This is a genomic window from Streptomyces sp. NPDC059897, from assembly GCF_042730865.1.
Classification (GTDB): domain Bacteria; phylum Actinomycetota; class Actinomycetes; order Streptomycetales; family Streptomycetaceae; genus Streptomyces.
This window is the reverse complement of sequence record NZ_JBHWKQ010000010.1, coordinates 152459-235837: the sequence shown is the minus strand read 5'-3', so window position 1 is coordinate 235837 and position 83379 is coordinate 152459. Positions and strand designations below refer to the sequence as shown.

The 83379-nt window shown below is 71.4% G+C and carries 78 protein-coding genes; 25 read left to right on the top strand and 53 right to left on the bottom strand.

Features of this window, described 5'->3' with window-relative positions:
• Positions 1-61: 61 nt before the first annotated feature.
• The 8 genes from cobT to ACFV9W_RS14585 all read right to left on the bottom strand — a co-directional run bounded on the left by cobT (position 62) and on the right by ACFV9W_RS14585 (position 10838).
• Entirely contained in the window at positions 62-3796 is a 3735-nt protein-coding gene (gene cobT, locus ACFV9W_RS14620) for a nicotinate-nucleotide--dimethylbenzimidazole phosphoribosyltransferase (protein ID WP_385759857.1), read from the bottom strand.
• 375 nt (positions 3797-4171) lie between these two features.
• A complete protein-coding gene (gene cbiE, locus ACFV9W_RS14615) occupies positions 4172-5386 on the bottom strand; it encodes a precorrin-6y C5,15-methyltransferase (decarboxylating) subunit CbiE (protein ID WP_385759854.1) in 1215 nt (404 codons plus the stop codon).
• Between the two features lie 121 nt (positions 5387-5507).
• Positions 5508-6146, bottom strand: a complete 639-nt coding sequence (locus ACFV9W_RS14610; RefSeq protein WP_385759851.1) for a GNAT family N-acetyltransferase — start codon at positions 6144-6146, stop codon at positions 5508-5510.
• A gap of 148 nt (positions 6147-6294) precedes the next feature.
• On the bottom strand, positions 6295-7113 hold the full coding sequence (locus tag ACFV9W_RS14605) for a MetQ/NlpA family ABC transporter substrate-binding protein (RefSeq protein ID WP_385759848.1): 819 nt from the start codon (positions 7111-7113) through the stop codon (positions 6295-6297).
• The gene (locus ACFV9W_RS14600) at positions 7113-7943 is read right to left on the bottom strand and encodes a MetQ/NlpA family ABC transporter substrate-binding protein (RefSeq protein WP_385759845.1); all 831 of its coding nucleotides are present in this window, start codon (positions 7941-7943) and stop codon (positions 7113-7115) included. Before ACFV9W_RS14600 ends, ACFV9W_RS14605 begins: the two co-directional genes overlap by 1 nt.
• Before the next feature lie 56 nt (positions 7944-7999).
• Positions 8000-8731, bottom strand: a complete 732-nt coding sequence (locus ACFV9W_RS14595) for a methionine ABC transporter permease (RefSeq protein ID WP_385759843.1) — start codon at positions 8729-8731, stop codon at positions 8000-8002.
• A complete protein-coding gene (locus ACFV9W_RS14590; RefSeq protein WP_385759841.1) occupies positions 8728-9768 on the bottom strand; it encodes a methionine ABC transporter ATP-binding protein in 1041 nt (346 codons plus the stop codon). Before ACFV9W_RS14590 ends, ACFV9W_RS14595 begins: the two co-directional genes overlap by 4 nt.
• A gap of 419 nt (positions 9769-10187) precedes the next feature.
• Complete coding sequence (locus ACFV9W_RS14585) at positions 10188-10838, bottom strand: HAD-IA family hydrolase (RefSeq protein WP_385759838.1); 651 nt, start codon at positions 10836-10838, stop codon at positions 10188-10190.
• 71 nt (positions 10839-10909) lie between these two features.
• On the opposite strand from ACFV9W_RS14585, the gene ACFV9W_RS14580 reads away from it, so the two are divergent.
• Together ACFV9W_RS14580 and ACFV9W_RS14575 are read left to right on the top strand one after the other, a co-directional pair.
• Entirely contained in the window at positions 10910-11269 is a 360-nt protein-coding gene (locus ACFV9W_RS14580; RefSeq protein ID WP_385759835.1) for a hypothetical protein, read from the top strand.
• Positions 11270-11393: 124 nt separating this feature from the next.
• Complete coding sequence (locus ACFV9W_RS14575; protein ID WP_385759879.1) at positions 11394-11774, top strand: hypothetical protein; 381 nt, start codon at positions 11394-11396, stop codon at positions 11772-11774.
• A gap of 13 nt (positions 11775-11787) precedes the next feature.
• On the opposite strand, the gene ACFV9W_RS14570 is transcribed toward ACFV9W_RS14575, so the two are convergent.
• The 3 genes from ACFV9W_RS14570 to ACFV9W_RS14560 form a co-directional block, all read right to left on the bottom strand.
• The gene (locus tag ACFV9W_RS14570) at positions 11788-12306 is read right to left on the bottom strand and encodes a GNAT family N-acetyltransferase (protein ID WP_385759831.1); all 519 of its coding nucleotides are present in this window, start codon (positions 12304-12306) and stop codon (positions 11788-11790) included.
• A gap of 39 nt (positions 12307-12345) precedes the next feature.
• Complete coding sequence (locus tag ACFV9W_RS14565) at positions 12346-12882, bottom strand: RNA polymerase sigma factor (RefSeq protein WP_385759828.1); 537 nt, start codon at positions 12880-12882, stop codon at positions 12346-12348.
• Between the two features lie 74 nt (positions 12883-12956).
• The gene (locus tag ACFV9W_RS14560; RefSeq protein ID WP_385759825.1) at positions 12957-14168 is read right to left on the bottom strand and encodes a glycerophosphodiester phosphodiesterase; all 1212 of its coding nucleotides are present in this window, start codon (positions 14166-14168) and stop codon (positions 12957-12959) included.
• Positions 14169-14441: 273 nt separating this feature from the next.
• On the opposite strand from ACFV9W_RS14560, the gene ACFV9W_RS14555 reads away from it, so the two are divergent.
• Positions 14442-15131: a lysophospholipid acyltransferase family protein gene (locus ACFV9W_RS14555; protein WP_327664252.1), complete on the top strand. Its 690-nt coding sequence runs from the start codon at positions 14442-14444 to the stop codon at positions 15129-15131.
• Between the two features lie 276 nt (positions 15132-15407).
• Here the strand turns inward: ACFV9W_RS14555 and ACFV9W_RS14550 are convergent, their stop codons facing one another.
• Both ACFV9W_RS14550 and ACFV9W_RS14545 read right to left on the bottom strand, forming a co-directional pair.
• Positions 15408-16940 carry an MFS transporter gene (locus tag ACFV9W_RS14550; RefSeq protein WP_385759821.1) on the bottom strand — a complete coding sequence of 511 codons (1533 nt, stop codon included), beginning with the start codon at positions 16938-16940 and terminating at the stop codon, positions 15408-15410.
• A complete protein-coding gene (locus ACFV9W_RS14545; protein WP_385759819.1) occupies positions 16937-17488 on the bottom strand; it encodes a TetR/AcrR family transcriptional regulator in 552 nt (183 codons plus the stop codon). Before ACFV9W_RS14545 ends, ACFV9W_RS14550 begins: the two co-directional genes overlap by 4 nt.
• A 134-nt stretch (positions 17489-17622) precedes the next feature.
• On the opposite strand from ACFV9W_RS14545, the gene ACFV9W_RS14540 reads away from it, so the two are divergent.
• Positions 17623-17892 (top strand): hypothetical protein, encoded by a 270-nt coding sequence (locus ACFV9W_RS14540; protein WP_385759817.1) that lies wholly within the window; start codon positions 17623-17625, stop codon positions 17890-17892.
• A gap of 159 nt (positions 17893-18051) precedes the next feature.
• On the opposite strand, the gene argH is transcribed toward ACFV9W_RS14540, so the two are convergent.
• Positions 18052-19479, bottom strand: coding sequence for an argininosuccinate lyase (gene argH / locus ACFV9W_RS14535; RefSeq protein WP_385759814.1), 1428 nt, complete (start codon positions 19477-19479; stop codon positions 18052-18054).
• 187 nt (positions 19480-19666) lie between these two features.
• Between argH and ACFV9W_RS14530 the strand changes: the two genes are divergently transcribed.
• The 7 genes from ACFV9W_RS14530 to ACFV9W_RS14500 all read left to right on the top strand — a co-directional run bounded on the left by ACFV9W_RS14530 (position 19667) and on the right by ACFV9W_RS14500 (position 26423).
• Positions 19667-20254 (top strand): pyridoxamine 5'-phosphate oxidase family protein, encoded by a 588-nt coding sequence (locus tag ACFV9W_RS14530; RefSeq protein WP_385759813.1) that lies wholly within the window; start codon positions 19667-19669, stop codon positions 20252-20254.
• Between the two features lie 3 nt (positions 20255-20257).
• The gene (locus tag ACFV9W_RS14525) at positions 20258-20968 is read left to right on the top strand and encodes a L,D-transpeptidase (RefSeq protein ID WP_385759810.1); all 711 of its coding nucleotides are present in this window, start codon (positions 20258-20260) and stop codon (positions 20966-20968) included.
• 120 nt (positions 20969-21088) lie between these two features.
• Positions 21089-22102 carry a bile acid:sodium symporter family protein gene (locus ACFV9W_RS14520; protein ID WP_385759808.1) on the top strand — a complete coding sequence of 338 codons (1014 nt, stop codon included), beginning with the start codon at positions 21089-21091 and terminating at the stop codon, positions 22100-22102.
• 97 nt (positions 22103-22199) lie between these two features.
• Positions 22200-22919 carry a GntR family transcriptional regulator gene (locus ACFV9W_RS14515; protein WP_385759805.1) on the top strand — a complete coding sequence of 240 codons (720 nt, stop codon included), beginning with the start codon at positions 22200-22202 and terminating at the stop codon, positions 22917-22919.
• Complete coding sequence (locus ACFV9W_RS14510; RefSeq protein ID WP_385759802.1) at positions 22916-23926, top strand: ADP-ribosylglycohydrolase family protein; 1011 nt, start codon at positions 22916-22918, stop codon at positions 23924-23926. Before ACFV9W_RS14515 ends, ACFV9W_RS14510 begins: the two co-directional genes overlap by 4 nt.
• A 47-nt stretch (positions 23927-23973) precedes the next feature.
• Positions 23974-25464 (top strand): purine-cytosine permease family protein, encoded by a 1491-nt coding sequence (locus ACFV9W_RS14505; RefSeq protein ID WP_385759799.1) that lies wholly within the window; start codon positions 23974-23976, stop codon positions 25462-25464.
• Entirely contained in the window at positions 25461-26423 is a 963-nt protein-coding gene (locus tag ACFV9W_RS14500; RefSeq protein WP_385759796.1) for a PfkB family carbohydrate kinase, read from the top strand. The genes ACFV9W_RS14505 and ACFV9W_RS14500 overlap by 4 nt, the downstream gene beginning before the upstream one ends.
• Positions 26424-26502: 79 nt before the next feature.
• Here the strand turns inward: ACFV9W_RS14500 and ACFV9W_RS14495 are convergent, their stop codons facing one another.
• The 6 genes from ACFV9W_RS14495 to ACFV9W_RS14470 all read right to left on the bottom strand — a co-directional run bounded on the left by ACFV9W_RS14495 (position 26503) and on the right by ACFV9W_RS14470 (position 32726).
• On the bottom strand, positions 26503-27066 hold the full coding sequence (locus ACFV9W_RS14495) for an arginine repressor (protein ID WP_385759794.1): 564 nt from the start codon (positions 27064-27066) through the stop codon (positions 26503-26505).
• A 17-nt stretch (positions 27067-27083) separates the two neighbouring features.
• Positions 27084-28280, bottom strand: coding sequence for an acetylornithine transaminase (locus ACFV9W_RS14490; RefSeq protein ID WP_385759791.1), 1197 nt, complete (start codon positions 28278-28280; stop codon positions 27084-27086).
• Positions 28277-29221, bottom strand: a complete 945-nt coding sequence (gene argB / locus ACFV9W_RS14485; RefSeq protein WP_385759788.1) for an acetylglutamate kinase — start codon at positions 29219-29221, stop codon at positions 28277-28279. The genes ACFV9W_RS14490 and argB overlap by 4 nt, the downstream gene beginning before the upstream one ends.
• Positions 29218-30369 (bottom strand): bifunctional glutamate N-acetyltransferase/amino-acid acetyltransferase ArgJ, encoded by a 1152-nt coding sequence (gene argJ / locus ACFV9W_RS14480; RefSeq protein WP_385759786.1) that lies wholly within the window; start codon positions 30367-30369, stop codon positions 29218-29220. Before argJ ends, argB begins: the two co-directional genes overlap by 4 nt.
• Positions 30366-31394, bottom strand: a complete 1029-nt coding sequence (argC, locus tag ACFV9W_RS14475; protein ID WP_385759783.1) for an N-acetyl-gamma-glutamyl-phosphate reductase — start codon at positions 31392-31394, stop codon at positions 30366-30368. Before argC ends, argJ begins: the two co-directional genes overlap by 4 nt.
• 102 nt (positions 31395-31496) lie before the next feature.
• Positions 31497-32726 (bottom strand): hypothetical protein, encoded by a 1230-nt coding sequence (locus ACFV9W_RS14470; protein ID WP_385759780.1) that lies wholly within the window; start codon positions 32724-32726, stop codon positions 31497-31499.
• A 178-nt stretch (positions 32727-32904) separates the two neighbouring features.
• On the opposite strand from ACFV9W_RS14470, the gene ACFV9W_RS14465 reads away from it, so the two are divergent.
• Positions 32905-33897 (top strand): aldo/keto reductase, encoded by a 993-nt coding sequence (locus ACFV9W_RS14465; RefSeq protein WP_385759776.1) that lies wholly within the window; start codon positions 32905-32907, stop codon positions 33895-33897.
• A 61-nt stretch (positions 33898-33958) separates the two neighbouring features.
• Here ACFV9W_RS14465 and ACFV9W_RS14460 read toward each other — a convergent pair whose 3' ends face one another.
• Positions 33959-36454, bottom strand: coding sequence for an alpha-L-arabinofuranosidase C-terminal domain-containing protein (locus tag ACFV9W_RS14460; protein ID WP_385759774.1), 2496 nt, complete (start codon positions 36452-36454; stop codon positions 33959-33961).
• A 133-nt stretch (positions 36455-36587) separates the two neighbouring features.
• Here ACFV9W_RS14460 and ACFV9W_RS14455 point away from each other — a divergent pair, with 133 nt between their 5' ends.
• A complete protein-coding gene (locus tag ACFV9W_RS14455) occupies positions 36588-37055 on the top strand; it encodes a DUF6314 family protein (protein WP_385759771.1) in 468 nt (155 codons plus the stop codon).
• On the opposite strand, the gene ACFV9W_RS14450 is transcribed toward ACFV9W_RS14455, so the two are convergent.
• The 3 genes from ACFV9W_RS14450 to ACFV9W_RS14440 all read right to left on the bottom strand — a co-directional run bounded on the left by ACFV9W_RS14450 (position 37003) and on the right by ACFV9W_RS14440 (position 39581).
• Positions 37003-37581: a histidine phosphatase family protein gene (locus ACFV9W_RS14450; protein WP_385759768.1), complete on the bottom strand. Its 579-nt coding sequence runs from the start codon at positions 37579-37581 to the stop codon at positions 37003-37005. The genes ACFV9W_RS14455 and ACFV9W_RS14450 overlap by 53 nt on opposite strands.
• 64 nt (positions 37582-37645) lie before the next feature.
• Positions 37646-38101: a GNAT family N-acetyltransferase gene (locus ACFV9W_RS14445; protein ID WP_385759766.1), complete on the bottom strand. Its 456-nt coding sequence runs from the start codon at positions 38099-38101 to the stop codon at positions 37646-37648.
• 10 nt (positions 38102-38111) lie between these two features.
• Positions 38112-39581 (bottom strand): PLP-dependent aminotransferase family protein, encoded by a 1470-nt coding sequence (locus ACFV9W_RS14440; RefSeq protein WP_385759763.1) that lies wholly within the window; start codon positions 39579-39581, stop codon positions 38112-38114.
• On the opposite strand from ACFV9W_RS14440, the gene ACFV9W_RS14435 reads away from it, so the two are divergent.
• Complete coding sequence (locus ACFV9W_RS14435; protein ID WP_385759760.1) at positions 39580-40557, top strand: DMT family transporter; 978 nt, start codon at positions 39580-39582, stop codon at positions 40555-40557. The genes ACFV9W_RS14440 and ACFV9W_RS14435 overlap by 2 nt on opposite strands.
• Positions 40558-40637: 80 nt before the next feature.
• Positions 40638-40835, top strand: a complete 198-nt coding sequence (locus tag ACFV9W_RS14430; protein ID WP_385759758.1) for a DUF1918 domain-containing protein — start codon at positions 40638-40640, stop codon at positions 40833-40835.
• A 27-nt stretch (positions 40836-40862) separates the two neighbouring features.
• Here the strand turns inward: ACFV9W_RS14430 and ACFV9W_RS14425 are convergent, their stop codons facing one another.
• Positions 40863-42071 carry a glycoside hydrolase family 10 protein gene (locus tag ACFV9W_RS14425; protein ID WP_385759755.1) on the bottom strand — a complete coding sequence of 403 codons (1209 nt, stop codon included), beginning with the start codon at positions 42069-42071 and terminating at the stop codon, positions 40863-40865.
• Between the two features lie 178 nt (positions 42072-42249).
• Here ACFV9W_RS14425 and ACFV9W_RS14420 point away from each other — a divergent pair, with 178 nt between their 5' ends.
• A complete protein-coding gene (locus ACFV9W_RS14420) occupies positions 42250-43110 on the top strand; it encodes a 3-hydroxybutyryl-CoA dehydrogenase (RefSeq protein ID WP_385759752.1) in 861 nt (286 codons plus the stop codon).
• 194 nt (positions 43111-43304) lie between these two features.
• Positions 43305-43562: a hypothetical protein gene (locus ACFV9W_RS14415; RefSeq protein ID WP_385759750.1), complete on the top strand. Its 258-nt coding sequence runs from the start codon at positions 43305-43307 to the stop codon at positions 43560-43562.
• A gap of 12 nt (positions 43563-43574) precedes the next feature.
• On the opposite strand, the gene ACFV9W_RS14410 is transcribed toward ACFV9W_RS14415, so the two are convergent.
• The 10 genes from ACFV9W_RS14410 to infC all read right to left on the bottom strand — a co-directional run bounded on the left by ACFV9W_RS14410 (position 43575) and on the right by infC (position 54785).
• Positions 43575-44105 (bottom strand): NUDIX hydrolase, encoded by a 531-nt coding sequence (locus ACFV9W_RS14410; RefSeq protein ID WP_385759747.1) that lies wholly within the window; start codon positions 44103-44105, stop codon positions 43575-43577.
• Between the two features lie 72 nt (positions 44106-44177).
• A complete protein-coding gene (locus tag ACFV9W_RS14405) occupies positions 44178-45518 on the bottom strand; it encodes a transcriptional regulator (RefSeq protein ID WP_385759744.1) in 1341 nt (446 codons plus the stop codon).
• A gap of 278 nt (positions 45519-45796) precedes the next feature.
• Positions 45797-46882 (bottom strand): PP2C family protein-serine/threonine phosphatase, encoded by a 1086-nt coding sequence (locus ACFV9W_RS14400; protein WP_385759742.1) that lies wholly within the window; start codon positions 46880-46882, stop codon positions 45797-45799.
• A 189-nt stretch (positions 46883-47071) separates the two neighbouring features.
• Positions 47072-49573 (bottom strand): phenylalanine--tRNA ligase subunit beta, encoded by a 2502-nt coding sequence (gene pheT / locus ACFV9W_RS14395; RefSeq protein WP_385759739.1) that lies wholly within the window; start codon positions 49571-49573, stop codon positions 47072-47074.
• On the bottom strand, positions 49573-50703 hold the full coding sequence (pheS, locus tag ACFV9W_RS14390) for a phenylalanine--tRNA ligase subunit alpha (RefSeq protein ID WP_385759737.1): 1131 nt from the start codon (positions 50701-50703) through the stop codon (positions 49573-49575). Before pheS ends, pheT begins: the two co-directional genes overlap by 1 nt.
• A gap of 327 nt (positions 50704-51030) precedes the next feature.
• Positions 51031-52146, bottom strand: a complete 1116-nt coding sequence (locus tag ACFV9W_RS14385; RefSeq protein WP_385759734.1) for an ATP-binding protein — start codon at positions 52144-52146, stop codon at positions 51031-51033.
• A gap of 46 nt (positions 52147-52192) precedes the next feature.
• Entirely contained in the window at positions 52193-53035 is an 843-nt protein-coding gene (locus ACFV9W_RS14380; protein WP_385759732.1) for a TrmH family RNA methyltransferase, read from the bottom strand.
• 265 nt (positions 53036-53300) lie between these two features.
• Positions 53301-53684: a 50S ribosomal protein L20 gene (gene rplT / locus ACFV9W_RS14375; protein ID WP_266721589.1), complete on the bottom strand. Its 384-nt coding sequence runs from the start codon at positions 53682-53684 to the stop codon at positions 53301-53303.
• Positions 53685-53783: 99 nt separating this feature from the next.
• Complete coding sequence (gene rpmI / locus ACFV9W_RS14370; protein ID WP_004933563.1) at positions 53784-53978, bottom strand: 50S ribosomal protein L35; 195 nt, start codon at positions 53976-53978, stop codon at positions 53784-53786.
• Positions 53979-54101: 123 nt separating this feature from the next.
• Positions 54102-54785 carry a translation initiation factor IF-3 gene (gene infC / locus ACFV9W_RS14365; protein ID WP_385759876.1) on the bottom strand — a complete coding sequence of 228 codons (684 nt, stop codon included), beginning with the start codon at positions 54783-54785 and terminating at the stop codon, positions 54102-54104.
• A 347-nt stretch (positions 54786-55132) separates the two neighbouring features.
• Between infC and ACFV9W_RS14360 the strand changes: the two genes are divergently transcribed.
• A complete protein-coding gene (locus ACFV9W_RS14360) occupies positions 55133-55495 on the top strand; it encodes a DUF1844 domain-containing protein (RefSeq protein WP_385759727.1) in 363 nt (120 codons plus the stop codon).
• A 36-nt stretch (positions 55496-55531) separates the two neighbouring features.
• Here ACFV9W_RS14360 and ACFV9W_RS14355 read toward each other — a convergent pair whose 3' ends face one another.
• Entirely contained in the window at positions 55532-56263 is a 732-nt protein-coding gene (locus tag ACFV9W_RS14355; protein WP_385759724.1) for an SseB family protein, read from the bottom strand.
• A gap of 70 nt (positions 56264-56333) precedes the next feature.
• Between ACFV9W_RS14355 and ACFV9W_RS14350 the strand changes: the two genes are divergently transcribed.
• Positions 56334-57068 (top strand): serine hydrolase, encoded by a 735-nt coding sequence (locus tag ACFV9W_RS14350; RefSeq protein ID WP_385759721.1) that lies wholly within the window; start codon positions 56334-56336, stop codon positions 57066-57068.
• On the opposite strand, the gene mycP is transcribed toward ACFV9W_RS14350, so the two are convergent.
• Entirely contained in the window at positions 57052-58212 is a 1161-nt protein-coding gene (mycP, locus tag ACFV9W_RS14345) for a type VII secretion-associated serine protease mycosin (protein ID WP_385759718.1), read from the bottom strand. The two genes, ACFV9W_RS14350 and mycP, sit on opposite strands and share 17 nt — an antisense overlap.
• Before the next feature lie 5 nt (positions 58213-58217).
• Entirely contained in the window at positions 58218-59129 is a 912-nt protein-coding gene (locus ACFV9W_RS14340) for a hypothetical protein (protein WP_385759716.1), read from the bottom strand.
• A gap of 488 nt (positions 59130-59617) precedes the next feature.
• Between ACFV9W_RS14340 and ACFV9W_RS14335 the strand changes: the two genes are divergently transcribed.
• Entirely contained in the window at positions 59618-60820 is a 1203-nt protein-coding gene (locus tag ACFV9W_RS14335) for an amino acid deaminase/aldolase (RefSeq protein WP_385759713.1), read from the top strand.
• 24 nt (positions 60821-60844) lie between these two features.
• Here the strand turns inward: ACFV9W_RS14335 and ACFV9W_RS14330 are convergent, their stop codons facing one another.
• The 4 genes from ACFV9W_RS14330 to ACFV9W_RS14315 are packed head-to-tail and all read right to left on the bottom strand — an operon-like array spanning position 60845 to position 65711.
• A complete protein-coding gene (locus ACFV9W_RS14330) occupies positions 60845-62131 on the bottom strand; it encodes a haloacid dehalogenase-like hydrolase (protein ID WP_385759710.1) in 1287 nt (428 codons plus the stop codon).
• Positions 62132-62174: 43 nt separating this feature from the next.
• Positions 62175-62957 carry a 3-oxoacyl-ACP reductase gene (locus tag ACFV9W_RS14325; protein ID WP_385759707.1) on the bottom strand — a complete coding sequence of 261 codons (783 nt, stop codon included), beginning with the start codon at positions 62955-62957 and terminating at the stop codon, positions 62175-62177.
• 7 nt (positions 62958-62964) lie between these two features.
• Complete coding sequence (locus tag ACFV9W_RS14320) at positions 62965-64320, bottom strand: aldehyde dehydrogenase family protein (RefSeq protein ID WP_385759704.1); 1356 nt, start codon at positions 64318-64320, stop codon at positions 62965-62967.
• Between the two features lie 26 nt (positions 64321-64346).
• Positions 64347-65711: a glutamine synthetase family protein gene (locus tag ACFV9W_RS14315; protein ID WP_385759701.1), complete on the bottom strand. Its 1365-nt coding sequence runs from the start codon at positions 65709-65711 to the stop codon at positions 64347-64349.
• Positions 65712-65915: 204 nt separating this feature from the next.
• Here ACFV9W_RS14315 and ACFV9W_RS14310 point away from each other — a divergent pair, with 204 nt between their 5' ends.
• Entirely contained in the window at positions 65916-66614 is a 699-nt protein-coding gene (locus tag ACFV9W_RS14310) for a gamma-glutamyl-gamma-aminobutyrate hydrolase family protein (protein ID WP_385759698.1), read from the top strand.
• Here the strand turns inward: ACFV9W_RS14310 and ACFV9W_RS14305 are convergent.
• Both ACFV9W_RS14305 and ACFV9W_RS14300 read right to left on the bottom strand, forming a co-directional pair.
• Positions 66568-67554: a phosphotransferase family protein gene (locus ACFV9W_RS14305; protein WP_385759696.1), complete on the bottom strand. Its 987-nt coding sequence runs from the start codon at positions 67552-67554 to the stop codon at positions 66568-66570. The two genes, ACFV9W_RS14310 and ACFV9W_RS14305, sit on opposite strands and share 47 nt — an antisense overlap.
• A 234-nt stretch (positions 67555-67788) precedes the next feature.
• Positions 67789-68724 carry a LysR family transcriptional regulator gene (locus ACFV9W_RS14300; RefSeq protein WP_385759693.1) on the bottom strand — a complete coding sequence of 312 codons (936 nt, stop codon included), beginning with the start codon at positions 68722-68724 and terminating at the stop codon, positions 67789-67791.
• 70 nt (positions 68725-68794) lie between these two features.
• Here ACFV9W_RS14300 and ACFV9W_RS14295 point away from each other — a divergent pair, with 70 nt between their 5' ends.
• A complete protein-coding gene (locus tag ACFV9W_RS14295) occupies positions 68795-69916 on the top strand; it encodes a TDT family transporter (protein WP_385759691.1) in 1122 nt (373 codons plus the stop codon).
• Here ACFV9W_RS14295 and ACFV9W_RS14290 read toward each other — a convergent pair.
• From ACFV9W_RS14290 to ACFV9W_RS14275, 4 genes are all read right to left on the bottom strand, one after another.
• Positions 69885-70601: a helical backbone metal receptor gene (locus ACFV9W_RS14290; RefSeq protein WP_385759689.1), complete on the bottom strand. Its 717-nt coding sequence runs from the start codon at positions 70599-70601 to the stop codon at positions 69885-69887. The genes ACFV9W_RS14295 and ACFV9W_RS14290 overlap by 32 nt on opposite strands.
• An 11-nt stretch (positions 70602-70612) precedes the next feature.
• Positions 70613-71200, bottom strand: coding sequence for a helix-turn-helix domain-containing protein (locus tag ACFV9W_RS14285; RefSeq protein ID WP_385759686.1), 588 nt, complete (start codon positions 71198-71200; stop codon positions 70613-70615).
• 225 nt (positions 71201-71425) lie between these two features.
• On the bottom strand, positions 71426-74035 hold the full coding sequence (locus ACFV9W_RS14280; protein WP_385759683.1) for an ABC transporter permease/substrate binding protein: 2610 nt from the start codon (positions 74033-74035) through the stop codon (positions 71426-71428).
• A complete protein-coding gene (locus tag ACFV9W_RS14275; RefSeq protein ID WP_385759681.1) occupies positions 74028-75170 on the bottom strand; it encodes a glycine betaine/L-proline ABC transporter ATP-binding protein in 1143 nt (380 codons plus the stop codon). Before ACFV9W_RS14275 ends, ACFV9W_RS14280 begins: the two co-directional genes overlap by 8 nt.
• Positions 75171-75464: 294 nt before the next feature.
• Here ACFV9W_RS14275 and ACFV9W_RS14270 point away from each other — a divergent pair, with 294 nt between their 5' ends.
• Genes ACFV9W_RS14270 through ACFV9W_RS14260 form a run of 3 tightly spaced genes read left to right on the top strand, consistent with a single transcriptional unit; the run spans position 75465 to position 78251 of the window.
• Positions 75465-76373 (top strand): 5'-3' exonuclease H3TH domain-containing protein, encoded by a 909-nt coding sequence (locus tag ACFV9W_RS14270; protein ID WP_385759873.1) that lies wholly within the window; start codon positions 75465-75467, stop codon positions 76371-76373.
• A gap of 51 nt (positions 76374-76424) precedes the next feature.
• Positions 76425-77258 carry a siderophore-interacting protein gene (locus ACFV9W_RS14265; protein WP_385759678.1) on the top strand — a complete coding sequence of 278 codons (834 nt, stop codon included), beginning with the start codon at positions 76425-76427 and terminating at the stop codon, positions 77256-77258.
• 33 nt (positions 77259-77291) lie between these two features.
• Positions 77292-78251, top strand: a complete 960-nt coding sequence (locus ACFV9W_RS14260; protein WP_385759676.1) for a pseudouridine synthase — start codon at positions 77292-77294, stop codon at positions 78249-78251.
• A 9-nt stretch (positions 78252-78260) separates the two neighbouring features.
• Here the strand turns inward: ACFV9W_RS14260 and ACFV9W_RS14255 are convergent, their stop codons facing one another.
• The 5 genes from ACFV9W_RS14255 to ACFV9W_RS14235 form a co-directional block, all read right to left on the bottom strand.
• Positions 78261-79796, bottom strand: coding sequence for a cytochrome P450 (locus ACFV9W_RS14255; protein WP_385759673.1), 1536 nt, complete (start codon positions 79794-79796; stop codon positions 78261-78263).
• A gap of 75 nt (positions 79797-79871) precedes the next feature.
• Positions 79872-80519 (bottom strand): ATP/GTP-binding protein, encoded by a 648-nt coding sequence (locus tag ACFV9W_RS14250; RefSeq protein ID WP_385759670.1) that lies wholly within the window; start codon positions 80517-80519, stop codon positions 79872-79874.
• The gene (locus ACFV9W_RS14245; RefSeq protein WP_385759667.1) at positions 80500-80907 is read right to left on the bottom strand and encodes a DUF742 domain-containing protein; all 408 of its coding nucleotides are present in this window, start codon (positions 80905-80907) and stop codon (positions 80500-80502) included. The genes ACFV9W_RS14250 and ACFV9W_RS14245 overlap by 20 nt, the downstream gene beginning before the upstream one ends.
• A complete protein-coding gene (locus ACFV9W_RS14240; protein ID WP_266721521.1) occupies positions 80904-81311 on the bottom strand; it encodes a roadblock/LC7 domain-containing protein in 408 nt (135 codons plus the stop codon). Before ACFV9W_RS14240 ends, ACFV9W_RS14245 begins: the two co-directional genes overlap by 4 nt.
• Positions 81308-83005 (bottom strand): ATP-binding protein, encoded by a 1698-nt coding sequence (locus tag ACFV9W_RS14235; RefSeq protein ID WP_385759664.1) that lies wholly within the window; start codon positions 83003-83005, stop codon positions 81308-81310. Before ACFV9W_RS14235 ends, ACFV9W_RS14240 begins: the two co-directional genes overlap by 4 nt.
• Between the last annotated feature and the right edge of the window lie 374 nt (positions 83006-83379).

Genomic DNA, 83379 nt, shown 5'->3' with positions numbered 1-83379 from the left:
GGGCTTGATTTTCAAGCCCCGCCGGCGATGGTGGCGGCCGGCCCCGGCACAACTTCCGGGGTTACTTCTCTGTCACGCCCGCCGAGTCGAAGGTCGCGACCTCGTGCATCGCCCGCGCCGCGCTCTGGACGATCGGGAGCGCCAGGAGCGCGCCCGTGCCCTCGCCGAGGCGCAGGTCCAGGTCGACGAGCGGGCGCAGGCCCAGCTTGCCCAGCGCGGCGACGTGGCCGGGCTCGGCGCTGCGGTGGCCCGCGATGCAGGCCGCGAGGACCTCGGGGGCGATGGCGCGGGCGACCAGGGCGGCCGCACCGGCGCTGACGCCGTCGAGGATCACCGGCGTACGCAGCGAGGCGCCGCCCAGGAGCAGGCCGACCATGGCCGCGTGCTCCAGGCCGCCGACCGCCGCGAGGACGCCGATCGGGTCGGCGGGGTCGGGCTTGTGCACGTCGAGGGCGCGGCGCACGACCTCGACCTTGCGGGCGTGCGTCTCGTCGTTGATGCCCGTGCCGCGGCCGGTGACCTCGGCGGGGTCGACCTCGGTGTATACGGAGATCAGGGCGGCGGACGCGGTGGTGTTCGCGATGCCCATCTCGCCGGTGAGCAGCGCCTTGTTGCCCGCCGCCACGAGGTCACGGGCGGTCTCGATGCCGACCTCGATGGCCTCCTTGACCTCTTCGCGGGTCAGGGCGGGGCCCGTCGTCATGTCGGCGGTGCCGGCGCGGACCTTGCGGGGCAGCAGGCCGGGCGTCGCCGGGAGTTCACCGGCCACGCCGACGTCGATGACGCAGACCTCGGCGCCGACCTGGCTCGCGAACGCGTTGCAGACCGCGCCGCCGCCCAGGAAGTTGGCGACCATCTGGCCGGTGACCTCCTGCGGCCAGGGGGTGACGCCCTGGGCGTGCACTCCGTGGTCACCGGCGAAGATCGCGACGGCCGCGGGCTCCGGGATCGGCGGCGGGCACACGCGGGACAGGCCGGACAGCTGGGCCGAGATGATCTCCAGCATGCCGAGCGCGCCCGGCGGCTTCGTCATCCGCTTCTGCCGCTCCCACGCCTCGCCGAGCGCCTTCGCGTCCAGCGGGCGGATGTTGGAGACGGTCTCCGCGAGCAGGTCGTGCGGGTCCTCGCCGGGCAGGGCGCGACGGCCGTACGTCTCCTCGTGCACGACCCACGACAGCGGGCGGCGCTTGGACCAGCCGGCCTGCATCAGCTCCGGCTCCTCCGGGAACTCGTCGACGTAGCCGACGCAGAGGTACGCGACGACCTCCAGGTGCTCCGGGAGGCCGAGGGAGCGGACCATCTCGCGCTCGTCGAAGAAGCTGACCCAGCCGACGCCGAGGCCCTCGGCACGGGCCGCGAGCCACAGGTTCTCGACCGCGAGCGCGGAGGAGTACGGGGCCATCTGCGGCTGCGTGTGGCGGCCCAGGGTGTGGCGGCCGCCGCGGGTCGGGTCGGCGGTGACGACGATGTTCACCGGGGTGTCGAGGATGGCCTCGATCTTCAGTTCCTTGAACTGCTTCGCGCGGCCCTTGGGGAGCGACTTCGCGTACGCGTCCTTCTGGCGCATCGCCAGTTCGTGCATCGCGCGGCGGGTGTCCGCGGACCGGATGACCACGAAGTCCCAGGGCTGCGAGTGGCCCACGGACGGCGCCGTGTGGGCCGCCTCCAGGACGCGCAGCAGCACCTCGTGCGGGATCGGGTCGCCGCGGAAGCCGTTGCGGATGTCGCGGCGCTCGCGCATCACGCGCAGGACGGCCTCGCGCTCGGTGTCGTCGTAGCCGGGAGCCGCGGGGTGCGTCTCGGGCTCCGGCGTCAGGTGCTCGGGTTCGCCGGTCAGTTCGGCGGGGGCGACGGTCTGCTCCGCCGGGTCCTCGGCCTCGGGCAGCGGGATCGCGCCGGAGTCGCCCTCGCGGGGGCCGGGAACGCTCGCGGCCTCCTCCGGGGAAGCGGGCCCCTGCGGGGGGATCCCGGCGGACTCGGGGCCCTGGGTGTCCCACTCGGCGGCGTTCTCGGGTGCGACCGACGCGTCGCCCGCGGGGGCCTGCTCGGCGGACTGCTGGTTGACCATGGCGTGCGGGTCCTGCGGGTTGGTGACGGGGTGCGGGGCGCCGTCGGCCGGCTGACCGGGGGCGTCCTGCTGACCGGGGGCGGCGGCTTGCGGGTCGGCGGCGGCCGGCTGGTCGGCGACGGCCTGCTCTTCGGCGGCGGACCGCTGCTCGGCAACCGCCGCGTCACCGGCGATGTTCTGGGCGGCCGGGGCCTGCTGACCGGCGACGGACGCCTGCTCGGCCACACCCTGCGGGTCGGCCGGGTCCTGCTGACCGGCAACGGCCTGTACGCCGGCAGCGGACTGCTCCTCGGCAACCGCCGCAGGGTCGGCAACAACCTGCTGGTCGACCACGGGCTGCTGCTCGGCCAGGACCTGCTGACCGCCGACGGAGGCCTGCTCGGCCACGGCTGCGTGGTCGGCCACGGCGGGCCGCTCGGCCTGGTCGGCCGGAACCTGCTGGTCGGCGACGGCCTGCGGGTCGGCCGCGGGGTGCTGACCGGGAACGGCCTGCGCTCCGGCAGCCGACTGCTGGTCGGCGACGGCCGCGTGGTCACCAACGACCTGCTGCTGCTCGGCGGCCGCCTGCTGGTCGCCCACGACCTGCTGCTCCGCCAGGACCTGCTGACCGCCGACGGACGCCTGCTCGGCCACGGCACGCTGGTCGACCGGAACCTGCTGACCGCCAACGGCCAGCTGGTCGGCCAGGACCTGCTGCCCTGCCACCGCCTGCTGATCGGCCGCACCCTGCGGATCGCCGACGACGTGCTGGTCGGCCGCGCCCGGCGTTACGGGAGCGGGCTGCTCGGCGGGCGCGCCCTGCTGCTCCACGCCGGTCCGCTCGGCGGCAACGGCCTGCTGCTCAGCCACGCCGGTGCCGGACGGCGCCTGCTCGACGTCGGCGGGCTGCGCGGCGGCGGCCTGGCGGTCGGCGCCGTTCTGCTGGCCGGGGACGCCCGGCTGCTCGGCCACGGCGACGTCCTGTTCAGCCGCGCCGGCCTCCGGCGACTGCTCCTCCGGGAGCGGGGGGACCACCATCGCCTGCGGCGGCGTCGGGGCCAGGTGCGGGGTCGTGGGGACGATGCCGTCCACCGGGACGAACTGGCCGAGCGTCTGGTCCGCGGCGGGCTGCTGGGCGTAGCCGTGCGGCGCGTGGTCGTACTCGTAGCCGCCCTGGTTCTGCTCGTGCGCGGCGTACGGGGCCTGGCCCGCGTACGCGCCGACCGGCATCGGCTCGGCGCCGACCTGGGCGAACTCCTGGGCATGCGCGGGCGTTTCGGGCTGCGCGTACTGCGGAGCGACCGTTTCTGCGGGGGCCGGGGGCTGCTGCGCCTCGGCCGGCTGCCACGGGGCGGCGCCCTGCGGCGGGATGTCCAGGTACTCCGGGCCGGTGGTCGGCGGGCCCGACTGGCGGGCCGGCATCGGCGCCTGCGCGGGGCCGCGGTCGGCGAGCGTGCGGACGGGGCTGCCGTTGGTGTCGGGGACGGCCGGGCCCATGTGCAGCGGGCGACGGGGCTGGGCCGGGGTCTGTGCCGGGGCGTATTGCTGGCCCTGCCCCTGGCTGTGGTCCGTGGTCTGCTGCCCCCACGCGCCCTGCGCGCCGGGCATCAGGAGGATCTCGTCCTCCTCGGCCGTGGCGTCGGCGGGGTCGAGGTAGGTGTACGCGCCGGGTACGGGAACGCCCGGCGGCTCCGCCGTGCCTGCGTCCTCCGGCAGCCCTTCGCCCGGAACCTGACCGGTGTCGGTCATGCCTACCCCTCGCCCATCGAATGAGAACTTCCTGGCCGCCCCCGGCCGTCCGCCGGAACTGCGAGCACTTTCACGCTTCACTGTTTTCGCTGTCCGGGGCGACGCTTCGACCGCCCGTCAACAACAACGAGCGCGCGTGCCGCGCGGCACGAACCGCTCCGGACAACAGGCATTGTCCCGGTCGGACCGCGGCCACGGAACGTAGTTCGACCATGGCCTTCTGTGGACTGCGCCACGTTGCGCGTCCTCCGGTCGCTGCCGTACCACACGCACCTCAAAAGTGGTGCGTTTTCGGGACATTGGCATACGAAGAACCCAACGTCCCGGTGCGGTACAACGATCGGCCAGCCTACCGCGCGCGGCGCGCCGCCAGGGTCACGGGTGGCGGACGGGAAGGCGCCCCGAGAGGAGGAACCCCACGGTCCGCTCCTTCTCCGTCCAGGCGCGAGTGTCCAGTTCGACGGATTGCAGGAGGGCGCATTCGACGTCGTATCCGTGCTCCGTCAGGTCCCTGCCGATGAGTTCGGCGGCGTCGCGTGTCGCGGCGTGCGTGACGATGCGGGCGGGGCGCCGGTCCGCGACGGCCGAGACGACGGCCGCTCCCCCGCCCCCGACGCGGACGACGTCGGGCTCCGGGAGGTCTTCGAGGGCGTGCGGTGCGGTGCCGTTCACGATCTGGACCTGGACGCCGAAGCGGCGGGCGACGGCGAGGGTGCGAGCGCAGGCGTCGGCGTCCCGGTCGACGGCGATGACGGCGGCGCCGAACCGCCCGGCCTCCGTGGTGAACGCGCCGCTGCCGCAGCCGATGTCCCAGACCAGGTCGCCGGCGCGCGGGCCCAGGCGGGCGAGTTGGGCCGCGCGCAGTTGTTCGGTCTCGCCCTCGCCGAAGGGGCCCGCGTACTCCTCCGTGGGCAGCGCCCAGCCGCGGGGTCCGGCGTCGGGGTCGCCGCCGGCCAGCCAGTTGCCGTCATCGGGGGCGCCGGTGACCGGTCCCCCGATGACGATGACGACGTTGGGGTCGCGCCACGTGTGGTCGGCGGCCTTGTCGGAGGTGACGACGGTGACCTGTTCGCGGTCGGTGCCGAGTTCCTCGCAGATGACGAAGGTGCGGTGGACGCCCTCCAGCAGCAGGCCCAGTTCGGCGGGCCCGGCGCCGGGTGACGTGAGCACGGCGACCTTGGTGTGGGCGCGGCACACATTCACCGCGCGTCGCAGGGTGCGGCGGTGTGCGACGACCACCTGTGCGTCGTCCCAGGGCATGCCCGCGCGGGCGAACGCCTGGGCGACGGAGGACACGGCGGGTACGACCTCGACCTCGAGGCCGTACTGGGGTGCCCGCAGGGTGCGGACGACGCCGAAGAAGCCGGGGTCGCCGTCCGCGAGCACGACGGCCGTGCCGCGGTGGCCCGCGATGCGGCGGGCGGCGAGGGCCACGCTGCCGAGCCGGACGCGCTCGGCGCGCTGGGGCACCTCGGGCAGCGCCAGGTGGTGGCCGGCGCCCGCCACGAGCGTGGCCGCGCCGAGTGCTGAGCGGGCCGCGTCCGTCAGCGGCGAACCGTCCCAGCCGATCACCGTGACCCGGTCGGCCATCGTCGTCAGTCTCCTGGGTGTGCTCGGGTGCGTACGTGCCCGTGCGGCACGTTGGCCGGGGGCGCCACCGGGGCCGGGGCACCGTGAGCGTACCTGCCCGGCCCTTCGGCCGCCCGTGGGGTCAGTTCCAGTCCGAGAAGGCGGTGAAACCCCCGGCCTCCGCCAGCTGCTCGGTGACCCCCTCCAGATCCTCGGGCAGCAGGCTCCACACGATGAAGTCCGTGCGGGCCTCGGCGAGGCCGCCGTCCTCGGTGCGCGTACGCGCTATGCAGGCGTTCCGCAGCACGCCCTCGCTGATGCAGCCGATCTTCTGGGCGACCTGCTGGGAGGCGGTGTTGTCGGCGGCCGTGCGCAGCTCGATGCGCTCCAGGCGCTGGTCGCGGAAGAGCCACTGGGCCGTGGCGAGCGCGGCCTCGGACGCGTAGCCCTCGCCGCGTGCCCAGGGGGCGACGATGTAGGAGAGCTCGGTGGACCGCACGTGCCAGTTGGTCTTGCTCAGCTGGATGACGCCGACGAGCCGCTGGGTGAGGAACTCGGCGACGGCGAGGGTGAGTCCGGCGCCGGACTCCCGCTCCTTCGGCGCGTCCTCGAAGATCCAGGTGCGGGCGCCTTCCTCGGTGAACGGCTGCGGCACCGCGGTCCACGCGGCGACCAGCTCGTCGTTCATCATCTCCGCGAGCGCGGGCACGTCGTCCTCGTCGAGGGGGCGCAGCACCAGGCGCTCCGTACTGATGGAGATCTCCGGGAAGGTGTTCGTCATGCGCCGCTCTCCGTAACCTTCGTCGGCCTTCTACCTTCGCGTCGGCCTCGTGAACTGCCCAGCATGCAGCATGAAGGCACGTAACTGCACATGGGGGCCGCCCCTGTTGCCAGGTGCGGCCCCCATGGGAGTGCGTCGGGCGGGTCCCTCAGACGGGGAGCACCGAACCCTTGTACTTGGTCTCGATGAACTTCTTCACCTCGGGCGAAGTCAGCAGTTCCGCCAGCTTCTTGACCCGGGGGTCGTCCTCCTCGCCCTTCTTGACGGCGAGGATGTTGTTGTACGGGTTGTCCTCGACGGACTCCAGGAGGACGGCGTCCTTCTTGGGGTTGAGTCCCGCGTCCATCGCGAAGTTGTTGTTGACGGCGGCCGCGTCGACGTCGTCCAGCGAGCGCGGCAGCTGGGCCGCTTCGAGCTCCTTGAACTTCAGGCCCTTCGGGTTCTTCGCGACGTCCTTGGGCGTCGCGTTCAGACCGGCGCCCTTCTTGAGGCCGATCACGCCCTGGGAGGCGAGGAGTTCGAGCGCCCTGCCCTCGTTGGTGATGTCGTTCGGCAGCGCGACGGTGGCTCCGTCGCGCAGCTCGCGCACGTCCTTCGTCTTCTTCGAGTAGAAGCCGAGCGGCGGCAGATAGACCTGCGTGACCGGCGCGAGCATCGTGCCCTTGGACTTGTTGAAGTCCTTCAGGTACGGCGTGTGCTGGAACAGGTTGGCGTCGAGATCGCCCTGCTGGAGCGCGGTGTTCGGCAGGACGTAGTCCGTGAACTCCTTGATCTCCAGGTCGAGTCCGGCCTTCTTCGCCAGGTTCTTCTGTACGTACGCGAGGACTTCGCCGGCCGGAGTCGGGGTGGCCCCGACGACCAGCTTCTGACTCGCGTCCGCCTTGTCGCTGCCGCAGGCCGTGAGGCCGAGGACGAGTGCCCCGGCGATCACGGCGGCGGGAATCGTGGACTTCAAGGGATTCGGCATCAGAAGGAGGGGAGCACCGAGCCCTTGTACTTGTCCTCGATGAACTTCTTGACCTCGGGCGAGGTCAGGAGCTTCGCGAGCTTCTTGATGCGCGGGTCGTCCTGGTTGCCGTCCTTGATGGCGAGCACGTTGTTGTACTCGTTGTTCTTGGTGGACTCCAGGGCGAGCGCGTCCTTGGCGGGGCTGAGGTCGGCACCGATGGCGTAGTTGCCGTTGATCACCGCGGCGTCGACGTCCTTGAGGGAGCGCGGGGTCTGCGCCGCCTCGACCTCCTTGAACTGGAGGTCCTTCGGGTTCTTCGCGATGTCCTGCGGGGTCGCGGCGGCCTCCGAGCCCTTCTTCAGGGTGATGAGGTCGTTGGCGGCGAGGAAGCGCAGGGCGCGGCTCTCGTTGTCGGCGTCGTTCGGAAGGGCGATGGTGCCGCCCTTCTTGATGTCGTCGAGCTTCTTGGCCTTCTGCGAGTAGACGCCGAGCGGCTCCAGGTGGACGGTGGCGACCGACTTGAGGTGCGTGCCGTTCTTCTTGTTGAAGTCTTCCAGGTAAGGCGTGGTCTGGAAGTAGTTGGCGTCGACCGAACCGTCCTCGGTGGCGTTGTTCGGCGTGACGTAGTCGGTGAACTCCTTGACCTCGAGCTTGAGGCCTTCCTTCTGCGCCAGGTCCTTCTTGATGAAGTCGAGGATCTCGGCGTGCGGGACGGGAGTCGCGGCGACGACCAGCGGGTCGGAGGCCTTGGCCTTGGTGTCGGCCTTGTCGGAGCCGCAGGCCGTCAGGCCCAGGGTGAGGGCGCCGGTGGCGAGGACAGCTGCGGTGATCTTGGTGGTGTTACGCACGAAAAGTGCCTTTCCATCAGTGGTGCAACCCGCCGGTGGGACGGGGAGAACAGGGTTCAGCCGGACTTGCCGGCGGCGACGGCCGTGCGTCCGGAGAAGAGGTTGAAGCGGATCGGGTCGCCGCCCTTGCCCGCGCGGCGGTGCAGGACGCGCGCGCCGCTGTCGCCGGCGAACTGGATGAGCGAGATGACGACGGCGAGGATCGCCACCGTGATCCACATCAGGTTGGCCTCGAAGCGCTGGTAGCCGTAGCGGATCGCGATGTCGCCGAGGCCGCCCGCGCCGACCGTGCCGGCCATGGCGGAGTAGCCGATGAGCGCGACGATCGTGGTGGTGGTCGCCGAGATCAGCGAGGGCAGCGACTCGGGCACGAGCACCTTGCGCACGACGGTCCAGGTGTTGCCGCCCATCGACTGCACGGCCTCGATCAGTCCGCCGTCGACCTCGCGCACGGACGTCTCGACGAGGCGCGCGAAGAACGGGATGGCGCCGATGGCGAGCGGCACGATGGCGGCCTCGCGGCCGATGGTGGTGCCGACGATCGCGCGCGTGAAGCCCATGAGGGCGACCATCAGGATGATGAAGGGCATTGAGCGGACGATGTTCACGATCTGCCCGATGACCTTGTTCACGAACGCGTTCTGCAGCAGTCCGCCGCGGTCCGTGAGGACGAGCAGGACGCCGAGCGGCAGTCCGAAGACGATCGCGATCAGCGTGGACCAGCCGACCATGTAGAGGGTGTCCCAACATGCCTGGGACAGCAGGGGCTGCATCTCCGACCAGGTCACTTGGTGACACCTTCCTTCAGCAGAGCGGCGGGCGCGGTGCCCTGGATGTCGACCTGGAGGCCCTGCTCGCGCAGGAAGCCGATCGGCACGACGTTGTCGTCGTAGCGGCCGGGCAGTTCGATGCGCATGCGGCCGACCTGCTTGCCCGCGACGGTGTCCATCGCGGCGCCGAGGATCGAGATGTCGACGTTGTACGTGCGGGAGAGCTGGGAGATGACCGGCTGGGTCGTCGACTCGCCGTGGAAGGTGACGTCGATGACGGTGCGGTCGTCGCCGGAGGCCTCGCCGCTGACCGGGAAGAGCGCGGAGGCGAGCTCGGAGCCGGGCGTCGCGAGGAGTTCGCCGACGGTGCCGGACTCGACGATCCGCCCGCGCTCCATGAGGGCGGCGGAGTCGCAGACGGTCTTGACGACGTCCATCTCGTGCGTGATGAGAAGGACGGTGAGGCCGAGCTGCTGGTTGAGGTCGCGCAGCAGCTGGAGGATCGAGCGGGTGGTCTCCGGGTCGAGGGCGGACGTCGCCTCGTCGGAGAGCAGCACCTTCGGGTCGCCGGCGAGCGCGCGGGCGATGCCGACACGCTGCTTCTGGCCGCCGGAGAGCTGGGCCGGGTAGGACTTGGCCTTGTCGGCGAGGCCGACCAGGTCGAGCAGTTCCAGCGCCTTGGTGGAACGTTCCTTCCCCGACTTGCCGAGGATTTCGAGCGGCAGCTCGATGTTGTCCTGCACGGTGCGTGAGGACAGCAGGTTGAAGTGCTGGAAGACCATGCCGATACGGCTGCGCGCCTCGCGCAGCTCCTTGCCCGCGCGCGAGCCGCGGCCGGCGAGGGCGGTGAGGTCCTGTCCTGCGACGGTCACGGTGCCGGAGGTCGGACGCTCCAGCAGGTTCACGCAGCGGATCAGCGAGGACTTGCCGGCGCCTGACTGTCCGATGACGCCGTACACCTCGCCTTCGCGCACGTGGAGATCGACGCCGTCGAGGGCGGTGACCTCGCGGCCGCGCGAGCGGTAGACCTTGGTGAGGCCCTTGGTGGTGATCACGTGGGTTTCCGTAGCTGTCGAGTGCGCGGCGCGGGTGGCACCGGGCACGGGGCATTCGTTCGGGAACTTGGCTTGAGTTTCCGGGCGCGCGACAGGTCTCGCAGAGGCGGATGGACCCATGAGGAGAAGCTGTGCGCGGGGCAGGCCCGGTCACGTAGGCGGACTGTTTCTCCCTGCGGAGTCACTCCCTACGGAACAGGGCGCGCGGGTCTCGCTTCGGGGCGCGAGAACAGGCGTGGTGGGGGCCCTCAGAAGGCGCACATTCGACACATACAAGCAGCACCGGGCGTCATCGTCGCCTCGGTCGCAAGGGTGCGGCTGCTCGTCGTGGTCATGTCGGCAAGTAAAGCAGACGTGAGGACGCGAGAGACCCCCGCTGTCCGCTATTCGGACAGCGGGGGCCGGGGCTCCACTTGGCCTCAGGGAGCGGTGGTGATCTCCACGCCCGCGTCCGTGACCTGCGCGGACACGGCCGACAGGTCCTTGACGACGACGTCGGCGGAGAGCTCGTCCGCCCCATGCGTTGTGGTCAACGCCACGGTCTTCATGCCGCCGACGCGGCCCGCGGTGAGACCGGCGGGGGCGTCCTCGAAGACGACGCAGCGCTCCGGGTCCACGCCCAGCTTCCCGGCGGCGAGCAGGAACGGCTCGGGGTTCGGCTTGCCGTGCGTGATGTCGTCGGCGGCGATCAGCAGCGGGGTCCTGATGCCGACGGCGGCGAGCCGGGCCTCGGCCAGGCGGCGGGTGGCGGAGGTGACGACGGCCCAGTTCTCGTCGGGCAGCGAGGTGAGCAGGTCGAGGGTGCCGGGCAGGACGTGGGTGCCGCCGTTGGGCACGTCCTCGACCTCCAGCTCCTCGATGCGCTTGACGGCGTCCGCGACCTTCTCGGCGGGGAGCAGGTCGGCGGCGATTTCGGCGGCGGGGCGGCCGTGCAGTTCGACGGCGGCGAAGGCCTCGGCGGTGATCCCGTACTCCTCGGCCCAGCGGGTCCAGCAGCGGTACACCGACTCCATCGACGAGAGCAGGGTTCCGTCGTTGTCGAACAGCAGGGCGTCAGCGGTGATCTTCATGTTTCCCAAGGCTAAACGTGACACCGGGGTCGAGCGCATCGGGTCTTTTGGCCCGTAATAGGCTCACGGCCATGCTTGATGTCCTGACCCTGGTGACGGGTCTCGCCGCGCTGGCGCTCGCGGCCTGGTGCGGTTTCGCCGCGTATCGCGACCAGCCCACCAAGGACTGGCACTTCATCGGCATGGCCGTGGTGTCGGTGCTCGCGCTGGTGCAGCTGGTGGTCGGGATCGTGCAGCTCGCCCGGGGCGAGAAGCCGAATCAGGGCACGACGATCTTCGTCGCGTATCTGATCGGGGCGTTCGCCTGCGTTCCGGCGGCGGGCTTCATGTCGCTCGCCGAGCGCACCCGGTGGGGCTCGATCACGGTCGCCGCGGGCGGCGTGGTGCTGGCCGTGCTCGAAGTACGGCTCTTTGACATCTGGGGAGGCTGAGGTGGCTGTGACCGCTGAAGAGAAGGACACCTCGAAGAACACCTCGAAGTCCGACGAGACGGCCGACGCGAAGGCCGCCGCCAAGGCCGAGAAGAAGCAGCGCCGCCTCATCGGCGGGCCCGGCATGCTGCTGGTCTGGCTGTACGGCGTGATGGTCGTCGGGGCCGTGTCGCGGTCGGCCGTGCAGATCTCCACCGAGTTCGACAAGGCGCCGCTGGCGTACTCGCTGTCGGCGGTGGCGGGGCTCGTGTACGCCTTCATCACGTACTCGCTGGTGCGCGGCGGGGACACGGCGCGGCGGGCCGCCTTCGTGTGCTGCGCCCTGGAGCTCGCGGGCGTGCTGATCGTCGGTACGTGGACGCTGGTGGAGCCGTCCGCGTTCCCGGACGCGACCGTGTGGTCGGACTTCGGGGTCGGCTATCTGTTCATCCCCGTACTGCTGCCGCTGAGCGCGATGTACTGGCTGCGCAAGGGTGTGCTGCAGCGGCAGCAGCCGGGGAACTGACGGTCAGGCCCCTCTAGGCGCTCGCCGCGAAGGCGTCCGGCGCGGCTTCCTTGACCTCGGCGGCCTTGGCGAGCGTCACCACGGTGAGCCGCTCGTCGACGCGCTCGGTCGACACCGGCTCGTAGCCGTGCTGGCGGTACAGGCGCAGGTTGTGGTCGCTGCGGTGGCCGGTGAACAGCTGGAAGCTCTTGGCCGTGCCCGCCGCGCCCAGCTCGGCCTCCACGGCCGAGAGCAGCCGGCCGCCCAGGCCGTGGCGCTGCATGCGCGGGTGGACGATCAGCTTGTTGATGTGCGCCGTGCCGTCGGCGTCGACCGTGCCGCGCACGGACGCCACCACCTCGTCGCCGAGGCGTGCCACGAGCACGGTGCCGCTGGTGAGTTCAGCCCTCACGGAGTCCAGGGACTGTGTGAGCGGCTCGATCGAGTAGTCCCCGTAGAGCTGCGCCTCGCTCTGGTAGCAGAGGTACTGGAGCTTCAGAATCTGCTCGGCATCCGCTTCGGTCGCCGCAGAGATGGTCACGCTCATGCCCATGTGTGCATGCCTCCCGCTCACCTGTTCGCCGGTTGTCCTTCACCCTTTTCCCCGGCGGGCCGTGAGCGCAACCTCGGAGGGCAGGATTCTGCGCAGGCAACCCAGACATCTGGAACGTTCCGGCCCAAGGCTGCCCTGTGAGATACCCAACTCGCCCGCGATCTCACGGTAAGTGAGGTCCTGCGGGGACAGCAGGGCGCCGATCAGGCGCGGGCAGCGTCCCGGCAGCCGGCTCACCGCACGGCGCAGCGCCCGGTCGCGTTCGTGGGTGAGCGCGCGGCGCTCCGGGTCCACCGCCGCCGGATCGGCGGCGGTGGCCGTTAGCCCGTACGGCGTCTCCCGCAGCGCCGCGCGCCGCTGGAGGCGGGCCTCGGCGCCGACCGTCTCGCGGAGCCAGCCGGCCGGGTCGGCGGGCGGGCCCTGGGTGCCGAGGCGTTCCAGGAGGCGGACCCAGACCGCCTGTTCGAGGTCGCCGGGGTCGAGGGCGGTGCCCGGCAGCTCGGCGCGGAGCTCGGCGGCGCGGATCTCGGCCGTGAGGAGCGGGCGCATGGACGCGATCACGGTGTCGTACGTCATGCCCTGCGCGACGAGGCCGCCCCGGCGGCCGGTTGCCGGGGCGGCCTCGTCTCACTCCAACCGGCGTGCCGGGGTCACCCGTTGACGAAGTCCTCGCGGGCGAGGAGCGCCGTGTCGCAGTTGTCGGAGAAGATGCCGTCGATGCCGGTCTCGTAGTAGGCCTTGAAGGCGCCGAACGCGTCGCCGTACGCGGCCGGGTCCGTGCCCTTCTTGAAGTCGGCCGGCAGGAAGGTGTTCTCGTTGCGCATCGTGTACGGGTGCAGGACGAGGCCCGCCTTGTGCGCGTCCCTGACCAGCGTGGTGGGCTGGGTCAGCTTGCCGTTCGCGTCCTTCGGGATGATCAGGTCGAGCGTCGGGCCGATGCCGTTGGCGTACGAGGCGATCTCCGCGAGGCCCTTGGGCGTGATCAGGTCGGCGACGGTGCGCGGGTCGCCGCTGTCCACGAAGTCGTACGGGCGGGACTTCGCCGAGGAGAGCAGGACCGCGAGCGGGTTGTCGACCAGCTTGTTCAGGCGCTGGATGCTCGTCGGCTCGAAGGACTGGATGATGACGGGCGAGTTCTTGCGGTGCAGGCCGTGGGCGCGCAGCACCTTGGCGATGCGCTCCTCCAGGGCGAGGTTCTGCTTGCGGAAGTAGGTGGGGTGCTTGAGCTCCGGGTAGATCCACACCTCGCGGCCGAGCTTCTTGCTCTGCTGGGCGCGCCAGCGCAGCACCTCCTCGAAGGTGGGCACCTCCCAGCGGCCGTCGTAGACCGTGTTGTGCTGACGGGTGCCCGGGATGCGCTCCTTGGCCCGCAGCGTCTTCAGCTCGGCGAGCGTGAAGTCCTCGGTGAACCAGCCGGTGGTGGCGACCCCGTCGAGGCTCTTCGTCTTCTTGCGGTCGGCGAACTCGGGGTGGTCCGACACATTGGTCGTGCCGCCGATTTCCGGTTCGTGACGGCATACGAGGTGGCCGTCCTTGGTCGGGCAGAGGTCGCCCGCCTCGATGATGTGCGCGCCCATGTCGAGCGCGAGCTGGTACGAGCCGATGGTGTGCTCCGGCCGGTAGCCGCTGGCGCCGCGGTGCGCGATGACCGTGGGCACGGGGAGGCCGGCGAGGCCCTTGCTCATGTTATTCGCGCCACTTTCTCTGTCGGCGGCTCTCGCCGTTCCGGCCGCCCCCAGTGCCGTCGCGCTCGCGCCGAGGACCGCCGCGCCGAGCAGCGACCTGCGGCCGAGCGCCGCCAGGCCCTGTGGCTGCCGCGCCCCCTGTGCGGCCTGTGACTTCTCGTTCCCCTTGTTCCCCATGAAGAACTCCTCCCACCAAGTACTGCCTTGCACCTGTCAAAGCGAGACCGATCGTAGGGGTGGGGAAGTGACGAGTGGGAGACCCCGGACGGAACGTCAGGGTGATGCGGCATGGCGTCCGGGCGTTGCTCGCGCATCAACGGGGCGCAAACTTGAGTCAACTCCGCGTATCCAGTCGGTGAACCCGATGTGCAACGGGTACTCGTCCGCGAGTATCGTCCTCACCTGCACAGACTCCTCAGTCCAAACCAGGTACCCATCCCTGCTCATTCCTTGACATCGGAGGGCTCGTTGTCCCGCTTCGCGCTCATCAAGGCAGTGCTCGGTCCGATCATGCGCCTGATGTTCCGCCTACGGGTGGAAGGCGCAGAGAAGATTCCGGGGAACGGTCCCGTCATTCTGGCGGGCAACCACCTGACGTTCATCGACTCGATGCTGCTGCCGCTCGTCTGTGACCGGCAGGTCTTCTTCATCGGCAAGGACGAGTACGTCACCGGCAAGTCCCTCAAGGGCCGCCTCATGGCGTGGTTCTTCACCGGGGTCGGCATGATCCCGGTCGACCGCGACGGGGCGAACGGCGGTGTGGCCGCGCTGATGACGGGCCGTCGCATCCTGGAGGAGGGCAACATCTTCGGGATCTACCCCGAGGGCACGCGCTCCCCCGACGGCCGCCTGTACCGCGGCCGGACCGGTATCGCCCGGCTGACGCTGATGACGGGTGCGCCCGTCGTCCCCTTCGCCATGATCGGCACGGACAAGCTGCAGCCCGGGGGTGCGGGGATTCCGCGGCCGGGCAAGGTGACCGTGCGGTTCGGCGAGCCGATGGAGTTCTCGCGCTACGACGGGATGGGGCGCGACCGGTACGTGCTGCGGGCCGTGACGGACTCGGTCATGACCGAGGTCATGCGGCTCTCCGGCCAGGAGTACGTGGACATGTACGCCTCGAAGGCGAAGGCGGCGTAGGCCTTTTGCGGGTGCCGTGAACCCGGTCGACCGGATGTTCCGGTCGACCGGGTTTTTTGCTGCGCCGGGTCGGGGGCCGCCGTTTCCGGTGCGCGGCACCGGGGCACCGGGGCCCCGCCTTGCCCACCCGGCCGCCCAAGGCGGCAGATTGCCCAAGGCGGGGGCGGCCGACCGCAACGGACGGGGAGCCGTCCCGGCGGCGGGTGGGCAAAATCTAGCCCCGCCGGCGATTGAGGCGCGGGGTCCGGGGCGGAGCCCCGTGGCCGGTGGAACGGGTCACTGTTCCAAGCGTTGGCCGCGCAGGAGGAACCATGCCGCCACCGACGTCGCCAGCAGCACCACCGCTCCGATCCCCGCCGCCAGCTGGAGACCGTCCACGAAGGCCGACTGCGCCCCCGCAAGGAGCGCGTCCGCCTGCCCGGCCGGCAGGCCGCCCGCCGCCTCGACCGCCCCGCCGAGCGAGTCGTGCGCCGCCGCCGCGACATCCTCCGGCGTGCCCGCCGGAACCGTGAACCCGGAGTAGACGCCGGTCACGATCGAGCCGAGCAGCGCGATACCGAGCGCCGTGCCGAGTTCGTACGCCGTCTCGGACACCGCCGACGCCGCGCCCGCCTGCTCCTTGGGCACGCTGGAGAGGATCACGTCGGCCGTCACCGTGAACGAGAAGCCCGCGCCGACACCGACCACGAGCAGTACCGTGCCGAGCAGCGGGTATCCGGTCGACTGGCTCAGCGTGGTGAGCGCGGCGAGGGCCAGGCCCACCGCCGCGAGCCCGCCCGCGACCACGGCACGTACCGAGAAGCGCCGCGCCACCGTACCGGCGACCAGTCCCGCCACCACCGCTCCGATCGCGGCGGGGAGTTCGGCGAGCCCCGCCTCGAACGGCGCACGCCCCTGCACCAGTTGCAGGAACTGGGAGAGGAAGAAAACCAGACCGGCCAGGCCGAGGATCGTCAGGAGGTCGGCCAGGACCGCGCCCGAGAAACCGCGGTTGTGGAACAGCCGCATGTCCAACAGAGGCGCCTGGAGCGAGAGCTGACGCCGGACGAACCACACCAGCGCCGCGACACCGAGCACCGCCGACACCGCCACACCGGCACCGAAGCCGTGCGCCGCCGCCTCCTTCACCGCGTAGACGACACCGATCATGCCGACGAGGGACAGCACCACGCTCAGCAGGTCCCAGGGCCCCGGCACCGGGTTCTTCGACTCGGGGATGAGCTTCGCGCCGACGACCACGAGGATCGCCATCACGGGCAGGTTGATCAGGAAGACCGAGCCCCACCAGAAGTGTTCGAGCAGGAATCCGCCGACGACCGGGCCGACCGCCGCGCCCGCCGAGGCCATGGCACCCCAGATGCCGATGGCGAGGGAGCGCTCGCGCGGGTCGTGGAAGATGTTGCGGATCAGCGCCAGCGTGGACGGCATCAGGGTCGCGCCCGCGACACCCAGCAGGGCACGCGCCAGGATCATCAGCTCGGGCGTCGTCGCGTACGCGTTGAGGACGGAGACCGCGCCGAAGGCGACCGCGCCGACCAGGAGCAGCTTCTTGCGGCCGATGCGGTCACCGAGGCTGCCCATCGAGACGAGCAGTCCGGCGATGACGAACGAGTAGACGTCGCCGATCCAGAGCAGCTGGGTGCCCGAGGGCTTCAGGTCCTCGCTGATGTACGGCGTCGCGAGGCCGAGGACGGTCGCGTCGACGGCGACGAGCAGCACGGCCAGCACGAGGACGGAGAGGGCGAGCCACCGCGCGGGACGGGACTGCACCACCTCCGCCGCAGGGGTGCGCTGTGGTGTGCTGGTCATGGTTCCACTCTCCGTAGTGCGCCGCCGAGCAGCAGCTCGACGATCATGAATTGGAAGTCCTTGGCCGCGACGCGGCCGTCCTGTACCGCCCAGGCCCCGCTGCCGATGAGGCCGTAGAGCGCCTCGGTCAGCCAGGCGGGGGTCAGGTCGATCCGGAACTCGCCCGTCTCCTGGCCGCGCCGGAACAGCGCTTCGATGCGGGAGTCGAGGCGGGCCCAGCCCTCGTTCTGCTGCTCGCCCTCGAACAGCTGGTTCTCGGTGACGAGGAAGGCGAGCAGCGGCGCCGCGGGCTCCAGCTCGCGGATGAGGGCGCGCAGGCCGTCCGCGGCCCGGCCCTCATCGAGCCCGGCGCGGTCGAGCGCCGATTCGCACTCGGCGATGCCGAGGTCCTCCAGCGCGCGGACCAGCGCGTCCCGGCCGGCGAACTGGCGGTGCAGGGTCGCACGGCTGATGCCGGCGGCCCGCGCCACCTCGTCCATGGTGGCCGTGGATTTGCGGGTCAGCAGGGCGGCGGCGCTGTGCAGTACCTGGGCGCGATCGACTGGCATGAGACGAGAGTACATCAAGTGAGACATGAATGTCTCACGCGAGGCTCGACCGTCTCCGATGGCCGTCCCCGGTGGCCGCCCCCCTCACGCAGTGTTACGACTGTCGGGACGTCCGACTCTCGGGAGGTACCGGCATGGGGTGCTGCATCTTCGCGGCGATGGCCGCCATCGGGCCGCGCGTGGCCCTGGTGATCACGTGGCTGTTCACCAACCTTGTGGACCGCGCCTTCAACGGCGTTCTGCTGCCGCTCATCGGCCTGATCCTGCTGCCCTGGACGACCCTGGGCTACGTCATCGCGTACGCGCCCGTGGTCGGTGTCCGCGGGATCGGCTGGGTCGTGATCGTCTTCGGTCTGCTGCTCGACCTGTCGAGCTACGGAGGCGGGGCACGGGCGCGCCGCTGACGCCCCGGCCCGCGCCACACCTACGTACGACGTACGCACACCGAAGGGCCCGGCCGTCCACGGATGGAGAACCGGGCCCTGTTCGGTACCTACGGGTGCCTATGGGTGCCTATGGGTGCCTATGGGTGTACCCACGGGCTCCTACGGGCGCCTACGAGGTCACTTCTTCGCGTCCGCCCAGGTGCGCTGCACCGTCAGGTCCTGCTTGACCTCGGCGAGCTGGACGGCGACCGCGCTCGGCGCCGTGCCACCGCGGCCCGAGCGGGAGGCCAGGGCGCCCGGAACGTTGAGCACCGTGCGGACCTCGGGGCTGAGGTGCTCGGAGATCTTGGCGAACTGGTCGTCGGTGAGCTCGTCGAGCTCCTTGCCCTCGGACTCCGCGACCTTGACGCACTCGCCCGCGACATCGTGCGCCACCCGGAACGGCACGCCCTGCTTGACCAGCCACTCGGCGATGTCCGTGGCGAGCGAGAAACCGGCCGGGGCCAGCTCCTCCATGCGCTCCCTGTTGACCGTGAGCGTCGCCATCATGCCGGTGAACGCCGGGAGCAGAAGCCGCAGCTGGTCGCAGGAGTCGAAGACCGGCTCCTTGTCCTCCTGGAGGTCACGGTTGTACGCCAGCGGGAGCGCCTTGAGCGTCGCCATCAGGCCCGTGAGGTTGCCGATGAGGCGGCCCGACTTGCCGCGCGCCAGCTCCGCGATGTCCGGGTTCTTCTTCTGCGGCATGATCGAGGAGCCGGTGGAGAAGGCGTCGTGGAGCGTGACGAAGGAGAACTCCTTCGTGTTCCACAGGATGATCTCCTCGGCGATCCGCGAGATGTTCACGCCGATCATCGCGGTGATGAAGGTGAACTCGGCGACGAAGTCACGGGAGGCCGTGCCGTCGATGGAGTTGGCGGAGCTGCCGTGCTCGAAGCCGAGGTCCCGCGCCACCGCCTCCGGGTCGAGGCCGAGGCTGCTGCCGGCCAGGGCGCCGGAGCCGTACGGCGAGACGGCCGTCCGCTCGTCCCACTGACGCACCCGCTCCGCGTCCCGGGACAGGGACTGGACGTGCGCCAGGACGTGGTGGGCGAAGAGCACCGGCTGGGCGTGCTGGAGGTGCGTACGACCCGGCATCGCGACGTCCGGGTGCGCCTCGGCGAGGCCGACGAGGGCCTCCTGGAGGTCGGCGATCAGGCCGCCGATGACCCGGGACTCGTCCCGCAGGTACATCCGGAAGAGCGTCGCCACCTGGTCGTTGCGCGAGCGGCCCGCGCGGAGCTTGCCGCCGAGGTCCGGGCCGAGGCGCTCCAACAGGCCGCGCTCCAGGGCGGTGTGCACGTCCTCGTCGGCGATCGTGCCGACGAAGGAGCCGTCCGCGACGTCCGTCTCCAGCTGGTCGAGGCCGGCGATCATGCGGGTCAGCTCGTCCTCGGTGAGCAGGCCCGCCTTGTTGAGCACGCGGGCGTGGGCGCGGGAGCCCGCGATGTCGTACGGGGCGAGGCGCCAGTCGAAGTGGACGGAGGCGGAGAGTTTCGCCAGGGCCTCGGCCGGGCCGTCGGCGAACCGGCCGCCCCAGAGGCGGACATCGCCGGTGTTGCTGCTCACGTGCTCTGCTCCTCGGGCCGGTGGATCTGAACGCCGGTGCGTTGTGCCGGTCGTTTCAAGCTGTGCATGATTATGCAGGGTCCTGCATGATTCGTCAATCGCTCCTCGGCCCACCCGCCCGGCACGGTCGCATTTCGCCGTACGGACTCCCGCCACCAAGAAGACGCGAACGGGGCATCATCCCGCTATGGGAAAAAGTCATGAACGCATAGAGGGCCGCCTGCGCACGTTCATCGAGGACCAGCCGGTCTTCTTCACCGCCACCGCCCCGCTCTCCGACGACGGGACGGTCAACCTCTCCCCCAAGGGCCTCAAGGGCTCCTTCGCCGTGCTCGACGAACGGACCGTCGCCTACCTGGACTTCGCCGGTTCGAACGCGGAGACCATCGCCCACCTGCGCGAGAACGGCCGGATCACACTGATGTGGTGCGCCTTCCAGGGCCCGCCGAACATCGTCCGGGTGCACGGCCGCGGCGAGCCCGTGTTCCGCGACGACCCGCGCTTCGCCGAGCTGGTCGGCCGCTTCCCGGACATCGACCCGACCCGCAACGGCCTGCGCGCGGTCATCGTCGTGCACGCCGAACACATCCGCGACACCTGCGGCTATGCCGTGCCCTTCATGACGTACGACGAGGACCGCGACCTGCACGGCAGGCGGTTCGAGCGCGAGGACGACGCGGGGCTCGACGCGTACTTCCAGAAGAAGGAGTACATCGCGAAGAGCCTGGACGGACTGCCCGGGCTGCCGTTGCCGCTGCCACCCGCTACGTTCTGACCCATGCGCCCCGTTCGAGCAGGTATCGCCACCGCCGTCGCCGCCTGCGCCGCCCTCGCGGCGGCCCCCTCCGTCTCCGCCGCCGAACCGTTGCCCGCCCGGATGGCGGACACGGGCGGCGGCCGCCAGCTGATCACCGCCGAGGCGCCCCGCACCTCGTCCACCACCGGCACCGTCACCTGGTGGGACCGGGGTGCGAGCGGCCGCTGGGTGAAGGCCGGTTCGGCGCCCGCGCGGTTCGGGGCGAAGGGGCTCGCGGCGGGGAGCAAGCGCAAGCAGGGCACCAACACGACGCCGACCGGCCTCTACGACCTGCCCTTCGCGTTCGGGGTCAAGGCGGCGCCCGAGGGGACGACGACGGCGTACCGGCGCGTGCACCGCGACTCCTGGTGGTGCCAGGACAACGCCTCCCGCTCGTACAACCGCTGGACCGAGCCGCGCCCCCGCGACTGCCGCGCGGCCGAGTCCGAGCGCCTCGCCGACTACGCGACGCAGTACGCGCACGCGCTCGTGGTCGGCTTCAACTACCACCGCCCCGAGCGCGGCCGCGGCGCCGGAATCTTCCTGCACGTCAACGGGCGCGGGGCCACGGCCGGTTGCGTGTCCGTGCCGAAGGACGCGATGCGCCGGATCCTGACGTGGGCGAACCCCGGGCGCTCCCCGCACATCGCGATCGGGACGACGGGCGGGGCGACGGCCATCACCCGGTACTGAAATCACTTGGTACCGATACGTATACGGACATGCACACGTATACGGCCACCGACTCCCGTGTAGGGACCACATAACGAGACGGGGTTGCGGTGGTTCACTGCCGAGGCGTTGCATCGCCCGGTGCGAAGCGAATCCGAACAGACGTCCCCCACCTCCCCCGCAACGGAGCCCGCCGCCGACGCGGCCCCGGAGAACGGGTCCACCGACCGCGCCGCCAGGCTCGCGGTCACGGTCTTCCCCGTCCTCGTCCTCGTAGCGGGCGCCTGGGGTCTCGCCTCCCCCGGCACCTTCGCGAGCTGGGGCACGAACGTCCCCTACCTGCTGGGCGTCGTGATGTTCTGCATGGGCCTCACCATGACCCTCACGGACTTCAAGGGGGTCGCGCAGCGGCCGTGGGCCGTGGGGCTCGGGCTCGTCGCGCACTACGTGATCATGCCGGGGCTCGGCTGGGTCATCGCCCACGCGCTGGGCCTGTCCCCGCAGTTGGCGGCCGGTGTCATCCTCGTCGGCTGCGCGCCCAGCGGCACCGCGTCCAACGTCGTGACCTATCTGGCGCGCGGCGACGTCGCCCTGTCGGTGTCCGTGGCGACCGTCTCCACGGTGCTCGCCCCGCTGATCACGCCGCCGCTGACGCTGCTGCTCGCGGGCGCGTACCTGCCGGTGGACGCCGGGTCGATGATGACGGACATCCTGAAGACCGTACTGCTCCCGGTGATCGCGGGGCTGGTCGTGCGGCTCGTGCTCGGCCGGTACGTGGACCGGCTGCTCACCGTGCTGCCGTGGCTGTCCGCGCTGACCATCGCGGTGATCGTGGCCGTGGTGGTGGCGGGCAGCGCCGACGCCATCAAGTCCGCCGCCGCCCTCGTCGTGGTCGCGGTGGTGCTGCACAACGGTCTCGGCCTCGCCCTCGGCTACGGCGCCGGAAAGCTCGGCCGACTCGGCAAGCCCGCGTCGCGCGCCATGGCCTTCGAGGTCGGCATGCAGAACTCGGGCCTCGCGGCATCCCTGGCCACGGCCCACTTCAGCCCACTGGCCGCACTGCCCGCCGCGGTGTTCTCGGTCTGGCACAACGTGTCGGGTGCGCTGGTCGCGGCGTGGATGTCGTACCGGGCGCGGAAGGCCGAGAAGGCCTAGACCCGCCGCACAAGCACACAAGCGCGCTCGAGAAGCCGACCGAGTCGACACTGGACAGGTGTAGACAGGTCGGCTTCTTCGTGTCTACCTTCTAGACATGCCTGGACAGGTTCACAAGCATCACCGCGTCGCCCACGTCCTCGCCGAGGAGATCCGCACGGGCGTACATGCCGACGGCAGCAAGCTGCCCGGCGAGCACGCCCTACGACAGCGGTTCGGAGTCAGCCGGACGACCGTGCGGCAGGCCCTGGGGCTCCTCGGCGAGCAGGGCCTCATCGAGACGCATGCCGGGATCGGCTCGATCGTCACCTTCGACGGCACGCCGCTCGACCAGCAGCTCGGCTGGACCCGGGCGCTCGCCGCGCAGGGCACGGAGCTGACCACCGAGACCTTGCGCCTCGCACGGATCACGGACGACGAGCTGGCAGGTGAACTCGGCCTGGAGTGCGGCGAGTTCACTGCCCTCGACCGGGTACGCCGGCTGGCGGACGGCCAGGGTGTCTCGCTGGAGTTCAGCCGCGTACCGGCCGTCGGCGCGCTCGCCGACCTCGCCGAGCGCGGGCTCGACGGCGGTTCGCTCAGCCGCACCCTTACCGCCGCCGGGCGCGTAGCCGACTCCGGTGACGCCCATATCGCCGTCGTCGGCCTCGACGCCGGTGACGCCGACCGGCTGCACCGCTCCCCCGGCGAGTCCTTCCTGCGGGTCGCCCAGGTGTTCCGCGCGGCCGACGGCAGCGTGGTCGAGCAGGTCACCAGCCTGCTGGACCCCGCCCGGTTCCAACTGCACGTACGTACCGGCCGAGGAGGCCACCAGTGACCGAGACCCCTCAGTTCGACCGCGCCCTCGGCGCCTTCTACGGGCTCGCGCTCGGTGACGCCCTCGGTATGCCGACGCAGGTCATGTCCCGCGCGGACGTCGTCCGGGTGTACGGCACCCTGACCGGCTTCGAACCGGCAGGCGCCGACAACCCGGTGAGCGCCGGGATGCCGGCCGGTTCCGTCACCGACGACACCGATCAGGCGGTCATCGTGGCACGGCTGCTCGTCGAGGGCGGGGGGCACGTCGACCCGCTGCGGTTCGCCGAGGAACTCCTGTGTTGGGAGAAGGAGATGAAGGCCAAGGGCTCCTTCGATCTCCTCGGCCCCTCGACCAAGGCGGCGCTCGACGCCGTCGCGCGCGGGACGGACCCCAAGGAGGCCGGCAAGCACGGCACCACGAACGGCGCCGCCATGCGCGTCACTCCCGTCGGCATCGCCTTCTCCTACGCACCCGGGGACACGGACACCTTCCTCGACCGGGTCGTGGAGTCCTGCCAGGTCACGCACGACACGACGGTCGGCATCGCGGGCGCGGCCGCCGTAGCCGCGGCCGTCTCCACCGGGATCGCGGGCGGCACCCTGGACGACGTGTTCGAGGCCGCGGTCGCGGCGTCGGCGGCCGGTTCGCGGCGTGGCCACTGGATCGCGGGCGCCTCCGTCTCCGCGCGGATCGCCGCCGTACGGGACCTGGTCGCGGGCCTCGACGAGGCAGCGGCCCTGAACCGGATCGAAGCCCTGATCGGCACGAGCGTCGCCAGCCAGGAGTCCGTCCCGGCCGCCTTCGCGGTGCTCGCGCTGACCGGCGGCGACCCATGGCGCTCCGCGCTGCTCGCCGCGAACCTCGGCGGCGACTCCGACACCATCGCCGCGATCGCGGGGGCGGTCGCCGGTTCCCTGCACGGCCTCAGCGGGCTGCCCGCCGACGCGGTACGCACCCTGCGCGAGGTCAACGGCCTCGAACTGGAGCCGCTGGCCCGCCAGTTGCTCACCCACCGCGCCGGCTGACCGGCCCGGCCCACCAACGACGACCCACCTACTAAGGAGGTTCCGCGATGGCCGCTTCAACGGAGAACGTCCGCGTCGGCACCGTGGAGACCCGGGGGATCGAACCGGTCCCCGACAACGAGCGGCACGGCCACGCGAGCCAGATGTTCTGGACGTGGTTCGCCGCCAACATCTCGATCCTCGGGCTGCCGCTCGGCGCGACGCTCGTCGCCTTCCGCGGCCTGAACATCTGGCAGGCCGTGCTCGTCGCGGCCGTCGGCTCGGTGGGCTCGTTCGCCCTGGTCGGCGCGCTCAGCCTGGCCGGACGCAAGGGCGGGGCGCCGGCCCTGACCCTGTCGCGGGCCGTCTTCGGGCAGCGCGGCAACCACGGTCCCACACTGATCAGCTGGCTCAGCCGAATCGGCTGGGAGACGATCACGACGACCACCGCGGCGTACGCGCTGCTCGCCCTGCTCAAGACGGTGTTCGGGGCGGACCGGGGCACCGTGCTCACCCTGGTCTGCCTCCTGGTGTTCATCGCCTGCACGCTGCTGATCAGCGGGCTCGGGCACGCCACGATCATGTGGATCAACAAGTGGGCAACGGTCGTCTTCGGAGTCCTGAACCTCGTCGTGATGGGCTTCCTCGTCGCCACCGTCGACTGGTCGAAGGTGCTCGACGCCCCGGCAGGGCCGGTCTCGGGCGTCGTCGCGGGCATCGGGTTCATCGCCGCGGGCACCGGTATCGGCTGGGCCAACGCGGGTGCGGACTATGCCCGTTACCTGCCGACGAAGATCCCGGGCGGGCGGCTCGTGCGGGCCTCCGCGTTCGGGGCGGGCATTCCGCTGGTGCTGCTGATCTCGCTCGGCTCGCTGCTCACGGCAGGCGACCCGACACTCGCGACGGCCTCCGACCCGGTCGCCGCGATCAACGCGATGCTGCCGTCGTGGATGGCGGTGCCGTATCTGATCGCGGCCTTCGGCGGCCTGCTGATGTCCAACCATCTGTCCACGTACTCTGCCGGGTTGACGATGATCACGCTCGGACTGCGGGTGCCACGGGCCTGGGCGGTCTGCCTGGACGTCGTGCTGATGTTCCTCGGCGGCGTCTACTTCATGCTGATCGCGGACGACTTCTACGGCCCGTTCAGCACATTCCTGACGCTGCTCGCCGTGCCGATCTCGGCGTGGATCGGCATCATCGCCGTCGACATGCTGCGCGGGCGCGAATACGACCCCGAGGCGCTGATGAACACCGGGCCGGGCGGCCGGTACTGGTACCGGGGCGGCTTCCAGCTGTCCGCCGTCCTCGCGTGGCTGGCGGCGATCGTGGCCGGGCTGCTGTTCACGAAGGCCGCGACGAGCGCGGACGACGTGTGGTTCGAGGGGCCACTGGCCGACTCGTGGTTCGGTGTCAACGGGCTCGGGTGGCTGGTCGCGATCGTCGTGGGCGGAGTGGTCTACGGGGTGCTGGGGCGTGGGTCCTCGGTGACCCTCGGGGAGCCGGGTGCGGTGGACTCCGCCTCCGGTTCCGGTTTCGACAAGGAGGCCGCGCGATGAGCGAGGCTCGTGTGGTTCTCGCGGGGAACGTCATCGCCGATCTCGTCATCGACGTGCCGGCCCTGCCCGAGCGCGGCGGCGACGTCATCGGCACCCGTACCGAGCTGTACGCGGGCGGCGGCTTCAACACCCTCACCGCGGCCCGCAGGCTCGGCGCCGACGCGGTCTACGCGGGCGTCCACGGGACCGGGCCGTACGGCGAATTGGTGCGTTCCGCGCTCGCGGCGGAGGGCATCGGCACGGTCCTTCCGGTACGGGCGGACGGCGACAGCGGGTTCTGCGTGGCGCTGGTCGACGGGGGCGGCGAGCGGACGTTCGTGACGAGTTTCGGCGTCGACGCGCGGATGACGGAGCGCGAGGCCGCCGCAGTGGGCTCCGCCGTGCGCCGTGGCGACATCGTTCAGGTCTCGGGCTACGGCCTGGTGATGGAGGTCAACGGGCCGCTGCTCGCCGGTCTGGTCGCGGGGCTGCCGGACGACGTACGGGTGTGTCTCGATCCGGCGCCGCTCGTGGCGGACATCCCGGCGGCCGTGCTGGAGCCGGTGCTCGACCGTGCGGACTGGCTGAGCTGCAATGCGCGGGAGGCGTTCCTGATGACCGGGGCGGCGGGGCCCCGGGAGGCGGCGGAGGCGCTGCGCTCGCGGCTGCGGAGCGGGGGCGGGGTCGTGCTGCGGGCGGACAAGGACGGCTGCTGGGTGGCTCCGCCGGGGGCCGGTGAAGTGGTGCACGTACCCGGGTTCTCGGTGGATGCCGTGGACAGCAATGGTGCCGGGGACGCGCACGTGGGGGCGTTTCTGGCGCTGCTGGGGCGGGGCGTCGGTGCGGTGGACGCGGCGCGGGGGGCGAATGCTGCGGCCGCGCTCGCGGTGACGCGGCGGGGGCCCGCGACGGCACCCACGGTGGCTGAGCTGGTGGCGTTTCTGGGGCCCGACGGGGCGCGGGCGGCGGGGCTGGGCTGAGGGATTCCTCTCCCCCAGCCCGCCCCTTCCCGAAAGCCGGGGCTCCCGCCCGGCCCACTGGGTGGCGTCGCGGAGCGGCTCAGTGCTCGTTCTGCGCCAGCCGCAGCATGTGGTCCGCCAGCGACTGGCCGCCCGCAGGGTCGCGGCTGATCAGCATGACCGTGTCGTCGCCCGCGATCGTGCCGAGGATCACGTGCAGTTCGGCCTGGTCGATCGCGGAGGCGAGGAACTGGGCCGCGCCCGGGGGCGTGCGGAGGACGACCAGGTTGGCCGAGGCCTCCGCCGAGATGAGCAGTTCGCCGGCCAGGCGGCGCATCCGCTCCTCCTTGGCCGATTCGCCGAGCGGGGCCTGCGGGGTGCGGAAGCCGCCCTCGCTGGGCACGGCGTAGATCAGCTCACCGCCGGTGTTGCGGATCTTGACCGCGCCCAGCTCGTCCAGGTCGCGGGAGAGCGTCGCCTGCGTGACCGTGAGGCCGTCGTCGGACAGCAGCTTCGCCAACTGGCTCTGGGAACGCACCGGTTGGCGGTTGAGGATGTCCACTATGCGGCGGTGCCGCGCGGCGCGGGTCTGCGGCACCGCGGCCGCCGCCGCGTGTGCGAGGTTCGTCGCCGCGGCTACGTCTCTCTCCGCTTTGCTGCTCATCGTCGTCGTCCCATTCCTCAGGCTCGTCCTTCGTCCTCGGCGGCCGTGTCCAGTACGGCGGGCAGCGCCGCGAGGAACGCGTCCGCCTCGGCGTCGCTCAGGTTCAGCGGCGGCATGAGCCGGACGACGTCGGGTGCGGGCGCGTTCACCAGGAGGCCCGCGTCCTGGGCCGCCTGCTGCACCTGCGGTGCGCGCGGCCCGGTGAGCACGATACCCAGGAGCAGGCCCTCACCCCGGACGTGGCTGATCAACGGGTGGCCGAGACCCTCGACGCCGGACTTGATGCGCTCGCCGACGGCCTTGGTGTTCTCCAGGAGCCCTTCGCCCGCGATGGTGTCGAGGACGGCGAGGCCCGCGGCGCAGACGACCGGGTTGCCGCCGAACGTCGTGCCGTGCTGGCCGGGCTTCAGGAGCTTCGCCGTCTCGCCGAAGGCGATGGTCGCGCCGAGCGGGAGGCCGCCGCCGAGGCCCTTGGCGAGCGTGACGACGTCGGGGTCGACGCCCTCCTGCGCCTGGTACGCGAACCAGTGCCCGGTCCTGCCGACGCCGGTCTGCACCTCGTCGAGCACGAGCAGGGTGCCGGTGGCACGGGTGATCTCGCGGGCCGCCTTGAGGTAGCCGACGGGCGGTACGACCACGCCGTTCTCGCCCTGGATGGGCTCGATGATGACGAAGGCCGTGTCGGTCGTGACCGCCGCCCTGAGCGCGTCCACGTCCCCGTACGGGACGTGCGTGACGTCGCCGGGCATCGGCGTGAAGCCGTCCTGCTTGCCGGGCTGGCCGGTCAGCGCGAGGGAGCCCATGGTGCGGCCGTGGAAGCCGCCGGTCGTGGCGACCATGTGCGTGCGGCCCGTGAGCCGGCCGATCTTGAACGCGCCCTCGTTGGCCTCGGCGCCCGAGTTGCAGAAGAAGACCGCGCCGTCCCGGCCGAAGAGCTGGAGCAGCCGCTCGGCGAGCGCGACGGGCGGCTCGGCGACGAAGAGGTTCGAGACGTGGCCGAGGGAGGCGATCTGCGTGGAGACGGCCTCGACGATCGCGGGGTGGGCGTGGCCCAGCGCGTTGACCGCGATGCCGCCGACGAAGTCCAGGTACTCCTTGCCGTCGGCGTCCCACAGCTTGGCGCCCGCGCCCTTGACCAGCGGGAGCCGCGGGGTGCCGTAGTTGTTCATCAGGGCGCCCTGCCAGCGCTCCGTCAACTCCTGGTTAGCGGTCACGAGTTGTCCTCCCCCTGCTCGTCGCCCTCTTTGTCGGCCATGACCATCGTGCCGATGCCTTCGTCGGTGAAGATCTCCAGCAGGATCGAGTGCTGGACCCGCCCGTCGATGACGCGGGCGGTGTGCACGCCGTTGCGCACGGCGTGCAGGCAGCCCTCCATCTTCGGGACCATGCCGCTCGCCAGCTCCGGGAGCAGCTTCTCGAGTTCGGTGGCGGTGAGCCGGCTGATGACCTCGTCCGAATTGGGCCAGTCCTCGTAGAGGCCCTCGACGTCGGTCAGCACCATCAGCGTCTCGGCGTCCAGCGCAGCAGCGAGTGCCGCAGCCGCCGTATCAGCATTGACGTTGTAGACATGCGAGTCGTCCTGGGAACGGGCGATCGAGGAGACGACCGGGATCCGGCCGTCGGCGAGCAGGGCCTCGATGGCGCCGGTGTCGATCTCGGTGATCTCGCCGACGCGGCCGATGTCGACCAGTTCACCCTCGATGCGGGGCTGGTGCTTGGTGGCGGTGATGGTGTGCGCGTCCTCGCCGGTGATGCCGACGGCGAGCGGCCCGTGCTGGTTGAGCAGGCCGACGAGCTCGCGCTGCACCTGTCCGGCGAGCACCATCCGTACGACGTCCATGGCGTCCTCGGTGGTGACCCGCAGGCCCGCCTTGAACTCGCTGACGATGCCGTGCCGGTCGAGCGCCCTGCTGATCTGCGGGCCGCCGCCGTGCACCACGACGGGCTTGAGCCCCGCGTGGTGCAGGAAGACGACGTCCTGCGCGAAGGCGGCCTTCAGGTCCTCGTCGATCATGGCGTTGCCGCCGAACTTGATGACGACCGTCTTGCCGTTGTGCCGGGTCAGCCAGGGCAGCGCCTCGATGAGCGTCTGGGCCTTGGGGAGCGCGGTGTGCTTGCGCGCGGTGGCCTGCTTGCTGTCGTTCGTCTCGCTCATGAGGAGTACGCGCTGTTCTCGTGGACGTAGTCGGCGGTCAGGTCGTTCGTCCAGATCGTCGCGGTCTCGGTGCCCGCGGCGAGGTCGGCGGTGACGACGACCTCCCGGTAGCGCATGTCGACCTTGTCCCGGTCCTCGCCGACGCCGCCGTTCTTGCAGACCCACACGCCGTTGATCGCGACGTTCAGCTCGTCCGGCTCGAAGGTGGCCTTCGTGGTGCCGATGGCGGACAGGACGCGGCCCCAGTTGGGGTCCTCGCCGTGGATGGCGCACTTGAGGAGGTTGTTCCGGGCGATGGAGCGGCCCACCTCGACGGCCTCGTCCTCGCTCGCGGCGTTGACGACCTCGACCTTGATGTCCTTGCTGGCGCCCTCGGCATCGCCGATGAGCTGGCGGCCGAGGTCGTCGCAGACGAGGCGCACGGCGTTCGCGAACTCCTCGTACTCCGGGGTGACTTCGGCGGCTCCGGAGGCGAGCAGCAGCACCGTGTCGTTCGTGGACATGCAGCCGTCGGAGTCGACCCGGTCGAACGTGACGCGGGTGGCGTCCCGGAGCGCCTTGTCCAGGACCTCGCTGTCGAGGTCGGCGTCCGTGGTGAGGACGACGAGCATCGTGGCGAGGCCGGGGGCCAGCATGCCGGCGCCCTTCGCCATGCCGCCGACGGTCCAGCCCTCGCCCTGGTGCACCGCCGTCTTGTGCACGCTGTCGGTGGTCTTGATGGCGATGGCGGCCTTCTCGCCGCCGTGCTCGGAGAGCTGGGCGGCGACCTTGTCGACGCCCGGCAGCACCTTGTCCATGGGCAGCAGCTCGCCGATGAGGCCGGTCGACGCGACGGCGACCTCCCCGGCGTTCACCTCGAGGACCTCGGCGACCTTCTCGGCCGTCGCGTGCGTGTCCTGGAAGCCCTTGGGGCCGGTGCAGGCGTTGGCGCCACCGGAGTTGAGGACGACGGCGGAGACGGTGCCGCCCTTGAGGACCTGCTCGGACCAGAGGACCGGGGCCGCCTTGACGCGGTTGGAGGTGAACACGCCCGCGGCCGCCTGGCGGGGGCCGCGGTTGACCACGAGGGCCAGGTCCGGGTTCCCGCTGTCCTTGATTCCGGCGGCGATGCCCGCGGCCTGGAATCCCTTGGCTGCCGTCACACTCACGGCGCGACTCCGATCGTCGAGAGGCCCGTGGTCTCGTCGAGACCGAGGGCGATGTTCATGGACTGAATGGCACCGCCGGCGGTGCCCTTGGTCAGGTTGTCGATCGCGCTGATGACGATGACGCGGCCCGCCGCCTCGTCGTACGCGACCTGGATCTGCGCCGCGTTCGACCCGTACACCGCCGCCGTCTGCGGCCACTGGCCCTCGGGCAGCAGGTTCACGAACGGCTCGTCGCCGTACGCCTTCTCGTACGCGGTGCGCACCTGCTCGGCGGTGACGCCGGGCTTCGCCTTCGCGCTGCACGTGGCGAGGATGCCGCGGGGCATCGGCGCGAGCGTCGGCGTGAAGGAGACGGAGACCCGCTCCCCCGCCGCCGCGCTGAAGTTCTGGATCATCTCGGGGGTGTGCCGGTGTCCGCCGCCCACCCCGTACGGCGACATGTTCCCCATGACCTCGCTGCCGAGCAGGTGCGGCTTGGCCGCCTTGCCCGCGCCGGAGGTGCCGGAGGAGGCGACGATCACGGCCTCGCTCTCCACGAGCCCCGCCGCGTACGCGGGGACGAGGGCGAGCGAGACGGCCGTCGGGTAGCAACCCGGCACCGCGATGCGCTTGGAACCCTCGAGGGCGGCGCGGCCACCCGGCAGTTCGGGCAGGCCGTACGGCCAGGTACCGGCGTGCGGCGAGCCGTAGAACGTCTCCCAGTCGCCCGCGTCCTTCAGCCGGAAGTCGGCTCCCATGTCGACCACGAGGACGTCCGGGCCGAGCTGCTCGGCGACGGCGGCGGACTGCCCGTGCGGCAGCGCCAGGAAGACGACGTCGTGCCCGGAGAGGACCTCCGTCGTGGTCTCCTGGAGGACTCGGTCGGCGAGCGGGAAGAGGTGGGGCTGGAGCGCGCCCAGGCGCTGTCCCGCGTTCGAGTTGCCCGTCAGGGCGCCGATCTCCACCTCGGGGTGGGCGAGCAGCAGGCGCAGCACTTCGCCGCCCGCGTACCCACTCGCTCCCGCCACTGCTGCGCGTACCGCCATGGAACCCTCCTCCTCGATGGCATGACTATACGTCGCGATGCACGTTTATGCAACGAGTGGTGTGATCGATGCGGGAGGGCAGTGGGCGGCGGTGCGCAGGGTTCAGCCGCGTTCCAGGCGGGCGACGACGGGCGCGCCGAACGGGTCGCCGCTCTGCATGACCTCCACCTTTCCGGCGCCGATCCATGCGTCGGTGCCCGGGATCCGGTGGATCTCCTTGAGCCACAGCTGCTGGTTCGAGGCCGTGCGGGCGCCGGTCGACAGGGGCAGCCGCTGGCGCCCGATCTTCACGCAGCGGTTGTCGTCGGTCAGGTACCAGTTGCCGTCGAGGAAGAGGCCGCCCTCGTCCTGGCCGACCGGGAGCCGCTGCTCGCACTGGCCGGGGGCCGGCTCCTGGTCGGTCCACTTGTCACCGTCCCGGCGCAGCCGGATGTGCTGGTCCTGCGGTTCCGGCTCGACCTCTCCGTGGTTGAAGGAGTTCATGCCGTAGGCGCGCACCTCTCCGCCTTCGAGGGCGACGACGCGGGTCAGGCCCGCGCCGGGCTCGGGCGGGACCGGCTCCTCGAAGCGGGCCTGTGGCGTGTCCACCGGCTTCCAGGCCGTGCCGTCCCAGTGCGCGGAGGCGGGCTGGGCGTACGCCTCGCCGTGCACGGCCTCGGTGCCGGGCCCGGTGGACCGGGAGCCGACGGCCCACACGTCGTCGGGCCCGGCGACGGCCAGGTCGGCCACCCTGTACGGGAGCCGGGTCGTGGTCCAGCGGGTGCCGTCCCAGTGGGCGGCGGTCTGCTCGCCGGTGAGCGTCCAGATGTCGTCGGGCGACGCGGCGTCGAGGTCGGCGGCCGCTCCGGGCGGCGGGTTCGGCACCGGGGACCAGCGGGTGCCGTCCCACTGTGCCCACTTGGCCACAGCCGCATCCGCATCCGAATCCGCATCCGAATCCGCGTCCGCGTCCGCGTCCGCCTGCGGCACGCCTTCCCGGCGCGGGTTCGACCGCATCCACAAGGTCTTGTCGCCGATCTCTTCGAGCATCGGCGGGTAGCCCTCGCCGTCGCCGAGCGCCTCGGGAAGCGGCTCGCGGCTCCACCGCTCGCCGTCGTAGTGCAGAAGCAGGGGCGAGTAGCTGCCGTCGTTCTCGGCTCCGGCCGCCCAGATGTCGTCCTCGGCGAGGACCGCGACATCGGTCAGCTCACCGTTGAAGTCCGCGATGTGCTCGAACTTCCAGGAGAGCTCCGCCTTGTGGGCGGCTTTGGACGGGGCCGGTGCCTTCGCCTGCCCGCCGGACGTCCCGCACCCCGCGACGGCGAACAAGGAGGCGGCGAAAGCGGCACACACCGCCGCCCCTCTGCACCGGATCCGCGCTGCACCCATGACCGCTCCCCCTCGTCGCCCCGCCGGCGTGCCCGGCGCGCGGGCAGCGTACCCGGGGGCGCACTGCTTGCCTTGGAGTGCGCTCCAGGTCATACCGTCGAGCGCGTACGGCACCGGCACCACACCTGGAGGCAGGACACCCATGTCGAACCTTCCCGCTCGCCGTCTGGGCGCGCTCACCGTCTCCGCACAGGGCCTCGGCTGCATGGGCATGAGCCACGGCTTCGGCCCGTCCGACGACGAGCAGTCGATCGGCACGATCCACCGCGCGCTCGACCTCGGTGTGACCCTGCTCGACACCTCGGACTTCTACGGAACCGGGCACAACGAAGAGCTGATCGGCCGCGCCCTCGCCGCGCCGGGCCGCCGCGAACAGGCCGTTCTCGCCACGAAGTTCGGCTTCGCCAACAAGCTGGGCGAGCCCGTCGAGATCCGCGGCGACGCCGCCTATGTCCGGCAGGCCTGCGAGGCCTCGCTGCGCCGGCTCGGCGTGGACCACATCGACCTGTACTACCTGCACCGCGTCGACCGGGACGTGCCCATCGAGGAGACCGTGGGCGCCATGGCGGAGCTGGTGAAGGAGGGCAAGGTGCGCCACCTCGGCCTCTCGGAGGCGGGCCCGGACACGCTGCGCAAGGCGTACGCGACGCATCCGATCGCGGCGCTGCAGAGCGAGTTCTCGCTGTGGACGCGCGACCTGGAGGCGGAGATCCTGCCGGTGTGCCGGGAGCTGGGGATCGGCCTCGTACCGTTCTCGCCGCTGGGGCGCGGCTTCCTCACCGGCGCGTACAAGTCGACGGAGCAGTTCAAGGAGGGCGATCTGCGCCGCTCCCAGCCGCGTTTCACGGACGGGAACCTGGAGCGCAATCTCGCGATCGTCGCCCGCCTGGAGGAGCTGGCGGAGCGGAAGGGCGTCACGGCCGGCCAGTTGGCGCTCGCCTGGGTGCAGCACCAGGGCGACGACGTGGTCCCGATCCCCGGCACGCGCCGCCAGAAGTACCTGGAGGAGAACGTGGCGGCGGCGACGCTGGAGCTGTCGGCGGACGACCTCGCCGCGATCGACGCGGCGGCCCCCGCCACCGAGGTGGCCGGGGACCGCTACGACGCGAACAGCATGCGGTTCGTCAACGGCTGAGCACCGCTCGGGCTCAGCCCTTCTTGATCGCTCGGGCTCAGCCCAGCTTGATCGCTCGGGCTCAGCCCTTCTTGATCCTCAGGAACGTCACCGAGTTCCCCGGGAACGTGTACGTGAATCGGTCGGCAACGCCGTCGAAGGTCGACGTCGTCGGCTTCACGGGCCGTTCGGTGGCCGTGTTCTCGGCGTCGGGCGCCGCGCTCAGCGTCGTGACCGCCGCCGAGTCCGCGACGTCGGCGCCGCCGAGGTCGACCTGCGTACGGGCCGCGGCGTCCTGTGCGTTGACGACCTTGACGATCAGGTCACCGGTCCTCTTGTCCTTGGTGACGACCTGGCGGAACGGTTCGGCCGGCTTGTCGTCCTTGAAGGAGCCCCATTCCTGGCCGTCGAGGTACAGGGTGACCTGGCGGCCCCGGACCTTGATGTCGATGTCGTAGGCACGGCCCGTCTCGATCGATCCGGCCTTGGACAGGAGGGTGGACTTGCCTCCGTTCACGGCCTGTTCGACGGCGGACTGGGTGTTGTTCCAGCCGCCGAGGTTCCACCAGTAGTAGTTCCCGGTGTCCTTGACGCCGAAGGCGACGAGGAAGCCCTCCTTGCCGGACTTCTTGGTGGCCTTCACGTGCAGGTCGTAGTTCTGCCAGCTCGGGTCGCCCGCCGTGACCAGGGTGTTCTCGGCGGCCTCGTCGGACTGCACGTACTGGCCGTCCTGGACGGCCCACGTCCCCTTGCCGCTGCCGGTCCACTGCGAGGCGGTCCCGGTGAAGTCGTCGCTCAGCAGCGTCTTCCCGTCGGCGTCCGTCACCTTCACGTCGTCGTACGCGGCGCTGGTCGCCCACGTCGACAGCCCCACGGCGCCGGTGATCGGCTCCAGGGTGGAGGGGGTGGCGGTGGCCTTCGAGGGGACGACCCGGTCGCCGACGTTGCGCATGAAGAGCTTCTGCACCTCGTAGTCGGCCGAGCCCCACGACTTCTGGTCGTTGAACCAGATCATGTCCGGCTTCCACTGCACCGTGTCGGTGCGGGCGAACAGCGGCGCGTAGGAGGCGAGCTTGACGACGTCCGCGTTGCGTTCGAGGCCCGTCATGTAGGCGGCCTCGGACATTGCGTTGGCCCACTTGTTGTCGAGCGAGGCGTACTCGCCGAGGAAGACCTTTGGGCCCTGCCGGTCGTAGGAGTCGTAGCGCTCGTTGTTCTGGAGGAACCACTGCGGGCTGTTGTAGTAGTGCTCGTCGACCATGTCGACCTTGGCGTCCTTGTTGAGCTTCCAGGCCGTGTCGAAGGTCGAACCGCTGTCGTCGGGGCCTGAGTTGGAGATGACCGTGACGTCCGGGTACTTCGCCTCGATGGCGGCGCGGAACTGCTTGAAGCGCGCCATGTACTCGTTCGGCAGGTTCTCCTCGTTGCCGACCGCGAGGTGGGTGAGGTGGAAGGGCTTCGGGTGGCCCATGTCGGCGCGGAGCTTGCCCCACTTGGTGCTCGTCGGGCCGTTGGCGAACTCGATCAGGTCGAGGGTGTCCTGGATGTGCCGCTTCAGCAGCGCGTCGTCGTCCGTGGCCTTGTTCTGGCCGCAGCCGGTGACGAGGGCGGGGACGACGGGCAGCGGCATCGCGCCGATGTCCTCGGAGAACTGGAAGTACTCGTAGTAGCCGAGCCCGTAGCTCTGGTTGTAGCCCCAGAAGTTCGCGTTGGTGGGCCGCTGCTCGACGGGGCCGACCGTGTCCTTCCACTGGTACGCGCGCTTGCGCTCGTAGCCGGAGGCCTCGTCGTAACCCTTCATGGAGCCGGTGTTGACGAGGCAGCCGCCCGGGAAGCGGACGAAGCCGGGGTCGAGGTCCGCGACCTTCTGCGCCAGGTCCTTGCGCAGACCGTTCTTGTGGCCCTTGTAGGTGTCGCGCGGGAAGAGGGACACCATGTCGAGCGCGGTGTCCTTCGTGGTGGCGACGGTGAGGCGGCCCGTGGTGGTGGCCTCGCTCGGCGTGAACGTCGCCCGGTACTGGGCCCAGCCGCCGCGCGTCCGGATCTTGCGGGGCGTGGCGAGGGCGCCGTCGGCGTCGCCCAGGGTCACGGTGAGTTCGGAGTCGCCGCGCGCCCAGAGGGAGAAGTCGTATGCCTCGCCCTTCTTGAGGGTGTAGCCGGTGCCGTAGCCGGAGTTGGTGGCGTTCGCCCCGGCGGCCAGGGCGAGGTAGTTGCGGTTGCGGGCGTTCAGCCGCCCGTCGTCGTCGACGACCTTCGCGGCGCCGGTGGTCTTCCAGGCGGTGAGCGGGGTGTACGCGCTGTTGTCGGCGGTGGAGTACTCGAAGGACCGGTTCTGTACGAGTTCGGCGTAGAGGCCGCCGTCCGCGGCGCGGTTGATGTCCTCGAAGAAGACGCCGTACATCGTGTCGTCGATGGCCGCGCCCGAGCCGGTGGGGTCGACGGTCATGGAGTAGTCCGTGGTGTCCGCCGTGGCTCCCGCCTCCGCGGCCGACGACGGCAGCACCGCCGCGCCCACCAGCAGGGACCCCACCGCGGCTCCGAGCCCCAACGTCCAGCGTCTGCGTCGTCCACGCGTCATGCGCACTCCCCAGTTCTCTTCGATACCAGTTCTGTTCGATATCCCGTACGGCGTCCTAAACTGCGAACGGCAAGATAGGAAGCGGCGGTGCGCGCGTCAACGGTTCGCGCAGAGGTGAGCGGGAGTGATGTGCGTGACGGGCGAACTCTGGCCGGTTTCCGATGTGTTGGCGTTCCTCGCGGGACGCTGGCGGGTCGGGCGGACGGTGCGGGACCTCGCTGCGGACGCGACGGGGACGTTCACGGGGACGACGGACTTCACCGCCGAGGGGGAAGGGCTGCTGCACTTCGAGTCGGGGACGTTCGAGTGGCACGGGGTCGCCCGGCCCGCCGAGCGCACGCTCCGCTACCTGCCGGGCGAGGACCCCGGCACCGCCGTGGTGCACTTCTCCGACGGGCGCTTCTTCCACGACCTGGATCTGCGGTCGGGCCACCACGTCGCCGACCACCCCTGCTCGGCCGACCTCTACCGGGGCGCGTTCACCGTGTACGACGCGGACCGGTGGCGGACCGTGTGGCGCGTCAAGGGCCCCGCGAAGGACCTGCTGCTCACGACGGACTACCGCCGAGCCGCAGACTCCAGCGGCCCTGCTGCCCGGTGACGACCGCCGTCGACAGCGGCCGCGCGTCGATGTTCCAGTACGTCGACGGGGGCGCCTTCAGCGCGTAGGCGAGCGCCGCGCGGACCACGGACGGCTCGGCGATCGCGACCATGCGGGTGCCGTCCTCGGCGGGCCTGGTGTCCAGCCAGGCGCCGACCCGGCCGATGAAGGTGAGCAGCGACTCGCCGCCGTGCGGGGCCGACCGGGGATCGCCCAGCCAGCGCTCGACGGCGTCCGGTTCCACGGCCGCGACCTCGGTGAGCGTCCGTCCGCGCCAGCGGCCCATGTCGCAGTCCCGCAGCGCGGGCTGGGCGAGCGGCGTGAGACCCAGGGCGTCGCCGGTGGCGCGGCTGCGGGGTGTCGGCGAGCAGTAGCGCAGCTCGGCGGCGGCGAGCCGGGCGAGCCCCGGTGCGGCGTGCTGCACCGTCGACCAGCCGGCGTTGTCCAGCGGACGGTCGTCGTCGAAGCGCTCGTCGAGCAGGGTGGAGCTGCGGGCGGCGGCGACGAAGGTGACCGTGAGGTGCATGTGGCTGATCGTGTACTTGCGGGTAGCCGGGGTCAAGGTCCCGGTCCCGGGCTCCGACCGCCAGCTACCCGCCCCGCGTTGGCAGGTCCTGATCGAAGTACAGGGCCATCCACCGGTCCGGGTGCTCCAGGGGCTTGAAGCCCACCTCCTCGTACACCCCGTGCGCGTCCTCCGTCGCCAGGAGGACGCGGCGGATGCCGAGCGGCCGGAGGTGGTCGCGGACCGACGTCACCATCGCCTTGCCGATGCCCTTGCCGCGCACCGAGCGGTCCACGTACACGTCGCAGAGCCAGGCGAACGTCGCCTCGTCGGTGACCACGCGCGCGTAGGCGACCTGTTCGCCCGAAGCGGCGTCGTACACACCGAAGTTGAGGGACCCGGCGAGCGCCTTGTCCTGCTTGTCGCGCGGGCGGCCGATCGCCCAGTACGCGTCCTCGGACAGCCACGCGTGGACGCGGTCCGCGTCGATTCGGGCGGGGTCGGTCGATATCGCGTAGCCGTCGGGCAGAGAGCTGGTCATACGGGGATCCTCACAGGTCGGACGCGGGAGCGTCGAGCGGATTCGGGGCCAGTACCTCCGCGCAGGCGGCCTTCAGGCGGCGTACGCCCTCGGTGATCTCGGCGGTCGCCGCGACGCCCACGAAGCTCAGCCGGATGTGCGGCGCCGGGGGTTCGGCCGAGAAGTACGGGCGGCCGGGGGCCACGGCGACACCTGCGCGCAGGGCGCCCGCGACCAGCGCCGCCTCGTCGCTGCCCTCCGGCAGGCGCAGCCACAGGTGGTAGCCGCCGGCCGGAATGTGGGTGAGGTCGAGCGCGGGCAGGTCGGTGGTGATCGCGGCGGCCAGGATGTCGCGGCGGGACCTCAACTCCCCGGCCAGGGTGCGCAGATGGCGCGGCCAGGCCGGGGAGCCGACGAGTTCGAGCGTGGCCTCCTGGAGGGGGCGCGGCACGAAGAGGTGGTCGACGACCTGGATCGCGCGCAGCCGCTCCAGGACGGGGCCGCGGGCGGCGAGGCAGCCGATGCGCAGGCTCGGCGACGTCGCCTTGGTGAGCGAGCAGACGTGCACGACGACGCCGTCCGGGTCGTCGCTCGCGAGCGGCCTCGGCAGCGGCCCCGCGTCGTCGTGGACGAGCCGGCGCACGAAGTCGTCCTCGACGATGAACGCCCCGGCCTCCCGCGCGATCCGCAGCACCTCGAGCCGCCGGTCGGCGGAGAGCATCGCGCCCGTCGGGTTCTGGAACAGCGGCTGGCACACGAAGAGCTTGGCGCCGGTCGCCCTGAACGCCTGCGCGAGCAGTTCGGGGCGCACACCGTCCCGGTCCACCGGCACCGGAACCGGCCGAAGCCCTGCCGCCCGCGCGATCGCCAACATGCCCGGATACGTGGGCGATTCGACGAGGACGGGGGCCCCGGGCGGCGCGAGCGCGCGCAGCGCCGTGGTGAGCGCGGACTGCCCGCCGAACGTGATCAGCACATCGGACGCGGAGACCGCCCCGCCGATGCCGCGCGCGAACCACTCGCGCAGTTCGGGGAGGCCGTCGACGGGCGGCTTCGCCCAGGCGCCGGGGCGCCGTCCGGCGCGCGCGAGGGCGGCGGACATGGCGGCGCCCGGTTGCAGCACCGGGTGCAGATAGCCGGTGTTGAGCTCGATCACGCCGGGTGGCGGCGGCGAGAGGGTCACCAGGACACCCGCCGCGTCGACGGCGCGCGGCACGACCTCCGTCGCGGCGTCGGCGCTCAGCGCGAGCTCCTGCCAGGAGGTGTCGCCGACGGGCGCGGCCGAGGCCCGCGCCTCGGCCCGGTAGGCGCCGGCTCCGGGGCGGGTGACGACAAGGCCCTCGGCGGCGAGCTGGGCGAGGGCACGGGAGACCGTCACCGGGCTCACCTTGAAGCGGTCGACGAGGGAGCGGCTCGACGGCAGCTTCTCGCCCGGTGAGTAGCGGTTCAGCTCGGATCGGAGCTGTTTCGCCAGTTCGGCCACGCTGCTACTCTGTTGCATGAGAGCACAGAATAGCGCTATCGCGTCGAACCCGGTAGCAGTTCGGGCAGCGATTCCCGAGCGGCCGGGCGTCGCGGCCACCCCGGCCGCTACCCCCCTCGCCCCGCCGGAGCGGCCCGGCAGGCTCGCCGGAACGCTGCTCGCCGCCGTCGGCGTCACGTCCTTCTCGCTCACCTTCCCCGCCACGGCCTGGGGCCTCGAGGGCTTCGGCCCCTACTCCCTGATCAGCGTGCGCTGCGTCCTGGCCGCGCTCGTCGCGGGCGCCTGCCTGCTGGCCCTGCGGGTGCCCGTGCCCGAGCGGCGGCACTGGGCGGGCCTCGCCGTCGTCGCCGCCGGAGTGGTGGTCGGCTTCCCGCTGCTCACCACGCTCGCGCTTGAGACGGCGACGACCGCGCACTCCGCGGTGGTGGTCGGCCTGCTGCCCCTGACCACGGCCGTCTTCTCCTCGATACGCACCGGGTCCCGCCCCTCGCGCACGTTCTGGATCGCCGCGTGCGTCGGCGCGGCCGCGGTCATCGCGTTCACGGTGCAGCAGAGCGGCGGCGCCCTCACCCGCGCCGACCTGTTCCTGTTCGCGGCGCTGCTGATCTGCGCGGCGGGCTACACCGAGGGCGGCCGGCTCGCGTCCGTGCTGCCGGGCTGGCAGGTCATCGCGTGGGCGCTCGTGCTGTGCCTGCCCCTCGCGGCGGCGGGCGCCGCGATCTCCCTCCCGTACGAGCCCGTGCACCTGACCGGGCACGCCGTGGCCGGTCTGCTGTGGGTGGCGGTCGGCTCGCAGTTCCTCGGCCTGGTCGTCTGGTACAAGGGCATGGCGCTGATCGGCATCCCGAAGGCGAGCCAACTCCAGCTCGCCCAGCCGCTGTTGACCCTGGTGTGGTCGGTCGCCCTGCTCGGCGAGGCGCTGCCGGTCGCGGCGCCGCTCACCGCGGTGGCGGTCCTGCTGTGCATCGCGGCCACCCAGCGAGCGCGTGGCTGAGGAGGGTCCCAAGCCCCGCGCGGCGCCGTACACTTGCCGCAAAAGTACGGTACGTACAGCCGTCGAGGAGGTCACTCCTGATGCGCGCAACCGTAGGGGACCAGCTCCTGGTGCACGGCCGGATCGTCGGGCAGCACGACCGGGTGGCGCAGATCGTCGAAGTGCTCGGGGCGGACGGCGATCCGCCGTTCCGGGTGCGGTTCGCGGACGGCCACGAGGCGATCATGTCGCCGGGCCCGGACGCGGTGGTCCGGCACCCGGCCACGAAGAAACCCTGACCCGGCTCCAGGGCGTCGGCCGGACGGTCAGCTGTAGTGGTCCGCCACGACGCGGGCCATCGCCCCGTTCCTGTCCTGCCCGACCTCCTTGGCCGAGAAGTAGACGTGCCCGCGCACCTCCGGGAAGCGCTCCGCGAGCGTGAGGTGCCGGGACAGCTCGGCGGGGTCCTGCCAGGCGGCGGGCTGCGCCGGATCGCCCGCCTTGTAGAGCGCCTCGCCGATGTAGAGGCGCACGCCCGTGCCCCGTACGACCTTGGCCCACCACGGCACGAGCTTCGCGTAGTCGGCAGCGGGGAACCCAATATTCCAGTAGACCTGCGGCACCACGTAGTCGATCCACCGCTCGCGCACCCACTTACGGGTGTCCGCGTGCAGGTCGTCGTAGGTCTGCACACCGGCCGTGGTGTCGGAGCCCCGCTGGTCGGTCGCCTTGTTGCGCCAGACCCCGAAGGGGCTGATGCCGAACCGGGTCCGCGGCCTGGTCTTCTTGATGCGCGCCGCCATCTCCCGGATCAGCCGGTCGATGTTGTCGCGCCGCCAGGCAGCCCGGTCCGGGAAGCCGCCGCCGTACTCGGCGTAGGCCGCGTCGTCGTCGAAGGTCTGGCCCGCGACGGGATACGGGTAGAAGTAGTCGTCGAAGTGCACGGCGTCGACGGGGTACTTCTCGACCGCGTCCAGCATCGCGTCCACGACGAACCGGCGGACCTCCGGGAGGCCGGGGTTGTAGTAGAGCTTGCCGCCGTAGGTGACGACCCACTCGGGGTGCAGCCGCGCCGGGTGGGTGGGGATCAGCCGGGTCGGGTCGGTGTGGTTGGCGATCCGGTACGGGTTGCACCAGGCGTGCAGTTCGAGGCCGCGCGCGTGCGCCTCCGCGACCGCGGTGCCCAGCGGGTCCCAGCCCGGGTCCTGTCCCTGCGTTCCGGTGAGGACGACGGACCACGGTTCGTGCTCGGACGGCCACAGGGCGTCGGCGGTCGGCCGGATCTGGAAGATCACCGCGTTGAGCCGGCGGCGAACGGCCGTGTCCAGGTGTGCGATCAGCTCGGCGCGCTGCTCGGCGGCGCTCAGCCCCGCCCGCGAGGGCCAGTCCCGGTTCGCCACCGTGGCCAGCCACATCCCCCGCAGTTCCCGCCGTACCGGCACCGCCGCGACGGCGTCCGCCGCTGTCAGGGCGGTCAGCGCGAGGGCCGCCCCGAGCGTGAAACCGCGCCGCGAAATACGTGAGATACGTCCCATAGGTTCCCCCCAACCTCCTGTGACACCGTGGAGCCCGCATGAACAGGCGTTAACCCGGGCTCCACCCCACTCATGTCTACGGGGTAACGTGCGGATCCGGAAGCCCCCGGAAGGACACTGTGCCCGTGGCACCGATGGTCCCCGGAAGAAGAGCGAAAGGCACGAGGTGACGGACCCCTTGAGTGACATCCAACGCGTCGGCGTGGTCGGCTGCGGCCAGATGGGCGCCGGAATCGCGGAGGTCTGCGCCCGTGCGGGACTCGACGTGATGGTGGCCGAGACCACCGGCGAGGCCCTGGAGTACGGGCGCACCCGGCTGCTCAGCTCCCTCGCCAAGGCGGCCTCGCGCGGCAAGATCACCGAGGAGGAGCTGGCCGAGACGCAGGAGCGCCTCACCTTCACCACGGACCTCGGCGAGTTCTCCGACCGCGACCTCGTCATCGAGGCGGTCGTCGAGAACGAGCAGGTGAAGACGGAGATCTTCCAGGTCCTCGACCAGGTCGTGACCCGGTCCGACGCGATCCTCGCGTCGAACACCTCCTCCATCCCGCTGGTGAAGCTGGCCGTGGCGACGTCCCGCCCGGACCACGTGGTCGGCATCCACTTCTTCAACCCGGCGCCGGTGCAGAAGCTCGTCGAGCTGATCCCGGCGCTCACCACCTCCGAGGGCACGATCAGCCGCGCCCAGGCCATGGTGGAGAAGATCCTCGGCAAGCACGCGATCCGCGCCCAGGACCGCTCGGGCTTCGTGGTGAACGCGCTGCTCGTGCCGTACCTGCTCTCCTCCATCCGGATGTTCGAGTCCGGCATCGCGAGCCGCGAGGACATCGACAACGGCATGGAGCTCGGCTGCGCCCACCCGATGGGCCCGCTCAAGCTCTCGGACCTGATCGGTCTCGACACCATCGTCTCCATCGCCGACTCGATGTACGACGAGTACAAGGAGCCGCTGTACGCCGCTCCCCCGCTGCTGCAGCGGATGGTCGACGCGGGCCGGCTCGGCCGCAAGAGCGGTTCGGGCTTCTACACCTACGCCTGACCACGCTGCGTAGTCCGCGAGTGGGCCCGGTGCTCTTTGGAGCACCGGGCCCACTGCGTTCGCACGGGGAGTGCGGCGGTGACCCGCATATGCCGTTCGCACACGCTCCCGCCGCGTCCACCAGGCGAGTTGACTTCCGGTGCGTACATCAGTGACGACACGACTGATGTCACGATCGAGAAAGGAGCCAACTCGTGACGACCGACCCGGATAATCCCGTGGTCCCTGAAGAACTCGCAGAGTTACGACGGGTCTTCGAGGTCCAACTGGCCCGCATCGACGGTCAACTGGCCCTGCACACACACCGCGACGACCAGACCGCCAAGGATCAGGACGATCTCAGCACCCGGCTCAGCGCGCTCGAGAACACCCGCTGGCCGCTGCCCACGGTGGCCGCGCTGACCTCGGTCGGCGCATTGGCCATCACGGTGTGGCAGGCCCTCGGCCGCTAGCCCCGAAGGGCGCTAGCCGAGGCTTTGGTGGTGCAGGAGAAGTAGTGCGGCCGCCATGTTGGCGGCCGGGACCTCTCCGCGAGCGATCATGTCGGGGACGAGTTTGAGCGGGACCCATTCCCTGCGGTCCGACTCGAAGTCGTCCTGGGGGTGGCCGATGTACGTTCCCTCGTCGGTCCAGTAGATGTGGTGCCGGGCGTCCGTGAGGCCGTTGGACGGTTCGACGCTCATCAGGTGCCGCAGCGGTCCCGGCCGCCAGCCGGTCTCCTCCTCCAGTTCCCTTGCCGCCGCGTACGCGATGTCCTCCCCGTCCTCGACGACACCCGCGGCGAGTTCCCAGCCCCAGCTGTCGGTGATGAAGCGGTGCCTCCACAGCAGAAGCACCTCGTGCGCCTCGTTGACGATCGTGGCGACGGCCACGGGGCGCAGACGTATCACGAAGTGGTCGAGGTGCTTGCCGTCCGGCAGAGCGACGTCTGCCAGGTTGACGCTGAACCATCGGTTTGCATACACAGTTTGTTCGTTCTGTTTCGTCCACTGCACGGTTCTGCCACCTTCCGCCGAGTTGCTGGCAATATCGCAGCAGTGGCGGTCGCGGGCTCCCCGCGTAAAGGCTCACAGCGGCACGCGCAGCGCTCCGTCGATGAGTTCGGCGGCCTCGGCCGTACCCGCACAGCCGCTGCGCACGAGGTGTTCGCGGACGGCCCGGAGTCTGTCGCGCAGGCGCTGCGACTCCATGCCCCGAGCGGTCTCGGCCATTTCCACGGCGGTGGCCACGGCCTGTTCCGCGTTCCCCTGTCTGAGCTGGATCTGGCTCAGCACGGCGAGCCGGTGAACACGCCCCCGATCGTGCGCCGGAGTGTGCACCGCCTCCTGGGCGTGCTCCTTGGCGGCGGCGTAGTCCCCGAGGCTCAACAGGGCCTCCGCCACTTGTACGTTGACGAACCCGGGCTGCACGTAACCCGTCTCGTCCGGCTCGTGCCCGCGCCGGATGCGGTCGGCGGCGGCCTCGGCACGCCGGATGCACTCCAGGGCACTCGTGCCGTCGCCGAGGTGCGCGTACGCCTTCGCCTGCATCGCGTACAGGTCGGAGGCGAGCGCGGGCGAGATGTGTCGCCCGGCGGCCCGCAGCGCGGCCTCCGCGAAGGCGACCGCCTGGCGGTGATCGCGCATGTGCAGCGACTGGTTGACGAGCAGCGCGATGACGTACGCGCCGAGGCCCCGGTCCGCACTGGCCTTCGCGAGCCGCAGGGCCTGGTGGAAGTAGCGCTGCGCGAGCCCGTGCGCGTCCGAGTCGTACGCGCAGATGCCCGCGATGGCCACCAATCCGCCCGTGGCGCGGTGCAGTTGGCGGCCGGTGTCGTCGGTGTAGCTGCCGCGGAGCAGCGGCGCCGCCTCGGTGTTGAGGAAGCCGACGATGCGGCTGCGCGTCGCGATGCCGCCCGCCTTGCGGTACATCTGCTCGTAGTGGGCGCGGGCCGAGCGCATCATCTCCAGGTCGGCGACGCTGACCGGGTGCCGGCCGCCGCGGGAGACGTCGTTGTCCTCCGGCGGGTTCTCCCACTCCCACACCGGCATGACGGCCGGGGTGCCGGTGACGGCGGGCGCGTCCAGGATGTGCCGGCGCTGCTGCTGATCGGAGCGCCACAGGGCGGTGGCCCGCTCCACGAAACCGGAGAGCGTGGTCACGTGCGCCGCGGCCGGTTCGCAGGAGACGCCGAGGCCGATGTCGTCGAGGGTGACGTGCCGCTGCAGCCGCGCCGCGAGGACCTCGCAGATCAGATCGGGCACCTGGCCGCGCGGCCGCTGGCCCTTCAACCAGCGGGCGACCGCGGTGTGTTCGTAGCGGAGGGCGAGGCCACGGGCCTTGCCCTCCTGGTTCACATGGGCCGCGAGTCCCGCATGGGAGATCCCGGCCTCGTCGAGAATCGCGTCCAGCAGAGTGTTGGGCTGCATCGAGAGCCTCCATTGGCTCGGTGCCGCCAGCCTAGTCGAGCGGCATTCACACGGGGTGTGACCGGAATGCCCAACTCCGTGACGTGTGCGCTCTGTTGTGGCTGGTTGGGGCCCGGTTGACTGAACTGCCTCGCAAGAGGCCGGCCGGGCCGTCGGCTCCCCCTCGTACAGCGCGGCGGCCCGAACCCGCGTCGTCCGCCCGCTCGCCTGCCCGACACACTCCGCGACGGGCGGACGGCGCGGCCCCCGGCCTCGTACGGTCGTGACCGGCCGGGAGCTCAGAGCACCTTGTGGACGGTGCGCGCGGCGGGCCCGGGGTGCTGGGCGGGCACCCGGCTCCGGTCGTTGCGCAGCACGAGCAGCGCCGCGTCGTCGCCGAGCCGGCCGCCGACGTGGCACAGGAGCCGGCTGTAGACGGCGTGGATGACGGCCTGCGGGATGACGGGGCCGCGGCGCACCGCCGCGTCGAGCGTGGACCGCAGCGGGAAGAACCGGCCGCGCGGATCGCGGGCGTCCTCCAGGCCGTCGGTGTGCAGCAGGAGCCCCTCGCCGGGCCTGATCCGCCCGCAGCGCACGGGCGGCAGCTCGGCGGGCAGCGGGAAGGGGCCCAGCGGCGGCATCGGATCGCCGCCGCCCATCGGCTCCACGCAGCGCGCGGCGCCGGGACGCAGCAGATACGGCCACGGGTGCCCGCAGTTGAGCGCGTGCACCGCGCCGTCCTGCCGGATCTCCAGGAGCAGCACCGTCACGAACTCCTCGGCCAGCGGGTTCTCCGGCTCCCCGCCCCCGGCGGAGGGACGCTCGTCGGGGGCGCGCTGGCGCAGGTAGCGGGCGTGCGCGCGCTCCAGCCGCCGCAGCAGCGCCCCGAGTTCGTCCTCGTCGTGCGCGGCCTCGCGGAAGCTGCCGAGGACGGCGCCGACGGTGCCGAGCGCGGCGATCCCGTGTCCTCTTACGTCGCCCATGACCACACGGACGCCGTGGTCGGTGGCGACGACGTCGTACAGGTCGCCGCCGATGCTGGCGCCGCGGTCGGCGGAGAGCTGTCCCGCGGCGAGCGCGAGACCGTCGAGCCGGGGCGGCAGCGGGCGCAGCAGCGCGGACTGCGCGGCGTCGGCGACGGCCCGCGCCTCGCTCAACTCGCGTAACAACATGTGACGTACACGCAATATGAGCCCGGTGCCGACGGCGAAGAAGACCGCGCTGGTCGCGATCCGCGCGCCCAGACCGTCCAGCTGCGCGAGCGGACAGACGAACTTGTACGTCATGGCGACCGCGCCCCACACGGTCGGCAGGCCCAGCATCAACGTGCGCCGGGCGCGCCGCGGTTCGAGTCCGGTGGGCGCCTTCGTCTTGGTACGGATCATGCCGACGGCTCCCTACGCCCGCTGCAGCGCGCTCGCCGGTCGGCCCGGCGGCCGCAATGATTCTGTCGACCGTCTGCCCGTACAGGACCGGATCATCGAGAATCCTCACCCGAATGAGTGAGGGGTGCACCCGGTGTCCCGGATGCACCCCTCAGGTGCGACTGCGCGCGCTGTCACGCGCCGGCGTGGTTACGCGCCGCGCAGCACCGCGCCCGTGCGCTCGGCGGCCAGCGCCACCGCGGCGTCGCGGGCGGCCGAGGCCTCGTCGGCCTTCAGCGTGCGGTCGCCGGCCCGGAAGCCCAGGGCGTAGGCGAGCGACTTCTTGTCGTCGCCCAGCTGCTCCGCGTTCTCGTACACGTCGAACAGGCGGATGGACTCGAGGAGTTCACCGGCGCCCTCGCGCAGCGCCTGCTCGACCTCGGCGGCCGGGACCGTCTTGTCGACGACCAGCGCGACGTCCTGCGTGGCCACCGGGAACGTGGAGATCCGCGGCGCCTCGACGATGCCGCTGCCGGCCTGCTCCAGGAGGTCGAGGTCGAGCTCCATCGCGCAGGTGCGCTCGGGCAGGCTCAGCGCCTTGACGACGCGCGGGTGCAGCTCACCGGCGTGGCCGATCAGCTGGTCGCCCGCGTACAGGGCGGCGCAGCGGCCGGGGTGCCACGGCTCGTGCCGGTCGGCGCGGACCGTGAGCTCCACGTGCGCCTCGCGGGCGAGGACGCGCGCGGCCTCGACGGCGTCGGCCCAGTCGGCGGGACGGCCCTTGCCCCACCAGCCGGCCTGCTCGCGGGCGCCCGCGAGGACGACGGCGGCGCGGCGCGGCTGCGCGGGCAGCGCGGCGTTCAGCCCGGCGATCTCCTCGGCGGTCGGGCGGCGGTCGACGGGGAGGCGGACCGGGGCGGTCTCCTCACCGGTCGGCCGGAACACCAGGCCGGTCTCGAAGAGCGCCAGGTCGTGGCTGCCGCGGCCGTCGTTGCGGCGCAGGGCGTTCAGCAGGCCCGGCAGCAGCGTCGTTCGGAGCGCGGGCTCCTCGTCGTTGAGCGGGTTGATCAGCTTGACGACCGTGCGGCGCGCGTCGTCCGCCTCGAGGCCGAGCTGGTCGAAGACGCCCTCGCCGATGAACGGGTAGTTGAGCGCCTCGACGTACCCGGCACCGGCCAGGGCGCGGCCGGCGCGGCGGTGCAGGCGCTGACGCGCGGTCAGGCCGCGGCCCGCCGGCGGCTTCGGCAGCGTGGAGGGCAGGTTCTCGTAGCCCTCCAGGCGGATGACCTCTTCGGCCAGGTCGTTCGGGTCCGCGAGGTCGGGGCGCCAGGACGGCACGGTGACCGTCAGGGCGTCCTGCCCGTACACGTCGCAGCCGACCTGCTGGAGGCGGCGCACCACGGTCTCGCGGCCGTACGCCACGCCCGCCACCTTGTCCGGGTGGTCGGCCGGGATGGTGATGGTGTGCGGCCCGGACGGGGCGACGACCTCGGTGACACCGGGCTCGGCGCGACCGCCCGCGAGCAGCCCGAGCAGGTCGACGGCGCGCTGGGCGGCGGCCGACGCGGCCTGCGGGTCGACGCCGCGCTCGAAGCGCTTGGACGCCTCGGAGGACAGCTTGTGGCGGCGCGCGGTGCGGGCGATGGAGACGGCGTCGAAGTGCGCGGCCTCGATGACGACGTCGGTGGTACCGGCGTCCTCGGCGTGGTCCGCGATCTCCGTGTTGGCGCCGCCCATGACACCGGCGAGGCCGATGGGGCCGCGGTCGTCGGTGATCACCAGGTCCTCGGCGTCGAGCTTGCGCTTGGCGCCGTCGAGGGTGGTGAGCCGCTCGCCCTGCTCGGCGCGGCGGACGCCGATCGCGCCCTGCACGAGGGAGCGGTCGTAGGCGTGCAGCGGCTGGCCGAGCTCCATCATCACGTAGTTCGTGACGTCGACGGCCAGCGAGATCGGGCGCATACCGACCTTCTGCAGGCGGCGCTGGAGCCAGATCGGCGAGCGGGCCTCGGGGGCCAGGCCGCCGACCGTGCGGGCGGTGAAGCGGTCGCAGCCGAGGCGGTCGGTGATCTGCACCGGGTAGCCGTCGGCGTTCGGCGTCGGGACGTCGAGGAGGGCCGGGTCGCGCAGCGGCAGGCCGTACGCGATGGCGGCCTCGCGGGCGACGCCGCGGATGGACAGGCAGTCGCCGCGGTTGGCGGTGACGGCGATGTCGAGGACCTCGTCGACCAGCTCGAGGAGCTCGATGGCGTCGGTGCCGACCTCGTGCTCGGGCGGCAGCACGATGATGCCGCCGCTGCCGTCGTCGCCCATGCCCAGCTCGTCGCCGGAGCAGATCATGCCGTGCGAGGTCTTGCCGTACGTCTTGCGCGCGGCGATCGCGAAGTCGCCGGGCAGGACGGCGCCCGGCAGGACCACGACGACCTTGTCGCCGACGGCGAAGTTCCGGGCGCCGCAGACGATCTCCTGCGGCTCACCGGTGCCGTTGGCCTGCCCCACGTCGACCGTGCAGAAGCGGATCGGCTTCTTGAAGCCCTCCAGCTCCTCGATGGTCTTGACCTGACCGACGACGAGGGGGCCCTTGAGGCCTGCGCCGAGCTGCTCGACCGTCTCGACCTCGAGGCCGGCGGACACGAGCTTGGCCTGCACGTCGCGGCCGGTCTCGGAGGCGGGGAGGTCGACGTACTCCCGCAGCCAGGAAAGCGGGATACGCATCAGATCTCCATCCCGAACGGCCGGGTGAAGCGCACGTCACCCTCGACCATGTCTCGCATGTCTTCGACGTTGTGGCGGAACATCAGCATCCGTTCGATGCCGAACCCGAAGGCGAATCCGCTGTACTTCTCGGGGTCCACACCGCAGGCGACGAGCACCTTCGGGTTGACCATGCCGCAGCCGCCCAGCTCGATCCAGCCCTCGGAGGAGCAGGTGCGGCAGGGGCGGTCCGGGTTGCCGACGGACTCGCCGCGGCACACGTAGCAGACCATGTCCATCTCGGCGGACGGCTCGGTGAACGGGAAGAAGTTCGGGCGCAGCCGCGTCTTCATGCCCTGGCCGAAGAGCGCCTGGACCATGTGGTCGAGTGTGCCCTTGAGGTCCGCCATGGTCAGGCCCTCGTCGATGGCGAGCAGCTCGACCTGGTTGAACACGGGGGTGTGCGTGGCGTCCAGCTCGTCGGAGCGGTACACGCGGCCCGGGCAGATCACGTAGACCGGGGGCTCACGGTCCAGCATCGAGCGGATCTGCACGGGAGAGGTGTGCGTACGCAGCACCAGACCGGCCTCGTCGTCGCCCTTCGCCTCCTCGGCGCCCTGGACGAAGAACGTGTCCTGGGTACCGCGGGCGGGGTGGTCCGGGCCGATGTTGAGCGCGTCGAAGTTGAACCACTCGGCCTCGATCTCCGGGCCCTCGGCGACCTCGTAGCCCATGGCCACGAAGACGTCCTCGATGCGCTCGGAGAGCGTGGTCAGGGGGTGCCGGGCGCCGGCCTGCGCGCGGTCGTAGGGCAGCGTGACGTCCACGGCCTCCTCGACCAGGACGCGCGCGTCGCGCTCGGCCTCCAGCTCGGCCTGGCGGGCGGCGAGGCCCCGGCCGACGGCGGCGCGGGCCTGGCCCACGAGCTTGCCCGCGGCGGCCTTGGCCTGCGGCGGCAGCGCGCCGATCTCGCGGTTGGCGAGCGACAGCGGCGAGGTGCCGCCCGCGTGCGCGACCTTGGCCTCCTGAAGCGCCTCGAGCGAGTCCGCGGCGGCGAAGGCGTCGAGCGCCTCCTTCTGCACGCGCTCGATCTCTTCCGGTTTCAGTGCCTCGACCTCGACAGGGTCGTACGACTTGTTCGGTGCCGACATCTCTTCCCGTGCTTCCGATTGGCGTGGCTGATGGTCCCGCAGACGCGTTCGACGGCCGTCGAGTGGCGGGGACGCAAACGTGCCAAAGGACGAGTCTAGACGAGGAGGTCCGAGCCCCCGTCGTCCGCCCGCAGGGCGGGCGCGGATTGGTCTGGTGCGTGCGATCGCAAGGCGGAGGAGGGCGACGACGCGGAGCGTCGGCAACCGACGACAACGCCGCGAGCGTGCGTGCCGGACCAATCCGCGCAGGCGGGGGCTCGGACCTCCTCGTCTAGCGGGGGTGAGGTGGGTGTTCCGCCCGTGGTGCCTGCGCTCGTCCGCTGGGGATCAGCTGGTGAGATACGCCGGCGTCGCCACGGGCAACGTAAATCGGAACTCGGCGCCGCCGCCGGGGGCCCGGCCGACGGTGATCGTCCCGCCGTGGGCCTCCACGATGCCCTTCACGATGTAGAGCCCGAGGCCCGTGCCACCGCGCTTGCTGCCCCGCCAGAAGCGGGTGAAGACGCGGTTCATGGACTCCTCCGGGATGCCGGTGCCCTCGTCGGACACGGTGACCGATGTGCCGGTGGGCGTGGTGGGCTCTACGTCAATGGTGACGGTTCCCTCGCCGTGGCGCACGGCGTTTTCCAGCAAGTTGCTCAGCACCTGGTCGACCTTGTCGGGATCGGCCCACGGGTCGGGCAGCGGATGCTTGACGCGCAGCAGGAACCGGTCGGCCGACTGGCCCGAGGCGACGTGCGCCTGGATGTGCCGGGAGACGGCGGCCGCGATGTCGACGGGCTGGCGGCGCAGTTCGAGCCGCCCGGAGTCGATGCGGGAGATGTCGAGCAGCTCGGCGATCAGCCGGGTCACCCGGTTCGCGTCGGCGTCGACGGTCTCCAGCATCAGCCGCTTCTGCTCGTCCGTGAACCGCTCCCACTTGGCGAGCAGCGTCGCGGTGAAGCCCTTGACCGAGGTGAGCGGGGAGCGCAGCTCGTGGGCGACGGTGGCGATCAGCTCCGCGTGACTGCGCTCGGTACGCCGCCGGGCCTCGGTGTCCCGCAGCGACACGACGACGCGGCGCACGGGCCCGGTCGGTCGCACGCGCACGTAACGCGCGGTGACCAGGACCTCCCGGCCGCCCGGCAGTAACAGATTCCGCTCCGGCTGCCCGACCCTGGTCGCGAGCCCGCCGTACGGGTCGGTGAGCTGCCACCAGCGCCGCCCTTCGAGGTCCTCCAACGGCAGGACGCGGTCGAGCGGGGCGTCCAGGGCGGTGTCCGCGCGGACCGCCGTGATGCGCTGCGCGGCGGCGTTGAAGCAGATGACGCGGCCGTGCTCGTCCGCGACGACGAGGCCGTCGGGCAGGTCGTCGGGGTGCACGCCGAGCGCGGCGAGCCCTTCGGGACCGGACGCGTCGGATCCGGTCAGGCCGCGCGAGCCGCTGCCATTGACGACGCTCATCTCCCGCGCTCCCCCTCCCGGCGGTCGATCCGGAGGAGTCACCCTACTAGCCGGGAGTGACGGAGCGGCACCCTCCTGGGGCACGCTGCGCACGCGCGGAGGCGTACAGGCACACGGCGGCGGCCGTCGCGAGGTTGAGGCTCTCGGCCTTGCCGTGGATGGGCACGCGCACGACGGCGTCGGCGAGTGCGCGGGTCTCCTCCGGCAGGCCCCAGGCCTCGTTCCCGAACACCCAGGCGGTGGCGGCGCCCATGGTCCCCTGGTCCAGTTCGGCGTCGAGATCGTCCTCCCCCGCCCCGTCGGCGGCGACGATCCGGACCCCCGCCTCCTTGAGCCCGGCGACGGCCTCCTCGACGGGTACGCCGACGGCCACGGGCAGGTGGAACAGGGAGCCGACGGAAGCCCGCACGGCCTTCGGGTTGTACAGGTCGACGGACGCATCGGTCAGCACAACAGCCTCCGCCCCCGCCGCATCGGCGCACCGCAGCACGGTCCCGGCGTTCCCGGGATCGCGCACGTGCGCGAGGACGGCGACGAGCTTGGGCCGCGCGGCGAGGATCTCCTCGAACGGCGTGTCGAGGAACCGGCACACACCGACGAGGCCCTGCGGGGTGACCGTCGTCGAGATGTCACCGATGACGTCCTCTTCGGCGAGGTGCACGCGGGCGCCCGCGTCCCTGGCCTCCCCGACGATGTCGGCGTAGCGCTCGGCGGCGTCGACGGTCGCGAACATCTCGACGAGCCCGCCGTGCGCCGCGGCCTCCCGCACGGCCTGCGGCCCCTCCGCGAGGAACAGCCGCTCCTTCCCCCGGAAGTTCCGCTTGGCCAGCCGCCGCGCGGCGCTCACGCGGGGCGACTTGGGTGAGATCAACTCGGGCGTTGCGACCATGCGCCTAACTTTCGGGAGGATGACGGGGTTGGGGCCTGAGGAAGGGGCGCGCCGCACCGGGCGCCGCCTTGCCCACCCTGCCGCCCAAGGCGGCAGATTGCCCAAGGCGGGGCGGCACCTATTGAGCCCCGCCGGCGATTGAGGCGCGGGGCCCGGGGCGGAGCCCCGCGCGGTGCGGCATGCGGTGACGGAGGGCCCGAACAACGTGGGACCCGCAAGCCAACCGGCTTGCGGGTCCCACGTCACATACGGCTCAGCGGAGCGTTCACGCAGCCTTGGGCGCGTTCACGTCGGCCGGGAGCGCCTTCTGCGCGACCTCGACGAGGGCGGCGAACGCGTTGATGTCGTTCACGGCCAGCTCGGCCAGCATCTTGCGGTCCACCTCGATGTTGGCGGCCTTCAGACCCTGGATGAGGCGGTTGTACGTCATGCCGTTCTGGCGGGCAGCGGCGTTGATGCGCTGGATCCACAGCTGACGGAAGTCGCCCTTGCGCTTCTTGCGGTCGTTGTAGTTGTAGACGAGGGAGTGGGTGACCTGCTCCTTCGCCTTGCGGTACAGGCGCGAACGCTGACCGCGGTAGCCGCTGGCCTGCTCGAGGATCGCCCGACGCTTCTTGTGCGCGTTCACCGCGCGCTTGACGCGTGCCACTGTTAACTCCTTGTAGCGGGGCCGGGGTTGTCTTCACCCGGCCCGAATTCGATTGGGTCCCGGTCTAGCCGACGTACAGGGCGCTGGTGCGCCCGTACATCACTTGCCGAGAAGCTTCTTGATCTTCGCGGCGTCGCCCGGGGCCATCTCGGCGTTGCCGGTGAGGCGACGCGTCACGCGGGACGACTTGTGCTCGAGCAGGTGGCGCTTGCCGGCGCGCTCACGGAGCACCTTGCCGGAGCCGGTGACCTTGAAGCGCTTGCTGGCACCGCTGTGCGACTTGTTCTTCGGCATGGCGCCGTTCTCTCCTCGTCAGTGGCGCTCCCGGGCCGGTCCGTGCGTGGCTCGAACCGGCCGTGATGGAACGTCAGTTGTGTCAGTTGGTATCCGTGGCGCACGGGCTGTGCGCCGCACGGATCATGCCTCGGCCGGAGCCTCGGCGGGGGCCTCGGCGACGTCCTCGTCGGCCTGGTCCTCGGCAACGTTCTGCGACTTGCCGGGATTGGCCTTCGCGTCGGCCTTGCGAGCGGCCTGAGCCTCGCGGGCCTCGGCCATCGCCTCGGTCTTCTTCTTGTGCGGACCGAGGACCATGATCATGTTTCGGCCGTCCTGCTTCGGGTTCGACTCGATGAACCCGAGGTCCTGGACGTCGTTCGCGAGACGCTGCAGCAGTCGGAAGCCGAGCTCCGGCCGGGACTGCTCGCGACCACGGAACATGATCGTGATCTTGACCTTGTCGCCCTGCTTGAGGAACCGGACGACGTGACCCTTCTTGGTGTCATAGTCGTGCGGGTCGATCTTCGGCCGGAGCTTCATCTCCTTGATGACCGTGTGCGCCTGGTTCTTGCGCGCCTCACGGGCCTTCATGGCCGACTCGTACTTGAACTTCCCGTAGTCCATGAGCTTGCATACGGGCGGACGGGCGTTCGCCGCCACCTCGACCAGGTCGAGGTCGTACTCCTGAGCAAGCTCAAGGGCCTTGGCAAGCGGAACAATCCCGACCTGCTCGCCGCTGGGACCGACAAGTCGCACTTCGGGAACGCGAATCCGGTCGTTGATGCGGGGCTCGGCGCTGATGGATCCTCCTCGGTAGCACCACACGACGGCCTGGCGGACCGCCGCGTACGTTTGTGACGTAAGTACCAACCGCGCCGACACACAAAAAATGCCCCGGACGGTACACATGCGGGGCTCCAAGAACTACCGGAACACCGCCACGGTGAACCGCGGGGCGCAATCTCGGACGGCTCCGTCGTCCGTACGGAACGACGGGGACCGTCTGACCGGTGACCCACCGCCCTGGTCGGGCGGTCAGGTGGGAGATCGGAGCCTCCACTTGTGGGCCGGTCACCTGTCCAAGAGGACGTGCGTCCGGCCGGTCGTTACACAAGGTTAGCAGGGTTTGGGGGGTGCGCCCAATCGAGTGCGCGCGACATATCGTGGGGCCCATGAGTGACGCGACCCCCGCAACCGACAACCCCGACTACGACGCGCTGACCCGCGACATCGCCGAGGTGCCCGCCGTAGAAGTCATCGTGACGGTCGCGGTGAACCTGATGAGCGCCGCCGCGGTGAAGCTCGGCCTCACCGAGGAGGGCGACGCCCACAAGGACCTCGACGAGGCGCGCAAGCTGATCCACGCCCTGGCGGGCCTGCTCGACGGCAGCGCGACGGAGATCAGCTCCTTCCACGCCGCTCCCCTGAAGGACGGCCTGAAGTCGCTGCAGCTCGCGTTCCGCGAGGCGTCCGTGGTGCCGGACGAGCCGGGCAAGGGCCCCGGCGAGAAGTACACGGGCCCCGTGTACGGCTGAGTAGCACACCGCTACGTACTACGTACGTAGCCGACATCACTGACGTACGTAGAGGGGCTCGCCCGGGGGCGTCGCCTCGACCGGCAGGAGTGCCAGGTCGAGGCCGCGCACCAGGCGGGCCCTCAGTGTTTCGTCGGCGGCGATGCGGGTGGCGACAGCCCGGGCCGCGGCCTGGACGTCGGCGCCGGCGTCGAGGACCAGGGCGAGCGTGCCGTCCGACTCGCCGGGGCCCAGGTGGGCGCGGGCCACGGACGGCTCGGCGGCGACCGCGGCGCGCACGGCCTCCCGGACGGCCGGGTCGGCGAGCGGGTCGGTGTCGCTGCGGCCCTCGGCGATCGCGTACAGGGCCGGTCCCGTCAGCTCGTACGGGACGGGTCCCGCGACGTCGAGGACGACGGTGTCGGCCTTCTCGTGGGCGGCGGCCTGGAGCGCCTGGTGCAGCGGGACGGCGACCGGACGGGCCTCGGGGTCCCAGAGGGCGAGCGACGCGATCGAGGTGAAGGCCGGGAGCGCCTTGCGGCCCGCGGCCTTCAGCGTCGGGACGGCCATGTCGCTCGTCTTCTCTCGGCGCAGGCCGTTCTCGTCCTCCTCGACCTCGCCGAGCACGGCGACCACGGGGACGAGCAGCCGGGTGCCCTTGAGCGCCGCCAGGACCGGGCCGTGGGCCGTGCGGTCCCGGGACCACGCGGCCAGGGCCTCGGTCAGGTGCGGGTCCGCCGTACCGTCGTCGTCGGAGAAGCCGGAGTCGGGAATGTTCTTGTTCGCCACGTTCACCGAGCCTACCGAGTGGGCCCGGCGGGACTCCCGGCGGACCCTGGGACCGAAAGGGAGGTCGCCCGTGGCCGTGCGCAGGGACGCCGAGCTGGCCGGGGCGGTGGAGACGGCCGTGCGCGGGCACGCGGGCGGGGTCTCCGTCGCCGTCCTGGACGAGACCGCCGGGACGAGGGCCTCGTACGCCTCGGGGCCCGGAACGTACGACACCGCGAGCATCGTGAAGGTCGACGTCCTCGCCGCGTCGCTGTTGCGGGCGCAGGACGAGGGGCGGGCGCCGACCGCGCGGGAGCGTGCGTACGCCGCCGCGATGATCCAGAACAGCGACAACGACGCGACGACCGTGCTCTGGAAGGAGCTGGGCGGGGCCGCCGGGCTCGACGCGGCGAACGAGCGGCTCGGGCTCACCGCGACCAGCGGGGGCGCCGATGGGCTGTGGGGGCTCACCCAGACCACGGCGGACGATCAACTCGCCCTGCTTGAGCAGGTGTTCGGGGTGTCCGAGGGGCCCGTGCTCGCCGAGGCCGCGCGGGCGTACGTCCAGGGGCTCATGGGGAACGTGCGCGGCGATCAGGTGTGGGGCGTGTCCGCCGCTGGTGACGGGGCCGAGCTGAAGAACGGGTGGCTGCCGCGCGGCACCACGGGTCTCTGGGTCGTCAACAGCATCGGACGGGTCCGGGTGGAGGGCCGGCGGTACCTGCTGGCCGTGGTCTCCCACGGGAGCGCCACGAAGGACGCGGGCATCGCGCTCGTCGAGGGCGTGGCGCGGGCCGCCGTGCCGGTGGTCAGCGGCGGCGCGTGAGGCGGTGGCCGCGCCACAGGTAGCCGGCCACGCCGAGCAGCACCACCCCGACGGCGCCCGCGAGCGTCCCCGCCCACGTGGCGAGGGAACCGTCGGAGTCGTCGTCGGGCCCGGGGCCGAAGTACTTCTCGCCGTACGAGGCCGGGGTCAGGCGCTGCGGCTTCAGCTTCGCGCCCGCGGTGATCGCGGCGGCCGGGTCGACGAGGCCGAAGCCGCGGGAGTCGTCACGGCCGCCCGAGGGCGGGTCGTCGGCCGTGTCCTCCATGAGCTTCTTGATCTGCGCGGGGCTCAGCCCGGGGTGGGCGGCCCGCACCAGCGCGACGGCCCCGGACACGAACGCGGAGGCGGCGCTCGTCCCCCACGCCGAGTAGTACTTGCGGTCCGGGTCGGCCGTGACGATGCCCCGTCCGGGCGCGGCGACGGAGGCGTACCAGCGGCGGGTGGAGAACGAGGCACGGTCGCCGGACGGGTCGACGGCCGTGGCGGTGATGACTCCGGGGTACGCGGCCGGGTAGGAGGCGCGGTCGCCCTGCTCGCCGCCGTTGCCCGCGGAGGCGACGACGGAGACGCCCTTCTTCAGCGCGTACTGGACGGCGGCGTCCTCACTGGCCTCGGGGTGCGCGGTGTTCGAGTCGTCGCCGAGGGAGAGGTTGATGACGTCGGCGCCGTGGTCGGCGGCCCAGCGGATGCCGTCCGCGAGGGCGTTGCCGCGGGACTCGCGGGCCTTCGAGCGGGACGGGTCGCCGTCCTCCAGGATCACCCGGACCGGCAGGATCTTCGCCTGCGGGGCCACGCCCATGACGCCGTCGCCGTCGTCCTTGCCGTGCCCGTGGCCCGCGATGATGCCCGCGATGGCGGTGCCGTGCCGGGCCCAGGGGCGGTCGCCGCGCTCGGCGCCGAAGCCGATGAGGTCCTTGCCGGGCAGCACGTTCCCCTCGAGGTCCGGGTGCTCGTCGTCGACGCCGGTGTCCAGGACGGCGACGGTGACACCCTTGCCGCGCGTCGTCTCCCAGGCCTCGTCGGAGTGCAGCGCGGTGAGGCCCCACTGCTGGGCGCGGACCGAGTCGGCGTGGGCCGCGGTGGCGGGGAGCAGCGCGAGGACGGCCGCGGTGCCGATCGCGGCGATCGTGTGCTGACGCTTCATGACGGCTACTGCTCCGTGTCCCGGTCGGCGGTCTTCTTGACCGTCTTGCGCAGGTCGCGTTCGATCCGGTCGGCGACGCCCTGCGCGTCGTGGCCGAGGCCCGCCTGGGCGGGGGCGCTGGTGGCGCCGGGCTTCATGGCGTCGGCGGCGGGCTGCGGCTCGCTGACGGTGCGGCCGTCGGCGAAGCCGGAGACCGCGTAGACGACGACGGGGGCGTCGGTCAGGATGTTGATCGCCCAGGACGCGCGCTGGCGGTCGCCGAAGCCGGCGGCGAGGGTGCCCTTGGCGGCGTAGGGCCGGGGCATGAGGTCGTCGCGCCGGTCCAGGCCCTGCTCCATGAAGCGGGAGCGCAGCGCCTGGGTGGCCTCCGCGTCCGCCTTGGTGAACAGCAGTCCGACCGTGGTGACGCTGCTCTGTGTGGCGTCGGCGTACGTGGCGCGCAGCAGGCGCAGGCAGCCGGCCGAGCGCAGCGCCTTGCGCAGCAGCGGGTCGAAGGCGTCCGTGCAGGTCGCGTCGGGGGCGACGGCTATCCGCGTCCAGGTGCGGTCGGCCCGGCCGGGGCCCGCGCCCCCGCCCTTGAGCGTGCGCGGGAACAGTTCGTCGACGGGGACGCCGTGCCAGAGCTGGCCCGCCTCGCGGTACGCGGTCTGTACGGACGGGGGGCCGCTGTCGCCGCCCGTGAGCAGGGAGCCCGTCGTGGCGCCCCCGATGAGCCCGAGGCCGAGCACGAGGCAGGCCGCGATGGCGGCGGTCCGCGGCTTCAGGCGGGCGCCGATGGGGCGCAGGAGCGTGGTGCGGTCGTCGTAATGGGCGGGGGGCGCGAACCGAACGAAGGGCCTGCCGGCCGTTTCCGGGTGGGGGGTGAGGTCGACGCTGCCTATGGGGCGGCGTGCGGGCTGTGGTGGGACCGGGGGCATCGGCGGCACCGGGGGTGCGGTCGCGGGGCTCTGCCCCGGGCCCCGCTGCTCAATCGCCGCAGGGGCTGGATTTTGCCCACCCGGGGCTGGAGGGACAGGCCTCAGTCGGGTGGTGGTCTCCGCGTGCGTCTCCTTCGGCTCGGCCGGCGCCTCGGGCGGAAGCGGAGTGCCCGTCGACGCCGGGCGGGGTGCGTCCGGGAGGCGGGTCGAGGGGGCCGGGGGCGGCGGGGCGGCGGGCTGTTCGGCCGGCGGGGGTATAGAGGGCAACGGTGGGGCCGTGGGGGGAAGTTCGGTGGGCCGGGGCGGGGTCGAGGGGCGCGGCGGGACGCGCCGGGCTTCCGTGCTCATGCTCCCCCGTTTCCTCAGCCTGCGTGCGCGTCACTCTAACGGGCCCGACCAGGTCAACGCGTACCGCGCACACGGGATCGACCGATCCATCACCATCCGTCCCCCTACCCTGCGGTAAACCTGTCTGGCAGGCTTCGGCCATGACACCGCGCGCCGCCGATCGGGCCCGGTACGACCGGGCCACCGCTCATCTCGACGCCCCACTGGCGATCGTCGACCTGGACGCGTTCGACGCCAACGCCGACGACCTGGTGCGCCGGGCCGCCGGCAAGCCGATCCGCGTCGCCAGCAAGTCCGTGCGCTCCCGCGCCCTGTTGGAACGGGTGCTCGCGAAGCCGGGCTTCGCCGGGATCATGTCGTTCACCCTCGCCGAGTCGCTGTGGCTCGCGCGCTCCGGATTCGACGACGTGCTCCTCGCCTATCCGTCGGCCGACCGCTCCGGTTTCGCGGAGCTGGCGCACGACCCGAAGCTGGCGGCGGCCGTGACCGTGATGGTCGACGACCCGGCGCAGCTCAGGCTGATCGAGGGCGCGCGGGACGGGGGCCAGGAGGAGATCAGGGTCTGCGTCGAGCTGGACACCTCGTGGCGGACGCTCGGCGGCCGGGTCCGGGTCGGCGCGCTGAGGTCCCCGCTGCGTACGCCCTCCCAACTCGCGGACCTGGCCCGCGTCGTGACCCGCCGCCCGGGCTTCCGGCTCGCGGGGATCATGGCGTACGAGGGTCATGTGGCGGGTGTCGGGGACTCGCTGGCCGGGCGCCCTGTGCGCTCGCGGGCGATCCGGCTGATGCAGGCGGCGGCCCGCAAGGAGCTGGCGGTGCGGCGGGCCGAAGTGGTGCGCGCGGTGCGGGCCGTGGCGCCCGACCTGGAGTTCGTGAACGGGGGCGGCACGGGGAGCGTGCAGCACACGGCGGCGGAGGCGGCCGTGACCGAGATCGCGGCGGGGTCGGGGCTCTACGTCCCGCGGCTCTTCGACAACTACACGTCGTTCACGGGGCGGCCCGCCGCGCTGTTCGCGCAGCCCGTGGTGCGCAGGCCGGGCGTCGGTGTCGTCACCGTGCTCGGCGGCGGGTATCCGGCCTCGGGCGCGGCGGGCGGCGACCGGCTTCCGGTGCCGTATCTGCCGGAGGGGCTGCGCTACGACCCGCAGGAGGGTCCCGGCGAGGTGCAGACGCCGCTGCTGGGCTCGGCCGCGGACGACCTGCTCATCGGGGACAAGGTGTGGTTCCGGCACGCGAAGGCCGGGGAGCTGTGCGAACGGTTCGAGACGTTGCGGCTGGTGTCGGGCGACCGGGTCGTGGAGACGGTCCCGACGTACCGGGGCGAGGGCTACACGTTCCTGTAGCCCCCACCCCCCTACGCCTGTCCGCTATCCGTGGATGGAGTCGGCCTGGTCGGGGACGACCGAGCCGTCGTCCCTGAGCAGCGGTCCGAAGCCGCCCTCCGGCTTGTTGTACCCGGCGGTGGAGCACGGGTACGTGCCGGTCTTCCGCGGCAGCGGCTCGATGAACATCGGGTTGGCGACCCAGCGTCCGTCGGCGTTGTCGTAGGCCCGGCACATGATCTCGGGCTTGTTGCGGTTGAGGACGAGGTGGGCGCCGGTCGCGTCGCCGACGAAGGTCACGTCGGTGTCGGCGTCACCGCCGCCGAGCGCGATGCGCTTGTCCCAGCGCTGCTTCTCCCAGGCCGACTTCCCCTTGACGTGGAAGATGTCCTGGTTGATCCAGCAGCGCTTGCCGTCGATGTACGGGATGGCCTCGCCCTGGTTCACGCCGACGCCGCCGCAGCCCTCGTTGTACGTGGTGATGCGGCCCTCGTGGTCGAGGACCGACCGGATGGCGATGGTGTGTGCGCGGTCGATGCCGACGCCCTTCGACCAGACCTCGGTCACCGGCTCCGACCCGGCGGAGACGATGTAGACGTCGAAGCCTGCGCGCTGCAACGTACGGATCAGGTCGCGCTGCTGCTCGTAATAGCGCACGTACCCGGGGATGGTGTGCGTGCCGAGCTTCTGGGTGGAGCCGACGGGCGCGGCGAGCGCCTCGGCGCGGGCCGCGGCGGCGTACGACTCCAGTTCGGGGACGGTGTGTCCCGCGAACAGCTGGGGCACCCAGGCGTACTGGGGGACGGTGCGGCGGTGGTTCCACTCGCCCGCGAAGGCGGCGGCGCCGCTCATCGTCTCGCCTGACTCACGGATGTTGAAGATCTCGTCCGTGCAGTCGGTGTCGGTGGAGGTGGGCAGCGGGGCGCCCACCGGGACGTCCGTGCCGCAGGCGGCGGTGAGCGCCTTGTCGGCGTCGTCGGTCATCCACTTGCTGGTCTGCTTCCAGCTCGCGGGCCGCAGGATCTTGTCGTGCTTGAGCGACCAGGCGATGGTCGCGTCGGTGACGTCGTTCTTGGCGACGGTGTTGTCCCAGTCGAAGGCGGCGACGGGACGCGGGCCCTTGTGCCCGCCGCAGATCCCCCGCTCGTCGATCATGCGCTGGAGCTTGGCCCGGTTCTGGCCGTACCAGGGCAGCTTCGTCGACAGCTGGGGGCAGTGGGCGGAGGCGGGTCGTGCGGACGTGGCGGCGGCCGCGGGTGTGGCGAGGCCCGCGGCCGCCAGCAGGGCGGCGGCCGCGACCGAGGTCCACGCGGCAACATGTCTGTTACGCATGTGAGTGGACCGTACACGCGTCAGCGCGCCACTCACAGGGTTCTCACGCCGGTGTCACATACGCGCCGGAAATGCCGCCGTCGACCAGGAAGTCGGTGGCGTTCACGAATGCCGCGTCGTCGCTGGCGAGGAAGGCGACGGCCGCCGCGATCTCGGTCGCCTCGGCGAACCGGCCGACCGGAATGTGCACGAGCCGGCGCGCCGCCCGCTCCGGGTCCTTGGCGAACAGCTCTTGCAGGAGCGGGGTGTTGACCGGTCCGGGGCACAGGGCGTTCACCCGGATGCCCTCGCGCGCGAACTGCACGCCGAGCTCGCGCGACATGGCGAGGACGCCGCCCTTGGACGCGGTGTACGAGATCTGCGAGGTGGCGGCGCCCATCCGGGCCACGAACGACGCCGTGTTGATGATGGAGCCCCTCCCCTGGCGCCGCATGTACGGGATGGCGGCCTTGCAGCACAGGTACACGGAGGTCAGGTTGACCTCCTGGACCCGCTTCCAGGCCTCCAGGCCGGTGTCGAGGATCGAGTCGTCGTCGGGCGGCGAGATGCCCGCGTTGTTGAAGGCGATGTCGACGCTGCCGTAGGTGTCGTACGCGGTCTGGAACAGCGCCTCGATCTGCTCGGCGTCGGTGACGTCGACCTGGACGAAGGTGCCGCCGACGTCCTCGGCCGCCTTCATGCCCGCGCTCTCGTCGATGTCCCCGCAGACGACGTGCGCGCCCTCGGAGGCGAGACGGCGCGCGGTGGCGAGGCCGATGCCGCTGCCGGCGCCGGTGATGACGGCGGTGCGGCCGACGAGGCGGCGGCAGATGATCTCTTCGCTCATAAGGGGTTCAGGCCTCCGTGCTGATGAAGACGTTCTTGGTCTCGGTGAAGGCGGCGAGGGCGTCGGGGCCGAGTTCGCGGCCGACGCCCGACTGCTTGTAGCCGCCGAACGGGGTCCCGTAGCGCACGCTGGCATGCGAGTTGACGGACAGGTTCCCAGCGCGGACAGCCCCGGAGACGCGCAGCGCGCGGCCCACGTCGCGGGTCCAGATCGAGCCGGACAGCCCGTACTCGGTGGCGTTCGCGAGCCGTACGGCGTCCGCCTCGTCGTCGAAGGGGAGGACGACGGCGACCGGGCCGAAGACCTCCTCGACGGCGGCCCGGGCGTCGGGGGCGGCGCCGGTGAGGACGGTGGGCGGGAACCAGAAGCCGGGGCCCTGCGGCGCGGCGCCCCTGATCGCGGGCTCGCACAGCGGGACGTAGGACCGCACCCGCTCCAGCTGCGCCTTGGAGATGAGCGGCCCCATCTGCGTCTTCTCGTCGGACGGGTCGCCGACGACGACCGACTCCACGGCCGGCGCGAGCAGCTCCAGGTACCGCTCGTACACGGACCGCTGGACGAGGATGCGGGTGCGGGCGCAGCAGTCCTGGCCGGAGTTGTCGAGGAACGACATGGGGGTGGCGAGCGCCGCGGCCTCGACGTCCGCGTCGGCGAACACGATGTTCGGGCTCTTGCCGCCGAGTTCGAGGGTCACGCGCTTCACCTGGTCGGCGCACTTGGCCATGACCTGCTTACCGACGCGGGCGGAGCCGGTGAACACGATCTTGGCGACGCCCGGGTGCTCGACGAGGGCGTCACCGGCGACCGGGCCCTCGCCCGGGAGTACCTGGAAAAGCCCCTCCGGAAGCCCGGCCTCCAGGGCGAGTTCGGCGAGCCGCAGGGCGGTCAGCGGGGTGGTCTCGGCGGGCTTGAGGACGACCGCGTTGCCCGCCGCGAGGGCCGGGGCGGCGCCCCAGGCGGCGATCGGCATCGGGAAGTTCCACGGCGCGATGACGCCGACGACGCCGAGCGGTTCGAGGAGTGTGACGTCGAGGCCGCCGGCCACCGGGATCTGACGGCCGGTCAGCCGCTCGACGCCGCCGGCCGCGTACTCCAGCAGATCGCGTACGTTCCCGGCCTCCCAGCGTGCGTTGCCGATGAGGTGGCCGGCCTCGCGAACCTCCAACTGGGCCAGTTCTTCGATGTGTTGGTCGACCGTGGCGGCGAAGCGGCGCAGCAGCCGGGCCCGGTCGGCGGGGGCGACGGCCGCCCAGGCGCGCTGGGCTCCGGTGGCGCGGACGACGGCGGTGTCGACGTCCGCGCGGGTGGCGGGCGGGACGGTGGCCACGAGCTCTTCCGTGGCCGGGTTCAGTACGTGCAGCAAGGCGCTCCCTTTCACAGCCTCTCGAATCACAGCCGCTCGAATCCCCGGCGCAGTTCCCAGTCGGTCACGGCGGCGTCGTACGCGTCGAGCTCGACGCGCGCCATGTTGCGGTAGTGGGCGACGACCTCGTCCCCGAAGGCGGCCTTCGCGACGGGGCTGTTCTCCCAGAGCTCGGCGGCCTCGCGCAGGGTGGCGGGGACGTGCTCGTAGCCTGCGGTGTAGGCGTTCCCGGCGCAGGCCTCGGGGAGCCGCAGCTTGTTCTCGACCCCGTACAGACCTGCCGCCACGAGCCCTGCCACCGCGAGATACGGGTTCACGTCCCCGCCGGGCAGCCGGTTCTCGAAGCGGGTCGAGCGGCCGTGGCCGACGACGCGCAGCGCGCAGGTGCGGTTGTCGTGGCCCCAGGCGACGGCGGTCGGCGCGAAGGAGCCGGGCTGGAACCGCTTGTAGGAGTTGATGTTCGGCGCGTAGAGGAGCGAGAAGTCGCGCAGCGCGGCGAGCTGCCCTGCGAGGAAGTGCCCCATGAGCTCGGACATGCCGTGCCCGCCGGACCCGGCCATGACGTTCACCCCATCGGCGTCGGCGAGCGAGAGATGAATGTGGCAGGAGTTGCCTTCTCGCTCGTTGTACTTCGCCATGAAGGTGAGCGAGCAGCCCTCCTGCGCGGCGATCTCCTTGGCGCCGGTCTTGTAGATCGCGTGCTGGTCGCAGGTGGCGAGGGCCTCGGCGTAGCGGAAGGCGATCTCGTGCTGACCGGGATTGCACTCCCCTTTGGCGGACTCGACGGTGAGCCCGGCGCCCGCCATCTCGTTGCGGATGCGGCGCAGCAGCGGCTCGATGCGGCCGGTACCGAGGACGGAGTAGTCGATGTTGTACTGATTGGCCGGGGTGAGGCCTCGGTAGTCGGCGTCCCAGGCCTGCTCGTACGTGTCCTTGAAGACGATGAACTCGAGTTCGGTGCCGACCTGGGCGGTGAGCCCGAGCTCGGCGAGGCGCTCCAGCTGGCGGCGCAAGACCTGGCGGGGCGCGGCGACGACCGGGGAGCCGTCGTCCCAGGCGAGGTCGGCGGTGACCATGGCGGTACCCGCGTTCCACGGGACGCGGCGCAGGGTGGCCAGGTCGGGGCGCATGGCGAAGTCGCCGTACCCACGTTCCCAGGAGGACATCGCGTAGCCGTCGACGGTGTTCATGTCGGTGTCGACGGCGAGCAGATAGTTGCAGCCCTCCGTGCCGTGTTCGAGGACCTCGTCGAGAAAGAAGCGGGCGGCGAAGCGCTTGCCCTGGAGGCGGCCCTGCATGTCGGGGAACGCGAGGACCACGGTGTCGATCTCGCCGCTCGCGACGAGGGCGTGCAGCTCCTCCACGGCCATCGGGGATGTGCGGTCTGCCACGGGAAGATCCTCCTCAGGTCAACCGGAACCACAACGTAATCGCCGGGCCGCCACCAGGGAAGCAGCCACGGGGCACGCCGAGTGGACACTGCCCCGGTGGCGCTGCCCGCATGCTGAACGCCCCGGTGGCGTGCTCCGTGATCTCGTACGCTCGGGTGCTCGGGACGTACGGCATCGGGGAACGGCATCGGGGAGCGCGACACCATGGTGAGCAGGCCACTGATCGGCATCAGCACCTACCTGGAGGACAAGGCCAGTTGGGGCATCTGGGAGCTGCCCGCGGCGCTGCTGCCCGCCGGCTATCCGCAGCTGGTGCAGGAGTCGGGCGGGCTGGCCGCGATGACGCCCCCGGACGACCCGAAGCACGCGCCGTCGGTGGTGGCCAGGCTCGACGGGGTGATCGTGGCGGGCGGCCCCGACGTGGACCCGGTCCGGTACGGGGCGGAGCGCGATCCGCGTACGGGCCCGGCAGCAGGTGAGCGGGACGCCTGGGAACTCGCCCTGATCCGGGCCGCGTTGACGTCCGGTACGCCGCTGCTCGGCATCTGCCGCGGCATGCAGCTGCTCAACGTCGCCCTCGGTGGCACGCTCACGCAGCACATCGAGGGCCACGTGAAGGAGACGGGCACCTTCGGCACCCACACCGTCACCCCGGTGCCGGGCACCCGCTACGGCGACCTCGTCCCGGAGCCCGCCGAGGTCCCGACCTACCACCACCAGGCGGTCGACCGCCTCGGCAGGGGCCTGGTCGCCTCGGCCCACGCGGACGACGGCACGGTGGAGGCGGTCGAACTCCCCGGCATGTCCTGGGTGATGGGCGTCCAGTGGCACCCCGAGATGGGCGAGGACGCGCGGGTCACGGAAGGTCTGGTACGGGCAGCGGGTACGCCGCACGGTTTCTGAGCCGGGTCGTCAGCCAGGCCAGGGCGGCGGCGCCCTGCGCGCGCTGGAAGGGCCGCAGGGTGGGCAGTCCGGGCGGCGCGGGCCGGGCCGCGTGCTCCAGGAAGAACCCGGCGAGCGCCGCGAGGGTCCGCGTGACACCTTCCGGGTCGGCCGCACGCCCGAGCGGATGCCCCGCGAAGACCTCCTCCGGCTCCGGCCCGCCCTGCGCCCGCACGCACGGCAGCATGAGCAGCAGGTCGAACCAGGCGGCGGCGCGCACGGCGTGCGGCCAGTCGACGAAGACGACTCCGTCCGGCGTGAGCAGCATGTTGTCGGCACGCAGATCGGCGTGCGCGAGCGTGTCACCGGAGGCGAATCCGCCCCAGGGCGCGGCGAGTTCGGCCAGCCACTCGGCGTTTCGGACGGCCCACGGGTCGAGGCCCGCGTCCGCCACCCGCCCCTCGTCGACCAGCACCCGCCACCCGTTGAAGCGCTCACCGAGCTCCTCACCGACGGCGCGCGCGGGAAACGGGGCGGGCGTGAGCACCCGCGCCAACTCCCCCACCCCGCCCAGCACCCGCGCCAACTCCCCTGCCCGCCACGGCACATGGGGCTGCCGCCCCACCACGTCCTCGAAGGCCAGGGCGACCCAGGTCCCGTCGTCGTACGCACCGAGCAGCCGCGGAGCGGGCACCCCGACCGGCAGCGCGGCGGCATTGCGAGCCTCCCGCCGGTGAAACCGGGGACTGACCGCATTCACCTCACCACTGACGGCCTTCACGAACGCCCGCCGCCCATCGGTCAGCACAACCCGCGCGGCAACCCCCGGCGAAAACCCCCCATCCTGCGTCACGGCCTCCACGACACCCGCCCCGAGCACCTCCTCGACCCCGAGGCGAACGGGCTCGGGGAGCCCACTCCAGGGGGTACGCACACCGGCGGCGGAAGGAGGTGAGGCCATGCCCCGATGCTCCCGCCGCCGCCCACCGCCCCGCTACCCGATTTCCCCCACTGCCCTCGCCAGCGATCGACCGGATCAGGCGCCCTCGGCGGCGAGCGACCATCTCAAGCGCCAACGGCAGCCAGCCCGCATCCCAGCCACTCTCGGCGGCGAGTGACCAAAAATTCAAGCCCCTGCGGCGATTGAGCAGCGGGGTCCGGGGCAGAGCCCCGCGACCGCAACCCCGTCGCAGCCTCAGCCAGAACGGGTGAGCGACAGCAAGTCCCGCGCAGGGCCGACAGGCAGGTGCCCCGTCGGCCACACCGCCCGCAGCTCCCGCGCAAGCTCCGCCCCCTCCAACGGAATCTCCACGAGCCGCCGCGCGGCAAGCTCCTCCCCCACCGCCAACTCGCTCAGCACGGAGGGCCCCGCCCCACTGACCGCCGCCGACTTCACCGCGGTCGTCGACGACAACTCGATCAACGGCCGCGCCAGCCCGCCGAGCGCCGCGTCCAGGACCTGCCGCGTCCCCGACCCCTCCTCACGAAGAATGAGCGGCGTGGCGGCCAGCTCCCCCGCGGCCAGCGGCTTGCGGCGCCGCGCCCAGGGATGCCCCGGCGCGGTCACCACGATCAGCCGGTCGTGCGCGATGACCGCCGAGTCGAGCCCCGCGGGAACCGTCCGCCCCTCCACGAATCCGAGGTCCGCCTCGCCGCCGATGAGCCGCTCCGCGACCGCCGTCGAGTTCCCCGCGAGCAGCGACACCGCCGTGTCGGGCCGCTCGGCGCGGAGCGCGATCAGCCAGCGCGGCAGCAGATACTCGGCGATCGTCATGCTCGCCGCCACCCGCAGCCGCGAGTCGCGCCGGTCCCGCAGCGCCGACGCCCCCGCGTCGAACTGCTCGGCCGCCTCCACGATGGGCCGGGCCCAGTCCGTGACGAGCGCCCCGCTGTCGGTGAGCCGGGAGCCGCGCGGCGAGCGGTCGACGAGGGCGAGGCCGAGCTGCCGCTCCATGGACCGGATCCGGCTGCTCGCGGCGGGCTGCGTGATGCCGAGGGCACGGGCGGCCGCGCCGAGGCTGCCGAGGCGGGCCACGGCGAGGAGCAGTTGCAGCGCGCCGAGTTCGGGCACGCGGTGCGCGAGCCCCGCGTCCGGTGCCTGCTCCGTGATCCCTGTGTGCTCCTGGCTCATAAGGCCAGGTTATGCGCTCATAGCGAGATCGTCCCTGGTGGGTGCCGATGGTCGGCGGGACCGTAGGACCATGGTCACCGCCGCCCACCCTTCACCCCGCACCCTCCCCGTCCCCTCGACCGGCGTCCGCGCCGCCGTCCGGCAGCTCGGCCCGAACTGGTACGCCGCCGTCATGGGCACAGCGATCATCGCTAACGCGGGCGCCACCCTGCCCGTCGGGTTCCCGGGCCTGCGCACCGCCCTCACGGTGGTGTGGGCCCTGTCGTTCGTGCTGCTTCTCGTCCTCCTCGGCGCCCGCGCCCTGCACTGGACGCACCACCGCGACCGGGCGAGGGAGCAGCTGCTCGACCCGACGGCCGCTCCGTTCTACGGCTGCCTGTCGATGGCGCTCCTCGCGGTGGGCGCGGGCACGCTGCTCGTCGGACAGGACTGGCTCGGTCGCGAAGCCGCCGTCGCCGTGGACACCGTGCTGTTCGTCACCGGCACGGTCATCGGTCTCGTCGCGGCGGTCGCCATCCCGTATCTGATGGTGGTCCGGCATCGCATCGCCGCCGATGAGGCCTCCCCGGTGTGGCTGCTGCCGGTCGTCGCGCCGATGGTGTCGGCGGCGGTGGGCCCGCTCCTCGTGCCGCAGCTGCCGGCCGGGCAGGCGCAGCAGACCTTCCTGTTCGCCTGCTACGCCATGTTCGGCCTGAGCCTGCTCGCGACCCTGGTGATGCTGCCGGTGATCTTCGCGCGGCTCGTCACGGCGGGCCCGCTGCCGCTGCTGCTGACCCCGACGCTGTTCCTCGTGCTCGGCCCGCTGGGCCAGTCGACGACGGCCGCCAACAAGTTCGCCGACGTCGCGGGCGGTGTGCTCCCCGCGTCGTACGCCGACGGCTTCACCGCGTTCGCCGTGCTGTACGGGGTGCCGGTGCTGGGCTTCGCACTGCTGTGGCTGGCGCTCGCCCTGGCGATGGTGGCGCGGGCGCGGCGCCGGGGCATGGGCTTCGCGATGACGTGGTGGGCGTTCACCTTCCCCGTCGGCACCTGCGTGACCGGCGCGGAGGGCCTGGGCAAGCACACGGGCCTCGCGGCGTTCGACGGCCTCGCGGTCGTCCTCTACGTGGGTCTGGTGGCGGTCTGGTCGGTCGCCGCGGCCCACACGGCGCGCGGCGTGCTCAGCGGACGGCTGCTCGCAGCGCCGCGTTGAGCACGCCCGCCGCTTCCGCCAACGACGGCCCGTACCAGGTGAGATGGCGTCCGCCGACCAGGGCGCTCGGTCCCTCGAAGCACTCCGGGCCGTCGTCCTCGGTGAAGCGGTACGGCTCGTCCGGGAGGACCACCACGTCCGCGTTCCGGGCCCGGAGTTCGTCGAGCGGGACGCGCGGGTAGCGCTCGGCGTGGTCCGCGTACACGTTGTCGACGCCGAGCCGCGCGAGGAGGTCCCCCGCGAAGGTGTCCCGGCCGAGCACCATCCAGGGCCGTCGCCAGATGGGCACGACGGCGGTCAACCGGCGCCCCGGCACCGGGAGTTCGCCCCAGGCGGCCTCCGCCGCGTCCAGCCACTCCGGCCGCGCCGCCGCCCCGCAGGCCCGCAGCACCCGGTCCAACTCCCGTACGGCCTGCGGCAGTTCACGCACCTCGGTGACCAGCACCTCGACGCCCGCCGCGCGCAGCGCCGCGAGGTCCGGCCCCCGGTTCTCCTCCTCGTTCGCGACGACGAGGTCGGGGCGCAGGGCGAGAACGGCCCGCACGTCGGGGTTCTTGGTGCCGCCGATCCGGGTCACGTCGAGCCCCGCCGGATGCGTGCACCAGTCGGTCGCGCCGACGAGCACTCCGGGCAGCGTCACGGCGACCGCCTCCGTCAGGGACGGCACGAGCGAGACGACACGCACGACCGCGCGGCCTACTTCGGGCCCGGCTCGTCGACCGCGTCGATGTGCTCGGCGACGGCCACGACGACCACACGCGCGTCGGGCACGGTCGCCCGCCACCGGTGCCGCACGCCACCGGTCAGATACAGGGTGTCACCGCGGACGAGCCGGTACGCGCGCCCCTCCGCCTCGACCTCGACGGCGCCCTCGGTCACATGCATCAGCACGTCGTTGCGGAGCTGGAACTCGCGGCCCGGATCGTGGTCGCCGACGAACTCCTGGGCGTGCATCTGGTGGTGGCCGCGGACCAGGGACCGTACGACGAACCCGTCCGCGTCCTCCCCCGAACCGCTCTCCACCGACGGGTCGTCCGCGCGCACCAGGTCCACGGTGCGGGCCGGGTCGGCGGCGGCGAGGAGCTCGACGGCGGTGGTGCCGAGCGCGTCGGCGACCTTCTCCAGGGAGCGACGGCTGGGCCGCGCCCGCTCGTTCTCGACCTGGCTCAGGAACGGCACCGACAGGCCGCTGCGCTCGGCGACGGCCGAAAGGGTCAGCTCGAGGGAACGACGACGACGCCGGACGGCCGCGCCCACGCGAAGTGATTCCTTGTGTTCGTCCATGACTTCCGCTCCCTCCCGCCGGTTGCCCTGTGCGTTTCCCTGTTCATGCGCCGGTGCACCGTGCGACTGGTTCACCCTGCGCCCGGTTCATCATGTGCCCGGTTCGTTTGAATGCACCCTACGCATGTTCACCCCGCGGTTTCATGTGAGCGGCAGAAACGCCGTGAGGGGCGGGCCCCCTCACGGGAGCCCGCCCCTCACGGTCGGTCATGCCTCACAAGGCGGTCAGGAAGCGGTCATCCGCTTCGCGACGTCCTGGTGCGACTCGAGCCACTTGGAGACGGCTTCCTCCTCCTGGCCCTGGCCCTGCGTCTTGATCTCGGACTCCAGGCTCGCCAGCTCGTCCTCGCTCATCTTGAAGTCCTTGAACCACTTCGTGAGCTGCGGGTACTTGCTGGGGAAGTCCTTGTGGGAGATCGTCCGGATCGTGTTGCCCACACCGAACTTCTTCTTCGGGTCGGCGAGCTTCGTCAGCTTGTAGTCGCTGTACGCCCAGTGCGGCGACCAGAGCAGAACCGCGACCGGCTCCTTCTTGGCGTACGCGCGCTTCAGCTCGGCGAGCATCGCCGGCGTGGAGCCGTCGACGACCTTGTACTCCTTGTCCAGGCCGTAGCCGGGCAGGACGTCCTTCTTGGCGGTGTTCATGACGCCGGTACCGGGCTCGATACCGATGATCTTGCCGTCGAAGGTCTTGCCCTTGCCCTTCAGGTCCGCGAGGGACTTGACGCCCTTCACGTACGACGGGACGGCGACTTCGAGCGAGGTCGGGCTGTACCAGCTGCCCAGATCCTTCAGGTTCTTCTTGTTCGCGTCCCAGTAGTTCTTCTGCGCGTACGGCAGCCAGGCGTCGAAGTTGACGTCGAGGTCACCACTGGCGAGGCCGGTGTAGACCGGGCCGACGTCCATCTGCTTCAGGTTGAGCTTGTAGCCCTTCTTCTCCAGAACGTTCTTCCAGAGGTACGTGACGGCGACGTCCTCGTCCCAGGGGAACCAGGCGACGTTCACCGGGCGCTTGGCCTCGGCCGGGGTGCCCTGCTCGACCGGGGCCACCTTGTTGACGAAGCCGGGGTTCTTCTTCAGCCACGCCTTGACGGCCTCGGGCTGCTTGCCCTTGCCGACCTTGTTGATCTCGGCCTCAAGACTCGTGAGCTGCTTCTCGCTCATCTTGAAGTTCTTGACCCACTTGTTGACCTCGGGGAACTCCTTGCCGAAGCCCTTGCGGGCCAGCGAGTGCACCCCGTCGCCCTTGCCCCAGGCACCCTTCGGGTCCTTGAGCTTGGTGAGCTTGTAGTCGTTGTACGCCCAGTGCGGCGACCACAGCGTCGTGACGATCGGCTTCTTCGCCGCGTAGGCACGCTTCAGCTGCGCCAGCATGGCCGGCGTCGAGCTGTCGACGACCTTGTACTCCTTGTCGAGGCCGTACTCCTTGAGGACCTTGCTCTTCAGCAGCTGCATCTCGCCGGCGCTGGCCTCGATGCCGGTGATCTTGCCGTCGAACTTGTCGGCCTGGCCCTTCAAGTCCTCCATGGACTTGATGTCCTTCATGTACGAAGGCACCGCCAGCTCCAGGGACGTCGGGCCGTACCAGGAACCCAGGTCCTCGAGGTCCTTGCCGTACTTCTTCCAGTACTGGGCGTGCGTCGTCGGCAGCCACGAGTCGGTCTGGAAGTCGACGCTGCCGTCGGCGAGCGACGTGTAGAGGGGGCCGGCGTCGAACTGCTTGGTCTCGACGTCGAAGCCGCGCTGCTCGAGGATCTCCTTCCACAGGAACGTCGAGGCGACGCCCTCGTCCCACGGGATGTAGCCGATGGAGATCTTCTTGCCCTGGCCCACGTTGGTGGACGCGGCCGTCGGGGAGGTCGCGGCGTTGTTCTGGCCGAACATGCCCATGCCGCCCGCGACGAGCGCGAGGACGACGACACCGACCACGGCGACGGCCGGGCGGGGGCGGTACGACCAGATCTTCAGGCCGTGCGTGGCACGCAGCTTGGCCAGCGCGCGGCGGCCCAGCGGGGAGACCTGCTGACCGAGCGAGCTGGTCATACGGTCCAGGTAGACCGCGAGGATCACGATGGAGATACCGGCCTCGGCGCCGAGGCCCACGTTCAGCTGGCCGATGGCCTCGTTGACGGAACCACCGAGACCGCCGGTGCCGACCATGCCCGCGATGGCGGCCATCGACAGGCCCAGCATGATGACCTGGTTGACACCGGCCATGATCGTCGGCAGCGCCAGCGGCAGTTGCACGCGCCACAGGGTGTTGCTGGGCTTGGTGCCGAACGCGTCGGCGGCCTCCACCAGCTCCTTGTCGACCTGCCGGATGCCCAGCTCGGTCATGCGCACGCCCGGCGGCACCGCGAAGATCAGCGTCGCGACGATACCGGCCGGGGCACCCGAGCCGAAGAAGAGGATGGCGGGGATCAGGTAGACCATCGCCGGCAGCGTCTGCATCAGGTCGAGGACCGGACGGAACAGGTTGCTGATCCGGTTGGAGCGGGCCGCCCAGATACCGAGCGGCACACCGATGATCAGCGCGATGATCGTCGACACGAGGACGAGCGACAGCGTCATCATCGCTTCGTCCCACAGCTCGAGGTTCTGAATGAACCAGAGCCCGACGAAGGTCAGTACGGCGCCGAGTGTGCCGCGCAGCCAGAACGCGATGACGGCGAAGATGCCCGCCAGCAGGAGCGGCTCGGGGGCCTGGAGGAGCTCGGTCAGGCCGTCGTAGACGCCGTTGAAGATGCTCTCGAAGAAGCCGAACAGCCAGTCGAGGTGGGTCAGCATCCACTGGACGATGCTGTTGACCCAGTCACCGAAGGGAATCCTAGGCACCGGCATTCACCTTCTCGGCAGGCTCGTCGCCCTCGCCACGCGGCGACGGGACGGCGTCCTTCTTGTCCTTCGTGAGGCCGGCGGCCTCACCGTTCGTACCGTTCTCGACGGTCTTCATCGGCTCGCCGAGCACGGCGAGCAGCCGCTCGCGCGGCACCACGCCCTGGAGCTTGCCCTCGTCGTCGACGACGGCGACGGGTATCTCGCTCCTCGAGCACGGCGTGAACAGGTCGATGATCGGCGCGTCCTTGTGGACCTTCGCCGGGGCATCGGCCATGTCGTAGCCGTCTTCCGCGTCGGCCATGATCGCGCTCGCGCTCAGCACGCGGGAGCGGTCGACGTCCTGCGTGAAGGAGGCCACGTAATCGTTGGCCGGCGTGACGAGAATGTCCTCGGCGGACCCGATCTGGACGATGCGACCGTCGCGCATGACCGCGATGTTGTCACCCAGACGCATGGCCTCGTTGAGGTCGTGGGTGATGAAGACGATCGTCTTCTTCAGCGTCTTCTGCAGCTCAAGAAGCTGGTCCTGCATGTCGCGCCGGATCAGCGGGTCGAGCGCGCTGAACGACTCGTCCATGAGGAGCAGGTCGGCGTCGGTGGCGAGCGCGCGGGCCAGGCCCACACGCTGCTGCATACCGCCGGACAGCTCGTCGGGGAAGGACTTCTCCCACCCTTCGAGGCCCGCGAGGCGCAGCGCCTCGATCGCCCGCTCCTCGCGCTCGGCGCGGGGAACGCCCTGCACCTCGAGGCCGTAGGCCGCGTTCTCCATGACGGAGCGGTGCGGGAACAGCGCGAAGTGCTGGAACACCATGCTGATCTTGTGGGAGCGCACCTGGCGCAGCTCCTTGGGAGCCAGCGCCGTCAGGTCCTGTCCGTCGAAGCGGACGTGTCCCGCGGTCGGCTCCAGGAGTCCGTTCAGCATGCGCAGGAGGGTGGACTTACCGGATCCCGACAGACCCATGACGACGAAGATCTGGCCGGACTCGACCGTGAACGACGCGTCGATCACAGCGGCCGTGGTTCCCTCCGCGCGCAGCTCCTCACGGTCTGCACCGCTGCGGAGCTTCTCCACAGCCTCATCGGGTCGTCTGCCGAACACCTTGTACAGGTCTTCGGCTTCAAGCCTGGACACATACACCTCTCGGGTCGAAACAACACGGCCCGCCTCCCCCGCCGGCGGGCCGTAGAGCGATACGGATCCGTCCGCCTGACCGGTCGACCTCAATAGTTGAAGTACGTACCGGCACCGCTCCGTGGCGGCGCCTGCCCCCGTTTACCTGAAACAAACAGCGGAGTTACCCAGTTCACAGTGTGTTCACTCACACTGATCACGCACTTACGGTCGGTGACTGTCGGTGGCGTCAGGCATGATGCGAACGTGACCCAGACGACATCCACGACAGGAGCGGCGGCGGACCGGCGCCTGATGCTGCTCGACACCGCATCTCTGTACTTCCGGGCCTATTTCGGGGTGCCGGACTCGGTGAAGGCCCCGGACGGCACCCCGGTGAACGCGGTGCGCGGACTCCTCGAATTCATCACCCGCCTCGTGCACGACCACCGGCCCACCCACCTGGTGGCGTGCATGGACGCGGACTGGCGCCCCCAGTGGCGCGTCGACCTGATCCCCTCCTACAAGGCGCACCGCGTCGCCGAGGAGACGCCCACCGGTTCGCCGGACGAGGAGGAGATCCCCGACACCCTCTCCCCCCAGGTCCCCGTCATCGAGGCGGTGCTCGACGCGGTGGGCATCGCGCGCGTGGGCGTGGAGGGCTACGAGGCGGACGACGTGATCGGTACGTTCACGGGGCGGGCCGAGGGCCCCGTCGACATCGTCACCGGCGACCGCGACCTCTTCCAGCTGGTCGACGACAAGCTGGAGCGGCGCGTGCTGTACCCGCTGAAGGGCGTCGGCACACTGCAGGTGACGGACGAGGACCTGCTCCGCGAGAAGTACGGGGTGGACGGCTCCGGCTATGCGGACATGGCGCTGCTGCGCGGCGACCCGAGCGACGGACTGCCGGGCGTGCCCGGAGTCGGCGAGAAGACGGCGGCGAAGCTGCTCGCGAGCTACGGGGACCTGGCCGGGATCATGGCGGCTGTCGACGACCCGAAGTCGAAGCTGACGCCGACGCAGCGCAAGCGGCTCGACGAGGCGCGCCCGTACCTGGCGGTGGCGCCGACGGTGGTGCGTGTCGCGGGCGACGTACCGCTTCCGGAGGTGGACACGGCGCTGCCGCGCGAGCCGCACGACGCCGCGGCCCTTGAGGAGTTGGCGGCCCGCTGGGGCTTGGGAGGTTCTTTGCAGCGCCTCCTCGGCACCCTCTCGGAATGAGGTGTTAGCTTAGGTATACCTAACTAACTGTGGATCAAGGGAGACCGCCCCATGGCCGAGCGCCCCGCACGCCCGCCCCGCAAGGCCCGCTCCGCGCAGGTCGTGCGCGCCGAGAGCCTCACACCTCACATGCGGCGGGTGGTGCTCGGCGGTGAGGGGCTCGCGGACTTCCCGCAGGAGCTCGAACACACCGACCACTACGTGAAGTTGCTCTTCGCCCCGGCCGGGGTGACCTACGAGGAGCCCTTCGACATGGCCCGGATCCGCGAGGAGCTGCCCCGCGACCAGTGGCCCGTGACGCGTACGTACACGGTGCGCACCTGGGACCCGAAGGCCCTCGAGCTCACCCTGGACTTCGTGGTGCACGGGGACCAGGGCCTGGCCGGTCCGTGGGCCGCCGGCGTCGAAGGGGGCGAGATCATCCATCTGATGGGCCCCGGCGGCGCCTACCACCCCGACCCGACGGCCGACTGGCACCTGATCGCCGGTGACGAGAGCGCCCTGCCGGCGATCGCCGCCGCCGTCGAGGCGCTGCCCGAGGGCGCGCGGGCACACGTCTTCGTCGAGGTCGAGGGCCCCGAGGAGGAGCAGAAGATCGACTCCCCCGCCGAGGTCACGTGGCTGCACCGCGCGGGCCGCCCGATCGGGCAGGCGCTCATCGGGGCGGTGACCGGGCTCGACTTCCCCGAGGGCCGCCCGTATGTGTTCGTGCACGGCGAGGCGGGCTTCGTGAAGGAGCTGCGCCGGCATCTGCGGATCGACCGCGAGATCCCCCGCGAGGACCTGTCGATCTCCGGCTACTGGCGCCTCGGGCACAACGAGGACGGCTGGCAGGCCTCGAAGCGCGACTGGAACGCGCAGGTGGAGGCCGAGCAGGAGGCCTGATCCGCCGCCCCCGCCGCCGTACCCTTTCCCTCTGTGAGAAGACGCAAGCGCCCCGCCCCGCCGCCCTCCCCGCTCCCGCAGCGCGAAGGCATCGACGCCGTCCGCGTACGGATGCCGGAGGGCGGCCCGGGGCGCACCGTCCGCGATCACCTCGTGCACACGCTGCCCGCCGAGGACACCGTGATCGACCGGATGATCGCGCAGGGCGCCTTCGTGACCGCGGACGGACGCCCGGTCACCTCCGACAGCCCCTACGAGGTGGGCGGCAGCGTGTGGTTCCACCGCGAGCTCGCGCCCGAGGTCCCCGTGCCGTTCCCCGTCGAGGTCGTGTACCGCGACGAGCACATCGTGATCGCCGACAAGCCGCACTTCCTCGCCACGACGCCGCGCGGCAGCCATGTCACCGAGACGGTGCTCGCCCGGCTCCGCCGCGACCTCGGCATCGAGCGGCTGAGCCCGGCCCACCGCCTGGACCGCCTCACGGCCGGGCTCGTCCTGTTCGTGGTGCGGCCCGAGGAGCGCGGCCCCTACCAGACCCTGTTCCGCGACCGGCGGGTCACCAAGCGGTACGAGGCCGTCGCCGCGTACGACCCGGGGGTGGAGCTCCCCGTCACCCTGCGCGGCCGGATCGAGAAGGAGCCCGGCAGGCTCCCCGCCTTCGAGGTGCCGGGTGGCGAGCCGAACGCCGAGAGCCGCATCGAACTCGCCGAGCGCAAGGGGGACCTGGCGCTGTACCGCCTGACCCCGCACACCGGCCGCACGCACCAGTTGCGCGTCCACATGAACCGGGTCGGCCTGCCGATCCTCGGCGACCCGTTCTTCCCGGAAGTCGCCGAGCGCGCGGCGGACGACGACTTCCGGCGCCCCCTGCAACTCCTCTCCCGGACCCTGGAGTTCACGGACCCGGTGAGCGGCCGCGAGCACCGCTTCGTGAGCCGGAGGGAACTGGCGGCCTGGACCTCGTACGAGGAGTGGGAGCGGGGACCGGCCTAGGACACCGGCTCACTCACCGCGCCACCAGCGCAGGAAGCGCTGCCACGCGCCGAGCTTGACCGTCCCCTGCGGGTTCGGCTGCGCGTACGAGTACGGCGGCTGCGCGGCCGGCTCGGGGGCCGCAGGCGCGGCGGGCGGGGCCACGGGCGTCGTCGGGGTCGGCGGCGGCATGGGCAACGAGCCCGAAGTGATCTTCCAGTCGGGCCGCTGCGTCGGCAGCTGGCCCGGCTGGGACTTCACGTCCTGCGGCGGACGCGCCGAGAAGTCCACCGGCAGCTCCACCAGATGCCGCCCCATGATCGTCGAGGTCCACCTCAACTCGCTTTCGGGGATCTCGAGTTCGGCGTCGGGCAGCCGCATCAGGAACGCGTCGACCCCGATCTCCGCCACCGCACGCCCGATGTCCTGCCCGGGGCACTCGTGCGGGCCGCCGCCGAACGCCAGGTGCGAGCGGTTGCCCATCATGTGGGCGCCGGGTTCGGGCCGCACCCTCGGGTCCGCGTTGCCCGGCTGGATGCCGAAGATCAGGCCGTCCCCTGCCCGGATGCGCTGCCCGCCCAGCTCCGTGTCCGCCTTGGCGAAGTAGCCGACGTTGGCGCTGAACGGAGGCTCGTCCCACAGCGACTGCTCGACCGCCTCCGGCACGGTCATCTGCCCGCCGTTGAGCCGCGCGCGGAACCGGGGGTCGGTGAGCACCACGCGCAGCACGTTCGCGATGAGGTTGGCCGAACCCTCGTACGTGGCGATGAGGATGAGCCGCAGCGTCTGCGCGACCTCTTCGTCGCTGAGCGCGGAGGGGGAGGTGATCAGGGTGCTGGTGAAGTCGTCCTCGAGCGGCGCGGCGCGGCGCCGCACGGCGAGGTCCGTCAGGATGCCCATCAGGTACTCGTTGCACGCGATCGCCGACTCGCCGCCCTTGAGCAGATCGCGGGTGGCCTGCACGATGCGTTCGCTGTACGCCTCGGGGGCGCCGAGCATCTCCAGCATCACCATCATCGGGAGGTGCTCGGCGAACTCGCTGACGACCTCGCAGCGGCCGCGCTCGGAGAACCGGTTGATGATCTCCTGCGTGGCCCTGTTGATGGAGCGGCGCAGCTCACGGTGCTCGACGGTCTCGACGGCGGCGGTGACCGGGCTGCGCAGCCGCAGATGCTCGGCACCCTCCTCCATCGCGCACATGGGCTGCCAGGTGAAGACCGGGGCGAGCGGGTGCGTGGGCCCCGCGGTGCCGTCCTTGACGGCGGTCCAGTTCCGGGAGTCCCGGTTGAACAGGGAGGTGGTGCTCACCATCTGGAGGTTCTCGGTGTGCCCGAGCACCGCCCACATGGGTACGTCCTCGTGGATCAGCGCCGGGGCGACCGGGCCGTACTCGGCGCGGAGTTTCTCGTAGACACCGGCGAGGTCCGCGTCCGCCTCGGGACCGTAGAGCCGGCGAAGGCCGTCGGGGCCGAGGGCGTGGGCGGGGCAGCCGGGCGGTGCGAGCGGGGAGTCTCCGAGTGCGTCGAATGCGGTGGGCGACTGAGGCGGCTGGGAGGGTGACGTCACGGGAATGCTCCGGTCGGTGTGGTTCGACGGAAGAAGAAGCGGACTACGTGCGGCAATAGGGCTGTTGATGAGGCGTCAGGCGCGGTGCAGGGCCATCTCGTGCAGGAAGCGCATCAGCGTGAGCAGCACCTCGCGGCTCGACGCCCTGCGGCGCACGTCGCACTCGACGATGGGGACGTGCGGGTCCAGGTCGAGCGCCTTGCGCAGCTCCTCGGTGGGGTAGCGCGGCCCGTCGGGGAAGGCGTTGTTGGCGATCACGAACGGCACTCCGCGCTCCTCGAGCCGCCCGATCACGTCGAAGCTGACCTCGAGGCGGCGGGTGTCGACGAGCACGACGGCACCGAGCGCGCCCTCGAACAGGCCGTTCCACAGGAACCAGAACCGCTCCTGCCCCGGCGTGCCGAAGAGGTAGAGGACGAGCTCCTCGGTGATGCCGATGCGGCCGAAGTCCATGGCCACGGTGGTGGCGGTCTTGGTCTCCGAACCGTAGTTGTCGTCGACGCCGATGCCCGCCTGCGTCATGGTCTCTTCGGTGGTGAGCGGGCGGATCTCGCTCACGGAGCCGACCATGGTGGTCTTGCCGACGCCGAAGCCGCCCACGATGACGATCTTCACGGCCGACGTGACGGTGTCGGGGAGTCGTTCCTCGGCCCGGGGCCCCGGGATGTGCACGCTCATCGCCGTGTCGCCCCCGGCCGTGCTGTCAGAGCTTCTGTAGTCCATGCATCACCGCTTCGAGAAGGGAACGGTCCGCGACCGCGCCTCGGATCACCGGCGCGCGCGCCTGGACCAGCTCGGCCGCGAGGAGTTCGCCGAGCAGCACGGTGACCACGCTGAACGGCAGTTGGAGGTAGGCCGAGATCTCAGCCGTCGACAAAGGCGTCTTGCACAGGCGGATGACGGCGGCCTGCTCGGGCGGCGACGCCGGCGGCGGGTCGCCGCGCGCCACGACCAGGGTCACCAGGTCGAGCGGCGCGCGGTCGCTGCCGTCGGTGCCGCCCGTGATGACGTACAGGCGCTCGGGGTCGGGCTTTCCGTCGCCCTGCTGCGCCCGGCGCTCGCGTTTGGGCGGCGGTTCCCGGAACGGGGGTTCGGGGGGACGGTGCGTCATACGGTCTGGCCGTTGCGCCGGGGCGGGCTCGTCAGGTGGGCGCCGATCCGGATGACGAGGTCGCGCATCTGGTGGCTGACGAGGCCCGCGTCGACGAACTGGTCGGCGAGCACGGCGAGATACGCGCCCTTGCCCGCGGCCATCAGATAGAAGAAGCCGCCGTCGACCTCGATGATGACCATGTTCATCTTGCCGCTGCTCTCCGGGATCTCCGTGGCGACGGCGGAGGCGAGGGACTGAAGTCCGGCGCAGGCGGCGGCGATCCGGTCCGCGGCATCGGGGTCACCGCCGTAGCGGGCGATGCGCAGCCCGTCCGAGGAGAGCACGACCACCTGCTTCACATTGGGCACGCACTCGGCGAGCTCCTTGAGCATCCAGTCGAAATTGGCCCGTTGCTGGATCACTGACGGTCTCCCTCGTCGACCTGCTGGTTGTACGCGTCTTCATGCGGCGTGGCCGAGGCCTCCGGCTCCTGCGCGGGGTGCCCCGCCCCGTCGGCCGCCTCGGCGCGGCCCCCCTCGGGCTTCAGTCCGTTCATGAAGGCCTCGACCCACAGGCCGGGTTCGGGCTGTTCGGCGCCGCCGTGGTCCTGTTGCCCGGTCGGTGCGGAGCCCGGTGCCTGCGTTCCGTACGCCGCCGGGCCGGGCTCCGCCGCCGGGGGCGGCGTCGAGAGGTCCGGGTTGCGGGGCGTCACGATGATCTGGTCCTCGATGACCTTCGTGTCGTACTTCCTGCGCCGCTGCGGCAGGCCGTTGGCCCGCCATTCCGTGACCACGGGTACGTCGTCCTCCATCGCTGCGACGAGCGGGGCGGAGGGGCGCGGACCGGTGACGGGCCGGGGTCCCGTGGTGGGGCGGCGCGTCTTCTTCAGTCGCGGCTCCTCCTTGACCGGCAGGCCCTTGTGGTCGACGCGGGGCACGGCGGAGGCGCCGATGCCGTGGGCGAGGCCGGGGGCGTGCTGGGTGCTCATCATGTCGCGCGGCACGACGAGCACCGCGCGCACGCCGCCGTACGCGGACTGGCGCAGCGAGATCTGCATGTCGTACATCGCGCAGAGCCGGCCGACGATCGCGAGGCCGAGCCGCGGGTTCTCGCCGAGGTCGTTGAGGTCGTAGCCCTCCTTGGCCTTGTCCAGCATGCCCTCGGTCTTGCGGCGCTGCTCCTCGCTGAGGCTGACGCCGCCGTCCTCGATCTCGATGGCGACGCCGGTCTGCACCTCGACCGCGGTGACGTGCACGCGGGTGGTCGGCGGCGAGTAGCGGGTCGCATTGTCGAGGAGTTCGGCGCAGGCGTGGATGACGGGCTCGACGGAGACGCCCTTGATGGCCACGTCGCAGATCGCGTGCAGGTCGATGCGCGGGTATTCGAGGATGCGCGACATGGCGCCGCGCAGCACGCTGTAGAGCTTGACCGGCTTGGGCCACTGCCGCCCGGGGCGGGCGCCGCCGAGGACGGTCACGGAGTCGGCGAGGCGGCCGATCAGGGCCGTGCCGTGGTCGACGCGCAGCAGGTCGTCGAAGACCTCCGGGTTGCGGCCGTGGTCCTCCTCCATCTCACGGAGTTCCTCGGCCTGCTTGTGCACGATGGCCTGGACGCGACGGGCGACGGAGACGAAGGCGCGCTGCGCCGCGTCCCGCATCGTGATCTCCCGGTCGATGTGCTTCAGGGCCAGGCTCATCAACTCGCGCTCGCCGGGCGTGACATCGCGGAACTCGGGTTCGGCGTCGCAGGTGTTGCGGACGGCGTCGTAGGGCCGGTCGCCGGCGGACATCCGGTACAGGGCGTGCGGGAAGACCTCCTTGGCCACCCGCATCGTGCGGTGTTCCTGGGCGGCTATCCGGGCTTCCAACTCGGCCACGTGCCGGGTGTATTGGGCGCGCTGTGTCCTGTTGACGCGGCCGCGGCGGACCGCCTCGGCCGAGACGGCGAGCACGAGGAGCACGCCGAGTGCGCCGCACAGGGCGACGGCCGGCCGGGCGGGCTCCGTGACCAGGGCGGCGGCTGCTCCGGTGGCGGCCGCCATGACCATGGCGGGCAGCAACAGCACGCGCAGATAGGGGACTTCTCGGCCACCGGGAGGCGATTGAACACTCACCATGTATGCCCTCTGAACGGTCGGGTCTGGGAACGTCGGAGATTCAGGATGCTTCGGCACACTTGAGGTACGCCGCATCACGGAACTTCGGCGCATAAGAGAACAAGCGGCCGAATTCATCCCAACTCGGTGCGCTGCGAGCGAGCTTAGTCCCGCCGGATCATCGCCGTGTCATATTCAGCAAGGCCCTGAAATCGGCCCCACGACAGGAATACACTCGCTCCATTTACACGCTCGGTCGCGATTCGCACACATGGAGCAATGGCGTCCGCGCGCACGAACGCGCCCGAACGCAGCGGCGGGGGGCCCCCGCGCGCACCCGGGGGCCCCCCCCCCCAAAAAACAGGGGAAGAAAAAAAAAAAAAAAAAACAAAAAA

Coding starts and splice junctions, on each gene's coding strand:
- ACFV9W_RS14560 (WP_385759825.1), bottom strand. CDS start 14,168: ATGGGGAACAAGGGGAACGAGAAGTCACAGGCCGCACAGGGGGCGCGG.
- ACFV9W_RS14435 (WP_385759760.1), top strand. CDS start 39,580: ATGAGAGCACAGAATAGCGCTATCGCGTCGAACCCGGTAGCAGTTCGG.
- ACFV9W_RS14295 (WP_385759691.1), top strand. CDS start 68,795: ATGGTCACCGCCGCCCACCCTTCACCCCGCACCCTCCCCGTCCCCTCG.
- argB (WP_385759788.1), bottom strand. CDS start 29,221: ATGAGCGAGACGAACGACAGCAAGCAGGCCACCGCGCGCAAGCACACC.
- ACFV9W_RS14505 (WP_385759799.1), top strand. CDS start 23,974: ATGGCCGCTTCAACGGAGAACGTCCGCGTCGGCACCGTGGAGACCCGG.
- ACFV9W_RS14465 (WP_385759776.1), top strand. CDS start 32,905: ATGTCGAACCTTCCCGCTCGCCGTCTGGGCGCGCTCACCGTCTCCGCA.
- ACFV9W_RS14580 (WP_385759835.1), top strand. CDS start 10,910: ATGCTTGATGTCCTGACCCTGGTGACGGGTCTCGCCGCGCTGGCGCTC.
- ACFV9W_RS14235 (WP_385759664.1), bottom strand. CDS start 83,005: ATGGTGAGTGTTCAATCGCCTCCCGGTGGCCGAGAAGTCCCCTATCTG.
- argC (WP_385759783.1), bottom strand. CDS start 31,394: ATGGCGGTACGCGCAGCAGTGGCGGGAGCGAGTGGGTACGCGGGCGGC.
- ACFV9W_RS14360 (WP_385759727.1), top strand. CDS start 55,133: ATGAGTGACGCGACCCCCGCAACCGACAACCCCGACTACGACGCGCTG.
- ACFV9W_RS14445 (WP_385759766.1), bottom strand. CDS start 38,101: ATGACCAGCTCTCTGCCCGACGGCTACGCGATATCGACCGACCCCGCC.
- ACFV9W_RS14310 (WP_385759698.1), top strand. CDS start 65,916: ATGGTGAGCAGGCCACTGATCGGCATCAGCACCTACCTGGAGGACAAG.
- ACFV9W_RS14610 (WP_385759851.1), bottom strand. CDS start 6,146: ATGACGAACACCTTCCCGGAGATCTCCATCAGTACGGAGCGCCTGGTG.
- ACFV9W_RS14270 (WP_385759873.1), top strand. CDS start 75,465: ATGCTGCTCGACACCGCATCTCTGTACTTCCGGGCCTATTTCGGGGTG.
- ACFV9W_RS14515 (WP_385759805.1), top strand. CDS start 22,200: ATGCCTGGACAGGTTCACAAGCATCACCGCGTCGCCCACGTCCTCGCC.
- ACFV9W_RS14245 (WP_385759667.1), bottom strand. CDS start 80,907: ATGACGCACCGTCCCCCCGAACCCCCGTTCCGGGAACCGCCGCCCAAA.
- ACFV9W_RS14330 (WP_385759710.1), bottom strand. CDS start 62,131: ATGCGTAACAGACATGTTGCCGCGTGGACCTCGGTCGCGGCCGCCGCC.
- ACFV9W_RS14265 (WP_385759678.1), top strand. CDS start 76,425: ATGGCCGAGCGCCCCGCACGCCCGCCCCGCAAGGCCCGCTCCGCGCAG.
- ACFV9W_RS14425 (WP_385759755.1), bottom strand. CDS start 42,071: ATGGGACGTATCTCACGTATTTCGCGGCGCGGTTTCACGCTCGGGGCG.
- cbiE (WP_385759854.1), bottom strand. CDS start 5,386: ATGGCCGACCGGGTCACGGTGATCGGCTGGGACGGTTCGCCGCTGACG.
- ACFV9W_RS14430 (WP_385759758.1), top strand. CDS start 40,638: ATGCGCGCAACCGTAGGGGACCAGCTCCTGGTGCACGGCCGGATCGTC.
- ACFV9W_RS14550 (WP_385759821.1), bottom strand. CDS start 16,940: ATGACCAGCACACCACAGCGCACCCCTGCGGCGGAGGTGGTGCAGTCC.
- ACFV9W_RS14305 (WP_385759696.1), bottom strand. CDS start 67,554: ATGGCCTCACCTCCTTCCGCCGCCGGTGTGCGTACCCCCTGGAGTGGG.
- ACFV9W_RS14585 (WP_385759838.1), bottom strand. CDS start 10,838: ATGAAGATCACCGCTGACGCCCTGCTGTTCGACAACGACGGAACCCTG.
- ACFV9W_RS14495 (WP_385759794.1), bottom strand. CDS start 27,066: ATGAGCAGCAAAGCGGAGAGAGACGTAGCCGCGGCGACGAACCTCGCA.
- ACFV9W_RS14565 (WP_385759828.1), bottom strand. CDS start 12,882: ATGACGTACGACACCGTGATCGCGTCCATGCGCCCGCTCCTCACGGCC.
- ACFV9W_RS14545 (WP_385759819.1), bottom strand. CDS start 17,488: ATGCCAGTCGATCGCGCCCAGGTACTGCACAGCGCCGCCGCCCTGCTG.
- ACFV9W_RS14530 (WP_385759813.1), top strand. CDS start 19,667: ATGGGAAAAAGTCATGAACGCATAGAGGGCCGCCTGCGCACGTTCATC.
- ACFV9W_RS14575 (WP_385759879.1), top strand. CDS start 11,394: ATGCTGCTGGTCTGGCTGTACGGCGTGATGGTCGTCGGGGCCGTGTCG.
- ACFV9W_RS14440 (WP_385759763.1), bottom strand. CDS start 39,581: ATGCAACAGAGTAGCAGCGTGGCCGAACTGGCGAAACAGCTCCGATCC.
- ACFV9W_RS14250 (WP_385759670.1), bottom strand. CDS start 80,519: ATGGACTACAGAAGCTCTGACAGCACGGCCGGGGGCGACACGGCGATG.
- ACFV9W_RS14525 (WP_385759810.1), top strand. CDS start 20,258: ATGCGCCCCGTTCGAGCAGGTATCGCCACCGCCGTCGCCGCCTGCGCC.
- ACFV9W_RS14380 (WP_385759732.1), bottom strand. CDS start 53,035: ATGGTCGCAACGCCCGAGTTGATCTCACCCAAGTCGCCCCGCGTGAGC.
- ACFV9W_RS14285 (WP_385759686.1), bottom strand. CDS start 71,200: ATGGACGAACACAAGGAATCACTTCGCGTGGGCGCGGCCGTCCGGCGT.
- ACFV9W_RS14450 (WP_385759768.1), bottom strand. CDS start 37,581: ATGCACCTCACGGTCACCTTCGTCGCCGCCGCCCGCAGCTCCACCCTG.
- ACFV9W_RS14325 (WP_385759707.1), bottom strand. CDS start 62,957: ATGAGCGAAGAGATCATCTGCCGCCGCCTCGTCGGCCGCACCGCCGTC.
- ACFV9W_RS14460 (WP_385759774.1), bottom strand. CDS start 36,454: ATGACGCGTGGACGACGCAGACGCTGGACGTTGGGGCTCGGAGCCGCG.
- mycP (WP_385759718.1), bottom strand. CDS start 58,212: ATGAAGCGTCAGCACACGATCGCCGCGATCGGCACCGCGGCCGTCCTC.
- ACFV9W_RS14570 (WP_385759831.1), bottom strand. CDS start 12,306: ATGGGCATGAGCGTGACCATCTCTGCGGCGACCGAAGCGGATGCCGAG.
- ACFV9W_RS14335 (WP_385759713.1), top strand. CDS start 59,618: ATGACACCGCGCGCCGCCGATCGGGCCCGGTACGACCGGGCCACCGCT.
- pheT (WP_385759739.1), bottom strand. CDS start 49,573: ATGCGTATCCCGCTTTCCTGGCTGCGGGAGTACGTCGACCTCCCCGCC.
- rpmI (WP_004933563.1), bottom strand. CDS start 53,978: ATGCCGAAGAACAAGTCGCACAGCGGTGCCAGCAAGCGCTTCAAGGTC.
- ACFV9W_RS14540 (WP_385759817.1), top strand. CDS start 17,623: ATGGGGTGCTGCATCTTCGCGGCGATGGCCGCCATCGGGCCGCGCGTG.
- ACFV9W_RS14340 (WP_385759716.1), bottom strand. CDS start 59,129: ATGCCCCCGGTCCCACCACAGCCCGCACGCCGCCCCATAGGCAGCGTC.
- cobT (WP_385759857.1), bottom strand. CDS start 3,796: ATGACCGACACCGGTCAGGTTCCGGGCGAAGGGCTGCCGGAGGACGCA.
- pheS (WP_385759737.1), bottom strand. CDS start 50,703: ATGTCGGCACCGAACAAGTCGTACGACCCTGTCGAGGTCGAGGCACTG.
- ACFV9W_RS14605 (WP_385759848.1), bottom strand. CDS start 7,113: ATGCCGAATCCCTTGAAGTCCACGATTCCCGCCGCCGTGATCGCCGGG.
- ACFV9W_RS14400 (WP_385759742.1), bottom strand. CDS start 46,882: ATGATCCGTACCAAGACGAAGGCGCCCACCGGACTCGAACCGCGGCGC.
- ACFV9W_RS14385 (WP_385759734.1), bottom strand. CDS start 52,146: ATGAGCGTCGTCAATGGCAGCGGCTCGCGCGGCCTGACCGGATCCGAC.
- ACFV9W_RS14300 (WP_385759693.1), bottom strand. CDS start 68,724: ATGAGCCAGGAGCACACAGGGATCACGGAGCAGGCACCGGACGCGGGG.
- ACFV9W_RS14500 (WP_385759796.1), top strand. CDS start 25,461: ATGAGCGAGGCTCGTGTGGTTCTCGCGGGGAACGTCATCGCCGATCTC.
- ACFV9W_RS14405 (WP_385759744.1), bottom strand. CDS start 45,518: ATGCAGCCCAACACTCTGCTGGACGCGATTCTCGACGAGGCCGGGATC.